Source organism: Sphingobacterium sp. xlx-96 (assembly GCF_011007365.1).
In the GTDB taxonomy this organism is placed as follows: Bacteria; Bacteroidota; Bacteroidia; order Sphingobacteriales; family Sphingobacteriaceae; genus Sphingobacterium; species Sphingobacterium luzhongxinii.
The window spans coordinates 519,045-630,914 of record NZ_WFKM01000002.1 but is presented as its reverse complement, the minus strand read 5'-3'; the positions used below and the strand labels follow the sequence as shown (position 1 = coordinate 630,914).

The following is a 111,870-nucleotide window of genomic DNA, read 5'->3' as shown; positions in this document are numbered from 1 at the left end:
TTAAGAACACAGGAGACGTTGCGTTGACAGGTATTGCTATCAGCGATGCTATCCCGGCGAACACGACTTATGTGGCGAACAGTGCTACAGGTGGCGGCAGCTTAACCGGCAGCATGCTTAACTGGTCTGTTAATGTACCGTTCGGTGGCGAGGTTTCTGTTAGCTTCAAGGTTACTGTGAATGCAGACCTTACGGGGGTAACATCGATCGAGAATATTGCTACCGTTGGTACTGATAAACCGGAGATCGAGATCCCTACGGAGAACAGCCCATCGCACAGTTCAGTTAAAACTGTTGTTGATGCGAGCGGCGATAACAAGGCACAGTCGGGCGAGGAACTGACGTATACGATCACTGTTAAGAACACAGGAGACGTTGCGTTGACAGGTATTGCTATCAGCGATGCTATCCCGGCGAACACGACTTATGTGGCGAACAGTGCTACAGGTGGCGGCAGCTTAACCGGCAGCATGCTTAACTGGTCTGTTAATGTACCGTTCGGTGGCGAGGTTTCCGTAAGCTTCAAAGTAAAAGTTAACGCTGACCTTACGGGGGTAACATCGATCGAGAATATTGCTACCGTTGGTACTGATAAACCGGAGATCGAGATCCCTACGGAGAACAGCCCATCGCACAGTTCAGTTAAAACTGTTGTGGATGCGAGCGGCGATAACAAGGCACAGTCGGGTGAGGAACTGACGTATACGATCACTGTTAAGAACACAGGAGACGTTGCGTTGACAGGTATTGCTATCAGCGATGCTATCCCGGCGAACACGACTTATGTGGCGAACAGTGCAACAGGTGGCGGCAGCTTAACCGGCAGCATGCTTAACTGGTCCGTTAATGTACCGTTCGGTGGCGAGGTTTCTGTTAGCTTCAAAGTAAAAGTTAACGCTGACCTTACGGGGGTAACATCGATCGAGAATATTGCTACCGTTGGTACTGATAAACCGGAGATCGAGATCCCTACGGAGAACAGCCCATCGCACAGTTCCGTTAAAACGGTTGTTGATGCGAGCGGCGATAACAAGGCACAGTCGGGTGAGGAACTGACGTATACGATCACTGTTAAGAACACAGGAGACGTTGCGTTGACAGGTATTGCTATCAGCGATGCTATCCCGGCGAACACGACTTATGTGGCGAACAGTGCTACAGGTGGCGGCAGCTTAACCGGCAGCATGCTTAACTGGTCCGTTAATGTACCGTTCGGTGGCGAGGTTTCCGTAAGCTTCAAAGTAAAGGTAAATGCCGATTTAACAGAAGGAGCTGTGATCCGTAATATCGCTACTGTTGGAAGTGAAAATCCAGAAGTTGAGATCCCTACAGATCGATTAGCGGGAATTACTATCGAAAAACGCCATAACTTGCCAGCAAGCAACGATTGTTACGGGCTGAAAACAGGCGACAAAATAACTTATACATTCGTTGTTAAGAATACGGGCAATGTAGCTTTGAGCAACGTGACAGTGACAGATGTATTACCGAGAATAAGTGCAGTAACATCTACAGAAAGTGGTAGTCTGGCACCAGGAGCAACGCGTGTATTTACTGCAGAATACGTAGTTGATCAAAACGATATCAATGTCGGTTCGATCCGTAACACAGCATCTGTAAAAGGTACAGCACCTAGTGGAACGGTGACAGGTACAACGGAAGGAGTTGTGGGCATTGCATCCAACGAGGTGGTAATTAACATCTGTCAGTTAGGAAAAGTGGCTATTGATAAAACAGTAAATAAAGAAAATGTTTCTAAAGTTGGTGAGGAGTTGATCTATACTATCAAAGTGACAAATACAGGAAATACAGACCTGGAAGAAGTCACGGTAGAAGATGTAATGTTGGGCTTCAACGAAGTAATCAATCTGAAAGTGGGCGAGGTTAAAACGTATTCGTTGACTTACGTTGTCAAGTATGCCGATTTATTGAAAGCTTCTTTAGATAATATAGCCTCAGCTACTTTGAAATCGAGGGAACGAGTAACTGACGATGCTTCGACTAAAATTACATTCACTCCTGAAATCGATATTGTGAAAAGTGCAGACAAGAGTGTAGTTACGTTCTTAGGAGAAGAGATTGAGTATACCATTGAAGTGAAGAATACAGGCTCAACAGACTTAGCGAATGTAGTCGTTACAGATCCTATGTTCCCGAACTTCACCGGTAATGCTGGAAACTTAGCTGTTGGACAAACGAAGAAATTCGAACTTACATACGCTTCTGTACTGGCAGATATTATTCGAGGAGAGATCAGAAATACAGCTCAAGTGAAAGGTACAGTAGCTGGAGTCGTGGCATTCCGATCATTTAACCCGACAACCGGCGTAATAGAGAAACTTTCAAATGAAGTGGTGATTCCAGTACTCTTCAATAATGTCCTTGAAGTAACTAAAGTCGCTGATAAGACAGAAGTACAGAAAGCTGGCGAAGTCATTAACTACAGTATCACGGTCACAAACAAAGGACAATACGATCTTAAGAATGTACAGGTACGTGATCCATTGACAGGACTAAATGAGACTATAGCCACTCTGGCAATAGGTGAAACTGTGACCTTCAATAAGGAGAAAGGTAGTAGAACTAGCTACACGGTGGTTCGTAGTGATTTTGACAACGGTAAGATTGTAAACGTAGTTACGGCTACCGCTACAGACCTTATCGGAGGATCAGTCAGCGGAAGTGCGGAAAGAATAGTGAGTGTTTTACCAATGCCGCTTTTCATTCCAAACGTGTATACACCTAACGGTGATAATGTAAACGACACCTTTGAAATCGTAGGTATCGAAGCGTTTGACCGTACCGAGGTGACTATTTTGAACCGTTGGGGTAATGAAGTGTATCGAAACGATAACTACAGAAATGAATGGAACGGACAAGGTCTGAATGAAGGAACTTATTTCTATATCATCAAGACGATTAAGGGAACCAAAGAAGATGTATATAAAGGTCATGTACTAATCAAAACACGCTAAAGCATAAAGTCATGAACAAGAATAATATGAAGAAGAGATTTGTGCTGTTACTGATGGGCCTAACCTGTTTTTTAACAACACAAGCACAGCAGAACATACAGTTTACACAGTATATATTCAATTCGCTGAGCGTTAATCCAGCATATGCCGGATATAAAGAAGAGTGGTTTGCACAGGTTGGGTTAAGAAGCCAGTGGACAGGCTGGAGCGGAGCTCCAAAGACAGGAAGTATTTCTATTGATGGGGTCTTAGATCCTATCAATAGAAGGCACGGGGTAGGTCTGCAAGTAACCGCGGATGGACTGGGAGCACAATCTGCGACTTCGATATATGCGAATTATGCTTTGCGCTTGCAACTTGATCCAGAAGATACCAAACGGCTTAGCTTAGGGGTCGCCGCTGGGATAACACAATATGGTCTAGATGGTACTAAGTTGGATCCAGTGACAGGAGGGGATCGTGTGCTCCCAGATGGCAAAGTTTCCACTTGGGTGCCTGATGTTAGATTAGGTGTATACTATGCGACACCGAAGATATATGCCGGAGCAGCAGTACATGATCTATTTTCAAATTCGGTAGATAATGAAGACTTCGTCTTTAATGCAAACTCGTTGGAAAGTCTCTATAAAAATGTAAGTCTTTATGTAATAGCAGGAGGTCTGATCTCTTTAGAGGAGGGCTTGCATCTACGGCCAAGTATCTTAATAAAAGATGATTTCAAGGGACCGACTTCGCTTGATGCCAATGCAATGTTGATCTTTAATAATAAGTTTTGGATTGGAGGAGGCTATCGTACGCGATCTAGGATATTTAAGCGGGATTACTATGACAATTCAGCGATGAAGCTAAGCTCGCTGAATTCGGTACAAGGGATCGTGCAATTTTATGCTACACCGCGTTTTCGGATCGGATATTCGTATGATGCAATGCTCAATAAGATGAGCGGTCTACAGAGTGGTACGCACGAAGTGACATTAGGTATAACTTTCGATCGTGCGCTGAAACAGATATTAAGTCCAAGGTTCTTTTAAAACGTACTGAAATGAAATTTAAACATATATTTTTAGGTCATTATTTCGTTTGGGGCTTGTTAGTCCTCACGACTACCGTTTGCGCACAAGAACAGCTCAGTTTGCAGGCCAAGGCAGATTTGCTTTTTGAAAAATACGAATATTATAATGCCGCTCAATTGTATGCGAAATTGAGCGAGTCTAAAAAAGTAAAAACGAAAAATTTAGAGCGTTTGGCGGAGAGCTATTCGGAGATTAATAATTATGATCTTGCCGAAAATTGGTACGCGCGTGTCGTACAAAGATCTGATTACAACAAGCAGTCTTTGATAGGCTACGCCAACGTACTAAAGCAAAATGGAAAATATGTAGAAGCTAAAGCCATGTATAAAAGATATTTGGAGGAGCAAGGCGACGATGATTTTGTGAAGTTAGCTGCACAAGGAGCCGATTCTGCTGCTCGTTGGATCGCTAAACCAAATAAGGTGGATATCTTAGGGTTTAACGATGTAAACACATCGCTTTCCGAATTCTCGATGATCGCTACACCGACCTCTTTGCTGTATGCGGGAGAGTCATCCGATGCGTCTGTGGCAAAGTCTGGAATGACGGGAGAATCTTTTCTGCGACTTTTTTCAAGAGATATCAATGCGTCTGGAAAAGGGACTATGTTGGGGGATGCAAGTATCAACGAAGCGAAATATCATGTAGGACCTGTTGCCGCTAATAAATTGGGCGATAAGTTGTTTGTAACACGCACATATCCAGGGAAAGACGTTCAGAAATACCGCAATGATGGAAAAAAATGGGCACGTTCTGTATTAGAGTTAATGCTGTACGAGAAACAAGGAGATACTTGGAAAGAAACAGCCTTTCCTTTTAATAACGTCAAGGAATATTCTGTAGGGCATGCAGCTTGGAGTGATGATGAAAGGAGACTTTATTTCGCTTCCGATATGCCGGGTGGAGTAGGAGGTGTGGATATTTGGTATTGTAACCAACAAACTGACGGCACTTGGAGTACACCTGTGAATGCAGGAACAGAGGTGAATTCGAAGTATGATGAAATGTTTCCAATGGTATTTGGCAATAAACTCTATTATTCCAGTAATGGTAAACCGGGAATGGGAGGGCTAGATATATTCGAGGCTGCTATATTGGGTAATAAAATAACCCAAGTGAAAAATATGGGATTCCCGGTCAATAGCGCCTCTGATGATTTTGCATATTTTGTGAAAGAAGATAATGGAGAGGCACGGAAAGGATTTCTTTCTTCCAATAGGAGAGGGTCTGTAGGTGGCGATGATATTTATCACTATGCTGCGAAAAAGCCCGTATTTAAAATCCTGATTCAAGGAAAAACGTTTAACAAAAAATCCCGTGAACTCTTAGCAGAGACCAATGTCACGTTATATTCCGATAAGAGACAAATGATCGCTAAAACGAACAGTGGTCAGAAAGCGGAATTTACATTTGATGCTGATAAAAACACGAGGTATAAAATTTTGGGTGAGCGATCTGGTTATCATGCAGATTCAGTTAGTTTGATGACTAATATACCGACTAGAGATACTGTTTATCAGGTTTCCTTATTTTTAGAACCTATAATGGACGTCGGTCATAAGTTTGTATTGGAGGATATATATTATGATTTTGATAAACATAATATACGTAAAGATGCAGCGATAGTACTGGATCAATTGGTGCGGACTTTGAGAGACAATCCAACATTAAGGATTGAGTTATCCAGTCATACGGACAGTAGAGGTAGTCATCGTTATAACGATTTGCTTTCTCAAAGACGAGCCGAGAGTGCCGTTAACTATATTATATCTAGGGGTATAGAACGAGATCGTCTTGTTGCAAAAGGGTATGGCGAACGCCGTTTAGTAAATCGCTGTGCAGATGGAGTGAAATGTTCTGCAGCAGAGCATCAAGCAAACAGAAGAACAGAAGTAGAAGTGCTGTCTTACTAACCCATTTAGGATATATAGCATACCCATTTTTGGGTATATTTCACAAAAGTAGCTTCTTTTGTAGCGATTGTTCTACAAATAAGAAGCTACTTTTGCTCATGTCATTTTCCTTTGATTTCTTTGTCTTGTAAATCAATTGCCAGACTAAAGTGAAAAGGTTATATTCTTTTTGGATTACAGCATTCTTGCTTACTATCTTTTGTAAAGACGCAAAAGGAGGAAATAATCCTTATGAAGAATTACGTGGAGTAAAGAGTGAATTTGCTGCTTGCAAAGCCTTTACAATCCTAATTCTAGATTTTGATATCCATGAAGCAGATTCTGCATTAAAAAATATTGAATATATATACAAGCTGGCAAAGGAGAAGGACGATAAAAATCTCACTAGTATATACTACGAGACATTAGCTAACTATTTTTCTCTACGCTATGATAGAGTGAATAGTCTAGCGACAATGAATCACGAGAAGGCTATTCAATATGCGAAGGAGAACTCCTTAGACCAACAGCTGTTCCGACAAAATTTTAGCTTCGGAAATTATTATTACACCTATGCGAAGTATGCAGATGCGTATCGTTATTTTAGACAAGCACTCTTTACATTGGATAAAGTAGGTGAGAGTAATGTAGCTCAGGTTTGGCAATATTATCTCACACTAGCCCGCTATTTCTATGATATTAAAGACTATGAAATGGCATCACAGTTGCTTCGTAAAGTGCTTACATACAACACTAAACTGACACCTCGTGAGCTGTTCGATGCCATCAATACCTTAGGTCTGATTGCGCTTTACACGGAAAAAACCGAGGAGGCTATAGCTTATTTTAGGAAAGTCTTAGAAAAATCAAATGCGGTATTAGATTCCGCTTGGATGGGGATAGCCTATGGAAATATTGGAAACACCTATGTTAAGAAAAAAGATATCGGAAAAGCAATCCAGTATTTTGATCTTGATTATAAGTATAATTCACAGCCTTCAGGGGATCTTATATCAGCTTTAGGATCATTGAAGAAAATGGCCGAACTGCAGTTCCAGCAACGCGACTTTGAGAGCGCGTTGAAAAATATCGATATATTTATCGCCAAGATGGAGAAAAAGCCAATTCGTTACCAGGCTTTGGTGGAGGCATATGACCTTAAAGCAAGGCTACTCGATACGCTTGCCATCGATGAGGGACAGTTAAATACATTAAAAGAAGCAACAAAATATAATCGACTACTCTCCACATTGAATAGTAACGCGTCTATTGAGATGGCAAAGCTCGAAGAAGAGAAATCAAATTATGATCAATTCTATTATGAATCCAGACAGTATAAAAAGTTAAATTTATTATTGATCGTAACTTTAATCGGGGCGTTATCTTTTCTTTTTGTTTTAACGTATAAAAAAGCAAAACGTAACGGTAAGAATGGAGAGATGGTTATCGAAAGAGGAAAAGAGGAAGAAGAAGAATATTGTCCGATGGTCATATTGAGTGATAAGCGATTTCACGTTGAAGAATCACACAAGACTGTTCAGATCAGCTTAGAACTACGGCAGCTGATGGACGGGAACTTAATGAATAATCGTAATTGGGAAAAATTCAAATTTGCCTATAACAATAACTTTCCTTGCTTCTTTAGTGATTTGATACACAAGTATCCGGAACTTACGGATTCCGATTTACGTTTGTTAGCTCTTACTAACCTAGGACTCTCCAATAAGGAGTTGGCGGATAGACTATCCGTTTCCTTGGATGGAATTAAAAAAGCTAAGCAGCGGTTAAAAAAGAAACTTAACGATCATATTGTTTACAACTAACTTTGTCTCTCCATGATATTTGCCTAATTTCGTCTGTTAGCTATTACGTTTATTAGATATGACAGAAATTAGTTTGCAGGGCACTTTAACGGGACACCAAAATCCGATCTATACTTTAGAAGTAGATACAGCACGACACTTATTATATTCCGCTGGAAATGACAAAGGAATTGTAGAATGGGACCTGGTATCCCAACAATTCAAGCGGCTGTTATGTGCTGTCCCATCATCAGTGTATTGTTTGAAACTTATCCCTGGTACAGATTGGATGGCAGCTGGTATGCGTAATGGAGAGGTCTTTATTATTCAACGTACCGAACCCCAGTTAATAGCGAAACTAAAAGTAGATAAAGGAGCTGTTTTTAGTATTCAGGTATTGTCTTCTAAGAATGAGATAATTGCTGTCGGTGAAGAAGGGAAGGCCTACGTTTGGAGTTTGGAAGGCTTTCAACTACTTTATACTTTTCAGGTATCAAAAGACCGCGTTCGTACAATAGCTGTGTCGGAAGATCAAAAAAATATCGCTTTTGGCGATAAGCAAGGTGTTGTATATATTCATGCCGCAGACGATTTTCATTTAATCACGCAATCCGCTAAACACGAAATGGGTATATCGAGTATGTTGTTTCATAAGGAGTATTTATATACGGCGGGGCGTGATGCCCGTATGTATAAATTTAGTCTCCCATCGTTAGAGAAACAAGCAGAAGTAACACCTCATTTTTTTACAGTTTATGGAATATGTGACGTCTCCGATCAGTTGGTGACAGTGAGTAGGGATAAGACCATCAAACTATGGGACCACAGTTTTCGTTTGCTAAAGAATGTCTCTAGAGATAAAGGAATTGATTCGCACCAGTTGTCTATCAATAGTGTGGCTTATGATAAGGATCTGCATCTGCTCTGTACAGCAGGAGACGATAAGCAGATCAAAGTTTGGTCAGTGGAGTTATCAAGTTAGAACTAACTGGTTATCATGTTAACAGTATAACTTGATAACTCGATCACAGGATAACAAGATCAACGATCTCTTTTAAATACTTTTCGTCTATTTCATCAAATGCGTCCAATTGATCGCTGTCTACATCCAGTACAGCTACAACTTCATTGTTCGCTATAAGAGGTAGCACTATTTCCGATTGAGATAGTGAACTACAGGCAATGTGTCCTGGAAATTCTTCTACATTAGGGACTATTAAGGTCTCCTTTTGTGCCCAAGCCGTTCCACAGACACCTTTGTTGTAGGCTATTCTCGTACAGGCAACAGGACCTTGGAAGGGGCCTAAAACCAACTCTCCGTCTTTTACAATATAAAAACCAACCCAAAAAAAATTAAATTGCTCTTTTAGGGCGGCAGTAACATTTGCCAGATTGGCAATATAATCTGGTTCTCCTGTAAGCAGCGCTTTAATCTGAGGTATTAAACTTTTGTACTGTTCCTCTTTATTTCCGTCGTTTATTTTAAGATCTTCAGCCATTTATTATTTTAAGTTATGAGGTTATAAAGTTACGTTACGAAGTTATATAGGTTATAAAGTTACATAGTTCCGTTATAAACTATATAACTTCGTAACCTGCCTTATTGAAATTGAATACGAACATTTATCCCGAAATACGTATACGATGTAGCGTAGTTTTGAGATGTATATGGACGTACTGCATTTGAATTATAGAATAGACGGATATTATAGAATTGATTGACGGTGTAATCTAGCGAAGGGTTTATCGTCAAACTCTTATTTCCTCCTGAGACTTCCGCTTGATTAATATCCGAACGGTACACGGTAGTTTTCCTATCATTCAAAGCAAAATCAACCCTAAAATTCATGTCATTTACCCATTTGCGATCCTCAAAAATTCCGAAAGGAAGGCGGACATTGTTCTTTCTATAGCCCATACCTACGATAAAAGATTGATCCGTCATCATAGCGAGCTGACTATTTTGTAAACTCATATTCATATCCCGTGATTTACGGTACTCCGAATTTACAGATAGACTATTTGCAAAGCGCATATCTACACCTATTAGCGGGACAAATCTATCAATAATAGATATTTGACCGTATTGGCTCTGAGGTAAAAAATTCTGGTTTGCATCCCTTGAATAAGGCATGCCGTCGGCCTCTTCATATCGTGCAGTTGATGTATAACCACCGATGATATACTGCGATTGATAAGCATGGTTGATGTTTATTGAACTGATAAAGTCTTGTATACCTAAAATACCAACTAATCCGTTGAATGATATCCGCCAATTAGGAAGGGGAAATTTAGGTTTAATACCCTGTTCTGCTGCGTTCGCGTCTTTGCCGAGATAGGTCGCTAAGAAAGCATTTACGACAACATCCTGTTGGGTCTTACCGTAGCCGTCCGCATAGAAATCAGCAGACTGCCCTACGGAATTAATATTCTTTTCTCCCAAATGTTGCGATATCGCGAGTCGATTCTCTTCGAATTTTTTAAACAAATCATCGCTATTTTTGAAAGAAGTACGTATAGAAATCTGCGATACCGTATAGTTTCCGGTGACATAGGGCGACACACTCTCCAATAGACCTGTTGTCGCATTAAACTGCATGGCAGCTGTATAATTATAATTGTCTATGCGTGACATTGTCAGGTCTACCCGTAGGCCCTTTATAGGCTCTAAATTGGCCACAACAGAGATGTTTTCTGCAAAAGTCTTGGTATACATGTTGGTCTGTAGGGTGTCAGCGGAGAGCCAGCCGTTGCGTGCCGCTTTGGTTAGAATATCTCCTTGACCACCAAATAAGAATCCCCAACCCGGTGCATTTGTATCAAAATCAAAACCTAAAACATTTGTCGTAGGCGTATATCCAGGTAGATAAGTACCTTCTGTTTTGGTATAAGCTCCATTTACATTTCGGATAGAGGTTAATAACTGTACAAAGAATGGTACAGCTCCTTTGCTATCGCGCCCCGAGTTTTGACGGATAAACCTAAATTTGCTGTAAAGAGCACTTAAGTTCAATGTTGGATTGATCTGAATAGTTCTGTTATTTTGGATGCTGTTGCCTAAATTAATATTTTCATTTTGGAGACTTAAAAGAGGTTCACTCTGCCAATTGAACTGTGTACCATACCGAGCCGTAGCATTCACCCATTCTAGGTAAGGAATCTTATTGATAGGCAGTGAATAGGTCACATTCATCATGTGATTGTAATCGGTCGTACGGCCCATTTTCCAGAAATTAGACCATAACGTATCTCGTTTTGCGCCGTCAATTCTACCGTTTGGTTCGTCGATAATGGAATAATTAGTCGCGTTGAAATCTAAACGCAGCGACTTTGTTAAATCCCAGCTGATTCCATATATTCGGCTCATGTTAAAATTCTTGTTGTAATAGGTCGGCAACACGTTGTTTGAAGAGTTGTCACGAAGGGTATTCTCGTTATAAATACGGTTGACTTCCATCCTGAAATTTAACAGAGAAGGCATAAGGTTGAAATTCAAGTCGCGGATCAACCCTAGATTCTTCGATTTAAGGTGTTTAAAAGGTTCGTAAAAATGAGTCGTTGGATTACTAAATGTGTAATCTAAAGCACCACGATAATTGCGTTGTAAGTTAGATGCCGTATTGAAGTCTCTATGATAATACTCGCTAAATGCATATGAAAGTCCAAAGTTCTCGATATCCCAAGGACGAATAGCGCTTTCGTTGTCCGTTCTGATCTTGCGAACGTTTGTAAAACTGAAACCTTTACGGGTGGTGTAATCTTGGACTAAGCGAAGCAAGGAATCTCTTCTGTTGTTGGATAACGTCGCTAGGGCACTATTTAATTCGATATCCGGACTAAGTGGATTAAACTCCGGTGTTGCCGTTTGATTGGAGTAGTTGAAATAGAACGGGATAATGACACCATGTCTTGGATGGAAGAATTTTCCGAGTTCCGCATTTGTCGTAATATCAAAAAAGAAATTGTCCGAACGATTTCTTTCGCCGACTCTTTGGGAAATTGATCCGAACCCTATGGTTGATTTTGTGCCGGTTACGGATACGTTAGCAAAATCTGCTAGCTTTAAGTTAAGACGTGCCGTGGCAGCCCATCCCCCTTTATCGTCAAAATCGGTCAGACGTAGTTCATTAAACCAGAACTCGCCAGCTAAATCTCTTCCATCATCCATAGGCGTACTGGTGGAAGTACCACGTAGAGGGTTACGTACGCCGACCATATAAAAACGGACTTTCGAGATGTCTGGTGTTCCTATAATTAGAATTCTATTTTTACCATCCGAATGCTCATAAGGTACGTCCAGGGGCCAAGGCTGTCCATTCAGTTTGGCATTATCCCGGGCAATCTTGGCTTCTTGAAACAATTTGATCTGAATATTCATCCTGTTTTCCTCAGGCCAGATTAGATCTGGAGAGCTTGTTCCAGGAGTCGTGATGCTCAGTGGCATATCATATTCGTAGTAATTGTACTTATCGTCGGTTCCTAACCGTATAAATGCCCTAAAATCACCATTATTTAAATTTTCTCCCTCGGCATGTATAAACATTTCGAGGCGTCCATAAGGCCTAAAATCATGCGAAGCTGTTTTGAATGTTGCTCTACCATAGCCATCCCGAAGCTGTTTTACATCCAGGCTCATGGACTGTTCATTCAATTGTATGTCTAGATTGTTGTTCGAGATATCGACCTGTCTGTTGATGCCGGGAGGGACTACGTAAGGGATGGGCTCACGTTTACCATTTTCTTCAATACTAATATTGGCTACGTTGAATGTAGAATTGTCTGAGGCAACCACTCCCATGCTGTAGTCAGCGATAACTTTGGACGCTATATTTTCTGCGTTATATTTTCTCCAATCACCCCGGACAAACTGCATTCTTCCAAATCGAACAACCGATGTATCTGTAAAATTGGTCATGAATAAACGGATAAAACGTATTGATTTGAAGTCTTGAATATTACCTTCTCGGCTTTCAAACTCATTTAAAGGAATACGTAGCTTGTACCATTTAACGTCAAGGTTCTTATCGAGCACACGGACTTTAGATGTTTGTTCGTCAACAATGAAGTTCTTTCCAACCACCATATCCTGAGGGCGTAGCGAAAGCTTATACTGATAGTATTCATCAATTTCATTCATCGTGTTGTCGCGATTGACATCCTCACCATCAGGAAGTAATGTGCTAGCAGAAGTTTCTACACCGTAATCAGCCAAAGATTGATTGTTTGTACGCGTATTTCCCTGTGTGCCATTGTAAAGTTGGTAGCGTTCTAAAATGCCTACATTTTGATCAAAATGATTTCCTCTAAAATAGGTATAGTCATCTGAGGAAGGGTCTCCTTGAAGCTTGGCAAAAGCCTGAGGATCCAGTATGCCCTGCATCTGGTTTAAAAAGTTAGCGTGGAAAGAACGCTCTTCGTCGTTAGTAAGACCATCAAGACCAACATCTTGTAAAAGTCTGCTGGCATCCGAATTTTCAAAAGCTTGCACAACAGGTTGATTGCGTACCACATGGCCCCAAACTGTTTGGTCCACTAAGGTCTTGTCTCCTGTAGGAGAAAGTCCATTTTCTAAAGACTTTCTGCCGTCTTTAAGAATATCTTCTGAAACATTTCCCAGGTTAATATAGATATCTCCACCATTTTTATTCGGGTTGGTCAGGGTCGGATCCATCATCCACATTTCCAAAAACTCGATATTCTGCGCCTCGAAATCTGTTTGGTCAATTTTTCGGAACATACCGCCCCAGCGGTTTTGTGGATTTAATAGTTTTCCGTCGGCCGCTATTCCAGTGGTAGTATAGTTAAATTGTCCGCGTACCATCGGATAGTATGCGAGGTCCAATGTTGGTAAAAATGCATCGCCTCCAGTTTTAATCTCCTTGTAGGGGAAAACTTCCTTTTCTGTGACTTTTCGTGTCCGGTGATCCAGTAGGAAGCGGTCATTTACGCGAGGATTGAGACTTGACGACTGATAGAAAATAGGATCAATATTGTAGAATGCCAATTGCGCCCTGTTATAACCGTAGGCAAGATCATTGGTTAAATTGGATTCAGCGAACATTCGAGGAGTTCCAGAAATCTGCCAGCCCAATTGTCCTTTGATATCTATATAAGAAAAGTTGTTTTCAAAATTATCAATATAGGTCGTTCCTGTGTTTCCGTTGGCTGTGTTTAGCCCCTTAGGATGTCCTGGCTTGAGATGTGCAAATTCGCCATAAAAGCTAATGTGAGATTCTTCTTTTGTACTCAGGAAAGGCAATTTGTCTACCATGCGGGTCAACCAGCGTGAAGGCGCATTGTACGTAATATCGGCGCCTAACATGGTGTTTGATATGGGTTCTTCGCCGATGAATACTTTCTCCGATATGGGTTTTTCTGTCAGATTCATAATGGTGGCTCCGACCATCAGATTTTTATTGAAAGTATAGTCCAAGCGACCTCCCATCAGTGTTTTTTGTTGTAAGCCAAATAAAGTCTCATCTTCGACTGATACTGTTATCGGTTGTCCGGAGAGGACAAGTGCCTGATTCAGTATACGTAAGGTTCCGATCTGATAGTCAACCATATAGTCGGTTCCTTCGGTAAGAATAGCTCCGCCCGACATGACGCGGAGTTGGCCTGGCCTTAGGTTCATCACATTCAATTGGTATTCTGTTCCTGAGCCGGATTGATATTTGCCTTTTAATTTATACCTGTTTTTATTTGGGAACTTTTGTTCTGCATCTACCTTAGTATGTGTATACAGCTCGGGATAAGTATACTTTTCAATGAGATCATTTTCTCCCGCAGCAAATTGATTGGCTAGATCTTTACCAAAAGGTTCGACAACTGGAAAGATCAGCTTTCCTCGTACAGGTTCTATGGTGACATCGGGTAAAAAATCAAACAATCCATCTGAACCGGCGGCCTGATTCTGTGTAATACGATCTAAAGCCGTGAGTTGTAACCAGGTTTTATCTGCTGTTTTGCTCCCCTCGTACATAGAAGGTCGCTCGGCACCAGTTTCTGTTTCCGTGCGGTAAATCTGTAAGAATAGATTTTGTTCGGATATATTTGTTGCATTGAGCGAATAGATATTCTTCATCATCAAGCCCCAAATAGGAAGGTTTGTTTTTAGGGTTTCATTCTTCAATAGTTTGGTATACAGCATTTTTGGCGCCGATGGCGATACCGGTATATCCGTACTGAACTCACCGACCTGATACTCTTTTCCATTGGCCATATACCGATAAGCTACAGCAAGCACCTGATCTTGTCCTAAGGGGTAGACCAAAGAAACATAACCTAAGCGCCTGTTGACGGTAAAGTCTCTTCCTTCGACGAGTTTGCGTGCGTAGGTTAGTTTCGCATAATTATCATTAGCACCACTTCCTGCAAAAAAACTCTGTACGACATTGCCAGTGGACTCACGCCCAGGCTCTCCAAGTTGTGTTAATAAGTCGTTGGATATATCGGGGGACAAAGCGCCAGGTATACCTGTGGAAGGTAATTTTGAAGGAGATACGCTATTGATGATATTGTTGTACGGTGTATGCTCCCCTAAGTCCATGAGCGCCATAATATCTCGGGACTCTTCGTAGGAGTTTGAGCGGTTATTGACCCATACCTCAACCTGTGTAATGTTTACCGGCGTATTGATGATTGGTGCCAATGCTAATGATTGGTTGTAAGTCTCTCTAAAGTATTGACCTAAGAAATAGTGCTGATTGGCCTCATAGTTGCTCATTTCCAGTACCATTTCACTTTCTCGACTACCATTAGAAAGCGTAATCTCTTTTTTGTTGGAACGTTGCTGCGAGAGTAGACCTGTAACGGCCAATTTGCCGAATTGTAGTTGTGTTTTGATACCGAATAATGACTCTGCTCCTTGAATTAAGGTAGAGTTAAGAGCCATATTAACATTACCTATCTCCAGTCGACGGATAATATCATCATCCCCTGCAACGTAGTCAAATCTGATCTGGTTTTCAAAGCCAAATTGAGCTCTAGAGTTGAAGTTTGCATTGACTTTGACACGTTCTCCAATATTACCAACAAGGTTTAAATTCATGTTTTGGTCAAAATCCATTCCCCATTGTTTGCGTTGACGCTCATTAAACATAGGGTTTTCGTTGGTATTGTACTGCGCCATGATACCAACTTCAACGCTTCCTCGAGGATTGATGTCTATGGTATTACCACCAAAAATCTTTTCGAACGTAGGACTGTTGATTTCGATTACAGGGAAGAGTCGGCGACGACGTTCCTCGGCCATTTCCTTTCCTGCCAGTTCTTCCCAATAATTCTTTTTCAGACGCTTGAATTCATAATCTTTAAACTCATCAATCGTCAGGTAAAGTGGTGGTCGATACATCTTTGAACCTAACTTTTCACGGATGATGTACTGTTTGGTCTCTGGGTCAAAGATAATTTCGCGTTGGATATTTTCCGGAATATCTAACGCAATAGGTCGATAAGATTTGGGAAGTTTGATAAAGGGGTTGTCCTTTAACTGGTATTTTAGTCTCGTAGAGTCATTTATGGATAAGCTAGTGACCGGAGTTACAACTTGTGCATAGCCAAGGTTTATCAGTACACAAACAAGTATTAGTGATGTAAATAATGACCTGAGCTTTTTCAAGAGTATTTGGCTAAATAAAAAATTAATAATTGCTATAATTCAAGCAAATATCAATGTTTTAATTAATAATAACAAAAAGTCTCAAAGATATTCTTATGGATAAAATGTTAAAATCTATTAATGTAGACGCAACTGCTGATTCTATAATTTTTTTAGCGCAGCTTTAATGAGCTCTTCAACCGTATAGCTACCTTCAATTTTAACGATAGCAGCCAGTGTTTTTTCGACCTGAGCTTTCGGAAAACCAAGCATAACAAGAGCAGAAAGGGCCTCTTCTGGAATAGACTGAACAGCGAAGGGAAGAGGAAGCAAGGCATGGTCACCTTGTTTCTTGAGTTTATCTTGTAATTCAAGGATAACACGTTGTGCAGTCTTAGGACCTATGCCCTTTATTTTTTGGATTACCGCTACTTGTCCATTGATGATCGCAGCTTGTATCTCTTCGGGGGTAATAGAAGATAACATCATTCTTGCTGTGTTAGGGCCTATGCCCGAAACGGAGATCAGATGGTTAAAAAGGTGACGTTCGCCTTCTGTAGCGAAGCCGAAGAGCGTATGGGCATCTTCCCGAACCTGAAAAGAAATAAACAGTTTACAACTTTCCTGGTCTTTAATCAAAGAATAGGTGGTCAAGGAAATGTGAACATGGTACCCAATGCCCCCTACCTCAAGTATGACATGGGTAGGGGCTTTGAATATGAGTTTACCATTGAAATAATCGTACATGGTTTTATTTTATAGTTATAGAAGTTATAAAGTTATGAAGGCCTCTTTTATAACCTTGTAACCTTGTAACCATTATCACCTTTGTAACTTTATTTTAAACTTTCATGGGCCTGTGCGTCAACGACTGCAATGGTCACCATGTTTACTATCTCACGAACGGAACTGTCTAACTGTAATACATGTATAGGCTTGTTCATTCCTAGCAATATAGGGCCTACTGCTTCTGCATCACCTACTTCTTGCAAAAGCTTGTAAGCAATGTTTCCAGATGCCAGTGTTGGGAAAATCAAGGTATTGGCATTTTCACCTTTCAATGTGCTAAAAGGGAAATTGCTTTCCAACATTTCCTTGTTCAATGCAAAATTAGCTTGTAATTCGCCATCCACAACAATGTCGGGGTGATTCTTATGTAGTATATTTACGGCTTCACGTACTTTGGTTGGAGTAGGGCCATCCGACGAACCGAAGTTGGAGTAAGAAAGCATTGCTATTCTTGGCTTAACATTAAATCGCCGAACCGCTTTCTCCATCAGTACAGTGATGTCTGCGAGTTCTTCGGCAGTTGGATCTGTGTTGACTGTGGTATCTCCCAAAAATAAAGGTCCCTTGGATGTCAACATCATATACATTCCCACAATACGGCTACCTTCTTTTGCTCCAATGACATGTAGTGCAGGTTTGATCGTAGCCGCATAATTTCTCGTTAATCCAGAAATTAAGGTGTCTGCATCTCCAAACTCGACCATACTAGCGGCAAAGTAATTGCGGTTGGACATTAATTTGATAGCGTCCATCTTGGAGAGACCTCTACGTTGTCTCTTTTTGTAAAGGTGTTCTGCATATTTTTCAAAACGTGTCGTATTTTCTTCTTCTTTAGGGTCAATAATGGCGACATTATTTAAATCAAAAGAATAATCGTCAATCATCTTAGCGATACGGTCTTTGTTTCCTAATAAGATAGGGATAGCTATGCCTTCTTCTTTTACAATCTGTGCGGCACGAAGTGTTTTTGCGTTATCTGCTTCAGCAAATACGACTCTTTTGGGATTATTTTTGGCAATTGAAGTTACTTTTCGCATTATACCGTCATCTTTACCCAAACGTTTGCGAAGTTCCTCTTTATAAGTTTCCCAGTTATCTATGGTCTTACGGGCTATTCCAGAAGCGATCGCTGCTTTAGCAACAGCTACCGATACCTCAGTAATCAAGCGAGGATCTGTTGGTTTAGGAATGACATAGTCTGTGCCAAATCGTAGGTTGCTTGTATTATAGGCTTGGTTCACTTCTTCCGGAACCGTTTCCTTAGCAAGTTCAGCGATAGCGCGGACGGCAGCGATCTTCATATCCTCATTAATAGCCGTCGCTCTCACATCCAAGGCTCCTCTAAAAATGTAAGGGAATCCCAATACATTGTTGACCTGATTCGGATAATCAGATCGGCCTGTTCCCATTATAATATCAGCTCTCGTTGCTACCGCTAGGTCATAGGCGATTTCTGGATTCGGATTGGCCATAGCCAATACAATTGGTTTTGCAGCCATAGATTGCAACATTTCAGGTGTCAATACGTCTGCAGCTGATAGGCCAATAAATACGTCAGAATCTTTTACCGCATCGGCAAGAGTGTGTATGTCACGTTCGGTAGCCCATTCCGCTTTGGAGGGATCTAACTGCTCCCGGTCACTACGGATGACACCTTTACTGTCCAGCATCACAATGTTTGCCTTGCTTGCGCCTACAGCGATATACATTGCCGTACAGGAGATTGCCGCAGCACCGGCACCGTTTACTACTATTTTAACGGAAGCAATATCTTTACCTTGAAGCTCACAGGCATTGATTAGTGCAGCGCCAGAAATAATTGCGGTACCATGCTGGTCATCGTGCATGACTGGAATATTCATTTCTGCCTTTAAGCGCCTTTCGATTTCAAAACACTCAGGGGCTTTAATATCTTCCAGATTAATACCTCCGAAAGTTGGTTCTAGTGCTTTAACAATACGGACAAATTCGTCAACATTTTTGGTGTCCAATTCAATATCGAATACGTCGATGTCCGCAAATATCTTAAAAAGAAGACCCTTGCCTTCCATTACAGGTTTACCGGCTTGCGCACCGATATCACCCAAGCCGAGAACAGCGGTACCATTACTGATTACGGCAACTAGATTTCCTTTAGCAGTATATTTGTAAGCATCTTCTGGGTTTTCAGCAATTGCTAAACAAGGTTCTGCTACCCCTGGCGAATAGGCTAATGATAAGTCACGCTGTGAATTGTATGGTTTTGTCGGAACAACTGCAATTTTACCCGGACGACCCATAGCATGATAATCTAGGGCTTCCTTCTTTTTGTTGATATTACTCATTTTAGATCTGTGTGTCAAATTTAAGGCTACAAACCTACATAAAATCACCTTTATGCACAATACAATTGCGTCTTAATGTAGAATGAATTTGGAGTTTGTCGGCCATCTTATGTTTTTAATAATGGAGGAAATGTATTATTCTGTTTCTCAATATATGCAATATTAATGCTATTATTTCAGGATATCTAAAAGATTAAACATACTTTGACGCATTTTTGACGCGCTACCATCGTAGTTGTACACCAATAGCGTAAACGTATATTCTTTCCCATCTTTAGCTTTATGGTAGCCGGTATAGCCGAGTGTTCCGCTGATGGTTCCGCTTTTCATCATCATTCCATTATACATAGGGAGACTTTTTACAAAAGAATCTGACCAAGGCCTACTTGTTGCATATTGCATGATTTTGTTCATGGCAGCTGCCGTAACATTGTTTTGCGGCGAAAGCCCAGATCCATCTATGATGTCTAGCTCACTGCTGTTAAGTTGTAGCTTCTGTTTCCAGAATTTTTGTAGATAATTTGCTCCATCCGATGTGGTTACTTTACCTCCGCTGATGTAGGCGATGCTTCTCAGTATAGCTTCTCCGTATAAGTTAATACTCTTTTGGTTAAACCAGTACACCATATCAATTAGTTTTGGTGAGATATGTGTGGATAGTTCAGCCGTCTTCTGCGGAAAGATAGAGTCTTGTTCAACTAGTCTTTGACCGGTGGTGGGTTCCATACCTACGGGGATGCCCGCCATATTTGCCGTCTTGGTGAGTTGAAATGCTAAATCGAAGGCAGGATCCGGGACAGAAATTTCAATGGTCTTTTTAAGATCTTGACCGTAGGTGCCTTTTAAGTATATTTTTTCAGAATAGGGTGCCGAGTAGGCGTATACATTATCACCAGAGCCTGGTCTGCCCACTTTTACCGTGTTTACCAATTGCAAGTAAGAAAGATCTGCTGTTGTTTGGACAATTGGAGCAGGTTTATTGGGGGTGCCACTTTGAAAGTTAATTCCAACTTTATTCTCCCGCCAATTAAGCGCAGATATACCGGCTCCATAATAATTACCTATATCAGTCCATATCCAGCCCCCTGGAACATCATTCCCGTTATACATCCTGTCGTCGCCGATGATACGCCCATCAATAGCTGTGATACCTGCATTTTTAATAGCAGTTATCCATTTATCCAATAGCAATTGTTCTTTCGTCTGCTCAAAACGATCGCTACCCAGTGTGGGGTCTCCTGATCCTTGAACTACGATATCACCATGAAGCACACCGATGCTGTCTATTGTGCCTGTATAATATAATTTAGTTTTGTACGTATATTCCGGACCCAATAGGTCTAGTCCTGTTATTGAAGTAATGACTTTCAAAGTCGAAGCTGTAGGAAGCCCCATTTGACTGTTCTTCTCGAACAGTATAGTTCCGGTGCTTTTATCCATGACATGTAAACTGGCTATACCATTCGTTAAACTAGGTTGGGCTAAGAACGAGTTGAATCCTTTCTGGAGGTGTTGCTGTGTCGATTGAGCTAGCGTAATAGTAACAAATAGGAAAGAGGAACAGAGTAAAGTGATATAGTGTTTAGTGCTCATAATCATTATTTGAGTTTTGACAAATATAGAAATTATATTCGTAGCCCTATTTAGCTATATGGACTGGTAGGGAGCATGTAATTAAAATTTTCTTTTATGTGCTCAAGCCGCACGGGCTCATACTTTTTTACCGCAAAAAAGTGTGCAAAAATCTCCTCGCTTCAAATTTTTGCAACAACGGATTTCTATTCTTTCAATTTTGCAAAACTTTGGAGGCGAGAATTGAGGGATTTGATTGTATAGTGCATCTTTTAAATTGAACTCGATTCATCACCAAGCTGTAAATTTTAGTCTAATGCCGCCAATGTTGCATCAGTCGACACAAGCGCGCACTCGACCTTGATGCCTGCTTACGCAGTAGCGGATTGGCTATAGCAGGAGGATGCAATAGCGTAGTGCCAATACGGCACAGCGGCGAGTTTTTGATTACTTTTTTCGGAAAAAGTAATTGCCTACCCTGCATAAGGGTGTAAATGTTTAAGTAGTATTGATAGTCAGTAAAATAAGAATCGAGTTCATGTGTTAATAAAAACATAAAAAGAAATGCCAGTCCAAAGTTCTGTAAAGAGGTAGAAATCGCTAACTTGCGAAAGATATTTAGTTGAAAAAATATGTCACATTTAGAAAGATTAACCAAAATTCGTGGATTGATGAAGGAACAAGGTATTGATGCCTATATTATCCCTTCTTCGGATCCTCATATTAGTGAATACTTGCCAGAACGTTACAAATGTATTGAATGGACCTCGGGCTTTAGCGGCTCTGCAGGTACCTTAATGATCACCCAGGATTTCGCTGGACTGTGGACGGACGCCCGTTATTTTGTTCAGGCGACGGAGCAGTTGGCAGGAACTGGTTTTGAATTGGTTCGATTGAAAGTACAGCATGCAGCTGAATACGTAGAGTGGCTGGATCAAAGGTTTGGAGCAGGTACTAAAATTGCGTTTGACGGCAATTTAGCCTCCTTGTTGGTGGCCCAAACGGTGAAAAATGTATTAGAACCTCGAGGAATGGTCGTCGATGGTCACGTGGATCTGTTAAGCCCTATTTGGGAAGGGAGACCATCGTTGCCTCAGGTAAAAGCATACCTGTTAGATCCATCAACTACGGGACAGGACACAGGATCAAAATTGACCGCTGTTCGGAAAGCGTTAGACAAGTGGCGTGTAGAAGGACATTTTGTGTCGTCGCTGGATGATTTAGCCTGGTTGCTCAATGTGCGAGGACAGGATGTGCCGTGTAATCCTGTGGTTTTAGGGTTTGCATATATTTCGAAAGAGGACGCAATTTTGTTTGTTGAAACGTCAAAATTAGACGCAGAAGCAGTCACAGAGCTAGCTGGATATGGTGTGCAGGTACAGGATTATATAAAAGCTTTCGATTTTGTCAAAGGTCTCTCGGTAGAAAGTATACTCATCGACCCTAAGCGTACTTGTTTTACTATTTACGATAGCATTCCTAACGGGGTGAAAATTATAGAACGTCTTAACCCTTCTACAAGTTTGAAGGCCTTGAAAAATAAGGTAGAGATAGCGCATATGCGCGATACAATGGTGAATGATGGTGTAGCGATGACGAGGTTTTTCAAATGGTTGGAAGAAAGCCTAGGTAAGGAAGAACTTTCCGAAATCTCGATTGCAGAAAAATTGCAAGGTTTTAGGGCAGAGCAGCCAGGTTTTGTAGATATCAGTTTTAATACGATTGCTGGTTATCTGGATCATGGAGCCTTACCGCATTATCATGCTGTACCATCGAGTAACTATGTTTTGAAATCTTCTGGATTATTGCTCGTAGACTCTGGTGGTCAATACCGTACAGGGACGACAGATATAACCCGGGTTATTTCACTGGGCAATATCACGCAAGAGGAAAAGGAGGACTATACAATTGTATTAAAAGGAACAATAGAAGGTAGTCAGGCTATTTACCCTCAAGGTACACGTGGCTACCAGATCGATGCCATAACAAGACGTCCCATCTGGGAGACTTTGCGCAATTATGGACATGGTACAGGACATGGCATCGGATTCTTTTTGAATGTGCATGAGGGGCCTCAGGTGCTTAATCCGACCAATGTAGACGTTGCCTTGGAGGAGGGGATGATCACTTCTATCGAGCCGGGCCTATACCGCGAAGGTAAACACGGAATACGTATTGAAAACCTGGTGTTGACGTCAAATTACGAAAGCTCACAGTTTGGTGATTTTATGCATTTTGAGACATTGACCATCTGCTATATAGCCACTGATCTGGTTGAGAAAAGTTTACTCCATCAAACCCATATTGATTGGCTTAATAATTACAACCAATGGGTCTATGAAAAATTGTCTCCATTGTTAAATGAAGACGAATCGACTTGGTTAAGACAAAAAACAACCGCGATATAGTTGGGGAGGCGATCTTCGGTCGTTTACTTCGCTTAAAGTAATACAAAAAGAGCTGTCATACTATAATGATAGCTCTTTTTGTATCAATATGCTATAACGTTTTACTGCTATTTTAAACTCCGATTTAGAAATAGTAGTTTTGTTAAAACGAATTGCCATGATACATTATAAATTCTTGCTGATAGTAATCCTGTTTTCTTTTATATTTCCAACCAAAGGACAAGAACATCTTATTCCTCGACCGCAATATTTACAGGTAACTGAAAATGGTATATTGTCTTTCGATAAAGAGTGGCGTGTCAATAATTCTGTTTTTCCTCATGAAGCTCTTTACCTTGTGGAGCAGCTACGGATTAGTAGACCGGATATAAAGGTGTTAACTGCGAAGAAGGGAAATATACGCTTTGTAAAAATAGCGCAACCGTCAGCAGATAAATACGATTATTATGAACTTAGAATTGATAAAGAAGGCGTCGCTATAAGCGCAGCTACGGGCAGAGGAGCGTTTTATGGCGTTCAGACTCTTTTGCAACTTGTCGTAGAGAATAAAACCAAGGGAAGCCTCCCTTATTTGGAAATAAAGGATTACGCTAAGTTTTCTTATCGGGGTATGCATTTGGATGTTTGTCGACACTTTTTTACAGCACAAGAGGTTAAGAATTATTTGGACTATCTTTCCCGGTACAAAATTAATACGTTTCATTGGCATCTTACAGATGATCAAGGTTGGCGCATAACGATTAAAAGTCATCCGAAGCTGACGGAAATCGGTGCTTACCGTAAAATGACGCCCGGGACTGATTATGAGATAGAAAAAATTAAAGATGGTCGCTACGGGGGCTTTTATACCCAAGATCAAATTAAAGATGTGGTTGCCTATGCGACAAAACTGCATATTGATGTCATCCCGGAGATAGAAATGCCTGGTCATGCGCAGGCTGCTTTGGCGGCTTATCCTGAATTATCCTGCACAGGGGGGCCATTTGAGGTAGGGACGACTTGGGGTGTGATGGACGATATCTTTTGTCCTAAAGAAGAAACCTTTGCTCTTTTAGAAGATGTAATAGATGAGGTCATTACTTTATTTCCAAATAAATACATCCATATTGGAGGAGATGAAGCACCAAAGACAAGGTGGAAAGCCTGTCCACACTGCCAGGCTTTGATAAAGAAGGAAGGGCTGAAAGATGAAGCCGAATTACAGTCCTACTTTATTAAACGCATGGAAAAGTATATCAATAAAAAAGGTAAGCGTATTATTGGTTGGGATGAAATTCTAGAGGGAGGATTGGCTCCCGATGCTACCGTGATGAGTTGGACAGGTATGGAGGGGGCTATCCACGCTGCGAAAGCGGGGCATGATGCGATAATGACTCCGGTAAGTCATATGTATTTTGACTATTATCAAGGAAACCCACAGTCTGAACCTTTAGCATTCAGTGCCGAGATACGATTAGATCAGGCATATAGTTTCAATCCTATTCCTGCAGAACTTAATCAAAAGGAAGCGAAACATATCTTAGGCCCACAGGCAAATATGTGGACAGAATATATAACAAACTTCAACCACGTGCAGTATATGCTGTTTCCACGTTTATTCGCCCTATCTGAGGTCGGTTGGGGGACATCGCAACCCAAAGCCTATCCCTCCTTTGAAAAACGTGTGATCGCGCATATGGCTATCTTAGAAGAAAAGGGTATAAACTATAGTAAAGCTATTTTTGAAGTATCTGGCAAGAATGTTCCTCGGGATGGAAAGATGTACTTTGAATTAGGGACTGTTCGTAAAGAGGACATGATTCGATATACAGTAGATGGTTCTATTCCGACGGATCAGAGCTTACTGTACCAAAACCCTATACCTGTAGACAAAACAATGCGGATCAATGCGGCCAGTTTTTCGAAAGGAAAGATGAAAAGCCCACTGTTGAGCCAGGAGTTTCTAGTCAGTAAATCAACCGGTAAATTGATCGACCTGCGCCACGCAGCGAGTCCTAGTTATCCGGCAAATGGAATCGGTAGTCTCGTGGATGGTGTCTACGGTAATAAAAATTATTTTAAAAGAGACTGGTTAGGTTTTAATGGTCAAGATCTCGTAGCGACGATCGATTTGGGAGCTCCTCTTGCATTTACGACCGTGGCTTTGAACGCAGTGGATCAAAAAGGGAGTTGGATCCATTATCCCAAAGCAGTAAAGGTGTACGTTTCTAATGATGGAAAGGTCTTTGATTTAATCTCCAATATCGGACAAGAAGGTATCGATGCGTCAAACGGTACTATAAAGCTCAATTTCACGGCGCAACAAGCCCGATTTGTACGTGTGGAGGTACAACATGTCGGTAAAATCCCCGCAGGTTATCCTGGTGCGGGGAATGACAGTTGGTTGTTTGTAGATGAGCTTTCTGTTTACTAAATTTAAACATAACGAATTTGAAAAGTCATGAACTCTAGAAGAAAATTTTTACATAAGATTGGTTTAGGATCTCTTGCGCTGGGGCTTGCTCCACAGTTGTCTCAGGGCATGTCCTCTAAAAACCTTAATAAGCCGGTGGTTTTATCGACTTGGGATTTTGGTTTGAAAGCGAATGAAGAGGCCTGGAAAGTATTGGCCGTTGGCGGTCGGGCGTTGGATGCTGTTGAGCAAGGCGTGCGATTTACAGAGGCCGATCCGACAGAGCGTAGCGTTGGTTATGGTGGACGGCCTGATAGAGATGGCAAGGTAACTTTAGATGCTTGTATTATGGACGAGTTTGCGGGGATCGGGTCTGTAGCAGCACTAGAGGGTATTAAGCATCCTATCACTGTTGCACGGGCTGTTATGGAGAAGACTCCTCATGTGATGTTGGTGGGTGCTGGAGCATTGCAGTTTGCCAAAGAGCAGGGTTTTCCGGAAGAAAATCTATTGACTCCTGAGTCTGAAAGGGAGTGGAGAGAATGGTTGAAAACGGCTAAATATGAGCCTGTAGTAAATATTGAAAATCACGATACCATCGGAATGATCGCATTAGATACGCAGGGTAATCTTTCTGGAGCATGTACGACAAGTGGAATGGCTTTTAAGATGCATGGACGTGTAGGAGATTCTCCTATTATTGGAGCTGGACTGTATGTTGATAATGAAATTGGAGCAGCTACGGCGACCGGACATGGTGAAGAGGTAATCCGTACGGTGGGAAGTCATTTGGTGGTTGAACTGATGCGGCAGGGCTACGCCCCTCAAAAGGCGTGTGAGGAAGCTGTGAAACGTATTGTAAAATTTACACATAACCGCAAAAAGACATTGGATAATATACAAGTAGGGTTTATTGCCCTTAATAAACGAGGCGAATACGGCGCCTTTTGCATACATGGTGGGTTCAATTATGCAAAGTATGATAGAAAAGGTAACGAACTGATTAAATCAAATTCATATTTAAAAGCAAATGGCTAAAATAGAGATTGCAAGTTTTAATACTAAATCTGCATTGATTGCACAGGGAAATGGCGCTGATCGGGTTGAATTGTGTGCAGGTATGGAGGTGGGAGGAACAACTCCATGCATTGCAGATATCACTGAGGTGCGCGATGCTGTCCGTATTGCAATGAATGTGATGATACGCCCGCGGGGAGGAGATTTTGTCTACAATGAAGCCGAGTTTGCCCAGATGAAAAGTGATTTGCTTCGGATAAAGGAGTTGGGGGTAGATGGTTTTGTATTTGGAATATTAAATGCGGATAATACAGTAAATCGTACTCAGAATAGAGAACTGGTTGCTTTAGCGGCCCCATTGCCTTGTACTTTCCATCGGGCATTCGATGAGGTAGCCGACATGGATATTGCCTTGGAGGAAGTTATCAATTGTGGATTTAGCACTATACTGACGTCTGGTTGTGAGCCTAACGTGATGGCAGGTTTAGCGAACCTGAAGCATTTAGTACAGGCTGCGCAGGGACGTATTGTAATTATGCCAGGAGGAGGTCTGCGTTCGACGAATGTGGAGGAGGTGTTACGTGAAACAGCTGCAGTCTATTTTCATTCTTCTGCCATTACCGATGGCAGTGACACTGCTGTAGCGTTGGAAGTGAGAGCGCTCAAAGAAAGAGTGACGTAAAAAATTATAAGGAATCAACTGCAATGTGCTTCTTGATTATATCAAAGAGCACTTGTTTGTTGACAGGTTTTAAGACATAGCCCTTTATAAAAGAATAGTTCTTTACTTGTTCAAGATCACTTTTGCTAGAGGAAGAACTAATAATATATATGGCTGACGATTGTGTAAAATCGGTCACATCTGTCTCTAATTTATCCATTAATTCCCAACCTGTCATAAAAGGCATATTGATATCTACAAAAAGAATGTCCGTTGCTATGGCGTCTCCCTGAGGGCAGGGGAATTGATCCAAGAACTCCAGCGCATTATCAAACGTTCGGATTTCCAACGGGCAGAGAGAAAAGCTGGATAGCATATTGCTGAAGATAAGTCTGAATATGGCATTGTCATCAACTAAAGTGATTCGGACTGTACATTTATTTTTAGCCTCCATATGCGATCTAAAATTGAATAACAAACGAAGAACCCTCTCCAAGATTACTTTCAACATCGATTTTTCCACCTAGATTTTCTACCAGATAGCGTGTGGTAAATAGTCCTATACCCTTGCTGTCGAATCCACGGTGAAATATTTTTTTGAACATAAAGAGTTGAGATTTGAATTTTGGAAGGTCAATGCCTATACCGTTGTCACTTATTCTTAAGAAAACGTTGTCGTTTTCCGAGTAAGTACTGATATTGATTTTGGGCTGTCGGTCGACCGCTGTGTATTTGAGAGCGTTACTTAGGAGATTGTCGAGAATACGATCCAGATATATCGCCGGATAGTGAACGTGTTCTATTTTAAAATCAGTTGTCAATAATGCGTCCTTTCTTTTTATCTCGACAAGGTGGTGAAGGTATATCTTGTTGAGCTGATCCTGGAAACTGCATTTTTGGAATGATAGACTAACGTCTTGTTTTAGTTCTAAAATATCCGTGAGCTCTTCCAATGTTTGGTTTAGATTGTCTCCACTACATTTTAATAAAGAAAAGTATGCTTTCTTTCTGGATTCATCCGTTTCGGAGTTGATCTCCGTCAATAACATTTGTATGTTGCAGACAGGTCCTCTGAGGTTATGTGCTACTATTTGGTTGAATTCTTCCAGTTGTCTCACTTTCGTCTCTAGTTCCACCTTTATGGATTCGAGCTCGGCTTTTTGACTTTCCAGAGTTTCTATATTGAGCTTTACTTGTGAGATGTTTTGTATCTGTGCGATATAAAATTGAGGATAGTGTTTGTGGTTTCGAACTATAGAGACTGTTGTATCACACCAGACATAATGTCCCGATTTGTGCTGATATCGTTTTTCGATAGTAAAGCTTTCAATTTCACTATCGAGTAGTTTTTTTCGTAGTTCCAGATCCCCTTGGACATCATCTGGATGTGTCAGCTCAATAAAGGTCACCTTTTGTAACTCTTTTTTCGTATAGCCCAGCATATTGCAAAGCACTTTATTTGCATCCAAACAATACCCATCTAAAGCAGTTAGAGACATGCCCACTCCTGAAAAATGGAATGCCTGATTAAATTTGTTCTCGTTTAATTTTATCTTTTCGGTGTTCTCTACTTCTTTTGTAATATCTGATATCACCACTGCAACCCTATCATTTCTTTTTGTAATAGACTTTACCTGAAGGTGGTACCAGTAATTTTTATGCGATTCAAAGGGTGAAAGAAAGTCCATTTCCTGCTCGATTCCTGTGGTTATTGTTTCCTCAATAAGACGTTGGAAAGGTATCGCGACAAATTCAGGAAATATGCTGTTTAAGCTTTTTCCCAAAAAGTAGGTTGGTTGAAAAAAAAGATGACCGCTATCATTTGTCCAATAGTTGATTATACAACCGTCTTGTGTAACCTCGAATACCATATCATTCAAGGAGGAGACCAAGAGATTCAGCTGTTCTTCTTTGGCTATCAATAGAATGTTTTGCTCGACGATCCTGGATACATCAAAAAAAGAAATGATGACATAAGAATGTGTTGGCGTATCAATTTGTTTGGATGAGAATGATAGCCATATGTTGTTTCCTTCTTTTTGTTTTATTCCTAAAACGATGTCTTGTTGTGCTGTCCCGTTACGCAGGGTTTTAGACCACGGCATCTCTGTAGGTCGAAATTTGAGGTTATCTTCGATAGGGTAAAACAAGGAATCGTTCAACAGAAAGTTATTTCCTACAATTAGAGGCAAACTGTCTAATAATATCGTTGCTTGCTCATTATAAGCAAGTATCACTCCTGTTTTGTCTAGCGCTAGGAAACCTTCTCTACTAGGAAAGAAAATATTACCTGATGCCGCCTCTGCCAATTGCATAGTTATTGTGATGAGCTATAGTTGTTCTTTTGTATGTTGTACCGCTGAACAAATACAAAAGTGGTGTTTTTTTAATTTTTTTAAAATATTATTTACAGATAATTATTGATTGATCCATAACCTGTTAAATGAAAAAGAATTAGGACCTTTATTGCCGAGTATAATTGTATAGGTGCCTTTTCGTGTAAAAGTAATACGGCCCACTCGCTTATCTGTAAATTCTGGCGTATAATTTTTCTCATTCGGTTCAGCTACAAGAAGGCCATTTGGGGTTAATAGGGCTGTAACGATGTCTTTATCTACCTTTATCTGAATTTTGATATTTGTTTCGTTGGGGTTATGTGCTGATACATCAAAATGATATTCGCCCGTTTCAGGGATATAGACTTTCCAGGTCAAATCTTGTCCCGGATGTAGCGTTATACGGTTAGGGCGTTTGCCATCGTATTTTTCTATTTTTAGGTCTTTGTTATTGCTATTTGAAGGCGTTAAAGCAAAGCCTCCAAATGTCGACTCTGCCACAATTTCTTTGTTGAGTTGTAGTGTGTTGTCGTATCGAAGTACGATGTTGGATACATAGTGATCGGGCTGTTCAGGACCTAGATCAATATGAAGTAATGGTCCGTTTTGCGTGAAGTTTAATTGTTTTTGTTTATTTCCCTGCTGCAAATAGACTTCTTTAGGCGTGTTTTTAATCCCCGAAACTCTAAGGAGCCTATCCAAGGGCCAGTTGAAAACCTGCGCATATACAAAAGTCGAATTATCTTTTGCTTTGGAGGTCAGGTACCCCCAATCGTGTTGCCCTGTCCGGAAAGATAACCCCGTGGCTCCGTAGATACTGGCCCCATAAGATTTAAGCCAGTTTCCGACATCATGTAGGCGTTGGATACTTTCGTAGGGCACCATACCATTTGCTCGAGGACCTATGTTTAATGTTAATCCACCGTTTAAACTTACATTGGAAATGAGCGATTGGAAGATTTGTGAAGTAGATTTCCATTCGTTTTCCTGACCATTATATCCCCAAGAATGGGCAATAGTTCCTGGAGTTTCCCATGGATGATTGACATAAGATGTGCCAAACTGATTGTCCCCCAGTGTTTCAAAATCCACCGTGTTTTCATCCGTCGGTAACCCCAATCGGGAGTTGATCAGACAATTGGGTTGTAGTTTTCGTATCAGCTGGGCTACTTGTAATAGCTGTTCTTTTTTTATGATGGACTTTTGATAGGGAATCCACATATCAAACCACATGAGGGCGATATCACCATAATCGGTCAATAATTCTGTCAGTTGAGGAATTACTTTCTCTTGCCAGTATCGGTCAAACTGTGCATCTGTGACCCGGCCTTTTAGTTCTTGATTGTGATCCCATGCGTAGGGATGTTCCCAATCTATCCAATGTGAATAGTAAAAACCAAGTTTCATGTCATGCTTACGACAGGCTTCGGCGAGCTCTTTTAGGATGTCCCGTTCCGAACCGGCTAGTTTTGGTAAAGAATAACTGCCCACTTTTGTATCCCAAATAGCCACGCCATCATGGTGCTTGCTGGTCATGATGATATATTTCATGCCAGCCTCTTTGGCAAGTATTACCCACTGTTCTGGATCTATTGTTTCCCAATCAAAGCGTTTGGCCAGGGTTCCGTATTCTTCTTTAGAAATTCGGTTGCGGTATCTGATCCATTCCGCATAATTATTGAGATAACGAAGTTTTTCACCTTTCCATAATCCTTCTGCCGCACTATATAATCCCCAATGTATAAACATACCGTACCTAGCCTCCTGAAACCACTGACTTTTGGGGGAAGATTGCGCAAAGGAATAGGCAAGGGGTACGAATAGTAAACTGAATATTAAAGCGGTTTTCGTCCAGATGGAGTTTATCATAACAGTTTTTGATTATCTTTCCAAGATAATCAAAAACTACTTGATTTGGAATTAAATAGTTGAAACAATATCGCTTTAAGTACGGATATTAAAATAGGACGTGGTGATGATGTGATCTCAGAAAGCAAGGTGATAAGTATAAATGTTTGGTCTTTAGTGTTGACTGTGATGAAACGGAGATTTAGAGCCGCGTTGCGAAAATTTCCCTAAATAAAGAAGCGGATTGGTAGTAGATCTCTTGTTACCAAATTCAGTATTAAGCTACTATTTAATTAGGGTTAACATAGCCTTTACATAGCCTTACCATAGCAATTTGATAAGTAAAGGCTATACTAAAGGTATTTAAAAGACATTTTAATACCTAGTTTGTTACGAAGATGATATTATCTTGATTCCACTCAAAATCCTAAAATTTGAAGTTATGACAATTCTAAATGATGGACTAAATGGCTCGATTCGATGTGAATTTGGAAATGTATCGCCTCATTAAGAGTTGCTTAACCGACGAGGTAAAGGCTTATATGTGTCTATCGGCTTCGAAAATAGCTATACGGAGTAACTATCCGATTCGGTTTTACTAACAAAAATCCCCGTTACTGGTTGTAACGGGGATCATTTTTTACTCCGAAAGAATATTTAGTTTTTCTTAGCCCACCAAAGCGGAGTGAAAACATCATCTGCGCCGCCTAATAAAGAAATCGCTTTGTCATAATTCTCCTGATCTGCATTTCTGAAGTTGGAAGGGTACTTCAGTCGTTGAGGAAAGAAGTTAACCTGATTTTGTTTATAGTTTGAAGCTGTCAATTGAGGAATTGTAGCAATGGGTTGTTCCACGGCAGGGTTCTCAAAAAATGGTAAGCCCAAACGTCTATGGTCGTTCCAGGCTTCTAGAGGGAGATAAGGAACTGTCGCTATGTATTTTTGCGTGATTATCTTTGTCAGCTTATCATTCTTCTCCAATCCATTTTTATATATCGTATTTGATGGATATTGGATTGTTTCAGTCTTTGCTTGATTTGTATAAGCGTCTATATACTTAACTGTAAATGATTGAGGAGGTTCTGTATCATGGTCATATTTTACAGACGTTCCAACACGATTATAATTCGTTGAATTTAGGTAATCTGCAATAAAGCCAAGGACTTCCCAATAGGCGAAGTTTTCTGTGATGCCTTTTTCGTAGGCAGCTTTGTCAGACATAGGCGTTTTCCAGCCTCTTAATGCAGCCTCTGCAATTAAAAAGTAAGTTTCAGAAGAAGCAAAGAACACGCGTTTTTGTTTACTTGTTCTGTATTTGTTCGTCATTCCAGGTAATCGTCCATTTTGACCTCTTAAGACAATACTTGAGGCTTTTCCTGCCCAGGTGCCCCCAGTGAAGGCGTTCCAAGTATATTTTGTATTTAGCTCGTCAGTCCTAGAGTCGGAAACTTTGATTGTAGCTTTTTGTTCAGAAGCCGCAGCCCAGTAGTCGCCATCAGTTTTATTACCAGGGATAAAGAAGGCTTTATATGCTCTAGGATCCATTTTGTTAGGTAACCCATCGGCGTAAAAACCTTGACTCGGATCATTGGACATTGTAGAGAAGTTTTGAGCATACTTTGTCCCAAAATCATCTTCGGCTTTTATTTTGCTTAAAATTTCAGGATTTGTAAATTGCTTTGAAGTCTCTATTCCACCCAAACCTATAAAGATGTTGTTTAAGGTTGTAGATATAATTTGCGTATTCCAACCTAAAGACATGACACCGGCTAGTGGATTCCAACCTTCTTTTTCCTGAACGGCAAAGTTGTGGGCAGAACTCTCAATGAATTTGTTGGTCGCAACTGCAGATTCAAACTCGGTTTTAGCCTTATTGGCATCCACTTCTGACATGCGCATAGCTAGTCGCATACGCATAGAATTGGCATAACGGACCCAGTTTTCCCATTTAAATCCATAAGCTGCATCGTAATCTTTGATGGCTGAACCATCAACATTTACATCTATCTTTGAAGAAGCATCCTTTAGCTCTTCAAGCATAAAATAATAGACATCTTTTACTGAATTAAACTCTGGGTTACTGCCCTGAAAGGATTTGATTGGCGCCGGTCCGAAGTTGTCCGTAAGTTCACTCATTAGATAAACACGCCATAGTCTCGCAACTTGTTTTAAATTTTCATTATAAGTTTGCGCTGATCCATCTTGGGCTTTTTTGTCTGCAATTTCTATAGCCGAGTTTGCATTGTTCAACCATTCGGAAATATAGCGCCAGTAGTCATTATTGTATCCATCCTGACTTGCTCCAATATTAATGAAATTTTGATAGTGATGATGTGCCGCTGTTTTCCAGTTGTACACAAAAATACGTTCGCCTATATGGGGATCTTGTTGTGCACCTATTATAGCATTATTTAAGAAGTATTCTGGCTTTACTTGCTGCTCATTTGCAGCGGTGGGATCGGTATTCAACTCATCAAACTTGCTACAAGATGTGAAAAGTGCACCAATCACTAAAGCTATAGATATTTTAGAAAATGTATTTTTCATGTCGTTTGTACTTAAAAACCTACAGATATATTAAAGAAATAAGAACGTGACGTCGGGAAAGAGAGGTATTCAAACCCAACAGCATTTGAATTTAATGCAAAGGTGGATTCTGGATCAACTCCTTTTGCATTGCTTTTTAGCATGGCTAAATTGTTTACAGAAAATCCGAATCTAGCATTTTTAACCATAGAATTCTTCAACACTCTGCTAGGGATTGAATAACCCAATTGTAGATTTCTAATTCTAATATTGGTTGCATCATATAGATTCTCTTCGATGATGCCCATATTTCCTCCGGCAACGGTCTTCCAATAATCTTCAGGAGATACGGCAGTGGTATTTTCTACGTAGTTACCGTCTTTTAAGGTAACACCATCAACGACGAATTTCTCTCTGCTTCCGTTTGGAGCTGTTTCTTCAGATGCCCCTGCATATTGTAATCCTTTATGCGTTCCTGCGAAAAATTTACCTCCGAATCTACCATCTATCTGGAAGCTCAGTGAAAAGTTTTTATAGTTGAAAGAGTTTGTAAGTCCCACTAAAGCTTTGGCAGTCTGATCGCCTAAGAAATGAAAGCCTTCGGCTTTCTGCGGTAATCCAGTAGCAGAAGTTAGTATTAGTTTTCCATATTGTGAGCTCTCTTTGTCTTCTACACGTAGATATTTGGTGCCATATATTGCGCCATATAATTTACCTTGTTCTGCATAAATACTGACATCGTCGTATCCGCCCAGTTTTAGACGTTTTGCATCTGGGTGTAATTCAATAATCTTGTTCTTGTTTTTGGAGACGTTTGCCGTGATATTCCATCTTAGAGATTCCGGATTTCTCAGAATGTCAGCGTTTAAAACGACCTCAAAACCTTCGTTTAATATATTCCCCGCATTTGCTTTGAACGCTTTATAACCCGATAAATCGTTCATAGGGATGTCGATCAATTGATTGGTCGAATTATTCTTGTAGTAAGTAAAGTCCAACCCTAATCTATTATTGACAAATCGGGTTTCAAAACCGAATTCAATACTTTTTTGAAGTTCGTTTACCACTCCAGCGTCGTATTTAGTATTACGTTTACTTGCTGTTGTTATATTGTTTGGGTCGTTTCCGACGGTAAATGTATTATAAAGCTGATATGGATCCATGTCTCTCCCCGTTTCAGCATAGGATGCTCTTACTTTTGCATAGTTAAACCATGATGGCATGTGTCCACTACCTTTATTTATGAGATCAGAAAGTACTAGCGAGGTACTTAAAGATGGGTAGAAAAAGCTTCTATTATCCGGGTGCAACGTTGATGTCCAGTCGTTACGGCCTGTAACATTTACATACCAGAAATTATCATAATTAATTTCCGCGCTCGCATAAACGGAGTTTATTTGTTTACGACTTATAGACTCAGAAAGAGCCGCATTGCCAATATTATTGCCGATAGTAAAAAGATTAGGAACCCGCAAATCACCAGCTATTGCCTCGATGGATGTACGATTACGTTCCATAATTTGTCCATATAAGGATGCGCTTCCGCCCCATTTACCCCACAAATTATCTTTCCTTGCATGGAGACTCGCGATATAGTTGTTTTCAAAAAACTTGTCGATTCTGTTTGAATACGAGTTTTTTAGATGACTTCCAGTATATGTTTTTGATTCATATTTCGTAGAATAGTTGTCTGATCCCAAACGTACGTCTGCACTTAACCAATCATTGAAGTCGTACTTGACGGTTGCATTCATAAGGTAACGATCTCTCGTATCGTTATTTAACTTATTGTATACCGCCCAGTAAGGATTTGTTCCGCTATCCTCTAAATACCATGATTGTTTTTCTCCTAAAACGTCCATTCCTGTCTCAAATTGAGAGATATCTAGCGATCTTGGAAACAGCAATAGCTGTGCATAATAATTGCCGTCGTTTTGCCCACCTACTGCGCGGTTATGCGCCATGTTTTTCATGTATTGAACTTTTACGTCAGTGCTCCATTGGTTCCGGGATCCAAAGTTTGCATTTACGCGATTGATCAAGTTTAACCTATTTAACTTCATGCCAGGAGTTTTACTATTGTCATATAAGTAGCTGGCCGAAGAGTATAGGTTTACCTTGTCAGATATGGCTTGTTGAAAATTGATGTTTTGTGTCGTGTTAAATCCTGTTTGAAAGAAACTACCTAAATTATCATAAATTTTTAATTGAGTTTTTGAACCGTTCCAAGTATCAACTTCTTGTCCAGCTATTTTTTCACCCCAAGATAATCCAGATAATCTTCCATATATGCCGCCATCTCCTTGTGAAAAAGTGTTCTGTAGTTTTGGAGTCATGAAGATGTTTTCAATACCAGTGATAGTTGAATAAGAAATACCTACACCTTCTTTGGCTTTCCCTGATTTGGTTGTAATCAAAATTACACCATTAGAAGCTCTTGATCCATACAAAGCCGAAGCTGCACCACCTTTCAGTACAGACATGCTTTCGATATCTTCTGGATTGAGGTCGCCTAAGCCACTTCCAAAATCCGTAGAAGGATTCCAAAAATCGTTATTAGATGCCCCCACAAAATTGTCCATAGGAACACCATCGACCACTATTAAAGGTTGATTATCCCCAGTTAGTGAATTAAAACCTCTTAAAATGATTTTGGAAGAAGAAGAGGGACCATTTGAACCTTTTACAACTTGTAGATTGGAAACTTTTCCTGCAAGTGCATTTGCAATATTGTTTTCTCTAGCGTCAGTTAATGTGTTCCCTTGTATTTCTTGAAAGGAATATCCAAGTGCTCTTTTTTCACGCTTAACTCCCATTGCCGTCACGACTACTTCTTCTAGTGCACCATCTTGATTAACCAAAGTAACATTAATCGTTTTAGCATTGGAGACGATAATTTCTTGTGCGTTGTATCCAATCATCGAGAAGCGTAACGTTTGGCCGGTTTGTGCTTGAATGGAATATGCTCCATTAGCGTCGGACTGTGTCGCTTTATTGCTTCCTTTGACCGATATACTCACACCCTTTAATGGGCCGGATGCGTCTGATACTATCCCAGTAACAGATTGTTGTGCAAATACTACCGATATGCATAAGAGCATAAGGATGGATAGACTGCAGCATTTAAGATAAAACTTGGTCATAAAATTTAGTTTTAGTTTGTTTGCTTTTGTTTTTTGTTTAGTACTTCCCAGTTTGATGAAGAAACAGCTATGGCCACTGTTCCAGTTATTTGTGCGTTGTGCAATCCTGATATTTCTATAATGGTGTCTTTTGAAAGACGCTGAATACTGAACTCTAGCATTGAAGCCTGTATCTGTGGTAAAAGGATCTGTCCGATTTCTGCTCCTTTGCCGCTGATGATTACTTTTTCAGGATTAATGATATGTATTAACGTCGCAATACCTTTGCCCAGCATATAGCCTATCCTTGCAAAGGACTCAATAGCCACTTGATCCCCGTTAAGGGCGGCTGCTATTAATTGATCTATCGTAATTGTACCCAGTTGACCATAATTGGCTGTGAGTTGAGAGATTTGTCCGTTTTCAATCTTTTCACTAGCATAACCAAGAGCAGAAATAAGAGATGCCTCTACCTCTAAACAACCTCTTTTGCCACAGGAACACAACTTGTTTTGGTCAGATAGCGGGATATGGCTAAATTCCCCTGCGTAACCACTATGGCCTTTGAATAATTTACCTTCCAGTATCATACCCAATCCGACGCCCCAATTCAGATTTATGACCAAAACGTTGTTTAATCCCTTTGCTTTACCAAATTTATGCTCAGCGATCGCTATTGCTGTTGAATCATTTTCAATGAAAGTGGGTACATTTAAATGATTTTGAATTGTGGTTTTTATATGGTGGAGTGGGTGTTGTTCGGAGTAGGACGTGTTGACCCCTTTTTCGGAGTCGACAAAGCCGGGCATACTTACTGCTACTGCTAGTATTTTATCTAGGGATTGATCGATTAAATACTCATCGATCAGCGTCAGCAAGATATCCTTAGCATTGGTCTCGAAAGCCAATCGAATAGGTTTGTTCTGGGCTTTTTTCAACTCTTTATTGGAAAGATCCACCAATGCAATGGTTGTATTATATTGGTCTATTGCAACGACAAGAATATTTGGTAGTTTTTGAATATTTAGCGAATATTGTATAGCTCTTCTACCTCCGGTGGATTTTCCTAAGCCCTCGGACGTAATTATTTTTGATAAAAGTAATGTTTGTATGCTTTTGGTTACCAAAGGCACACTTTTTTTTATCGTATTACTGATATCCGCAATCGATAGAGTTTTTGAGAAATACAACTCCCTTATAATTTGCTGCTTAAGACGGTCCAAAATTTTTGTTCTGAAATTTAGAATTTAACAAATGTAAATAAAATAGCATGTAAAGTGCGCAATCTTTTTAAAAATTTTAAAAAGATTGCGCACTTTACATGCTATCAGTTAGTTTATGTCTTTGCTATTTGACGGTGACCGTAGTTTTCAGAGGTAGGTTTTTTGAGGAGTTCCCAACCATAATTCGAAAATCTCCTGGTTCAACTTCCCACATCATTTTTTCATTAAGAAATGCAAGTTCACTTACCGGTAAGTCAAAAACAATAATTTTTTCTTCTCCTGCTTTTAAATATACTTTCTGAAATTTTTTTAGTTCAATAACTGGACGAGCTTGGTTTGATAATAAATCCCGGGTATAAAGTTGAACGACTTCGCTTCCATCTCTAGTTCCAGTATTAGCAACTTTTACACGAAGTGATATGGTGTCATTTCTTTGATAGGTATTTTTCGGAACATTGATATCCGTGAGCTCAAAATTGGTGTAACTCAAGCCAAACCCAAAAGGGTACAGCGGCTCTCCACTTAAGTGGTGGTAGTCATCTCCTCTTCCTGTCGGGTAATGATTGTAAGTAAGCGGAAGCTGTCCCTCTTCAATAGGGTAAGTAATGGGAAGCTTTCCAGAGGGGTTCACCTCTCCAAATAGGGTTCTAGCTACTGCATGGCCTCCTTCTTCTCCTGGATACCAGATGTTTAAAATGGCACCGACTTTATCTTTCCAGTCTGTTGTTTTGATTGCAGATCCGCCGACGAGTAAAGTCGTTACGGGTTTGTTTAACTCTTCGAGAGCGTGTATAAAAGCTTCTTGATTTCCTTCTAAATTTAAGAATGCTCTGTCTTGAAACTCTCCTTCATGTATGCCGGCTGTAACAATAATATAATCTGTTTGTTTTGCCAATTCAAGTGCATCTTGAAAGTCTTTTTCGTAGTTTGGTATACCATAGTTCCATACGAGTTCGATGTGCGCATTACCGCGTTGTTCGTTAAATTCTACAACAATAGGATACAATTTATCTTTTTCAAATATAATCTCTGTAAGTATTGTTGAGAAACTTGTTTTTTCCCAGTTGTCAATAACTAACCTGTTGTTGAGGAAAAGTCTAAAGCCATCGTTTCCTTTCAAACCAATCTGATATTTGCCTGATGCGGGACCTTTGATCTGTCCGGACCAACGCACGCTATATTGATCGGACTCCAACTTGTTGTTGTTTGGGGATCCTAGGGTCCAGCTAAAATCAATCTGTGGATCCTGTCTTGTGAAAGCGCTTTGCCCCTTTAGGTTGCTGTTGGTAAAATATGTAGCGTGTAATCCACGTTTACCATCAAAGGTTAAAAATTCTGACGGTACAATATCCAAGGGTTTGGTGTTCCTGCTTATTCCTTTGGAATAGATAATTTCAATATTTTTGTCTTTGACATAGTGATTTAACCCTTCAAGAATACTTGTCTTTTTGTTCCCTGGACCGGAGTAACCGCCCAATCGGGCTTCCGTGGCTTCGGTGCCGACCACCAGTATTTTTTTATATTGATGGGATATTGGAAGCGTATGGTTTTTGTTCTGTAACAACACGAAAGATTCTTCCGCTGCTTTCTGAGCAATGGGTTTATGCTGGATTTTGTGTATTAGTTGATGAGTTTGCGCTTGACTGACATAGGGGTTTTCAAATAGACCCAACTCAAACTTTATACGTAATACCCGACTTACAGCATCGTCGATTCTTTGTTGACTAATCCGTCCATCATAGAAGGGGGGGCTGAATAGTTTATAATGGTCATATTCTGTTTGAAAAATAACATCTAATCCGGCGTTGATTGCTTGGGCAGAGGCATCGGCATAGTCCGAGGCGGTACGATGTAATACCGTAGGTCCTCCGACGGAACTTGCATCAGAGATAATAAAGCCTTTGAATTGCCATTCTTTTTTAAGCTTTTCGGTAAGTAGCCATTGGTTTGCCGTAGCGGGACGCCCATCAATCAGGTTGTATGATGTCATGACCGAGCGGCTTCCGCCTTGTGAAAAAGCTGTTTTGAACGGACGCAGATGTGTTTCTTCTAAATAACGTTTACTCCAATGGATGGGGTAGGAATCCCGTCCTCCTTCGCCCACATTGGCTAAGAAATGTTTTGGTGTAGTCACAATACCGAGCTTTTCGAATGCTGAAACGAAAGCTAGTCCCATTAGGGAGGAAAGATAAGGATCTTCTCCATAAGTCTCTTCAGTCCTTCCCCAACGTACGTCATTTGCTAAATTGACTACAGGTGTTAGTATTTGCCGGATACCACGAAGACGGGACTCCTGCGCAATTGCCGATGCTACCTGATGCATAACAACAGTATCAAATGTCGCTGCTAAGCCTATAGCTTGGGGAAACACAGTAGCCCCTTCTCTAACCAAGCCATGCAGGGCTTCGTCGAACGGAATAATGGGAATCCCTAATCTGGATTCTTCGACAAAGTATTTTTGGATGGCATTTATTTTACGTGTTAGTTTTTCGGCATCTTCACTGGCATTATATTTTAAGAGTTGCCCAGAGGCTCCTCCGCCTAGTGATCCGGCACTGACCTGAAGTCCAAAAATGCCATGCTTGTATTGATCCTTTGTCACATGGTCCAAGTCACCGGGAATCATAAAACATTGCCAAAATTTTTCTTCAGGAGTCATACGTTCAAGCAAGTCCTGTACACGTTTTTCTATAGGCTGTTTGGCATCCTTGTATAACGGCTGTTGTGCTAGAGTTGTCTGGCAAAAAAGCATTATTGGAAGAAATGTTTTTAGTCTCATAAAAAGCACAGGTTGTTCGATTTAATTTTTGCTATTGGGCTACGATACGTAAAACTGTTGCGTATGAAGGGTTGTATCGGATAGGCTGTGTTTTTATTTTGTTGTTTTTGAGGGTCCATTTTACTTTTTCTTTGCTTCCCAGTACTTCTATCGATTTTACCTTAAATCCGGCAGGAAGGTCAAATCCAAAACCATCGGGTTTGTGGTATTGATTTGATTTTTCATCTATATGGAATACGTGAATCGTCTTGTTGTCTTTACTTCTGGTGTAGTAATAGTCGTCTACATGATAAGGGGCAACGGCTCGACTACCAAACACGGCATTTTGATTAACATCCATCCATGAAGCGATTTCTTTTAACCTGTCGTATGCAACTTGATCGAAATCACCGTTTGGCCCGGGAGCTATATTCAACAGATAGTTGCCTCCACGTGAAATAATCTTGACCAACGTTTCGATAATTTTTTTTGCAGGTTTATAATTATCATTGGGAACATAACTGAAGGAGTTCCCCATAGTGATGCAGCTTTCCCAAGGTATATCCAATGTATGGTCTGGAACTGCTTGTTCTGGGGTGACATAGTTTTCCCATTTACCAGGTACTGTACGGTCTACGACAATGATTCCGGGTTGATTTTTACGCGCCATATTACCGATTCGGTCCATGTCAATGTTTTGATCTAATCGGATGGCCTTTTGCCAGTCTACTGTATTATCTACTGTTTCTAAAGGACGTACTTGACCTCCGTCTAACCAAAGAATATCGACCTTTCCATATTCCGATGTCAGTTCATTAATTTGATTAAAGGTGAAATCCTTAAATTTCTGCCAGCGTTCGGGGTATTTTTTCGGATTGTAATTTACATTTCTGTCTAAAGGAGGAAAGTAAGGCCACCAGTAGTAATCGGAGTGCCAATCTGGTTTAGAGAAATAGGCGCCTATTTTGAAGCCATCTTTACGGAAGGTGGTGAAAATCTCTTTGGTGATATTGGCTCTTGGATTTTTGGAGAAAGGTGTGTTGGGCGATGTGATTTTGTAATCTGTTTCTTTGGTGTCGAACATGGAGAAGCCATCATGGTGTTTGGTCGTGAATACGACATATTTCATCCCGGCTGCTTTGGCTGCATCAGCCCATTTTTGAGGGTCGAATTGAGTTGGGTTAAATGTTTTTTGCAGATTCTCGTAGTTTTGGACATACTCAAAATAACTGGCGCCATGCTCTGGTTTTCGCTGTGTCCAGGGTTCATCTTCAGGACATATACTCCAGCTTTCGACTATGCCCCACTGGCTGTAGGTACCCCAATGCATAAAAAGACCAAATTTGAGGTCTTGCCATTGTTCTAGATTTTGGAGCACTAATGGGTCTGTAGGTTTTTGATAACCCGCAGATACGTTGTGGGCCTGCCCAAAGGTCGATAAAAATACACCTGTTAAAAAAAGGCTTAATACGGTTTTTTTCATGTTATAATTAGTAAAATAGCTAAAAAATAGGAAAGCCACCAAAAAGTGACTTTCCCTAAAGTTAGTGAAAAAAGAATTAATTTACGTCCCAAAAGATTTTGGTGTTTACGTTGTCCTGTGCTTTGACCGCTTCGTAGTTTGCGGTGTTATAGGTCGGTTCAGTAGAAGATATATTGTATCTTACCGGTACAGTTTTCTGTAGGTCTGAAGATTCTACCCTAAAAGCGAACGTAGGATAATTAAGACGACGTACCTCTGACCAGTTTTCAACGGACTGAATAATATTGAAGTGCAACCATTTTTGTGTAGCAATTAATTGGATGTTATTGGTACCCCAGCCGATATTCGAGATATAGTCATTTATGGCGCTTGTTGTTGGTGCGCTTGGTGCTGCCACAAGATTGTTATTGCTTACTGCTCGAATACGTTGTTGAAGATCGATTGATTCTTTTATCCCGGTCTCAAAGCTGGTTTTAGCGTTGGCAGAACTTCCGGTTTTGTTGTAATATTCTGCTAAGAGAAATTGAACTTCTGATGCTGTAATTAATATACCCGGGAAATTTTGATTTCTGGAGTAGGTTGATCGGTTATAAATTGCAATCTTACTCGGATTTGCTGTGGTTCCCGCGATTTGTGTTGACTGCGTAGCCGAAGGTAAAGATTGATCTAAACCGATATAGGCCCCACTAGCTCCAAGACCTGGTTCGAACATATAAGGAAGCCTAGGATCTACATTGTTAAGCATATGATCGATCATTACTTTACTGGCAATATTGTTATTCCAGCTTTCCAAAGCATCTTGAAGACTTTTTGAATTAATATCGGTCGCGTTGTTGAAAATATCAATCTGGATATTGTTTGCGTTTGTCAATACCAGTGGATAAGTAGTTGGGTTAGATACAATTTGGGCAATTTCTTGACTTGATCTCGTTGCGAAAGCTGAGGCTTGGCTGACACGGGTCAACATGCGTAGCCGTAATGAGTTGCAATACTGTTTCCATAAGGGTAAGGATCCTCCATTGATAATATCTTGTGTCTTGAAAGATTCTATCACGGTCGACGGGATGGTTAGTCCGTTCAACTCTGTACTTATAGCTTTCAAATCATCTAACATTGCCGTATAGATATCCTCTGCCTTATCATATTTTGGGTAGGATATCGTATAATCTCCAGCATTTTTGCTGAGATACCCGGCTTCTTTCCAAGGTATGGATCCAAAAAGATCAACCTGTTGCTGTGTCTGGTCGTAGAATAAAATCTTTGCAGCCAAGTAAAAGATTTTCTTGCTTGTTTTTTCGGCTTCGGGGGCTATGTTATATTGATTTTCGACTTCCCTGAATTGAGCCAGTCCGGCGTAATATCTTTCCCATCTGTCATTAATAGCCGCCATCCCCGGTGTAAGTTGATTTTCAGTGTTAGCCCAACCGTAGGTTTGGAGATAACGGTGTATGGTAGGCGACATTGTCACGAAATAATTGCGGTAAGTTGGAATAATAAACTCACGATACGTATAGATCATACCCGTAAAATTCTTTTCCAGTGTAGTTTCCGTGACTTTTGATGGATCACGGTAATAATTGTCAAAAGTTTCCTTTTTGCAAGAAGTTGTTATAGTGGTTAGCGATGCTATGCACAGTGCTGATACCACGAGGTTTTTTTTAATTTTCATAATTTTAGAAGCTTGCTCTTAACATTAAACCATAAGTCCTGGTAGCGGGTGATGTACCCGCATTTGAGACATTATTTGTCCAGTGGGAACCTCCTGTCATTTGTTCCGGATCTAAATCTTTTAATGATCTATACAGGAAAAACAGATTTCTTCCAAAGGCGGATAACTGAACATTTTTCGCTTTCAATCTGGAAGCGATGGACCAAGGAAGTCTATAGCTTATAGAAAGCTCTCTCATTTTCACGTAATTATTCTTTTTAACGTAAAGGCCGTAATTGGAGTTGGAGTATTGTGGTCCCCCCCAATTGTAGGTGTTCGCGTAATAGTAGGTCTGTGAAATAACATTTGTATTGGGCGAACCATCGGCTAGTACACCTTCCATCAACATACCATCGTGAAACATTTTTTCGCCATTTGGACCAGTAGACCCGCTGTGGGCAACTCCTTTGCCTCCTGAAAGGTAGTAGCTGATGCCTCCGTGTTCAGCATCCATGTTATTCAACGATTCTTCTAATAATCCGCGGCTGATCATCCAGTTAATTCCTGTCGGCATAACGTCTCCGCCTAAGTTGAAATCAATTAAAGCATCCAACGTGAAGTTTTTATAGGTAAAGGAATTGACAAATCCCCCTACCGTCTTTGGCATGGCATTACCAGCCTTTACCCATTTGTTAGCGTCTAGTTGGTAAAGCCCGTTTGTGCCTACCACTTTACTGCCGTCTGCATCTGTCACATAGGGGTGTACCATAATATCCCCCATTGATTCTCCTACTTTAGAGACCAACTGTGCGGCCGAACCATCGTAATCGCGATGTAACAGTTCAGTGGCTCCCCCAGGTAAAGCTTCTACTGAATTTCTGTTGAAGGAAAAATTCAGGGTTGAATTCCACTGAAAATTTTCTTTTTTGATTGGCGTTCCATTTATAGCAAATTCCCAACCTTTGTTTCGCAATGTACCTACGTTAGCCAAAACCGAAGATGCACCTGTAGAAATCGGTAAAGAATAACTTAGTATTTGGTCAACAATTTTACCGTTATAATAGGTGACATCTAACCCTAATCTACCCTTTAGCATTCTTGTTTCTAATCCAAATTCAACCTCATGTTTTTGCTCGGATTTTATTTGTTCATTTCCAAAGTTAGAGGTAGGCACTACAATGTATTGAGTAGGAGATCCAGATCCCTGATTGCCCAATGTATTTTGGGTATAACTTAATGGACTGGCATAAACACCAGGGTAATTTCCTACAATTCCCCAAGCTCCTCTTAGTTTGGCATAGTCAAAAAATTGGGGGAGCTCAAAGGCCTCTGATAAAATAAGGCTGGAGTTTACTGAAGGGTAGTAGGTAACATTGTCGTCAGGATGCATTGTTGATATGATCTCGCGACGTAGTGTACCTTCTGTATACCAAAAATCTTTATAATTTAAGTTTAGTGTTCCGAATAGTGCGTCCCGCAAAGTATAGCTTTTTTGGGATGAACCTCTGGATAAATTTACTGAGGAAGCAATGTCATACCAATTTCGGATACTTAGACCACCATCCGTATTCGCAGTGGCAGCTGTGGATCTATCTTTTGTAGCTGTATATCCTAGCATGGCTCCTAATTCCCAATTGGTCGATACCTTTTTCTTATAACGAGCCAATAGATCCAGATAGTAAATGTTTGCTGATTTGTTTGTTAGTGCATAATACCCTGAATTACCAAAAACCAATGGAATAGTGTTTGGTTGTTTGTCGTCTATGATCAATGTTGTCATATCTGCCGAGAAGCGACCCCGTAGCATCAAGTCTTTTGTAAGTTCCAAGGTATTGGTAAAGGAAGAAAGGATACGATTTGAGTATTCATCGTACTGTCTGGCTTTTTGATTCCACATAAATTCAGCAACATCACCTTTAAACCCATTGTAAACGATATTTTCGTCAGGTGTAAGACTCTGGTTGGTTCCTGTTACAAAGCGATAACCTAAAGAGGTTTGATATTTGTCTAAATACCATTCCGGGTTATCAAATGGAGACATCATACCCGTAAAATTATTTATTAAGCGATCCGTCATGAAAGGACGGTTATGCGTGCTTTGGTTAATATAGTTAACGACAAGATCCGTTGTTAAACGTTCTCCAACTTTGAAAGTTGTATTTAGATTGGCGATATTTTTTTTGTTGTAAGAATCTAATGCGGTCATCTCATTGTCTTGACGGGATAACGAGAATCGTATATTGGAATTTTTACCTGTATGCCCTAAAGCGAAGTTCAGAATGGTGTTGTTTGGGTTATTGAACAATTTGTCATAAGAGTTTTGTGCGACATAGGGGCGTACCTTTCCATCCCATGAAATTGTCGGCTGCCCGTCGAATTTTGGCCCAAAATTAAGACTGGTACCCATAACACCTCTTGTTACACCATCTATAGCCCTAGACTGATCGTAGTAGAAAAATTTATCTTCAGCTTGTCCACCGTTGAAGTATTCAACCGTATAGCCAGGTCCTCTGACATCTTGAAATCTTGGTAGATAGGCAATTTTGTCGTGCGTATAGGTCGCGTTAAAATCAACTGAAAACCCTTCGCCACCTTTGTTTGACTTTGTAGTTACCATGACCACACCATTCATGGCTTCCGAACCGTATAGTGCAGCGGCTGAGGCTCCTTTTAGAATAGTAATAGATTCTATATCCTCTGGGTTTAGATCTTCCAATCCATTTCCTCGAGCGCGTTGATCTCCCCAATAATCCGAGTTGTTGAAGCTGGTTTGACGCATGGGAACCCCATCGATAATTACTAAGGGTTGCGAATTTCCAGTGATGGAGTTGATACCACGGATATTAATGTTAATGCCCGATGTGGCACCCCCCGGAGCAGCTGATATACGTACTCCCGGAGCCTTACCGTAGAGTGCTGCGGCGAAGTTGGGAGAACCTGTCTTTGTTAATTCTTTCGAGTCAACGGTACTCATTGCATAGCCCAGTTCTCTCGGAGCTCGTTTAATTCCCATAGCGGTGACGACGACCTCTTCTAAAGCTCCGTCTTCAGCTATCATGGTTATGTTAATCGTTTTAGCAGTGCTTACTAAAACCTCTTGGGTACTGAACCCAACCATGGAAAAGCGAAGCGTCTGCCCGCTTTCCGCTTGAATAGAATACGCTCCGCTTGAATTTGTTTGGGTTGATTTACTGGTACCCTTTACGGATACACTGACGCCCGCAATGGGGCCTGTTGCATCTGATACAATCCCTGTAACAGATTGCTGTGCGAAAACTACCGACACACATAAAAACATGATGGTCGATAGATAGCAGCATTTTAGATAGAACTTGTTCATAAAATTTAGTTTAAGGTCATTTTTTTTATTTTTTTGTTTAGTACTTCTCCTTTTATTGATGAAATTGCGATGCAGGTGCTCCCGATAATTTGGACATCTGTTAGATCGGATATTTCGATTGACGTATTTTTAGATAGCCGATGTATACTGAACTCGAGTATAGATGCTTGAATCTGAGGTAAGAGTATAGCGCCTACTTTTGCTCCCTTACCACTGATGATGATCTTTTCTGGATTTATAATATGTATTAATGTTGCTATACCCTTTCCGAGCATATAGCCAATTTTGGCGAATGATTCTATAGCGACCTGGTCGCCGTTTATAGCTGCTTCCATCAATTGATCTATTGTGATGGTAGGGGTTTGTTTGTAATTTTGACCGAGTTGGGATACTTCGCCGGCTTCTAATTTTAATGTAGCATATTCAATCGCTGCTATCAACGAGGCTTCTACTTCCAAACACCCTCTTTTACCGCAGGAGCATAATTTGTTTATGTTGGACAAGGGGATATGGCTGAATTCACCGGCAAATCCTGTACTGCCTCGAAATAATCTATTTTCTAGTATCATACCCAATCCAACACCCCAGTTTAAATTGATGACCAAAGCATTCGAAGAACCTTTTGCCTTTCCAAAATTATGTTCGGCTATGGCAATAGCTGTAGAATCGTTCTCGATATAAGTGGGGATGTGCAAATGGTTTTGTAATACATCTCTGATATCTCGCAGTCGTGTAAATGATGTGTTAATTCCATGTGCGGAGTCGATAAAGCCCGGCATAGTAATTCCTATTGCTACAATATTATGAACCGGTTGATCTTTTAAATAGTTGTCAACAAGCTCAAGGAGTAATTCGGAGGGAGCTTGATGTGTCAATACATTCAAGGATACTCGTACTGTATCTTTGAGCGCTGTATTGGAGAAGTCGACAAGGGTCACGGTCGTATTGAATTGATCCAGAGCAATAGCTAGAATGCAAGGAAGATTTTCGGTATTTAATGAGTATTGAATGGCCCTTCTACCTCCTGTTGATGGGGCAAGCCCTTCGGAGGTTATAATTTTTTGCTCTAAGAGCCGTTGAATGGTTTTTGTAATGTTGGGTATACTTTTTCCAATAGAGTTACTTAGATCCGCTATCGATTGCGTACCTGAAAAGTATAATTCTCTTACTATTGTATAATTGACTGTATCCACAACTAGTTCTTATAATGGGTTATTTAGTGTAACAAAGATACTGTCAATTTATTTTAACAAACAAAATCTTTTTAATATTTTTAATAAGATTGTTTTTTTAAATTTTTTTTGAATTAAGTTTTGGCCTTTTTTGCTTCAACAGTGCCTTTTTTAGCGTTTTAAATGATTTTTAACAGAGGAGTCAGTGAACTTCATTTGTAACAAAAATGTATCATGAAGAGAGGGGGGAAGAAGGACTTATCCGTATAATTGTCTGGCTGCCACTTGAGAATAGTAATAAATAACTATTTTTATGCAAAACTTAAATATTACTGTGAACCCAATGTTTTATGACCTAATTATAGTCGGGGGAGGACCTACTGGAGCTTCTTTAGCCGCTAGAATCGCCCCTTCCGGAATGAAGATATTATTGTTAGAAAAGGATTCCTTGCCCAACCGTACAGTTATTTCATGTTCGCTTCTTTTGTCACATGGGATGCAATTATTAGATGAAATCGGCATCGCGGAAGAGTTGTATGCCAGTGGTAATAGCAGACTAAGGGGGGCAGTTTTGGAAGTGGATGGCTATTTCAGAACTGTTATCGCAATGCCCGAAGATAGAGGTAGGAATTATTTGTACGGAATAGATCGGCAGAAACTAGATGATTCGATTTGGAATAATACAATGCGTTTTCCAAATATTAAGGCAGTTGATGGCTTTGTTGTCTCGGATATACAGCAAAACGATGAAGGAGTAATTGTACAGGGGGTTAAAAAAGGTGAGGGAGAAATGCGGTATCAGGCAAAGGCGATTGTGGGGGCAGATGGTAGGCATAGTGTGGTTGCCCGTAAATGTGGCGCTGTTACAACAGAAGAGGTTTCAAGGTATAATACAGCGGTATTTTATGCGTATTGGGAACATGTTGTGCCTTACCGAATCAAGGGAGACGAGTGGGTGCAGATACACACCAATGGAAAGGGCAGGAGTGTGGTATTAATGCCTTCAACGGATGGTAAGACGGGTGTTTTGCTGCAATGTCGTCAAGCTGATTTTGATGGAGAAGGTAAATTGGAGGAATGGTATATGAACTTTTTGCACGAACTTCCATTGGTGTCTAAAAGGTTTAATACAGCAAAGCGGGTAACTCCCATCAAAGGAATTAAGAACGTTAATAATTTATTTCGACAGGCTTTCGGTAATAGTTGGGTATTGGCGGGGGATGCCTATCATCAAAAAGATTCGTATGACGCGCAAGGAATATATGATGGATTGTTAGGAGCGAAAGTTTTATCCAAACATTTGATTGCTTGGTTTGTGGAAGGGCACAGTTGGGAGAAGGTGATGCAAGATTATGAATGTGAAATCGCAGCTCATATGAAGCCTATGTTTGCAAATACTATGGAAAGATTGAAAAGAGAAATGTTTACCGATGTCTCTCCGATAATTGCAAATACGGTGATGCGTTGGTTGTTGACTAATAAAGGATATTTGGAGAAGTTTAGTAAGACAATGATCAGAAAGATGAGGTCATCGAAAGGTGATACAGCAGGGGGGGTGTTTAAAGCGCTATTTGTTGGGTTTTTTAGGGATATGAGAGCAATCGCACTACGGGTTCCTAAGGATGGTAAAGAATAACATCAAGTTATAACCCTAACGATTTTCTTTAAAAAAAGTCTGTTGTTGCATATTTGTACCAAAAAGTGGTAACTTCGTGCAATAAGCTATATTATGAAATATCCATGTTTGTACTAGATGCACCAACACCAATCAATGTAGTTGTTTCATGAGTGCTTTACACTCGGCTTGGGTATTCCATTTGGGCATAAAAAAGACAAATTATTTGCATATGAAACAACGTTATTATTCGTTAGACGTGTTCAGAGGGGCTACTGTTGCACTCATGATCATGGTAAATAATCCAGGGACATGGTCGTCGATGTTTGCACCATTGAAGCATGCACCTTGGCATGGGTGCACACCGACAGATTTGGTTTTTCCTTTTTTCTTATTTGCAGTAGGTAATGCCATGTCATTTGTTATTCCTCGGATGCAAGAGGCGGGAGATGGTGTCTTTTGGAAAAAAGTAATCAAAAGAACTATCCTGATTTTTTTAATAGGGTTGGGCTTGAACTGGTTTCCTTTTGTGCAATGGAGCGAGGGGGCTTTGCAATTTAGAGAATGGGTAAGTAGTGTAGACCCTAATAAGGGTGTTCGTATATTGGGTGTTTTGCAACGGATAGCAATTGCTTATTTCTTTGCCTCGGTATTGGCTTATTATTTTAAGCCTCGTACCTTACTATATATAAGCGCGTTTATATTATTCAGCTATTGGGGACTTTGTGCCTTCTTGGGGACAGCTGATCCGTATTCTTTGGAGGGTTGGTTTGGGACTGCTTATGATAAGCAAATTCTGGGGGTTGCACATATGTATAAGGGAGAAGGACTGCCGTTTGATCCAGAAGGTCTATTGAGTACAGGGCCTGCAATAGTTCAGGTTGTGTTTGGATACCTGGCTGGTACTTTCATTAAAAAGCAGGGGCAAGTGGATTGGTTGTGGACTAGAGTGCCACAAAGCAACGAGCCGCATTTTAAATTATTATCAGGTCTCCTAGTGACAGGATTTATTTTGGTTGTCTTGGGTTGGACATGGTCTCTTGGATTTCCGATTAATAAAAAGATCTGGACGAGTTCTTATGTCTTGTATACAACAGGTCTAGGTATAATGACTATAGGAGGCATGATCTGGTATATCGAAGTACAGGGAGTAAAGAATAAACTCACTCAGTTCTTTGATGTATTTGGTAAGAATCCTTTGTTTATTTTTGTTTTGAGTGGCTTATTGCCCAAGGCTACGGCGTTAATCCGTATTCCAAATGGAGTAGGCGCCGATGGCCAAGCATTGTTTACAACACCATTTGCATGGTTTTACAAAAATGTATGTGCACAGATTCCCGGACCAACAGAGTTAGGATCATTTGTTTATTCCTTATGCTTTCTTGTAATAATGTGGGCGATCTGTTACTGGTTGGATCAAAAGAAAATATATGTGAAGGTGTAGTAGTTAGTGATTAGATACTAGTGGCTAGAAGAGAGTCGTTTGGCAGCTAAAATAACAACTGGGTGGTTTTTAAATTTTTATTTTTTACTTTTTAATTATACCTTTGCAGGCAATTAATAGATTTTTTAACGCTTTAATATTATTCAAGAGATGTATTTAAGTAAAGAGTACAAAGCTGAGATCTTCGCAGAATTTGCTGGAGCAGCAGCAAACACAGGTTCGGCAGAAGGACAAGTAGCTTTATTCACAAAGAGAATTGCTCATCTAACAGAGCACTTGAAAAAAAACAGAAAAGATTTTAACACACAACGTTCACTACAAATGTTAGTAGGTAAGCGTCGTTCTTTATTAGCTTATTTGTTCAAAAAAGACATCAACCGTTACCGTGCGATCATTAAAGGTCTAGGTTTACGTGATATCATCAAGTAAGCTTATACGTGAAAAGCTAAGCGGCCACCCAAATTTTGGGTGGCCGTTTTTTTTTGGAGGGGGCTGCGAACGGTTAGTTTTTTTTAACAAACACAGAGGAGGTTTGATGGCAGTAAAAGCGAAAGTCACCCTGAGTGTAGCGGAGCGGAATCGAACGAGTCTATCAACTGTATAGGGTTAATTATATATCTTCTAGATTCTCCGATACTCGGAGCAGGTCCTCCGCTTCAGTCGATTACTTGTCCCGATTTCGGGATGACGACATAGTTTACAAACCGAGCTTGTGAGCTCACCGTAGGTCATCTGTCATTGGTAGTGTTCGTAGAAGTGGTATGAAAGTTTTGTTTCGTCCGTTTTTTTACCCTAAATTTTATTTACCTTTGTGATGATTTTTTAAGGTCAAAAAACAAGGTGCATCATGTTAGTAAAGAGGAAAATGCACCAAATAAAGAAAACAAAATGAGTTATAACGAAAAGAAAGTAACGATTGAAATGGGCGGTGGCCTACCTCCAATCGAATTATCTACAGGAAAGTTAGCGAAGCAAGCTGACGGATCTATTGTTTTAAAGCAAGGTAATACCATGCTGTTGGCTACTGTTGTTTCCAATAGAGAAGCTAAAGCAGGGGTAGACTTTTTACCTTTATCTGTAGATTACCAAGAGAAATATGCGGCTACAGGCCGTATTCCAGGAGGTTTCCTGCGCCGTGAAGCGAGATTGTCGGATTACGAGGTTTTAATCTCTCGTTTGGTAGATAGAGCTTTACGTCCATTGTTTCCAGAAACCTATCATGCAGATACCCAGGTGATGATTTCATTAATCTCTGCAGATAAAGATATTATGCCAGATGCATTAGCAGGATTGGCGGCTTCAGCGGCTATTGCCGTTTCTGATATTCCATTTAATGGTCCGATCTCTGAAGTTCGCGTAGCGAAAATTGATGGACAATTGGTGATTAACCCTCGTCTTTCGGAATTAGAGAAAGCTACATTAGAATTTATCGTAGCTGGTTCTGCACAGGATATCGGCATGGTAGAAGGTGAAGCTAGTGAGATTTCAGAAGCTGAGATGGTAGAGGCTATTGCTTTTGCACACGAAGCTATCAAAAAGCAAGTAGCGGCTCAATTAGAGTTAGCCAACTTGGTAGGATCTACTGTAAAACGTGAATTCAATCACGAGCCTTCGAATCTTGAGTTGCGCGATGCAATTTTTGCAGCAACGTATGACAAGGTATACGAAGTTGCCAAATCAGGATCTACAAAACACGAACGTTCGGAAAAGTTCGCCACTATTGGTGAAGAGTTTTTTGTGACTTTAGGTGAAGATCTTGACGAAGACACTAAATTCTTAGCCAAGAAATATTACCACGATGTACAGTATGATGCGGTACGCAACCTGGTATTGGATGAAGGTATCCGTTTAGATGGTCGCGATGTGCGTACCGTACGTCCGATCTGGTCTGAGGTAGATTATTTACCTGCAGCACACGGTTCAGCGGTATTTACGCGTGGCGAGACACAAGCGTTGACTTCTGTTACATTAGGCGCTAAAGACGATGAGCAGATGATCGATGGAGCTTTCATCAATGGATACAATAAATTTATCTTGCACTACAATTTCCCTGGATTTTCTACGGGAGAAGTAAGACCGAATAGAGGTGCTGGTCGTCGTGAGATTGGTCACGGTAACTTGGCTATGCGTTCATTAAAGCAAGTTCTTCCGAGTGATTCCGAAAATCCATATACTATTCGTGTAGTTTCTGATATCTTAGAATCAAACGGTTCTTCGTCAATGGCTACAGTATGTGCTGGAACGTTAGCATTATTAGATGCGGGGGTTAAATTAAAAGCACCTGTTTCCGGTATCGCTATGGGCTTGATTACGGATGAAAAGTCTGGTAAGTATGCAATTTTATCCGATATTTTAGGAGACGAAGATCACTTAGGTGATATGGACTTTAAAGTGACAGGTACTGAAAAGGGTATTGTTGCTTGTCAGATGGATTTAAAAATAAATGGTCTGAAATGGGAAGTGTTAACACAAGCATTGGATCAGGCAAAAGAAGCCCGTCTTCATATCTTAGGTGAGATGAAGAAAACAATCGATGCACCTCGTGAGGATTACAAACCACATGCACCACGTATCATCTCCTTGACGATCGATAAAGAATTCATTGGAGCTGTAATCGGACCAGGCGGTAAAATCATTCAAGAAATGCAACGCGAGACAGGATCTACTATTTCAATCGAAGAAGTGGATAACAAAGGTATCGTTCAGATTTTTGCAGATAATAAAGAGTCAATCGATGCTGCCGTTGCACGTATTAAAGCTATTGCTGCAAAACCAGAGATCGGCGAGATCTATGAAGGTAAGGTAAAATCAATTATGCCTTTTGGAGCGTTCGTAGAGATTATGCCAGGTAAAGATGGACTGTTGCATATCTCAGAGATCGATTGGACACGTTTAGAGACAATGGACGGTGTCCTAAAAGAAGGAGATATCGTTACTGTTAAGCTTTTAGATGTTGATAAGCAAGGTAAAATGAAACTTTCGCGTAAAGTATTATTGCCTCGCCCACCAAGAGAGGAAAAACCAAAACAAGATCCGAAACCAGTAGGAGATGCCCCTAAAGCATAATCTAGCTGATGAAAATAAAAAGCCCGACCGCATAGGTTGGGCTTTTTTGTGATACTGAAGAATCGGATAAGAGTATGGTATGCTTATAAATAATTTAGCCTCGAAGTTTTTGGCTCGAGGCTAAATAATATAAAGTACTCTTGTTGTTATAAAGTACTCTTGTTGTTATCTTCCAGGTCCGAATACGTTTCCTACCATGGTCATCGCACAACGGAAGCCCGTCATTGCATTAGATTCATTTTGCTGCATATAGCGACGGGTGGCTGGGTTTAACCAGTATGCCCTGTCATTCCAAGAGCCACCTTTGAATACACGGGATTTATCATTGACAAGTGTTGTTTTACCGTATAGCGCTTTTTGTTCCTCGTCTTTAAAGCCTCGTACATCATAGTCATATGAGGTTGAGTTTGGATCACCGGCTTTAGAAGCCTGAAGTTCTTCCCAAGTTTGTTTTCTTGCCGCTTTAGCAGGGACTTTAATCGGTCTGCCATATTTATCTTTGGCTAACGTCCTTGTCTCCGCATTTTCGTATTGGTTATCCATAAAGACGTGACCACGGAAAGGGTTGAAATCTTCAAAGTCCTCGTAGGAAAGCTGGCGATATACGTCGCTGACCCATTCGTTGACATTTCCTGCCATATTATACAGTCCAAAATCGTTAGGCTTATAGCTCTTTACTGGAACTGTGATGTCGCCTCCATCATTCAAATCACCTGCGACTCCCATATTGTTTCCACTTGTTATTTTGAAGTTAGCCATCATTTTACCTTGATTTTTTCTGCTGGCATCACGAACGCCTAACCCGTTCCATGGGTAAGCCTTGCTGGTCTCAATATTACCATTGTAGGTGTTACCTATCAGACCAAGAGCGGCATATTCCCATTCTGCTTCTGTAGGGAGTCTGTAGGGCTGTTTTAAGATGCCATCCTCCATTCGTACAGTTCGTTTAGCGTCTTTTTGTGCACCTATTTTGTTATCTGCAGGCATGTTTTTACCGTCAATACCTGCGCCTTGGTATTGACCATTTAGGTACATATCTGTATTATAGGTCTGTCCGACCTGCTGTTGTTGTTCGCTTAAAGTTTTATAATCGACTAAAATCCCTCGCTCGCGTAATATGTTTTCATTAACGCGGTCGGTGCGCCATTGGCAATACGCATTGGCTTGTTCCCAAGTTACCCCTACCACTGGATAGTCTTGGAAAGAAGGATGACGTAAATAGAAATTGACATAAGGCTCATTATAGGATAGGGGATTGCGCCATACCAAAGAATCTGGAAGTGCATCGTAATAGAGTTTGCCATCTTGCGGGTAACTTTGAGCGATCCACTGTAGGTATTCTAACCAATCCGCATTGGATACTTCGGTCTCATCGATGTAGAAAGAAGCAACAGTAACTTTTCTTCTTAGGTTGTCATGTGAAAAGCCTAGATCCTCATTCAGACTTCCTCCCATCACAAAACTACCGCCTTCGATTCCAATGAGTCCAGGTCCCGGGCTCTCTTTGATCTTTCGGTTAATTTGCAGTCCTCCATTATAAGGGTCGTTATATCTTACCCCTGTCTTATCGGATACATCTCCACGGCGGCTTTTACTTTTGCAGGAAGTCATCAGCACGGATGATGCTACGACTAGAACAGCAGATGTAATGACAAATCTCAAATAGTTCATATGTAAATAATTATCTTCGATGAGCTCGTAAGCTCGGTTTGAATTCTAATGGCCATATAGAATATCCAAGGTATATTATGCACGTTTATGTCTAGTGCGCATGCTGCGTTTCGGTTATTCGTGTTTGTACAGTCAATGCTACATGAATATTTTATATGAATAATCAGTTGTCCATTAAATTAACTCCCAAAAATATAAATAATTTAAGAGATATGGTATGCTTTAGTTTATAAAATCACCTAGTAACCTTTTGGTATTTGTATTAAAAAATGTTAAAAGGCATATTTCTTACTTTTTATGCATAGTCGTTGTATTAGGCAATGTGCAAAATATGCCTTAATTTAGGTGTTTTTAAACGATAATTGTGTTAAACATGAAGATAAAGGTAGGTTTTGGATTTGATGTGCATCAAATAAAAGAGGGGCATCCATTTGTAATTGGAGGTGTGTTGTTGGATCATCATGCGGGTGCATTTGGGCATTCCGATGCCGATGTGTTGGTGCATGCTATTTGTGATGCAATTCTGGGAGCGGCAAATCTAGAAGATATCGGCTATCATTTTCCAAATACAGATGAGCGATGGAAAGGAATAAGCAGTTTGCTATTACTCAAGGAGTGCGTACGTTTAATTCAGGAAAAGGGTTGGTCTTTAGGTAATATCGATGGTATGCTTTGTCTGGAGGCACCTAAGATCAAACCTTACATTGGGGCGATGAAAGAGAAGATAGCAGAAGCGGCTGGACTAGAAATCGATGATATATCAATCAAGGCAACCACCAACGAGACTATGGGATTTATAGGACGTGGAGAGGGAGTTGTAGCTTATGCGGTGTGTTTGATACAGAAAGGATAGCTTCGGTTTTTTTGTTTTTTTTTCTAAAAACCTAGAATTACTTGAAATTAGTGTTTTTTAACAGCAGATAATGCTGTAATAATTAATACTTTTGTATTGTTTGGGGGGAAGTGTGTAAATCCAATTACCTTAATACATAGGTTTATAGAATGTTAGTTTTAATTTCGAGATCTGCCTTACGTTGTATATTGCCAGGATTTGGTTTGGTTCTTTTTTGTTTTGTATTGTTGTTTTCCTGCAAGAGTGCAAAAAATAAAAATAGGGCCTTTGATAAAGTCAATGGCACAGCAGAAGAAAAAGAATATAATTTTAGACAGAATTTTACAACGAAGTATAATATTCTTTATAACTCCAACCTGATGTTGGACAATGAAAGGGAAAGTATCTTTCACGGAGCTAAGAAGAATTACCAAGTTCGTCAATCTGTTTTTGATGAACCCCATGGCGATGGCGAACCCCATAAATTGATGGACTCGCTGATCCAGAAAGCCTACAAGATTGTAAATAATAAGCAGGAAAGCAAGTATGTTAATGAGGCTTATCTTTTGATTGGAAAGGCGAATTACTATAAAGGAGCTTACCACACATCAATCGAGTTCTTTAATCAGTTACTTCGTACGGCCTCTGAGGAGCAAAAGCAATATTTGCCGCTGGCCTATGCGTGGAAATCACGGGCTCTTTTGCAGATTGGAAAACAGGAGGCAGCAAAAATGGCTTTGGATTCGTCGTTTATTACATTAGACGAAGAGAAGAAGAGCCGGACATTTGTGAACGCCGCTGCCGCTAATTATCATATCCGTACCGGAGCGGAACAGACCGCCATTCCTTATTTAGAATATGCTTTAGAGTCGAACTCCAATACATTGGATAATAGACGGTGGACTTTTTTATTGGCTCAGCTGTATAAGGATAATGGACAGAAGGAACAGGCATTCACTTATTTTGATAAAATCGCAAAAAGTAATGTACCTTTTGATATGGCTTTTGAGGCTAGTTTGCAAGCCGCATTTTTGGAGGGAGATAGGGGGCTTACTACTGCCGAGCGGGTGAAGCCGCTCAAACGTATGTTGAAAGAGGGGAAAAATGATGGTTATCAAGATCAGATTCTTTACCAAATAGGCGATATCTATTACGGGGCTGGAGAGGATGAGGAGGCGTTAACTTATTTTAAAAAATCCCTGTTGCAACCTAAACGCAGCGAATATCAATCTACAGAGACGTATTTGCGTCTTGCTGAACATTATTTTGATCAACAACGTTATTTTAATGCGCAGCGTTATTTTGATTCTGTTGCAATGCTTTTGCCGGCAGATTATACCGATGTAAATAAGGTGCGACGCAAATTGGGGTATATGGATGAGATAACGACCTTATATCAGGAAGTCGCCTGGCAAGATACCCTGCTTCAGCTGGCTGCATTGAATGATAGTGATCGTGATGCTACGCTGGACTCTTATGCACAGATACAGTTGTCATTAAAGAAAAAAGAGATTGAAAGACAAAAAGAGCTGGCAAAGAAAGGGAAAAAGAAAGCTAAGGGAGAATCGATAACAAATGCGGCCTTTGCGGCCTACAATCAAAATCAAGCGCAAGACATTACACAGGCCTCAGATCGTACTTTTTATTTTAGTAATCCAGATGAATTGCTGGTCGGGCAGAATGCCTTTAAACGTAGATGGGGCAGTAGACCGTTAAAAGACAATTGGCGCTATGATGCTGATAATACGGGGGATTTACAAAATACAACTAAAATAGCGGTAATCGATACAGATTCTGTCGGGAAAGAAGAGGTCTTGGACGAGATGCAATTTATTGCATCAGCAAAGGAACGCTACAGTAAAGATATTCCAAAAGAAAAGGAAGCGTATGAGGCGAGTCATAAAATCGTACATGACAAGCTAATAGTCATCGGTAATATTTACAGGGATTATACACAAGATAATAAAGATGCAATAAAAGTCTATGAGGAGTTCTTGAGGCGTTACCCAAATACGGAAGCAGGAGCCGAGATCTATTACTCTTTGTATAGAATGTACGATGGAATCGATAAGGCCAAATCGCAGGATAATTTCGATAAACTGATAGCTCTTTTTCCGGGTTCACTCCATGCTAAAGTTGCTCAAGATCCATCCTACATGGATAAGATTAGACGAGATAAGAATATTCTTGACCGCGTTTTTGAGAAACTATTTGACTTGTATGCAAATGGAGATCATGCAGCTGTAATTCGTGAAGCAGATATTGATCTAAAAGAAAGATTTGAAAATACGGCATTGGTTGCCCAGGTCGAATACCTACGGGCGTTAGCTATTGGACGAGTAGGGAGAATCGAAGATTTTACGACGACTTTAGAGGGGATCATTGAGCGTTATCCACAAGACAGTTTGGTCGTTCCATTAGCCAAAGAAAATCTAGCTTTTATGGCTCAAAACCCGCAGTATTTTGTACACCGGGTGAATGCCCTTCAGGATATCGACAAGTCGCGTATTGCATTTGTTGATGAGCCCGATATGACGGCTTGGCCTAGTCTTGATATCGATGGTGACTATAGAAGTGGTACGGCAATTGTTAAGGAATTACCTAAGCCGAAAGAAGAGCCTAAAAAAGAGGTTGTAGTGGCTAAGATTAAAGAGGCTGTCAAGGAAGAACCCAAGAAAGAGGTTGTAGTGGCTAAGATTAAAGAGGCTGTCAAGGAAGAACCCAAGAAAGAGGTTGTGGTAGCCAAGGTGGAAGAAAAGGTAAAAGAAGAACCGAAGAAGGAAATTGTCGTGGCTAAGGTTGAAGCGATAAAAGAGGAAGAATTAAAGCGGGCTGCGCTTGCAGATGTAAAGGGTACCGATAACGTTGGTGTAAATAATAAATTGAATAATGATGTTGTTGTTGGAGTCGCTGACATCAAGATTGGAAACTCAAAGATTGATTTTGGTCCAAATGACTATAGGGATAAAAAGCTGTTCCCTGATACGGCAGAGTATTATTTTACGGTAAATGTCATGGATTCCAAAGTGAATATGGCTCCAAGCCGTTATGGGATAGGACAATTTAATCGAACTCGGTATCATAATACACCTATTAATCATCAGTTAAAGGTAGTAAATGGAGAAAACCAATTAATCTTTATTGGTCCATTTAAGTCTTTTGAAGAAGTAAAAGTTTATGAGTCAAGGTTATTGCCACTTATGCTAGAAATAATGAAAGTACCAGCGGAAATTTATAATACCTTTGTCATCACAAAACAGTCTATCCCATCGTTAACAGATGGGGTCGAGATCAAGAAGTATCATCAAAATTATATAGAACAATAGCGGATATTTTTAAAGGATGAAGAGAGAATCGAAAAACACTAAACTGACACCCGAGGAAATAAGTAAATATACACGTACATTCTGGCAGATTTTAATTGGTCTTATAGCCTTTGTATGTTTGTTTTTGGTCGGTGTACGTGTTGGATTATTTGGACAGCTTCCGTCGTTCGAGGACTTAGAGAACCCAAGGAGTAATTTGGCATCAGAAATTTTGACAGATGACAATAAAGTTTTAGGTACATACTATCTGCAAAATAGGTCAAACGTAAAGTACAGTGAATTATCTCCCCATCTAGTTCATGCATTAATCTCTACAGAAGACAAGCGGTTTTATGCACACTCTGGAATAGATTATTTCAGGACCCTTACGACGATTTTTCATACGGTTGTATTACGGGACAAGCAAGGCGGAAGTACGATAACACAGCAGTTGGCACTGAACCTGTTTGCAGAGCGTCGCGAGCGGGGTACAATTAAGCGTATCATGCAGAAATTTCAGGAATGGATTACAGCAGTGCGTCTAGAGCGGAATTACACCAAGGAGGAAATTATCATGATGTACTTCAATACGGTGGATTTTGGCTATAAAAATACCTTTGGTATAAAATCAGGAGCGCGTACTTTTTTCAATACTACACCGGATAAGCTTACGGCTGAACAAGCGGCTCTGTTGGTTGGTATGTTGAAGGGGCCGAGTATGTACTCGCCCATCAGAAATAAGGATAGGGCATTGACCCGTCGTAATCAGGTCTTGATTAATATGCATGGGGAAAGTTTCTTGACAGATGTAGAGTTAGAGGAGGCAAAAAATAAACCCTTAGAATTGGATATTAATATTTCTAGTTATGGTGAAGGTTTAGCCCCTTATTTTAGATCTGTACTGAAGGATGAAATAAAAAAAGAGTTTCAACGACTCTCCATCACCAAAGCGGATGGAACTCCCTACGATTTGGATAGAGACGGTCTACGTATTTATACGCCGCTGAACTATAAGATGCAGGAGTATGCTGAAGCTGCGCAAAAGGAGTGGATGCAGAAGCTACAGCGTGAGTTTGATAAACAATGGCGTAATAGAAATGCCTTTTCCGGAGATAGAGCAAAACTATTGGAGACGGGGATGAGACGTTCTGACCGCTACCGTGAACTGAAGGAAAACGGCGCTTCAGCTGAAGAGATCAAAAAAGCGTTTAATACAAAAGTTTCGATGAGTATATTCACGTGGAAAGGATCGGTAGATACTGTGATGACACCCATGGACTCTATTAAATACAATAAGCTGATGTTGCGCAATTCCATGATGGCTATGGATCCGATGACCGGACATATTAAAGCATGGGTAGGAGGTATTAATTTTGAACACTATAAATATGATCAGGTAAAAATGGGAGTTAGGCAGGTTGGATCTACGGCTAAGCCTTTTACCTATGCAGTCGCCATAGATAATGGATATTCGCCCTGTTACACTGTTCCTAATCACCAACAGACCTATGGTGACTGGACGCCTCGTGGTACCGTACAAGGAGGGGATCCTATTACGCTGAAGAATGCAATTAAGTATTCGCAGAACTTTGCTACGGCTTTTGTCATAAACGAAGTAGGGGCCGCGAGTGTTGCCGATCTAACACATAAAATGGGGATTACTTCCAATGTGCCAAATTATCCTTCGATTGCGCTGGGCGCATATGAGGCATCGGTATATGATATGGTGGGCGCATATTCTTCATTTGTGAATCATGGTACATGGATCGAACCGACTATGATATTACGTATTGAGGATAAGAACGGAACGCCTATTTATGAGCGTACACCGAAGGTCGTAAAGGCGTTGAATAGCGAGTCAGCATATATTATGGTCGATATGTTGAGAGGCGTAGTCGATGGCGGAACCGGTTCGCGCGTACGACGTGCAGATTATGGAGGATTGACCATTCCTATGGGTGGGAAAACAGGTACGACGAATGATAATTCAGATGCTTGGTTTATTGGTTTTACTCCGCAATTGGTGGCTGGTGTATGGACCGGAGCGGAGGATAGAGGGATCAGTTTCAGTAGTATGCAGTATGGTCAGGGAGCGGCTGCGGCGCTTCCGGTGTTCGGTCTTTTTATGAAGAAAGTATATAGCGATAAGTCGTTAAATTATACAAAGATGGATTTTCCAAAACCTCCGGGTGGTATGACGCGTGTGATGGATTGTTCGGAATACTCCAAGTACGATGGATATTCGTCGGAGCCACAGTTGGAAGATGACCGTTTAGGCTTTTAAAATCTTTAAGTTGCGTGTGGTTTTGATTACACGGTAACACAAGTACTCACCGCAAGAAATTATTCTTTCGGTGAGTTTTTTTTAAAACTGGTGCCAAATATAACATGTCGGCAAATAGTATGGATAAATAATGAGTTCATTTGACTATAAAATCGAATTAAAGCGAATCCCACATAAGCCTGGGGTTTATCAATATTTTGATAAAGATGATGTATTAATATATGTCGGAAAGGCCAAGGATTTAAAGAATCGTGTGAGTTCGTATTTTGTGAATGATCGCCAACTGAACTCAAAAACGAAGGTTCTGGTACGGAAGATACAGCGTATCGCCTTTACCATTGTAGATACGGAGATTGATGCTTGGCTTCTGGAGAATAACTTAATCAAAAAGCATAAGCCAAGATACAACGTCATGCTTAAGGATGATAAGACGTATCCTTGGATTGTGATAAAGAATGAAGCTTTTCCCCGTGTATTCTGGACACGTAAATATATAAAGGACGGGTCAAAGTATTACGGTCCTTATGCGTCGATCAGTATGATGCATATCGTCCTCGATACCATTCGGGAGTTATTCCCTTTGAGGACCTGCTCCCTGAATTTAGCCCCGGAAAATATTGCCAAAGGGAAGTACAAAGTCTGTTTGGAGTATCAGATAGGTAATTGCAAAGGTCCTTGTGAAGGATTGCAGAATACGGGGGAGTATAATCTGAACCTAGAAAGTATTAAAGATATTCTGAACGGTAAGATAGGTGTTGTGACGTCAAGACTTAAGGAGCAATTAAATGATGCTATCGCAGCGCTAAATTTTGAAGAAGCTCATATTTTGAAGACAAAGTTGGATAAACTGGACAATTACCAGAGCAAATCAACAGTTGTCAGTTCGTCGATTACCAATATTGATGTTTTCAGCATTGCCTCTGACGAGAGCTACGCTTTCGTTAATTTCCTGAAGGTCATGAATGGTGTCGTGATTCAGACGCAAACGTTGGAAATGAAAAAACGATTGGATGAAACGGATGAAGAGCTTCTGGCAATTGCCATCCCTGAGATCAGAAATCGATACAAGAGTATTTCGCGCGAGGTTATAGTACCCTTTGATATGCAGATCGAAGGTTTTTCGCCCGATGTCACGTTTTTTGTGCCTAAATCGGGTGATAAGCGAAAGCTATTGGACCTTTCGTTGAAGAATGTTGCGTATTTTAAGAAGGAACGATTGCTACAGTACGAAAAGCTAAATCCTGAGATAAAAACTGAGCGCCTGTTAAATCAGATGCAAAAAGATCTGCGGATGAATGTACTGCCTCGACATATTGAGTGTTTTGACAACTCGAATATCCAAGGTAATTTCCCGGTATCAGCTATCGTCGTTTTTAAGGATGGAAAGCCGTCTAAAAAAGACTATAGGCATTTTAATGTGAAGACCGTAGAAGGGCCGAATGATTTTGCGACAATGGAGGAGGCTGTTTTTAGGCGCTATAAGCGACTGTTGGATGAAAATCAAGAACTGCCTCAGTTGATCATAATTGATGGCGGAAAGGGGCAGCTTGGGGCCGCACTGAAAAGTTTAAGGTTGCTAGGGATCGAAAAAAAACTTACTGTAATTGGGATCGCTAAACGTTTAGAAGAACTTTATTATCCGGGTGACCAGTATCCGTTGTACCTGGATAAAAAATCAGAGACATTACGTGTGATCCAACATCTTCGGGATGAAGCGCATCGTTTTGGTATTACCTTTCATCGAAATCAACGCAGTCGCAAGACCTTTGTGTCGGAACTGGAGAATATCCCGGGCATCGGTAAGACAACTGTTGAAAAGCTTCTTAAGGTGTTCAAGTCGGTCAAACGGATTAAAGAGCAATCTGATGAAAGTTTAGCAGCGGTATTAAATGCAAAGCAACTAAAGGCACTTCGGACATATTTTGAAGCACCTTCAGAGAGCTGATTTGAAGCTATTAAGTGTGTTGAAAGCCAGTTATTTTTACTTCGTCATAATCGAGCTGGTTTTCAATATTCCGTAATACGCTGTCGTCAAAGGTTTTCTCTTTCCGTATTAAACGTAATTCATTTCGTTCTTCCTGGATAAGCGCCCGAATAATCTGTCGGCTTTCGGCTTTGTCAATCGTAAAGTTGCTGGGGCCTGCAGTACAGATGTTTTTATCTTCCAGCATGGCGATTTCGTTTTCCAAACGATGTTTGTAATGTCGCACGAGACCATTGTTTTCTATTTCTTGGGAATAATCATTTTTTAATTTATTCAAGGAGGCTTGTTTGATTCTCTTTTGAACAATAATTTCCTGTTTGTCGGGAGAAATTCCTGTGCCTTGATCTTCGACTTTTAGTAGGTGTAATAACCACGGAAGAAGTAAGCCCTGCCCCACTAGAGTAATCAAAATGGTTACAAATGTTACGAATAATATAATATTACGATGTGGAAAAACTTCACCGTTGGGTAATAAAGTAGGAATGGATAAAGCCGCCGCTAGAGAGACCACTCCGCGCATAGCCGCGAGGCTAATGATTAAGGGCTCTTTCCAATCCGGTTTTGGGAGGTTCTTGTTCTTAAGTTTGGAACGGTACCAAGGGATATAAGTAACCATAAAGCTGTAAGCTATACGGACTAGGATGATGACAAGACTGAGTATAACGGCATAGTAAATGCCCTGTTTGATTGTGTGATGCTGCATATGAGCAATAACAACAGGGAGTTCTAATCCTATAAGAATGAATACGGCTGCGTTCATCAGAAATATGACGACTGCCCAGACGGAGGTTGCTTGAAGCCGCGAGGTATGACTGAGGTAACAGTCGGCATGATAAGACATGAATAGGCCTGCAGATACTACGGCCAGTACACCTGAGAAGCCATAGTGTTCGGCTACGATGTAGACGATATAAGGGACCAATAAAGTAAATACCGTATCAATATTCGAGTTTGAGGGCATTTTGCGGAGGACGAAGCCTGCAAAAGCCCCGATAAGTAAACCTATGGCAGTTCCGCCTAGGGCCATAATAAAAAAGTCAGATATTGCTTCCTGCATTACAAACTGGCCGGTCATTACTGCGGCTAAAGCAAATTTGAAAACGATCAAACTAGACGCATCATTGATCAAACTCTCTCCTTCTAAAACACTCGTTATCTTTTTGGGGATTTTTAAATGTTTCAAGATGGAAGTTGCTGCAACGGCGTCTGGAGGTGAGTTTATGCCTCCTAAAAGGAAGCCCATAGCAAGTGTAAGTCCCGGGATTAAAGAAGATGATACATAAGCAACAACCAAGGAGGTGATGAACACGAGTCCAAAAGCCATAGAAAATATTTGTTTCCGCCAATTGTGAAAATCCTTCCAAGAAGTAAACCATGCTGCTTCGAATAGGATGGGGGGAAGAAATAGCAGAAAAATAAGATCGGAGTGAATTCGAATGTGGGGCATACCGGGAGCGAGGCTGATCAGTAGTCCGGCGATAACAAGAAATATTGGGTAGGCTATTTTTAGTTTTTGACCTAATAGTACTAACATCATCACGCTGAATAGTACGCCGATAGTGGTTAATAGATAATCGTGTATCATGCAATAAAACCATTTATTAACTAAAAATAGTAATTAGTTTCTTTGCTTTTTCTTTCGAAAAAAAAATGCCAGTAAAAAAATACTGGCATTTGTATGTTTTAGTCTTCGTATCCGAATCGTTTTAAGTGATTTTTCTTAGATCTCCAATCGGGGATTACCTTAACAAAGAGTTCCAGAAATACCTTTCCATCAATAAACTCTTCGATGTCTTGGCGCGCATAGGTGCCCACTTTTTTGATCATTGATCCGGCTTTACCTATTAGAATGTTTTTCTGTGAATCCCGCTCTACAATGATTTCAGCCGCTATACGTGTTATTTTAGCTTCTTCTTTGTAGGAGGTTACAACCACTTCTGTACTGTAAGGAATCTCTTTGTCATACAATTTGAAGATTTTTTCCCGAATCATCTCTGAAGCAAAGAAACGCATGGATTTATCTGTAAGTTCATCCTTCTCGTAATACGGAGGGTGTATCGGGAGTTTCTCTTTGATATAGCTGAGTATCGGAGGGACATTGTATCCTAATAAAGCAGACATCGCAAATATAGCTTCCGGATTGAGTTTCTCTTTCCAAAACTCGATCTTTTCTCGTACTTCTTCTTCCGAAGATTTATCAATTTTGTTAATTAATACAGCTACTGGGGAAGAACTATTGCGTAATTTGTCTATGACGTCATTCTCGTCATATTTTTCGTGAATGTCCGTAACAAATAAAATAATATCTGCATCTATCAACGAGCCCTGTACAAAATTCATCATAGATTCTTGTAACGTATATTTGGGAACGATCACGCCCGGAGTATCCGAAAAGATAATCTGATGATCTTCATCGTTGACTATACCCATAATACGATGACGGGTGGTTTGTGCTTTTGGTGTGATGATAGACATTTTTTCACCTACTAAAGCATTCATTAGCGTAGACTTACCTGCGTTTGGTTTACCAATGATACTTACGAATCCAGCTTTGTGCGACATTATTTTGCTTTTTATTTGTTTTACAAAGAAACAAATAATATCTTTGTACTCCAATTAAGGGAGTAAATAATCTTTGATTTTGACAACAGGAACAAAGATTTGAAATAAGAAAAGTGGAGAGATGGGGTTAGTTTAACTCATCAGGCTTAAATTCGCCAGCTGGTGAACATTGGGTCGAATCTCAAAAGCAATAAAGATATATTGCGGGGTGGAGCAGTGGTAGCTCGTCGGGCTCATAACCCGAAGGTCATCAGTTCGAGTCTGGTCCCCGCTACTAAAAAACACTAAAGCGCGATGCTTTAGATAAAAAATACTTGATAGACAGACGGATCTTGAAAAGTAAATAAAATATATTGCGGGATGGAGCAGTGGTAGCTCGTCGGGCTCATAACCCGAAGGTCATCAGTTCGAGTCTGGTTCCCGCTACTAAATAAGCCAAGTGCCTACTTGGCTTTTAAAAAACATATTGCGGGGTGGAGCAGTGGTAGCTCGTCGGGCTCATAACCCGAAGGTCATCAGTTCGAGTCTGGTCCCCGCTACTAAGTAGAAAGCTTAATCGAAAGATTAGGCTTTTTTTGTGTTTAGATATAAAGTTTGTTATGTAACTAAAATTGTCTTTTATCGATAAATAAATGTCTTGGTTAGATTTATTTCTGTTTTTTGGTGTGTAACTTTTTGGTTGTTAATGCAAACGTTTGTTTAATTTACGCAAACGTTTGATGTTAATACAGAATTCTTAATCCTGTAACATTAAGTTAATTTGGAGCCATAAAACTAGATTGTGGTATCTGACTAGTTTAGCGAGTACCTTAAATTAATATTTATGATAAAAAGTTTTTCAAAGCCCTTTTTTGCCAATGGAGTCTATCCGATTACTTCGGCATTAATGTTGGCATTAGTAACACCGAATTTAGTCCAGGCAGCTAGTACTAATCAGCCAATTAATGTAAGTGTTAAAGAAGGGCAACAAAAGATCACTGGTAAGATTACTTCCAGTTTAGGCCCTGTGAGTGGTGCAACAATTACGGTGAAAGAGAATTCAGCATTGACAACCTCTTCGGATCAAAATGGTAATTTTTCAGTAGCTGCTACGATAGGACAGACTTTAGTGATTAGTGCTGTGGGTTACGAAACTGTCGAAAAGAAGGTAGCTGGTGGGGTTGTATCGGTGGTTTTAGTTGAATCCAGTGAGGCTTTGGAGGAGGTGGTAATTGTCGGTTATGGTACGCAGCAGAAAAAAGAAAGTCTGACTGGTGCTTTGCAAACAGTCAGCGGTGAGAAATTAAGAGATGTTACAACACCTGCTGTTGAAAATATGTTAAATGGCAAAGCTGCAGGGGTTTATGTTTCGCCTGGTGGAGGAAAGCCTGGTGCTCGAGGTGCTGTAGTTATTCGTGGTCAAGCTACCTTGAGTGGTACTTCCAGTCCATTGTGGGTTATTGATGGAGTCATTGTAGGTTCTAATCCTGGCGATATCAATCCGGATGATATTGCGAGTATGACAATTCTAAAGGATGCTGCTTCGACGTCAATATATGGATCACAGGGTGCCAACGGTGTCGTCGTTGTTACGACAAAAAGACCTACAGCGCGTGAAGCCACTATCAATTTCTCGAGTAAACTTGGTTTTAACAATCTTCATAATGGTAATATGGAGATGATGAATGGTGCAGAACTTTATGATTATTATAAGTCTTTTGCTAACCCCGAAAAAATCGATTTTCCAAGGTGGAATGAAGAATTACGAAATAGCAATTTTGATTGGTGGAAATTAGCGACCAAAACTGGTTTTGTTCAAAATCATAACGTGTCTTTGCAAGGGGGGACGGAGAAATTACAATCCCTATTATCTCTAGGGTATTACGATGAAGTTGGGGCGGTCAAAGGCTACGGTTACGATCGATATAATGTGCGTATAAATACTGTTTATAAGCCTTTTGACTGGTTAACCATCAAACCGTCTATTGTTGGAGCACGAAGGGCAGTGGAGGATAGGCAATACTCGACTGGAGCCATGTATTCTAATCTGCCATGGGATAGTCCATTTGATCAGGATGGTAATCTTGTTCCACATCGTTACGGTGGATGGGTTAATTCTCAAAATACAAATTATCTCTATGATTTGCAATGGAATCATAGCGCAAATACGAATTATGAATTGATGGGTAATTTGGATTTTGAGATTAAATTAACTGATTGGTTGACTTTTTCTTCGATTAATAATTATAGATACAATAGTTATGGTGCTAGTGAGTATACTGATCCCAGGTCTAATAGTGGTTTAAACGTCAATGGTCGTATAAAAGATTACAGGACAGAATATGCAAGACGGTATACGACGCAGATTTTGCGTGCCAACAAGACTTGGGGTAAGCATGCTGTAAATGGTATTGTCGCATATGAATTTAATGATTACTGGGCAAAAGTATTGGATGTATATGGTACCGGATTTATTCCTGGCTTCCAAGTTCTTGATGTCGTGTCAAAGCCTGAGCGGACTAGAGGTAGTATAAACGAATGGGCGACACAATCCTATCTGTCAAATGCGAACTATGCCTACGACGATAGATATTTGGCTCAAGTTTCCTTTCGACGGGATGAGGCATCTAACTTTGGGAAGAAGTTTGGTAATTTTTACTCCATTAGTGGGGGGTGGAATATTCATCGGGAGAGTTGGTTTAATGCTCCTTGGGTAAACAATTTGAAGCTGCGTGCAGCATACGGTACTGTAGGGAATAGACCAAGTGCACTCTACCCGCAGTATAGTTTATATTCGGTAGCCCTTAGTGCTGGATATAATGGGTTGCCTGGGATGTTGATCAATCAAATTGGTAATGAAGGATTGACCTGGGAGGAGACTGCCATAACAGGTTTCGGTGTGGACGCAGCATTTTGGGATAATCGTTTACGTGTAAATTTAGACTTATACGATAAAAATACAGACAACATCTTGTATAGAGTGCCAATCTCTACTGTGACGGGTGTAAGAAACGTGTGGAAAAATATTGGAGAAATGAATAACCGAGGCTTCGAGGTTACTGTCGGTGGCGATATTATCCGCAAGAAGGATTGGTTTTGGTCATTGGATATCAACTTAGGTCATAATAAGAATAAATTAACTGGATTGTACCAAACAAGACAAGCGGACGGCTCCTATGCTTTTAAGCACATTATCATAGGCGACGATACTAATATCGCAGGTTCTGCAAGTAGGGTGTTGGATATTGGTCTTCCTGTAGATACCTATTACTTGAAAGAATGGGCAGGAGTCAACGTGGAAAATGGTGCGCCAATGTGGTATATTGTAGATCGTGATGGTAATGGTAATGAAATAGGTCGTAAGACAACATCTAACTATGCTGCTGCAACTATGGAGAAATTAGGTAAGGCTTCTGCCGATATATTTGGCGGTATTAATACGTTTTTGAGTTATAAGCAATTCGACTTGGCTGCTGTATTTGGTTATTCCTTAGGAGGGAAGATATACAACTACTCACGCCAGGAGTATGATGCCGACGGGACTTACACGGATCGTAATCAGATGAAGTTGCAAGATGGCTGGAGTCGTTGGGAAAAACCAGGGGATATTGCTACTCATCCGGTAGCACGTTATGAAAACAATATGAATGGAAATAAAGTCTCTAGTCGTTATTTGGAGGATTCTGACTTCTTGCGTCTACGTTCGATGACACTAGGGTATAACTTTAACCTTGAAAGATATAAAGTTAAAAATCTACGGGTGTTTTTCTCAGGTGAAAATATATTTACCTGGACTAATTATTCGGGTGTTGATCCAGAAATCCCTGTAAAGGAAGATGATGGGAAAATATTGAGTTCGGCAGGCCCCAGTGTATATCCTACCGTTCGGAAGTTTATGTTTGGAGTGAACGTTACATTTTAAGAAGAGGAAGATAGTTTTATGAAGAAGATATTAATGTTATTAATCGCATCGGCCTCTTTTGCCTCTTGCGACATTGATAGAATGCCTTACGGCTCAATGGAAACTGGTAATATAACTAGTGATCCAGAAGCTTCAATAGACGCGCTGTTGAATGGAGCTTATGCGCAATTGAAGGCTTGGTCTGATCCGATGCATCGGGCTGGCGAATACGCTGGTGATAATATGATGATTCGAGGCGCCTCCACAGATGCCTTTTATGAGTTTATTTCTTATTCTCGTACACCAGAAAATTATAGATTAAGCCAATTTTGGGACGATAGTTACATCGCGATAGCTCAGACTTCAAATATTTTGAAGATGATTAAAGAGGGGCAGAGTGAAGAAATGGATAGTAAATTGGGTGAGTGCTATTATTTAAGAGGGATGTTGTATTTTTATTTGGTTCGTGCCTATGGTAGGCCATATGCGCAAAGTCCTGAAACCAATCTTGGGGTGCCTATCGTAAATGGTACGCCAGATGACGTGATCAACAATTTGCAATTGCCCGATCGTTCTACAGTAAAGGAGGTATACGAGCAGGTAATCAGTGATCTAAAAAAAGCAGAGTCTATGATTGCTAAAGATAGAAATGGAAAAGAGAGAGAACCTATTGTTGCCTCTAAAGGTGCAGCACAAGCTATGCTTTCTCGCGTATATTTGTACATGAGCGGAACTTACGAGTCTCCGAATGTAGAGTATGCAAAACTAGCCGTTGAATACGCTGATAAAGTTATCGGTTCGGGACTTTATAGTCTTTTGGGTAGAGATCAGTTTATGAGATACAATACTTATACCCCAGAAGCTAATCCTGAGACAATTTTTGCGGTAAAGCGGTTGGCATCTGAATTTTCGGGTGACGATCATTATTACGGCGTTGGGGGTATGTATGCAAATATAGGTGGTCAAGGTTGGGGTGAAATGTATGCAAGTGCAAAATACATTGATTTATTGAATGAAACTGGGCGAAATGATTGGAGACCGGATAGCTATAAGATTGTCGATGCTAGAGCGGCTTTTATAGAACCTACTTATGCTAAAAACGACAAAACAGGTAAATATTTGGAAGTCTTCCGTTTTATTCGTGAAGACGCCAATAATATACAAAGCTATGTGCAGGATACTGTTGTTCGTTCTGGAAATACAATAAGTACAAAGAATGATAAAGAGACCTATATTCTGACTGTCGTAAATGCGCAACAAGGTGTTTATTCCATTAATTATAAAGATGGAAAAACATATACCGGTGTTTTAGATTATTTTATCAGTTTAAATCGTGCTTACCCTCAGTTTTTTATAACGAAGAGCTCTAGAGAAGGGGAAGATTCACATCTGCATTCTCCAGTTATCAGCCGATTGGGTGAGGTTTACTTAAATCGTGCGGAAGCTTATGCAAAATTGAACAACTATGGCGCTGCATTACAAGATCTAAATCTTATTCGCAACAGATCCATAATCAATGGAGGTTATGCATCTTTAGATGCAAGTAATGCAAGTGAGCGTATTGATAAGGAGCGTCAGTTGGAATTGGCTTATCAAGCTGAACGTAGCTACGATGTGTTCAGAAATGGAAAGTCATTGACAAGAAGATATCCAGGGCCACATAATCAAGTGGAACAGATCACTGCAAAGGATTATCGTGTAGTGTATTATATTCCACAGTCCGCGATAAATTCGTATTCAGGTACATTGACCCAAAATCCAACAAGTAATTAATAACTTGTAAATATCATGTTACTTCCTTTTGAGCTCCATAGGTTTCCTACGGAGCTCTCTGTTTTAATGCGTTATTGAAAAGAATAATACCACTGATTTTACGTAACTTTGTCGCTTCTATTTATTGTTTAATAAAAGATTAGTTGCCGAGATGGTAACGCGCGAGAAAAAAAATATATAAGATATGGCAAACATTGTTGCAATTGTAGGTCGCCCCAACGTAGGGAAGTCGACCTTGTTTAACCGCTTGACGGAGAGTCGTAAAGCGATAGTAGATGACTTTAGTGGCGTGACACGTGACCGTCACTATGAAGTCGCAGATTGGATCGGTAAAAAATTTACTGTAATCGATACCGGTGGTTTTGTACACGGATCCGACGATGTTTTTGAAGAAGCCATACGTGACCAGGTGCACATTGCTATCGAAGAAGCTTCCGTCATTATATTTATGGTGGATGTAACGACCGGGATCACCGATCTGGATGATGAGATAGCTGACCTATTACGTCGCACATCCAAACCTGTATATGTCGTAGCTAATAAGGTGGATCATGCCAAATTACACCATGATTCCGCAGTATTTTACGCTTTCGGCTTGGGCGAAATCTATAATGTGTCTTCGGCTACCGGTTCGGGCACCGGAGAGTTGTTGGATGCGGTAGTTTCCAACTTTCCAGACGAAGAAGAGGAAGAAGATACACCACTACCTAAAGTCGCGATCATAGGTCGTCCAAATGTAGGAAAGTCATCCATGACCAATGCATTATTGGGTGTGGATAGAAATATTGTTACAGACGTCGCAGGTACCACGAGAGATTCTATCCGTATCCACTACAATCAGTTTGGACACGAGTTTTTGCTGATAGATACTGCTGGACTTCGACGTAAAAGTAAGGTAAATGAAGATATAGAATTCTATTCGGTCATGCGGACGATCAAAGCTTTGGAGGATTCCGATGTTGTAGTTTTGATGCTGGATGCCAACGATGGGATAGAAGGACAGGATATTAATATTTTTCATTTAGCGGAGAAGAATAAAAAAGGAATTCTTATTGTGGTAAATAAATGGGATACCATCGAAAAAGACCACAAGACGATGAAAGAGTTCGAAGCTCGAATAAGAGAGAAGATCGCTCCGTTTACAGATGTGCCTATCTTGTTCACTTCTGTTACGGAGAAACAACGTATCTTTAGAGTTGTGGAAAAAGCAATGGAAATTTTCCAGAACAAGACGAAGAAGATCCCTACGTCCAAATTGAATGATGTGATGTTGGAAATTATAGAAAACTATCCTCCTCCAGCGATCAAAGGGAAGTATATTAAGATTAAGTATGCAACTCAGTTACCAGGCCGTAGTCCGATGTTTGCTTTCTTCTGTAACTTGCCTCAGTATATTAAAGATCCTTATAAACGGTTTGTAGAAAACAAATTACGGGAGCACTTTGATTTTAATGGCGTTCCTATTCAAGTGTATTTCAGACAAAAATAATTAGATCACTCCATATATTATCTGTTTTTATATGCAACACAATCTATCGGTATACAATACCCTAACGCGCAAAAAGGAAAAGTTTGAACCTATTCATCCTAATCTTGTCGGTATATATGTATGTGGACCTACTGTCTACTCGGATGTACATTTGGGAAATTGTAGAACTTTTGTGTCCTTTGATCTGATCTTTCGGTACCTCTTGCATTTAGGTTATAAAGTACGATACGTACGTAATATCACTGATGCAGGGCATCTAGAAGGCGATAATGATGAGGGTGATGATAAATTTGCAAAGAAAGCTAAGTTGGAGCAATTGGAGCCAATGGAGATTGTGCAGAAATACACGCTGGGATTCCACGATGTGTTGCGCATGTTCAATACCTTGCCGCCCAGTATAGAGCCAACTGCAACAGGACATATATCCGAACAAATCGAGATGGTTAAGCAGATCATGGCGAATGGGTATGCTTATGAAGTAAATGGAACGGTGTATTTTGACGTCGATAAATATGTTAAAGAACATAACTATACGGTCCTGACCAACCGTAATCTAGAGGATATGTTAAATAATACCCGTGAATTAGGGGGACAGGATGAAAAGCGTGGTCGGTTGGATTTCGCCTTGTGGATCAAAGCCAAACCTGAGCATATCATGAGGTGGCCTGCACCATGGAGTGTAGGATTTCCTGGTTGGCATATAGAGTGTTCGGCAATGAGTCGTAAGTACCTTGGTGATCAATTTGACATACATGGCGGCGGAATGGATTTGGCAGCTACACATCACACCAACGAAATCGCTCAATCTGAGGCATGTAATCACGTTCAACCTGCTAAATATTGGATGCATACAAATATGTTGACTGTAAATGGAGCACGTATGTCCAAGTCAGCAGGAAATGGATTCCTACCGGGAGAGCTATTCACTGGTAACCATCCACTTCTTGAAAGGGGATATTCTCCAATGGCTGTTCGTTTCTTTATGTTGCAAGCGCACTATAGAAGCACACTGGATTTTTCAAACGAGGCTCTAGATGCTGCAGAAAAGGGATACAAAAGACTAATGTCTGCTATAGCGCTGTTGGATAAAATTACGCCGGCAGGTAAGACAAAGATAGACGTGGATCTGGACGAGCTGCGGAAGCGTTGTCATACTGCAATGGATGATGATTTTAACAGTCCGATATTAATAGCTGAGCTTTTTGATGCTGTACGCCTTATTAATTCTATTTACGATGGTAAGCAACAGGTCAACGTGCAAACATTGGATTCCCTAAAGCAACTGATGCAAGAGTTTGTATTTGATATTATGGGCTTAAAAGATGATCAGATTGTGGGGGATAATCAGAGTATGGATGACTTGATGGAATTGGTGATTAGCCTTCGAAATGAAGCGAAGCAAAATAAAGATTTTACCACCTCTGATCGTATCAGGCAAGAACTGTCTGCAATTGGAATTCAGTTGAAAGATAGTAAGGAAGGAACACTTTGGAATAAGATTTGATATTGTAGGTTCAAATTGTTTTAAATGAAGTATAATAGGTTTTTAACCAGCATATCCCTTAGTTGTTTGATGTTGCCGGCGCAGGCACTATTTGCCCAGTTGCCGGACAAGGTGGGAGGGTTGATTGCAGCCGATAGAAATGCGGCGACTATCTCTAGGACACAGTCACCCCATGCGGCTTTTTCGTCAATCATAGATAAGGAGTCCGTTTTTTATGTGCCATCGGCCGTAAATGCATTTAACTATCTGAACAACCGACCGAATATTCCCGATGTATTATCTTGGGATCCCAATTTTGCCGTTGTTTCCAAGAGCTTGGAGTGGGGAGTTACCTCCGGTAAGATGGAATTCCAAAAGGTTGGAGCAGTAAAGCGTAATGGTCAATACTTGACGATTTGGAAACGTGGTAAAAAAGGAGACTGGAAGGTTGAATTACGTGCCGAAGTGGAGAATTATGGTAAGAATGCCGCTAAGGAGTTGTGGTATCACGAACCGGATGATTCTTGGTATTTAAAGCATCGCTCGAAGGTACGTCTTCAGCAGCGAGAGGATATCGTGATGTCCACAGATCAATTGTTTTCTACTGTACTAAAAGCAAATAACGATGCTGCTTACTCTGAGTTTCTAGCTGATGATGTTCGTTTTTACTACCCCTGGCAAGAAGAAATTTCTGGCAAGAAGAATGTATTGTCTTTTCTCAAGAAACAACGGATAGACATCGTCACAGAACCTACTGATGTGGGGAGGGCCTATAGCGGAGAGTTTGCATATTCTTTGGGTACTGCAATGGTCCATTCCAAAGAAAAGGATGTTAAGTTCAACTATATACGGGTATGGCAGCTAAAAGATGATTTTCAATGGCGGGTTATTCTCGAGATGTTGTTTGAGCGATAAAATATAATGAATTAATAGAACAAGAAGGGGAAAGTTTAACTTTCCCCTTCTTGTTCTATTAATTGCCTTTAGCAATTTTGTCTTTATCGTTGACCCAGACCTTTAATTCGTCGCAGGACATGAACTCGGGATTTATGTCTATGTAAGTGGTTTCTCTTCGGGACTCAAACCATTCACTCAGGGTACGGTTTACTTTGTCCTGACGTGCAGCTTCTTTGATCTTAGCAAAGTCCTGATCCAAGTTTGCTTTATGCGGAGCTATTCTTGATTTAAGATAATAAATACGATAAGAGGTTTCGCCGGTCCTTTTATCTGTATACAAAGTAGCTTTAGAAACATCCCCTTCTTTAAGTGGGTCAATAGCATTAAATACGGCGACATCATCTAGTTGATCAACAGGGATCAATGTAGAACGATCTTCCATATTGGTAACAACACCACCATTATATTTGGTTTCTTTATCATCCGAATATATCGATGCCGCGGTATTGAAGTTCATTTTCTTTAAGTCAACAATAAGATTGTATATACTATCTATTTTACCCTTGGCACGGTTGAGGGCAGCCTGTGTAGGTTTAGTTTTCACAAGGATATGACGTACATTGACCTCTTCACCACGTCTCTCTAGGACCTGAAGAAAATGGAATCCAAATTGTGTTTCGAATACAGGGGATATCTCTCCGGCTTTTAGTCTAAACGCTTGTGCCGAAAATTCCTTTACCCAAGCGTCCCGTGTGCTGAAACCAAGCTCACCGCCATAGGGAGCCGAACCATCTTCAGAGTGAAAACGAGCAATGGTTCCAAAGTCGGAACCGTCCAATATCTGCTTTCTGTAGCCTTCTGCTTTTGTGCGGAACTGTTCTTTTTCTTCTTTCGTCAAAACAGGGTTGATAACCAATTGCGCATATTCAATTTCCGTATTGAAATAAGGCAAGCTGTCTGCATTTAGACCTTGGAAATATTTTTTCACCTCTTGAGGTGTTACATCTACTTTAGAAACCAATTGTCCCTGCATTTTGTTCCCTTTTAACTGCTCGGCTACAGCTGGACGCATTTCTTCTTTGTGCTGTAGGATAGACCGGTTTAAAAATTCTTCCAATCGTTCCTTGCCGCCAGCTTTTTGAATCATCGAGCGAATACGGAAGTTCAGCTGATCGTCAATCTCACTTTCGGATACTTCGACAGAGTCAATTACGGCTTGTTGTGCTAATAGCTTCTGCGTTAGCAATTGCTGAAGTATATAACATTTTATCTTGTCGTTAGGAGGATTTCCTTGAGCTAGAAACTGTGTGTACTCCAGTTCCAGATCCGATTGTAATATATGACTTGATCCTACGGTCGAGATTACGCGGTCTACTAGTTTATCTTGTCCAATGACAGGTGAGAAATATGTCGATAGAACAAGGAATATCCCTAAGATTTTTTTCATTTGTAAAAAATTATTTCATGATCCGTCAGTTGAGGGATCGGTTTGTCTTTTAGCGGCTATATGGAATATCCAAAGTGTTTTTATGCGAGTTTGTATAGCATATACTACATGGGTATTTCATGTGATTGTAGCTCAATATTTGTTTACAAAAATATCAGAATAATTTGTAAAAGTTGTATTTTTCACCTGAATAATCATTCTAAGGTTTTATATTCCAGCTTTGTCTGACATTTTTTTACGAATATAGCTTTTTGGTGAGCGTAAACATGGTTTTTAACGAATTTTAACTTGACTGAAATATGTTTGATTTGAAGAAGATGGCATTATTTATCTCTAGTATATTAGCTTTTGGTTTGTTTCCTACCGTAGTAGCGCAGACGACAAGCCTTTATGTGGGCACGTATACCGGAATAGGGGGAAGTGACGGTGTACAATGTTATGAATTTGACGAATCTAACGGACGAGCAAATTTTAAGTCCACGCTGAGAATGAGCAATCCATCTTTTTTGGCAAAAAATGGACAAGTACTATATGCTGTGAACGAAGACAATGAAGGGATGGTCTCAGCGGTGGATCTGAAAACGGGTGCTCTTTTAAATCAATTGCCTACAAGGGGGGCACATCCTTGTCATGTGGCCGTTAGCCCCAATTTACCTGTACTTGTAGTATCCAACTATTCCGGTGGCTCCCTTATCTTATTTTCTATTCGGGAAGATGGAAGTCTGGCTCAGCAAGAGGATTTCATTCAGTTTGATGGAAGCAGCATTAATCAAGAACGACAATTGAAATCCCATATTCATTCCGCTTTTTTCTCAAAAGATGGGAAAAAGCTTTTTGTCTCTGATTTAGGAGCTGATTTGATTTATGTTTATGAAGTAAAAGAAGAGGCAGGTCGATTTGCTTTGCATCGTCTCGATACCATAGCTGTAAAAAAAGGGGGAGGACCGAGGCACCTTGTAGTCGCTGCTGATGCGAAGACTATTTATTCCGTATTAGAGTTGACAGGAGAGTTAGCTGTATTCCAACAGAAAGGACGTGAATGGAAAAACACACAGATCCTACCTATTTATGCAACAGGTTTCCTGGGTGAGCATGGTGCCGCCGATATCAAGATCTCCAAAGATGGAAGGTACGTGTATGCTACAAACCGAGGTGATGCCAACGTGATAGTATGTTATGAAGTGTTAAAAGATAAGTCTTTACGGGTAAAAGATATTACCTCTACAGGAGGGATTTCTCCCAGAAATTTAAACATCTCGAAAAGTGGCAAGTGGGTGTTCGTAACGAATCAGGTAAGCAATGCGATAACCGTTTTCAAACGCAATCCTAAAAAAGGTACGCTTCATGCGGTGGGTTCTTCAATGATATCTGTGCAAAAGCCTGTTTGTGTCATTTATTAAATCTATTAACCAGAGTTGATTCGTCTACAAGCTGTGCATTTTATTCAAATGCCGCCTTAGCGGATTGGCTATAGTAGGATGAAGCACTACCATTGTGCCAATACGGTACAGCGGCGAGTTTTTGATTACTTTTTTCGGAAATCACGCAGTGTTCATGAATGCCTTGAAGGCAGATGCTAATGAATAAAAAGTAATTGCCTACCCGGCATAAGGGTGAAACAGTTAAAAAGGGTTTGATAATAAACAAAACGACAGTTGAACTAAAGTTAATACACCGGTTTTATTCGGGTATATCGTAATGACCTAAGTAGCGTACAATACTATTTGCCCTTGAATTGACATAGTTTGACGGACGTCGTGCATCCCACTGTCTAGGGTTGGGAAGGATAGCGATAATTAATGCTGCTTCCTTCTTCGTTAAGCTTTTAGCTGATTTGTTGTAGTAATAATGCGATGCAGCTTCAGCTCCGTAGACCCCCTGTCCCATTTCAATAACATTAAGATAGACTTCAAGGATGCGTTTTTTACTCCATAGGATCTCGATGAGAAACGTAAAATACGTTTCAAGACCTTTTCGCAACCAAGAGCGTTCGGGCCATAGAAATACATTTTTGGCGACTTGTTGGCTAATCGTACTACCTCCACGTAAAGGCTTCCCGGATTTGTTTTTCTCCAAGGCCTGTTTGATGGCATTGGTGTCAAATCCGTTATGCGTCATGAAATGTGCGTCTTCGCCGGCTAGGGCTGCTCTTTTTAAATTGTTTGATATCTCATCATAAGGCAGCCAGTCTTTTTCTATTTTAAAGCCTTTACCGTCGGCCTGCCATTGGAAGCCTCTTTTTAGCATCAGATAGGTAATAGGTGGATTTATAAACTTAAGACACAGTACCCAGAAAATAGTCAGTACGAAAAAGCCGCCGATAATACGGATCGACCATTTTTTTAATTGTGCTTTCCATTCTACGGGTACTGTTTTCTTTTTTTTGTAGTTACTACGTTTTATTGCCATGACCTAAACTGAATTTCGATGCAAACCTAAATAAAAAGAGAGACCTTGCCAAATCCCCACAATTCTCTTATTTTTACACCTCAACAAAAAAAGATTCCCATTGGCAAAGGCAAAGAAAGAAACCCCTCTAATGCAGCAATACAATAGTATTAAGACGAAGTATCCTGGTGCATTATTACTATTCCGTGTAGGTGATTTTTATGAAACTTTTGGCGAGGATGCGATCAAAGCTTCCGGTATATTAGGTATTGTCTTGACTAAGCGTGGAAATGGTTCCGAATCCGAGACTGCTCTAGCTGGTTTTCCACACCATTCGCTCGAAACCTATTTGCCCAAATTGGTACGTGCGGGACAACGGGTCGCGATATGCGATCAGTTAGAAGACCCTAAACAGACAAAAACAATCGTCAAGAGAGGGGTTACAGAATTGGTCACACCGGGGGTATCTTACAACGACAATATCGTACAGCAAAAATCCAATAATTACCTAGCCTCTGTCTATATGGACAAAAGCTCGATTGGAATTTCTTTTTTAGATATTTCGACCGGAGAGTTCTTGGTAGCACAGGGAAATGCCAATTATATCGACAAGTTACTGCAGGGGTTTAAACCTACTGAAGTGATTATGCCACGTAAGCAGGCTAAAGAATTTGTTTCGCAATTTGGTAGTCCGTATTATACTTACTCGCTGGAAGAGTGGCCGTATACTGGCGATTATGCCGAAGAAAGTTTGTTGAAACATTTTGAGGTAAAGTCATTGAAAGGATTTGGGATCGATCGCATGCCTACTGGGATCATTGCTGCCGGAGTCTCCTTGCACTACCTAAATGAAACTGAACACCGTAACTTGCAACATATCACACATATTGCTCGGATTGAGGAGGATCGCTATATGTGGCTGGATCGTTTTACGATTCGTAATTTAGAACTTATTGGTTCGGCAAATGAAAATGCGATTACACTGTCCGATGTATTGGATGAGACAGCCTCACCAATGGGGGCACGTTTGTTAAAGCGTTGGATTGTAATGCCATTAAAAGATAAGAAGTCAATACAAGAACGACTGAATGTCGTCGACTATTTTTATCAAAATCGGGAATTGCGGGATGAACTGGTGCGTGAGATTAAGCAGGTCGGTGACTTAGAAAGATTGATCAGTAAGATCGGGTTGCAAAAGGCTAATCCCAGAGAGATATCTCAACTGAAACGTTCTTTATATGCTGTCGAGAAATTAAAGACTTTGACGAATATTAAAGCTTCTGAATCGTTAGCGATGATTTCAGAACAGTTGAATCCCTGTTCTATTATTAGGGACAAAATAGAGAAAACGATTCAAGCTGAGCCACCCGTGGCACTAAATAAAGGAAATGTCATAGCGGATGGCGTTGATGAAGATCTGGATAAATTACGTAAAGTTGCCTTTGGCGGCAAGGGCTACTTGTTGGAGATACAACGACGTGAATCCGAAGCAACCGGGATTCCATCCTTAAAGATAGCTTTCAATAATGTATTTGGGTACTATTTAGAAGTGACAAATACACATAAAGACAAGGTTCCGACATCTTGGATACGAAAACAGACACTTGTAAATGCTGAGCGATATATTACAGAGGAGCTTAAAGAGTACGAAGAACAGATTTTAGGTGCCGAAGAGAAAATCCAGGCAATTGAGAACCGTATCTATGGTGAGTTACTGATTGCCATAAGTGAATATATAAAGCCAATACAGCTGAATGCACAGTTGATTGCTAAATTGGATGTCTTGCTTAATTTTGCAGTTATTGCTGAGCAGAACTATTATATTAAGCCAGAGATCAGCGATGCCAAGATTCTAGATATCAAAGGTGGACGTCATCCTGTGATCGAGCGAAATCTTCCAATAGGTGAAGATTATATCACCAATGACACCTACTTAGATCCGGAGACACAACAGATCATTATTATCACAGGTCCCAATATGGCTGGTAAGTCGGCGTTATTACGGCAAACTGGATTAATCGTTCTGATGGCGCAGATAGGAAGTTTTGTGCCGGCCAAGGAAGCGCATATCGGTCTCGTGGATAAAATTTTCACGCGTGTAGGGGCATCTGATAATATCACCTCGGGAGAGTCTACTTTCATGGTTGAGATGAACGAGACCGCGAGTATTATGAACAATCTATCCGACCGAAGTTTGATTCTATTGGATGAAATAGGAAGGGGGACGAGTACTTATGATGGTATTTCTATAGCTTGGGCTATTGCGGAGTTTCTACATACACACCCATCCACACGGGCCAAGACGCTATTTGCTACGCATTATCACGAATTGAATGAGCTTAGTACATCTATGCCTCGTATCAAAAATTTTAACGTATCTGTCAAGGAGGTGAATAATAAGGTAATCTTTTTACGTAAACTTGTGCCGGGAGGTTCTGAACATAGTTTTGGTATACATGTAGCCAAATTAGCCGGGATGCCACCACGTTTGATCGGTAGGGCCAATGAAATTTTAAAAAGATTGGAGCAGGAGCGTACAGGTGGCGAGAAAATTAAAGACAGTATGCGTAAAATCCAAAAGCAGGCATACCAGTTGCAAATGTTTGCGATCGACGATCCTATCTTGGAGAAAATCAGGGATATGTTGAATAATCTAGATGTTAATACGTTGACGCCAGTAGAGGCACTTATGAAACTGGACGAGATACAGCGGTTGTTGAAAAATTAGGGTATACGTATTTAAAGGTAATTTTTGCAGTCTATGGGATCGGTGTTTAAGTTTAAAGAGTTTGAAGTAAATCAGGAGGGCTGCGCAATGAAAATCAATACAGATGGGGTTTTGTTGGGTGCCTTAGCCGTAGCAGAGCACCCTGCTCGGATCCTTGATGTCGGATCGGGTACTGGAGTGATAGCGATGATGTTAGCGCAGCGTTTTCCTAATGCCCAGGTGGATGCTATAGATATTGATAAAGTAGCTTTTTTAAGAAGTGAAGAAAATTTCATGAAATCACGGTTTGCAGATCGTATGACCGCGTATTATGGCGATTTCGGAACGTTGGAGTCCAGTGCTTTGTATGATCTTATTGTGAGTAATCCGCCATTTTATATAAATACGCTTCATAATCCTGATCAACGCAAACGGTTAGCACGTCATACTGATTTGACTTTTTTTAAACGATTGATACGTTTCTCCAAAGAGCGGTTGGTCGAGGGTGGAACCTTACAACTCATTCTGCCTACGGATCTGAGTGACGAGATTAAAGTCTATACGGATTCGGAAGAGCTGACCTTAATTAGAGCGGTCAATGTGCAGTCGTTTAGTAATACGGAGATTATTCGTAAAGTTTTGACTTTTAGCAAAACAGAAAGTGATTACCAACAATTTAGTAACTTTGTGATTTACCATCAGAAAGGAGTTTATTCGAAGGATTATCAGTCCCTTCTAAAGCCATTTTTTCTAGCATTTTAATAATACAAATCCCAATAGAAGGATAATATGAAGAAGATAGGTCTCTTATCCGACACACACAGTTACCTGGATGAAGCCGTGTTCAAGCATTTTGAAAATTGTGATGAAGTCTGGCATGCAGGTGATTTTGGTAACACAACTGTTATAGACCAGTTGAAATCATTTAAGCCTTTTAGGGGGGTCTATGGGAATATAGATGGGAAAGATATTCGAGTCGAATGTCCTGAGCACTTACGCTTCGATTGCGAAGGGGTGGATGTTTGGATGACACATATCGGGGGGTACCCCGGACGTTATGCAGCGGCAGTCAAACCAACAATTTTAGAAAATCCTCCTAAATTATTTATTTGTGGACATTCGCATATTCTAAAGGTTCAATATGATCCAAAACTTGCTCTATTGCATTTAAACCCGGGTGCAGCAGGAAAACAAGGCTGGCATAAAGTACGTACCTTGATGCGGTTTGAACTTAATTTAGGTAAAATTGATAATTTGGAAATAATAGAGTTGTTTAATCGGTAAATATTTTCATATTTTTGTTTTTTATAAAAATAAATTATGAAATCCTTAAAAACTTTAGGTCAGTTTATTATTGAAAAGCAAACGGATTTTCCGTATGCAAAAGGAGAGTTGTCCCGATTGTTGCGCGATATCGGAATTGCAGCTAAGATTGTCAACCGTGAGGTCAACAAAGCTGGGTTGGTCGATATTTTAGGTACAGTTGGTGGTACCAATGTGTTTGGAGAAAATCAAAAGAAGTTAGACGTTTATGCCGATGAACAATTTATAGCTGCGCTAAAAGACGGGGGAGAGTGCTGTTTTGTGGCGTCCGAGGAACAAGAAGAAGGGGTGGAACTAACGGATGCCGGAATCTCTAAAAACGCAAAGTACATTGTTTGTATAGATCCGCTGGATGGCAGTTCGAATATAGAGGTGAATGTCTCTGTCGGAACTATCTTTTCGATATATCGCCGTATTAGTCAGGTCGGTGAGGCCTTGACTCAGGAAGACTTGCTACAGACAGGCTTACAACAGGTGGCAGCTGGTTATATCATTTACGGATCTTCAACCATGTTGGTTTATACAACGGGAAAGGGAGTTAATGGATTTACATTAGACCCTTCTATAGGTGAGTTTTGCCTGTCACACCCAAACATGAAAATTCCTACTCAAGGGCATATCTACTCGGTCAATGAGGGTAATTACCTGAAGTTTCCACAAGGTGTAAAGAATTATATCAAATATTGTCAAGAGGAAGATGCTGCAAGCAACCGTCCGTACACATCACGCTATATTGGCTCCATGGTCGCAGATATTCATAGAAATCTTCTCTTGGGTGGTGTCTTTATCTATCCACAGACATCGTTACAGCCAAAAGGTAAGTTAAGATTGATGTATGAATGTAATCCAATTGCTTTTATTATAGAACAGGCAGGGGGGAAGGCTACTACAGGTACGCAAAGAATACTGGAAATTGTACCGGAAGAGCTTCATCAACGCGTGCCAGCCATATTGGGTAGCACAGATATGGTGAATAAAGTTTTGGAGTTTATGGATAAATCATAAACTATCCCTTACTTCCATTAAAAAAGATTTCAATCGCTCTAGAGAATCAACAACCCGTTGGTTCTCTTTTGCTTCCGTCTTATTCGTGCGTAAATAATCTCTGGCACCTTGTAAAGTATAGCCTTTTTCTTTGACTAAGTTGAAGATTATTTTAAGATTAGCGATGTCATTTTGTGTAAATAACCTATTTCCTTTTTTATTCTTTTTGGGTTGAAGAATATCAAACTCGCGTTCGTAAAAACGTATCTGAGAGGCGTTCACGTCAAACATCTTGGTTACTTCGCCCATTGTATAATACAATTTGTTGATTTCACGTTCTTTATAAGGCATACTAAATAATCTGTTTTGAACCAGTAACAAACTTAGACAAAATGCTTGGCATTCACGAATACCTAATTAAAAAAAACAACGTTTGTTTACGTACTCTGTACGGTCTATAGGTTCTTTTCATCAGTTTGTATATTTTTGTTTTATGAAATTTTGCTGTAGTACTGACTGGGCCAACACGAATAAATATAATTATTTCATACGCTCGCTGTATTCGGTTTGGGACATCAAGTTGGCTGTTGATTGTTGAAAAATAAACTATATGAATATGAAAGGCAAAGTAATTGTTAGCTCGTTTCTTACACATTTGTTTTCAGCGGGTAGAGCGAGTGCTGTGACTATTTTTCCTTTTATTTTTGTAAAAACAAAAAAGCTAGGCGAAGATATGGTGTTAATTAATCATGAGCAGATACATATAAAGCAGGCTTTAGAATTATTGGTATTACCATTCTATATACTTTATCTACTCGAATTTTTGATTCAACTTGTGCACTGTCGGGATTTCCACCGTGCCTATAGGAACATAAGCTTTGAGCGGGAAGCCTATTTCAATGAAGGGGATTTGGATTATAGGAAGAATAGAAAAGTATGGAGTTTTACGAAGTATTACCGCTAATAAAAAAGCGCTTTTTTATTAGCGGTAAAGTTTTATTTGACAAGTTTCAAAAATGTAGAAACCTTCTCTTTAAGTTGTCTACGATCAACAATAAAGTCTAAAAATCCATGTTCTAAAACAAATTCAGAAGTTTGAAAGCCTTTAGGTAGGTCCTTCTTTATTGTCTCTTTGATGACCCGGGGTCCTGCAAATCCAATGAGAGCGCCTGGTTCAGCGATATTAATATCCCCTAGCATCGCATAGGAGGCTGTAACACCACCTGTCGTTGGATCCGTTAAGAGACAGATGTAAGGGAGTTTTGCTTGACTCAAAAGGGCTAATTTCGCAGAAGTTTTTGCCATTTGCATTAATGAAAATGCCGCTTCCATCATGCGCGCTCCACCTGATTTCGATATCAACATAAAAGGTAGTTTATGTTCGATACAGTAATCGATTGAGCGGGCTATTTTTTCGCCTACGACAGAGCCCATAGAACCACCTATGAAGTTAAAGTCCATACAGGCAATAACAATATCTTGGCCATCTAGCTTACCGTGAGCACTCCGAAGAGCATCTTTTAAGCCTGTTTTTGCTTGGCTTTCAACCAATCGCTCGCTGTACGGTTTGCTGTCTACAAAATGTAAAGGGTCTCCTGCTGTTAAATTAGGGAACAGTTCGGTAAAGACGTTATCATCTAATAAAATAGAGAAATAGGCGGCTGACCCTATCCGGATATGGTAACCACAATATTGACAAACGTAGTTGTTTTCGATTTGTTCTAAGTTCAAAAGAGGCTTTTTACAGGATGGACATTTATTCCACATGCCATCGGGTGCTTCTTTTTTATTCTCTGTTGCGGTATTGATACCAGCTTTGTTGCGTTTAAACCAACTCATATACTCGTGTTAATTCGAACTACAAATAAACGAAAAGAAAGTTAAAACTTAAAAGTTAATGATAGCTAATGTGATAATTGGAGTAGGAATGCACCGACTTAGTCCTTGGAGTACGCTAGCTATAAGGTACTTGAACGGATTTTAACGTACTTGGTCGGTGTTTCAAGAAAAATGAATGGATGATTTTGGTTGAAGTTTAGGGGAGGTAAATTTTGGGCAAAAAAAATGGGTAAGCTCCCTTTATCGCACCGCTCAACCAAATACCCTTGCTTTGTTCCCAACCTGGGGGAGTCAATGGGAGCTGGTCGTAAAGGACTTACCCACCACAAAAGTAGGAAAAAAAACCATTTACAAAGAACTTAAATCCGATTAAATCATACGTTCTTGATAGTCAGCTGAAAAGAATTATATTTTGTTGTGGTTATACTTACTGCTGAGCATGTAATACTCCAATATAAACCAATAAATGGAAATAATTGGAGTCTATAAATAACAGGATAATAGTGTCTATGTTAGATTAATTTAAATACTTTTCCTGGTAAGGAGAGTAGAAGTCCTTTTATTTCCATTTCCAATAAAATGATTGCTAGTTTGCTTTGGGGCCAATCGCAGTAGTTCGCAATCTGGTCTATTGTGCTTTGTTCAAGTTCTTGGTCGGTAAGAAAGGTATGAACTTTTTGCTCGTCACGACTTAAATCCGGAGGCGTGATAATGAGTTGTTTTTCGGTTTTGCTAGGAGCTTTTTCCCAATTCATCAGGTAACACAGGTCATCAGTATGGCGTATGAGGTGCGCTCGATTTGTCTTTATCAAGTAGTTGCATCCAGCAGAGTATTCTTGCTCTACAGAGCCCGGAAATGCACAGACATCTCTATTGTAGCTGTTAGCGATCTCAGCGGTGATGAGCGCTCCACCTTTCATAGCGGCTTCGATTACAATTGTCACATCGGACAGGCCGGCAATAATCCGGTTACGCATCGGGAAATTTTGCCTATCTGGATTAGTACCGGAAGGGAATTCGGTTATTAATCCCCCATTATCCAACATTTTAGAGGCGATCTCCCGATGAGTAGCAGGGTAAATACGGTCTAGACCATGCCCTAATACGCCGATTGTTGGGATTTGCTGGTTGACTGCATGTCGGTGCGCCAACACATCTATACCATAGGCCAGACCACTGATGACCTGTACGTCGAGTGCTTGGAGTCCTTCAATCAATTGCTCACATATGCGCTTGCCATAGTGTGTCGCATTGCGCGTGCCTACAATACTGACAGCCCGAGAGGGGTTGAGTGTTGCATTACCTTTATAATAGAGTAATATAGGGGCGTCTTCACAGTTTCTGAGCCTGCGTGGGTATTTGTCATCTTCTATCCAAATAGCTTCAATATGGTGTTTTTCGATAAATGCTAATTCGGCTTCGGCTTCTTCTATATAACTTTTAGATAAGATGCTGTCAACTGCAGCAGGTCCAATGCCGGGGATGGACAGTAACTCTTTTTTCGAACTATTGAAAATAACATCTACTGATCCACAGTGGTTCAAAAGGTTTCGGCTCAGTTTGGAGCCTATTCCCTTAATTTTTGTTAAGGCAATTTTATCTAGTCTGTTCATAATCGGTACCTAAATTTAAGCAAATTCTATTAGATATCCAATAGAATTCTTCCGAAGTATAAGGTATTACTACGTTGATATTATTAACTTTGATGTTTAAAAGCAGGAAATAATGGAAATGCAAGAGCCTTTTGATATAGAGATCGGAGATACTGTGTACTCAGTTTTTCCAGATGAAAAAGATACCTATACCGTTTTTAAGGACGGTAAGGAGTACGTTCAGATTATTAAAGATACAGATACCCAGTGGTTGAAGTTACATCCAGAAACTGGTTTGCCTATGTTTGGAATGGATGAAGAGGTCAATCTTATCGGTAAGCGAATTTCTGAGGAAATCGATAGTTAGCTTAGACGTTTTTTAACAAATTAAAACAGGGCTCTGTCTTTTTGGCACAGCCCTGTTGTAGGTGTTCATTGAGGCTAGATTACATCGGTACGTATACCACATACTTCGTTTCAAAGAAGTCTTCGTTAAAATACGATGATAGGGGATGTAATTCGGCTTTCAATTTAGATTCTTTTATTTCTTCTTTTAGATCTCCGCCTTTAAGATATAAGATACCATTTGGTATCCCATTTTTATCCTTTTTTTCAAACTTGTTTCTGATCCAAGGAGCAAAGTCAGCAAGTCTGGTCACAGCGCGAGAAACAACAAAATCATATTTGTAGTCCAATTGTTCGGCACGGATATGATCTGCTTCCACATTCGTTAGGCCGATCGCTTCAGCGACACCACGTACCACTTTTATCTTTTTACCGATGGAATCAACAAGGTGAAATTGGACTTCAGGAAATAGTATGGCTAAAGGTATGCCTGGAAAACCACCTCCAGTGCCTACATCTAGGATTCGTGTGCCAGCGACAAACTCATGCACAAATTTTGCTATACCCAATGAATGCAGCACATGCTTCAGGTACAAGCTCTCGATGTCTTTCCTGGAAATAACGTTGATCTGATCATTCCAAAAAGGATAAACCTCCTCCAATTTGGCAAATTGTGCTTTCTGCGTTTCTGTGAGATTTGGAAAGTAATTATATATAATATCTACTGTTGGATTCACGATGTTTTAAATTATTAATATACTATGTAATACGATCTTTGAATAAAAAGGTTTTAAATTATTTCCAGGACCTTTGTTTCTTCTTTCTGTTAAACAGGCCATTGAGGCAAATGTAGAAGTAGAAGAAAAAGTCTAATATGGGCAGCCAGAATAAAAGATCCTTAACTTGCAATTTACGGAAGATTGGACGGAACACAATAACCTGGCTCAAATAACGTAGCAAAAAAGCTCCTAAAGCCCAATACCATAACATGGGAAATAGAGCAATGCACATAAGAAGGGTTGTGTGAAATAAAAAAGCCGTTACTAGTTGAGTGCCTAGCATACGCTGATGAGATTTTTTATAGACGACCGACGCACCAGCGTGTCGTGCTTTTTGTTTGTAATAAGACTTCCAACTATCTTTAGCAACAGAGTAGATGTGTGCGTCAGGGTGTATAGCGATATTTACGTTGTTCTTTGTTGCGTTTTGATTCACGAATAAATCATCATCTCCTGATTTGATGTGCATGTGTGAATTAAAACCTTTGCCCTTGAAGAATAAGCTCTTTAAGTAGGAGAGGTTTCTTCCTACTCCCATATAAGGGTCATGTTTTAACGCGTAAGAGAGATAGCTCATAGCAGTATGGGTCGTTTCAAAACGGATTAGTTTGTTTAGAAAACCGCTGGTCTTAAAATAAGGGGAATAGCCTAAGACAATTTCTTGGGATGTGCTGTATGCGCCTCCCATTTCTTTCAGCCACAAAGTTGTTTGGGGCTGACAGTCAGCATCGGTCATTACCAAGTGTTCATTTTTTGCTGCTTTGATACCAAGGGTCAAAGCAAATTTTTTGCTGTGCTTAAGTTGTATATGTTCTTTTATCTCGACTACGCGAAGGTGCGGATACTGTGCTTGGAAACCCTGTAATACCCATTTGCTTTCGTCACTTGAACAGTCGTCTACAACAATGACTTCATAATCAGGATAGTCCTGTTGTAGGATAGTCGGTAAAAACGTTTTAAGGTTATCTTGTTCATTATGTGCGCAAATTATCACTGATATTGAAGGGAAACTCTTTTTTTCTTGATAAGATCGCACCTTGTGTTGAGCTAATTTGCTGTAAACAAATAGGATATAGTAAAGTTGGATTAGTAGGAAAAGGCCTAAAATTCCGTAGACGAAATAGGCGATATTGGGTGTGATATGACTATATAGATTCATATAAAATGTCAAAGATAAGGCGTTCTTTTTAATAGTTATAACAATATGCGTTAAGAATTGCTAATTAAATAGCAAAGATGTCGTAGGCTCAAAATTTTATAGTATTTTTGCGACCAATAAGAATTGATAAATCCACTAGTTGGTGGTTAGCCCCTAAAAAGGCAGATTGTTACATATATGAAATTTACGCTTCAAGCACAAGATAAACTTTCCCAGGCACGTGCAGGGGTAATGGAAACTGCACATGGGACGATAGAGACTCCTATTTTTATGCCGGTAGGTACGGCAGGAACGGTGAAGGCAGTCCACCAGCACGAATTAGTGAATGATATTCAAGCCCAGATTATATTAGGAAATACGTATCATCTTTACCTAAGACCAGGACTGGATGTATTGAATAAGGCTGGTGGTTTGCATAAATTTAACGGTTGGGACAAACCAATCCTTACCGATTCAGGAGGGTATCAGGTATACTCTTTGACCGAAGTTCGGAAAATTAGAGAAGAGGGAGTTACTTTTCGATCGCACGTTGATGGATCTAAACATTTGTTTACTCCGGAAAATGTCATGGATACACAGCGTATCATAGGAGCTGATATTATCATGGCGTTTGACGAGTGTACGCCCTATCCCTGCGATTACCAATATGCCCGTCGCTCTTTGGATATGACACATCGTTGGTTAAAGCGGTGTTGCAATCGTTTTGATAACACGGAACCTTTGTATGGTTATAATCAGACCTTATTTCCTATAGTACAGGGATCCGTATATAAAGATCTGCGTGCAAAGTCTGCAGAAGTTATAGCTTCTTTCGAGCGGGAGGGAAATGCAATTGGTGGGCTTTCAGTTGGAGAACCTGCCGAAGAGATGTACGCAATGACAGAAGTGGTCACCGCTATATTGCCTAAGGAAAAACCGCGGTATTTAATGGGGGTAGGGACGCCTATAAATATTTTGGAAAATATAGCATTAGGTATAGATATGTTCGACTGTGTAATGCCTACGCGTAATGCACGTAATGGAATGTTATTTACCCGTAATGGCATTATTAACATCAAGAATGAAAAGTGGAAAGCGGATTTCTCACCAATAGAAGCGGAGTCGGATTTGATGATGGATCAGTTTTATACAAAGGCTTATTTAAGACATTTAATCCGTTCTCAGGAAATTTTGGGCGCACAGATTGCTTCCCTGCATAATCTGCATTTTTATCTTTGGCTTGTAAAACAAGCGCGTGAAAAAATTATAGATGGGACATTCTATGATTGGAAAGAGAAAATGGTAAAAGTCTTGGGACAACGGTTATAGATTTTTGATTTTTGCTTTTTTAAATTTTTACTTTGAGAAATGAATATCATCGATCGCTACATCATCCGTAAATATTTAACTACCTTCCTATTCACGGTAGCTATTTTTATTGTGGTAATCGTGATTTTCGATGTCTCCGAAAAGCTAGACGATTTTTTGAAGAATAAGGCTTCCTTTACGCAGGTTTTGTTTCAATATTATGCTTTAGGGTCTGTACCATTCTTCCTAAATATGCTCACACCGTTAATCAACTTTATTGCGGTGATTTTCTTTACTTCTAAGATGGCGGATCAAACGGAGATTGTACCTATATTGAATGGAGGGATGAGCTTTAATAGGTTGCTACGTCCTTATATGATAGCTGCCACGTTGATTTTTACGTTTACGTTGCTTTCTAATCTTTATGTACTACCGCTCACCAATAAAATGAAGGTACAATTTGAAAACGTTTACGTCAAACCACATAAGATTAATACCAATACGTCTTCCACGCATATGCAGATTGATAGTAATACGTATGTCTATATTGATAACTTCGATACACAGCGAGCTATAGGTTATAATTTTGTGATGGAGAAGTTTGACGGATTGGAGTTGAAAGAGAAGCTTATGGCCGATCGTGTAGCTTGGGATTCTGTGGCTAACAAGTGGCGTATAGAAAATTATACCAATAGAATTATCACGGGCTTGAAGGAAGAGATGGTGAAAGGTGAAAAGCGCGATACAACACTGGATATGAGACCCCAGGATTTCGAGGTCTATGAAAACATCTTTACCGCGATGGGTACGGAGGAACTGAATGAGCGTATCCGTAAAGAAGAGATCCGTGGTACAGGAATGATGACAGACCTCTTATTGGAAAAATATAAAAGAATCGTACATCCCTTTTCGGCGTTCATATTGACATTAATGGGAGTTGCGCTATCCTCTAAGAAGGTGCGGGGAGGAATCGGCTTAAGCCTTGGTATCGGAATCGGTTTAAGCTTTGGCTTTTTAGTTTTTAATCAATTCTCCACGATGTTTGCTTTAAAGGGAGGATTACCTCCTTTGTTTTCGGTGTTAATCCCCAGTATGACATTTTTGTTACTTGCTATTATCTTGCTTAAAAAGGCTCCTAAATAATTATACACATCTATATGCAATTTATTGTTCGCGATCGCAATTTGCTGATTCTGCATTTTACGGTACTGATTTGGGGATTTACAGGAGTGCTGGGTGATTTGATCACTGTTTCGGCTCTTCATTTGGTCTGGTATAGGGTATTGATTGCAGCCCTGACATTATTTGTCTATCTTAAAATGAAAGATCAGATTGTTCTAGTCCCTTCGACGAAGATGTTGAAATTTATAGGCGTGGGGGTGATTGTTGGTATACATTGGGTTTCTTTTTTTCACGCGATTAAGATTTCTACGGTTTCGGTCACTTTGGTAACGCTATCTTCGTTGACTTTGTTTACCGCCATCCTGGAACCTATATTTAACCGTAAATCGATCGCTCTAGGCGATGTCATAGTAGGTTTGGTTATTATTTTTGGTATATATCTTATCTTTAAGTTTGAATTCCAATATTGGCAAGGAATTATTTTTGGGTTATTGGCAGCACTTTGTGCGAGTTTCTTCTCTATACTTAATTCTAAGATGGTAAAAAAAGATAGTCCTACAATAATTACGTTTTACGAGATGATCGGGGCTTTTATCGGAGTTTCTGTTATCCTGTTATTTTCAGGACAGTTTAACAAAGAAATGATTCTTTCTTCCTCTGATTGGGTTTACTTGTTGCTGTTGGGGAGCGTCTGTACGGCTTTTGCTTATGTGTTAGGGGTAGCAGTGATGAGAGAGTTAAGTGCATTTACAGTAGCGCTAACTACGAATCTGGAACCCGTTTATGGGATATTGCTGGCTATTCTGATACTGGGGCATAAAGAGACTATGAGTATAGGATTTTATTTTGGTGCAGTAATTATATTAGGTGCAGTGTTTTTGTATCCGTTATTAAAGAGCGGCCTCGAAAAATCTAGAAATAGAAAACTATTACGCAAACAGGAAGAGTTTTGATGAGTTATCTCGTTTCTTTATCGCAATCTGCAATCTGCCCCTTTGGTTTGTCCCCGTCAAAAGAATGCTTGTTGCTCTCTTCATTTTTGAGTTGGTGCGTTTCTTTATCATATTGTCCAGCCAACTCGTCCACGATAGTTCCTTTCCAAAGCGGTGTGCCTGTAAAATAAGCTGCTCGTCCGATCATATGTGCGGCGATAGGAGAGGTGATAATCAAGAAGAAAATAATAGCGATTGCTTTGGTGCTGACAGAGATGTCGGGAAATAAAATAGCGGCACATAGCAATAACAACCCTACCCCTAGAGTTGCAGCCTTAACAGTGACCGATAACCGGAGATAAAAATCAGGCATTCTCAAAATCCCTAAGGAGGCAAAGAAAATAGCTAAAGCTCCTATTGTGCTTAGTATGGCAATTAATATATCAATCATCTTCTTTTTTTTCTATGTAAAATGAAAAAGCTACAGTACTTAAAAATGCGATAAGGGCGAGTATAATCGCAACATCTAATAGTACTTTTTGGTTTGATCTTATTGTGAAGATAGTAATGATTCCGATACCAATCGTGATAATAAGATCTAATGCGATGACACGGTCTACAACTTTCGGGCCTTTAACCAGGCGGATGAACACCAGAATCACCGATATCGTTAGGATCGGTAGTATAAAATAATCGAAGTATGCTGCCAATGTCATCTTAAAGCTTCTAATAGTCTGCGTTCTAATCCTGTCTTTGTGTCTTGAACAAACTTATTGGGATCGTCTAAGTACATAACATGTATATACATGGTTTTTTTATCCTCGCTGATGTCTAGGATCAACGTTCCCGGTGTCAACGAAATCATCATAGACAAAATGTTGATTTCCATCTCTGTCCGTGCGTTCAAGGGATATCTTACGACTCCCGGACGCATAAAATAGCGTGGTGTCATTACGTCATAAGCCACCTGAATGTTCGCTTTGATCATTTGATATAAGAAATAGAATACAAAGCTAACGACACGAGGTACTTTATAAAAATAACGACGATCCCCATCATTGCGGCTCATAATCCATAGGATAGCAAAGCCGAGCAAAAAGCCAAATACAAAATTAGTATAATACATGGAACCTGTTAGTGCTACCCAAATAAAGGAAAGCAAAAGGTTCATTAAAAATTGCTTAATCATACTCCTATTTTTGTTTACCTAATACCGCATCTACATAAGGTTGCGTATTTATTAATTGGCCAGTAATCTTATCAACCAATTGAATGACAGTTTCCGAATTCAGACCAATATATACCGTGGCTAACCCCAGTATTCCTATAGGTAATACAAGAAGTATCTTGCGGACCAACGGAAGGGGGGCGAATTTATTTTCTATAGTAATATCATCAGGCACATTTTTCCAGAATACCTCAGCCCACATTTTGGCTATAACATATAGCGTGACAAAGCTGCCTACAATGAGGGCTCCGATGAAAAAATACTGCGTTTGTGTAAAAGCTTCCTTGAACAGAAATATTTTTGGCCAAAACCCAGATAGCGGAGGGATTCCGACAAGTGAAAACAGGACAACGGCTATGAGCAAGGACAATTTGGGATATTCACCATACAGTCCACCGTTTTTTTTCATATCCATGCTACCGCGAAGTTGTCCGATCAAACCTGCGATTAAAAACATATTTGTTTTGACAAGGATATCATGGAATAAGTAGAATATGGTTCCCATCAGGGCTACTTTGGTAAACATACCGATCCCGCCTATCATAAAACCGATATGACACACGATCAGATAGGAGAAGAGGCGTCGGATGTTTGTTTTGATCAATGCGCCAAAACTTCCTGTCAATATCGTAAAGACGGCTAGCCATATCAAAAGATCTTTTATGAATTGATCGGGGATAAAGATTAGGCTAAATACGCGAATCATAGCATATATCCCCACTTTTGTAAGTAGACCTCCAAATGTAGCAGCTACTGCTGACGGTGGAGTGTGATAGGATGAAGGTAGCCAATAATACAAGGGGAAAATAGCCGATTTTATTCCAAATCCCAGTAAGAAGAAACAAGCCGTAATACCGACAAGATGAGTGTTTTGCACTTCTTTAATTTTGACCGAAAGGTCGGCCATATTCAACGCACCTGTCATACCATATAAGATACCTATACCGGTAAGGAAAAATGTCGATGCCAATATATTCATAGCCATATACTTTACAGCTCCTTCTAGCTGAGTTTTTCGACCGCCTAGTGTCATGAGTACAAATGAGGAAATGATAATAACCTCGAACCAGACGTAAAGATTGAAAATATCTCCTGTTAGAAAAGCGCCGTTTAGTCCCATGACTAAAAAGTGAAAAATAGGAAAGTAGCCGTAGTTCATCCGTTGCCTATTCAAACCTGTTGAGGAGAATAAAGAGACGGCTAGTGCCGCTAGAGAGGTGATAAGAACAAGCGAACTACTCAATAAGTCTGCTACAAATACAATTCCAAATGGTGATTCCCAATTGGAAGCATTAAGTGTCAAGATTCCCTGTTCATTTACTCTATCCAATAAGCGTAGCGCGAGAAGGACAGCCAAAAAGCTTCCAATTACGCTCATAAAGCGTTGCGTAACGGTCTTTCTCCACGCAATAAGCTGTAGGATGGCCGTAAACAGGTGGATGAAAACAGGAGCTAATATGTGGTTGTCTATCATATATCTTCTTCCTCTGGGGTATTTAAATCATCTAAATCGTCCGAATCTACAAGAGCGTAAACTCTTTTTAATAACACAATGGCAAAGGCCGTCAAAGCAAAGCTGATGACGATCGCTGTAAGGATTAAAGCTTGGGGTATAGGATCTGCGAATGCATCCTGAAAAAGCTTTGCATCTTCGTCGATCACAGGTGGCTTACCTTTGGTGATTCCGGCGAGTAAAAAAATCAAAATATTAGCACCACTGCCTAGTAGCATAATCCCCAATAGAAGCTTAACCATACTTCTCCGGAGGATGAGATAGACGCCTGCTGCGTATAGCAAGCCTATTAATATGATAAGCAATAATTCCATTAGCTGTTTTCCTCCTCGTTATTTAAGGCAATCGTAAATAAAATTGTCAAGACCACACCTATGACGACCAAATAGACGCCGAGGTCGAAGAACAGCGAGGAACCGACCATTCCGATTACTGGGACGGGGTGTTCAAACCATAGCCCTGTCATTGGAGGTAAGCCAAATGCCATTGGTATAACCATGCTCATTGTTGATAAGCTCAATCCTATGGGGATCAGAGATAGCGGTTTTCTTTTTAAAAGTTTCATTGTCTGTGCTGTCCCATTGGCCAAACTGTGTAATACAAAAGCTATGGATGCGACCAGCCCTCCGACAAAGCCTCCTCCAGGGTAATAGTGTCCCCGCAATAGGAGGAAGAAGGAGAATAGTAACAATATAGGCAACAAATATTTTGTCGCAGACTGTAACATTGGACTCTTCATATTATTCTCTTTCGGATGATTTTAAGCGTAATCGAATTAAACTATATACTCCTAATGCCGCAATGCTCAATACGACAGTCTCAAACATGGTATCTATCCCCCTGAAGTCGACGAGGATGACGTTTACCACATTTTTTCCCTTTGCAAGTAGGTAGGCATTCTCTCCATAAAAATTAGAAATCTCACGTGCAATAGGTTCGGACCATGCCTTTAGTGCAACCAATGCTATCGTAATACCAAAGCCTATGGAAACGAGGGCATCTCGATAGAGTATCTTTTTGCTGGCGAAATTGATAAATCCAGGGAGTTTGTACAGCACGAGTACAAACAATACGGTTGAAAGCGTATCAATGGTGAATTGGGTCATCGCAAGATCAGGGGCGCTATAGATTACGAATATCAAACAGATACAGTACCCGATGACACTCATCGAAACGACTGATGTCAGTCTGGATGGCGTTGTGACAATAATATACAAAGCGCCAATCAATACGGCTACGATGACGACCTCATAAATGTCTGGATAGGTAAGTGTCCATAGATCTAATTGTATGGGGCCACTGACCCACAATTTATAAGCAAGCAACACCTCTGCAAATAATATAATCTTTAGGTGATATGATCTTAAATATCCGTTGTGAAAAAGGTTGGTAAACCAATTTGCAAAACGTAGGATACCGTTGGCAAATCTCGTTATGATACGTTGAGGCGATATATTGTCGAATCTTGCTAACCGCTGTAGTTTAGATGGGCTGGGTTTATTAAGTACATAAATAATACTACCCAGAAGGAGAGTAGCGATGCTTAATATCAGAATTAAGTTGAAATGCCAGATCTGTAGTTTTTTTGTAATAAATGTTGCACCAATGGAACTGGCAGCGGGGATACTTAAATAATCGCCCGCAAAGGAGGGTAAGATCCCAAAGACTATTCCTAGTAACGCCAATAATAACGGGGGGATCCATAAGGATCTGTTAGGTAAATGTACTTGTTGAAATTGGCTTGGTAATTTTCCAACGAATGGTTTTATACCCGCCATAAATCCAGCGGCGATTAAACCAACGTTGGTTGTGATCGCTAGACCTGTAAAAATCCATACATAATCATTACAGGGACTGTGGAGTGTGGCTTCATAGACAAGATCCTTGCCAATAAATCCAAAAGTAAAAGGCACTCCTGCACTGGATAATGCCGCTAATATTGCTGCAAGAGCTACAGGAGGCATCACCGTTCTTAGGCCGGATAATACGGTGATATCGCGTGTACCTGTTTCATGGTCTATAATCCCTGTAACCATGAATAGTGTTGCCTTATACAAGCCATGAGCTAAGAGGAAGACCATGGCAGCAATGAATGCATCTTGTGTTCCGATTCCTATTAAAAAGGTTAGTATGCCAAGCGCTGATATTGTCGAGTAAGCCAATATCTCCTTTAAATCAATTCGGAAAAGAGCATGGATGGAAGCGTAAAGCATCGTAACTCCACCAATAATCATCAACGTGTAGCTCCAATAATCTGTACCACCTAATATGGGGGTAAAGCGTGCTAGCAGATAGATTCCAGCTTTAACCATCGTTGCAGAATGTAGATAAGCCGAAACAGGTGTGGGGGCCTTCATCGCGCCGGGTAACCAAAAATGAAAAGGAAACTGCGCAGACTTTGTAAAAGCCCCTATAAATAGAAGTCCAATGACTAGCGGGTACAAGGTGCTATTTAAAATAAGGTCCTTGTTATTGATCATTTCAGAAATGCTGTAAGTGCCTGTAATATTTCCGAGAAGGATTAACGACGCTAATAAGAAAAAACCTCCTAATCCTGTTATACTAAGTGCCGTGAGGGCACTTTTTCGGGAATCTATATTGTCGTTGTTAAAACCAATTAGAAAAAACGAAGAAATACTGGTGAGTTCCCAAAAAATAAAGAGTAGGATGATGTTATCAGAAAGAACAACACCCAACATTGCTGACATGAAAAGGAAGAGATAGCTAAAAAAGCGATCATAATAGATATGTCCTTTGAGATAGGATCGGGCGTACACGAAAATAGCGGTGCCAATACCTGTAATCAATAAAGAGAACAAGAGGGAGAGACCATCAAGTTTAAACTCAAAATTGACCCCTAATGAGGGAACCCATTTGATGTGTTGTAATTGCTGATTGCCACTTGATATTAAGGGAATATGTCCAGCAAAAAATAGAAATAAAAGAGCAGGCAGAACAGGGAGGATAAAACTCCACTTAGATTTTAAATATTTGCCGATAAAGACAACTGAACATGCCGAAATTAATCCCGATAATATAGTTAATAGCATCTATCTTTTTTGTGAAAGTGTCTATTTATTGATTTCTTTTAATCGATGTCACCTAATCTTTCCGCTAGGAATTTCTATAGATATCATCAAGAACTTTTTTCATGCTGTTATCCTTTACTGTCGGAATTCAAGAACTCTCCCGATAATATCGGGATCGGTTTATGTCTTTGCTCTTGCCGAAAGGAGAATGAAACCTTATATGCATTAATGGAAAGTCATAAAAATAGTAAAAAAAAGACTATTTTTTTAGGTTTTTTGAAGAAAATACGGGCAGGATTGTAAGAAGGGGGCGAACATAGGCCCCCTAATTTTGGTTATTTTTTAAACTCTTCAGCTCCTTTGATGATGGCCTGTACTACAGTTGGGTCCTGTAATGTTGAGGTGTCACCTAAGCTGGACAATTCGTCTTCGGCCACTTTACGTAATATGCGCCGCATTATTTTGCCCGATCTGGTTTTGGGTAGATCAGTTACAAACTGAATGATGTCCGGTTTAGCAATAGCTCCGATCAGACGGGTCACAGTTTGTAGAATATCCTGACGGGTTTTTTCGGCATCGATATGATGATGAGCGATGACATACGCATATATACCCTGGCCTTTTACTGGATGTGGATAACCTACAATCGCAGATTCAACGACATCGGCATGCATATTTATAGCGTTCTCGACTTCGGCGGTTCCAATTCGGTGACCAGATACGTTTAATACATCATCTACCCGACCAGTAATACGGTAATATCCTTCGGGACTGCGGTAACACCCATCGCCGGTAAAGTACATGTCTTTGTATGTGGCAAAATAAGTTTGTCTGCAACGTTCATGATCTCCCCAAGTCGTCCGAAGCATGCCTGGCCAAGGAAACTTAATACAAAGGTTTCCTGAGACATCATTTCCTTCTATTTCTTTACCGTTTTCATCCATCAAGCAGGGCTGTACTCCTGGTAACGGTAGTAGAGCATAGCCTGGTACCTGTGGCGTTACACCGGCAATAGGAGTGATTAAGTGTCCTCCATTTTCCGTTTGCCACCATGTATCGACTATAGGACATTTACCCTTTCCGACTTTTTCGTTGTACCAGTTCCAAGCCTCCTCATTGATAGGTTCACCAACAGACCCCAATACACGAAGAGACGACAGATCCTTATTGTCAATATAACTCTCTCCAAATGCCATTAAAGAACGTATTGCCGTAGGAGCTGTATACAAAATATTGACTTTGTATTTGTCTACGATATCCCAATATCTTCCTGCATCTGGAAAGGTTGGTATTCCCTCAAACATTAAGGAGGTAGCGCCTTGTGATAATGGACCATACACAATATAACTGTGACCGGTGATCCAGCCTATATCTGCAGTACAAAAGTAAACTTCACCCGGTTTGTATTGGAATGTATTGGCAAAAGTATAGCCGGTGTAGATCATATAACCTGCCGTAGTATGTACCACACCTTTTGGCTTGCCCGTAGATCCAGATGTATATAAAATGAATAGCGTATCTTCTGCATCCATTTCTTCTGCAGGACAGGCTGGGTTGCCCTGTGTTTCGACTTTCTTTATCTCATCTTCCCACCATACATCTCTGCCTTTTATCATTGAGATAGGAGTACGGGTTCGGGTTAATACGATTACTTTTTCTACAGATTTACATTGCATCAGTGCATCATCTACGATCGATTTAAGCTCTAAGACTTTGTTGCCGCGGAGGCCCCCATCTGAGGTGATCACCAGTTTGCACTCTGCATCGTTGATTCGGTCGGCGATCGACTGCGCAGAAAACCCTCCAAAGACAACAGAGTGAATAGCACCAATACGTGCACAAGCCAAGATAGCAATAACCAATTCAGGTACCATGGGTAGATAGATACACACGCGGTCACCTTTGCGTATATTATTGTTTTTTAATACTGTCGCAAACTGTTCTACTTTGCTTAGTAGCTGTTTGTAGGTTAGAATACGATGTGATTCTGATGGGTCGTTGGGCTCCCATATAATAGCAGGAGTATCTCCATTTTTATAGATATGGCGGTCTAAGCAATTTTCTGTGATATTCAGTTTCCCCCCTTCAAACCATTTAATGTTTGGCTCTTTAAAGTTCCAATTGAGTACATTGGTCCATTTTCTTTTCCAGAAAAAATTTTCAGCTATTTCCCCCCAAAATTCCTCTGGATTGTCGACGCTTCTTTTATAAGCATCCTGATACTCTTCAAAGTTTTTAATTTGAAAACTCATTTCTTACTTGTAATTTTTAGTATAGGTCTATATTATATTTATTTTTTTTATTCAAAACAGACAGTTATTTATTGATAACTGTAAAAGAGCCTGTTGTAGGGCTAATTTAATTTTTTTTGCTCTCAAAAACTAATTTTTATCATAACAGGTAATTGAATTTGTTCTGTAAATTAGCATAAAGAATAGGTGTGAATCAACTCAAGACAATCTACCATTTTGTTATTTTTAGCAATCTTCTGATTGCTATGGCAGCGATCGCCCAATGTCTGCTGACTTATGTTGTTTTGGAGCAGGATTATAATTGGTATGTGGTAGGTATCGAAGGAGCAGCAACACTGTTGTTGTATAATTTTAGTTTGTTTCTATCCAAGCCGAAAGAACCACGAAAATCACCTTATACACGTACTAGGTGGGTATTTGGGCATGAGGTAGTGTTTTGGGTAAATAATATTGTTGCGGTATTGCTTCTTATTTTTTGTTTGTTGCAAGTGCATTTTCATACCTGGGTATTTTTAGGCTTCGTAGGATTGGTTAGTGTTGCTTATAGTTTACCTATTTTACGTGTTAGAGGGAGATCAGGTGGTTTGCGTCAGGTTCCAGGGCTCAAGCTTTTTCATATAGCAGTTGTCTGGTCGTTGAGTAGCGTCGGACTTCCTGTGATAGAGATGTGGACCGCTGAGGTAGCGATGGACTGGGAGATGGCGAATGCCTTGGGTTTGTTGAAAATACTGTTTTTGCTTATATGTACCTTGCCATTTGATATCCGGGATATGGAACAGGATTCCTACTACCATTTAAAAACCATTCCAAATCTAATAGGGGAGAAGCGAGCGAAACTTCTTTGTTATTTCTTAATTGTCATTCACATTTTACTGTTGGTTTTTTCGCCGTTTGATGCGCCTGTCAAAGCCGGGTTTATTCTAACCGATGTCCTTATTGCTGTTGCATTACATTTTATCCTATTCCGCAAAAAGGCCGGTTATCACCAAGTGTACCTGTTGGATCTAGCATTGTTGGCTCAGTATTTCTGTGTGCTAATTTTTGTTTAGACTTTCTGTTATTTTGTCCGCAAGAATTGCAGACAGTTTATAATAACTTTCAAACGTCCAACCGGCAACATGTGGACTTAATAGCACATTGTCCCGACTGATAAGGTTGATATACCAATCTTGATAGGAAAGTGCCGGAAATTTTTCGACAGGTAGCACATCAAATGCCGCGCCCAGGATTTTTCCATTGTCCAAATATTTTAAAACAGATGGAATGTTGACTATTCCTCCACGGGCTCCCATCAAAAAGAATATGGGTTTTTGAAAATGGAAAAGGTATTCATCGTCAACGAGTCCTTTGGTCTCGCGCGTCAGCGGAATATGAAAACTTAATACATCAGCCTGTTTAACAATTTCTTCCATAGAAGCCTCTGTTGCATATTCATCTGAAAACCCAGTTTTGTATTTGTCGTAAGCCAATATTTTAACACCAAAGCCAGCTAGTTTTTTTGCCATGGCTTGACCATTGTTACCATAGCCTATTAAAGCTACCGTACGTCCCATAAGCTCATAGCCCCGGTTCTCTTCTCTGCGCCATTCCCCTTGTCTGATTTCGCTGTCACCTCGATTTAAGTTGTTCATTAGGCTAAGCAGCATACCAATCATGTGTTCGCCTACAGCGTCTCTATTGCCTTCGTTGGCGGAAATCAAGGTGATTCCTTTTGTTTTGGCATATTCCTCATCAATGTTGTCCATGCCAGCGCCTGCCCGCCCGATTAATCGAAGTCTAGGAGCTAAATCAATGAATTTTTCGTCCACCTGAAATTTCGAGCGGATGATCAGTGCTTCATATTCTGGAATCAATTGTTCTGCATCCTCACGTGTGATGTCGGGTTGGTAGTTGTACAAGATATTGGATTGATTAAGTTTCTCCAGTAATACCTCGTGTATGTCGTCTACAATAAGAATTCTCATTTTTTTTAATTGTTTTCCTTCATAAAATCTTTGGAAAGTAGCTTTAATAAACTATACTGTTTGATCCGATTCGGAAGGGCTTTGGCCAACGTATTACGAATCGCGATGGACCAGGGGTGTTCCCATTGGGCTATTTTTCCAATTTGTTTTGAAGTTTCGGTGATATAATGCGTTCGCGCCAATCGCCTCTTTTCAAAAGATTGAAAGGCATTAACCGTTGTTTTGTTTTTTTTTAATTCATCTATGAGTACAGCTACATCCTCTATTGCTTGGCAAGCTCCTTGTCCCATATTGGGCGTTGTAGCGTGGCCAGCATCGCCAATTATCAACATATTGTGATAGGCCAGGTGATTTAATGGTTTGATATCAATAATATCGCTCCAAATAAGGTCCTCATTGTTTGTCGCTTGTAGTATTCTTGGGATTGGATCGTGGTAGCTCGCAAATCTATTGTATAGGTCTGCTACGGTGGTGGTTTTAAACTGTGGATCGTTTGCTTTCCCATTGACGCATGCGTACCAATAAATTCGATTGCCGATCAATGGAGTAACTCCAAATCGGCCAGACTTTCCCCATGTTTCAAAACCTGTATTTAATTTGATATTGGAATTATCAATTGTAGCTCTCCAGCACGTGTATCCGGCAAAGCGAGGAGTTGACGATGGTACTAATTGTTGTCTTAGTAAAGATTTGACCCCATCCGCTATCAGCAGATAGGTCCCAGTATGGATACTTCCATCTTCAAAAAATACACGGACAAAACCAGTTTCCTGTTCTAATTTTATAGCACGTTTGCCTAGTATAATTTTTTCTGATGGGATTTTCGATAGTAGGTGTTCGTGTAAATCTGCGCGGTGTATAGCGAAGTTTTTCTGACTATACTGATTGGATATCCTGCTTGTATCAGGTTTGAAAAGAATATTTCCTTTTTCACTAAGGATATGGTAATTGTCCAAATAATAGCCTATTTTTTCTATATCTCCTTTTAAACCTAATAAATCAAGGGCTTGCATGGCATTGGCTGCTAGCCCAAAACCAGCACCTATGCCATGAAGTATTTGACGTTGCTCAATCAAGACAAATTCACGACCGATAGATTGAAGTGCGATAGCAGCGGTTAGACCCGCTACACCTCCGCCTATAATCATAAACTCGCTGTCGGTAATCATTTTTTCTATCTTGCGTTGAATATTTCGTTAGTAAGCTGAACGAAATCGGCTACAGTAAGACGTTCGGCCCGTAACTCATATAGTGGGTTATCACTCATTTTATCTTTTACGACCACAGCAGACAGTGCATTTCGTAGTGTTTTTCTACGTTGATTGAACCCTGCTTTTACGACTTTCCAAAATAGTTGTTCATCGCAGTCTAATTTTTCTACTTCATTCCGAGTCATACGCATGACCCCCGAAAGCACTTTGGGGGGAGGATTGAAGGCTCCAGCTTTGACCGTAAAAAGATACTCTACTTTATAGTATGCCTGTAAAAAGACGCTAAGGATCCCATACTCTTTGCTACCCGGCTTGGCGACGCAGCGTTCAGCAACTTCCTTTTGAAACATGCCGGCCATTTGGATCACACGGTGTCTCTCGTCAAGGATTTTAAAAAGAATTTGAGAGGAGATATTATATGGGAAATTACCGATAATAGCCATTTTTTCTCCAAAATATTTGGAGAAATCCAGTGCTAGAAAATCACCATGGATTAAGCGGTCTCCCAGTTCACTATACTTTTCTGCTAAAAAATCAATGGACTCATCGTCGACATCAATTAAGTAAGTTTCGTATTCTTCTTTTTGTAAGAGAAAATCAGAAAGAACCCCCATCCCTGGACCGACTTCTAAAACCTGAGCGAAACCTAATGATGGATCCAAGGCTTCAACGATTCGCTGCGCAGCATTTTTGTCGTTTAGAAAATGTTGTCCAAGGTGTTTTTTAGCGCGTACAGTACTCATGTGAAATGTCAAAAAGTGAAAAGTCTCAAGGCCAAAAGTAAAAAAACGTCATGAATGTTTAAAATAAAGATTCTATAACAAGTGAGTTTTGGGAGTAAAAGCTATAATTTCGAATGTAGAGTGTTTTTCATTGCCTAATTTTTGTTACTTTTGAGTATAAAATGCTTTAATGTAATGAGTGAAAAATTGAAAGTAGGTATTAGTATTGGTGATTTGAACGGAGTAGGGATGGAAGTGATTATCAAATCATTGTTAGATAGTCGTGTTTTAGAATATTTTACACCCATTGTTTATGGTAATACCAAAAATGCTTCATTTCATCGTAAAGCAAATGACATTAATGACTTTAGTTTTAATGTTATACAAACTCCGGATCAAGCAAACTCAAAGCGTCCCAATATTATTAATTGTTGGCAAGAAGATGTCAAAATTACATTAGGGGAGGAAAATGAAATAGGCGGAAAGTATGCGTTTATTTCGTTGGAGAAAGCCGTCGAAGACCTTAACTCGGGAAAGATAGATGCCTTAGTGACAGCACCGATAAATAAACATAATATACAACAAGAAGGATTTCGGTTTCCGGGGCATACAGAATACCTTCAAGAGAAGGTTGGTTCTGATGACGTACTTATGTTTATGCTTTGCGATGACCTTCGTGTAGGTGTAGTGACAGGACATATTCCTATTAAAGATGTCGCTTCGCAGATTACGGAAGAAGGGATATTAAAAAAACTTAGATTAATGCATACTAGTCTTAAAAAGGATTTTTGGATTCAGAAGCCGAAAATTGCTGTTTTAGGGCTGAATCCACATGCCGGTGATAATGGTATAATTGGTGTTGAAGATGAGGAAATTATACGTCCAGCTATTTCTAAAGCAAATGCAGAAGGTATACTTTGTTTCGGGCCTTATCCCGCCGATGGTTTCTTTGCATCGCATGCTTATCAGAAGTTTGATGCCGTACTTGCTATGTATCACGATCAAGGGCTTATTCCATTTAAGCACATCGCAGATCGTAAAGGTGTTAATTATACGGCAGGTCTTCCTATCGTAAGGACTTCTCCTGACCATGGGACGGGATACGATATTGCAGGTCGTAATATGGCCTCGCATGAGTCTTTTTTGGAAGCTATTTTTACAGCGGTGCATATTGTAAAGAATAGGAGAGAGCAGGCTGAATTAAGTGCAAATCCTTTGGCATTTCGTAAGCTTTCAAGAGATAGAGATTAACCTTGCTGTCGAATTAACTCCGTTTATCTTTTAGAATATTCTTTTAAAATAAGTACTTTTGTGACTTGTTAGGCCTCTAGGTCTGTATGCGCAAGCTATGATAGAACAATTGCAACACCCTATATTTTCGATTATTAGAGATTTGGCCGATAAAACGGATACAGCATGCTATGTGATTGGTGGCTATGTTCGCGACCGGATTATGGGACGCCCCTTTAAATATGATGTAGATATCTTGGTGATCGGCTCCGGGATCGAGTTTGCAAGCCTATTAGGTGAACAGTTGAATACTAAGGTTGTGTTATATAAGTCTTTCGGTACAGCTATGTTGGTGTACCAGGGACTCGATGTTGAATTTGTGGGGGCGCGGAAAGAATCGTATCGAAGAGATTCGCGCAAGCCTATTGTTGAAGATGGTACGTTAGCTGATGATCAAAATCGACGTGACTTCACGATAAATGCAATGGCTTATTCTCTAAATGGAGCCTCTTTTGGAGAACTCCTCGATCCTTTTGATGGGCTTGGCGATATAGAGCGACGTATTATTCGTACGCCATTGGATCCCACGGAAACTTTTTCTGACGATCCCTTGCGGATGATGCGGGCTATACGATTTGCCACACAGTTGAATTTTAAGATCGATATGCAGGCTATACAAGCTATTGTCGATAACAAAGAACGGATTAAAATTATATCCAAAGAGCGGATTACAGATGAACTTAATAAGATTATCTTAGCCCCGAAACCATCTATTGGATTTCGTTATCTTTTTGATACGGGATTGTTAGAACTCATATTCCCTGTGATGTGCCAATTGTACGGTGTGGAGATTGTGGAAGGACGAGGGCATAAAGATAATTTTTACCACACTTTGGAAGTTCTGGATAATGTAGCCGAACTTTCGGATGATTTGTGGTTGAGATGGGCTGCTATTATGCACGATATTGCCAAGCCTGCGACCAAACGATTTGACAAAAAGGTGGGATGGACTTTTCACGGCCATGAAGACAAGGGGGCGCGTATGGTGCCTAAGCTTTTTGCGGAACTAAAATTGCCATTGAATGAGAAAATGAAGTTTGTCCAGAAATTGGTCCAACTTCATCTTAGACCCATCGTATTGGCACAAGATATTGTTAGTGATTCAGCAGTGCGTCGTTTATTATTTGAAGCAGGTGATGATATTGATGCATTGATGCTACTATGCCACGCTGACGTAACTACAAAAAACGAGTTTAAAAAGAAAAAATACCGTGACAATTTTGAACTAGTTAAACAGAAGTTGAGAGATGTTGAGGAGCGAGACCACTTGCGTAACTGGCAGCCTCCAGTGACGGGTGAAGATATTATGCATGTCTTTGGGTTACAGCCTGGAAAGCAAGTCGGTGTCATCAAGAATGCCATTCGGGAAGCAATTTTAGAAGGTGATATTCCTAATGAGAGAGAGGCTGCTTACGAATTTATGGTGGCCCGCGCCAAGATACTTAACTTAGAGCCGAAGCAAAGATTGTCCATAGGGACATCAAAATAATTTATATTTTTACATTTGGATAAGCTTTGGCTTATTTTCAATATTGATATATGGCAATTTATAGATTTAGAGTAACATTTGAAGATTATGAAGATGTATATCGGGACATAGATATGCCTTCAAAAAGTACATTCATGGAGTTGCACGAAGAAATTCATAAGAGTACAGGGTATCAGATAGATACTTCTTCCTCTTTTTATGTGAGTAATGACCAGTGGAAAAAGGGTACTGAAATTGCATTAAAGCCAGTACAGCGTAAGGTCGAGGCTGGTGTACTGTTGATGGAAAACATACGGTTGAGTAAATTTATTGATGATCCACATCAAAAATTTTACTACATCTATAATTTTGATCGTCCTTATGATTTTCACGTCGAATTGATAAAGATCTTAAAAGAGGAAGAAGGAAAGGAATATCCGGCAATCTTTAAATCTGTGGGTCAGGCACCTAAAATGATTGCTTCAGCTAATTTTCCGGTTTCTACAGAGACGGAAGACGATGATGATTATGTCGAAGAGATTGAAAGTGCGGAAGAATACGGCGTAGATGAGGATGATGATTATGAAACTATGGACGGCGATGAGGAAGGGGATGAAGAAGGTGATAAAGAAGAGTTCGGGTCTGCAGATGATGATTATTAATATGTCTTTTTCAATAATGACATTTTAGGGAGTACAGTGGATAATAAAAATAAAAAGACTTTGGTCGTAGTGGTAGGACCTACAGCAGTAGGGAAGACGGCTACGGCTATTTTTTTAGCTCAACATTTCAAGACAGAAATATTATCCGCTGATTCCAGACAGTTTTATAAAGAGATGACGATTGGTACAGCCAAGCCAAACTTCGACGAGTTGGGGTCTGCTGTTCATCATTTTATTGATTCCCATTCCGTAGACGAAGAGTATTCTGCAGGAGATTATGAAAGGGAAGCTTTGGCACTGTTAGACCGATTATTTGAGATACATGATGTCGTAATAGCTGTCGGTGGTTCAGGGCTCTTTATTCGGGCACTGACTGAGGGGCTAGACGATCTACCCAAAGCGCCTGAAGGGATTCGCGAACGGCTAAACGCATTGTCCGAAGAACAAGGTCTATCAGTTTTGAAGCAGCGTCTCCAAGAAGTAGATCCTGATTATTATGCAATAGCTGATACAGACAATCCACAGCGTGTTATCAGAGCTTTGGAAGTTTACGAAGCTACGGGTAAACCTATGTCTTATTATCAAAAGAAGATTTTTTCGCAAAGACCTTTTAATGTGATCACCATCGGTCTCAATGTGGAGCGAAGTGAATTGTACGATCGTATTAACCTACGTGTGGATCAAATGATCGGGATGGGATTAGAAGAAGAGGCTAAATCATTAATAGATTATCGCTATAAACCAGCATTGCTTACAGTAGGTTATACAGAAATGTTTGATTTCTTTGATCATAAGATCTCGTTTGAAGAGGCCGTTGATAAAATAAAGCAAAATTCAAGACGTTATGCCAAGCGGCAGATTACTTGGTTCAAGAAATACGGTAATACGACATGGTTTGAACCGGAGGATAAGGACAATATTATAGGATTTATCCAGGCAAGGATAAAAAAATAAAGAGCAAAGACTAAAAATTTTTGCTCTTTATTTTTTTTCTGAAAGTGTATGTTTTCAGAGACCATCAAGAACTTTCATCTCTGTTGGTGATTCAATGGAATCATGAAAGTTCTTTCTATTTATACCATAAAGTTCCACCCAAACGGATCTTCGATTTTACCGTAACGTAGCTGGTTTAGATAATCCAGTACTTTCAATGAGAATTCTCGTCCTTCTACTGGAGGTAGCGTGTAATTATTGCCTTCGAACCCGATACGGTCTATATGTGTAATAGTTGCAGCTGTGCCGGCAGCAAAAGCTTCGGATACCGTACCATTTTGGATGCCATCGATCAACTCTTTAACGGATACTCTTCGTTGTTCTGTCTTATAGCCCCATTTGTCTGCCAACTCCATGATAGTACGCCTCGTTACCCCATGGAGGATAGT

General features: G+C 40.2%; 77 protein-coding genes, 3 tRNA genes and 1 other RNA gene (1 of these 81 cut by a window edge). 41 read left to right on the top strand and 40 right to left on the bottom strand.

What is annotated here, in order from left to right; genetic code table 11:
* The 5 genes from G7B20_RS05575 to G7B20_RS05555 form a co-directional block, all read left to right on the top strand.
* A partial coding sequence (locus tag G7B20_RS05575) for a gliding motility-associated C-terminal domain-containing protein (protein WP_164109056.1) occupies positions 1–2,975 on the top strand: 2,975 nt, incomplete at its 5' end.
* Between the two features lie 11 nt (positions 2,976–2,986).
* Entirely contained in the window at positions 2,987–4,006 is a 1,020-nt protein-coding gene (locus G7B20_RS05570; RefSeq protein ID WP_240465984.1) for a type IX secretion system membrane protein PorP/SprF, read from the top strand.
* 11 nt (positions 4,007–4,017) lie between these two features.
* Positions 4,018–5,961, top strand: a complete 1,944-nt coding sequence (locus tag G7B20_RS05565) for an OmpA family protein (RefSeq protein ID WP_164109055.1) — start codon at positions 4,018–4,020, stop codon at positions 5,959–5,961.
* 149 nt (positions 5,962–6,110) lie between these two features.
* Positions 6,111–7,763 (top strand): tetratricopeptide repeat protein, encoded by a 1,653-nt coding sequence (locus G7B20_RS05560; protein ID WP_164109053.1) that lies wholly within the window; start codon positions 6,111–6,113, stop codon positions 7,761–7,763.
* Between the two features lie 58 nt (positions 7,764–7,821).
* On the top strand, positions 7,822–8,724 hold the full coding sequence (locus tag G7B20_RS05555; protein WP_164109117.1) for a WD40 repeat domain-containing protein: 903 nt from the start codon (positions 7,822–7,824) through the stop codon (positions 8,722–8,724).
* A gap of 43 nt (positions 8,725–8,767) precedes the next feature.
* On the opposite strand, the gene G7B20_RS05550 is transcribed toward G7B20_RS05555, so the two are convergent.
* From G7B20_RS05550 to G7B20_RS05525, 6 genes are all read right to left on the bottom strand, one after another.
* Positions 8,768–9,241, bottom strand: coding sequence for a GAF domain-containing protein (locus G7B20_RS05550; protein WP_164109051.1), 474 nt, complete (start codon positions 9,239–9,241; stop codon positions 8,768–8,770).
* A 101-nt stretch (positions 9,242–9,342) separates the two neighbouring features.
* The gene (gene sprA / locus G7B20_RS05545; RefSeq protein WP_240465983.1) at positions 9,343–16,362 is read right to left on the bottom strand and encodes a cell surface protein SprA; all 7,020 of its coding nucleotides are present in this window, start codon (positions 16,360–16,362) and stop codon (positions 9,343–9,345) included.
* Positions 16,363–16,503: 141 nt separating this feature from the next.
* Positions 16,504–17,088 carry a Holliday junction branch migration protein RuvA gene (gene ruvA, locus G7B20_RS05540; protein ID WP_164109049.1) on the bottom strand — a complete coding sequence of 195 codons (585 nt, stop codon included), beginning with the start codon at positions 17,086–17,088 and terminating at the stop codon, positions 16,504–16,506.
* A gap of 89 nt (positions 17,089–17,177) precedes the next feature.
* On the bottom strand, positions 17,178–19,454 hold the full coding sequence (locus G7B20_RS05535) for an NADP-dependent malic enzyme (protein ID WP_164109047.1): 2,277 nt from the start codon (positions 19,452–19,454) through the stop codon (positions 17,178–17,180).
* A 171-nt stretch (positions 19,455–19,625) separates the two neighbouring features.
* Positions 19,626–21,047 (bottom strand): D-alanyl-D-alanine carboxypeptidase/D-alanyl-D-alanine-endopeptidase, encoded by a 1,422-nt coding sequence (dacB, locus tag G7B20_RS05530; RefSeq protein WP_164109045.1) that lies wholly within the window; start codon positions 21,045–21,047, stop codon positions 19,626–19,628.
* A 292-nt stretch (positions 21,048–21,339) separates the two neighbouring features.
* A complete protein-coding gene (locus tag G7B20_RS05525; RefSeq protein ID WP_164109043.1) occupies positions 21,340–21,582 on the bottom strand; it encodes a hypothetical protein in 243 nt (80 codons plus the stop codon).
* Between the two features lie 76 nt (positions 21,583–21,658).
* Here G7B20_RS05525 and G7B20_RS05520 point away from each other — a divergent pair, with 76 nt between their 5' ends.
* The 4 genes from G7B20_RS05520 to G7B20_RS05505 all read left to right on the top strand — a co-directional run bounded on the left by G7B20_RS05520 (position 21,659) and on the right by G7B20_RS05505 (position 27,525).
* Entirely contained in the window at positions 21,659–23,434 is a 1,776-nt protein-coding gene (locus G7B20_RS05520; protein ID WP_164109041.1) for an aminopeptidase P family protein, read from the top strand.
* Between the two features lie 157 nt (positions 23,435–23,591).
* Complete coding sequence (locus G7B20_RS05515) at positions 23,592–25,847, top strand: family 20 glycosylhydrolase (protein ID WP_164109039.1); 2,256 nt, start codon at positions 23,592–23,594, stop codon at positions 25,845–25,847.
* Between the two features lie 27 nt (positions 25,848–25,874).
* Entirely contained in the window at positions 25,875–26,864 is a 990-nt protein-coding gene (locus tag G7B20_RS05510; RefSeq protein WP_164109037.1) for an isoaspartyl peptidase/L-asparaginase family protein, read from the top strand.
* Positions 26,857–27,525: a copper homeostasis protein CutC gene (locus tag G7B20_RS05505; RefSeq protein ID WP_164109035.1), complete on the top strand. Its 669-nt coding sequence runs from the start codon at positions 26,857–26,859 to the stop codon at positions 27,523–27,525. The genes G7B20_RS05510 and G7B20_RS05505 overlap by 8 nt, the downstream gene beginning before the upstream one ends.
* 4 nt (positions 27,526–27,529) lie before the next feature.
* On the opposite strand, the gene G7B20_RS05500 is transcribed toward G7B20_RS05505, so the two are convergent.
* From G7B20_RS05500 to G7B20_RS05450, 11 genes are all read right to left on the bottom strand, one after another.
* The gene (locus G7B20_RS05500) at positions 27,530–27,958 is read right to left on the bottom strand and encodes a response regulator (RefSeq protein WP_164109033.1); all 429 of its coding nucleotides are present in this window, start codon (positions 27,956–27,958) and stop codon (positions 27,530–27,532) included.
* 7 nt (positions 27,959–27,965) lie between these two features.
* A complete protein-coding gene (locus G7B20_RS05495) occupies positions 27,966–29,819 on the bottom strand; it encodes a sensor histidine kinase (RefSeq protein ID WP_164109031.1) in 1,854 nt (617 codons plus the stop codon).
* A gap of 102 nt (positions 29,820–29,921) precedes the next feature.
* Positions 29,922–31,709: an alpha-L-fucosidase gene (locus G7B20_RS05490; RefSeq protein ID WP_164109029.1), complete on the bottom strand. Its 1,788-nt coding sequence runs from the start codon at positions 31,707–31,709 to the stop codon at positions 29,922–29,924.
* Between the two features lie 636 nt (positions 31,710–32,345).
* A complete protein-coding gene (locus tag G7B20_RS05485; protein WP_164109027.1) occupies positions 32,346–34,235 on the bottom strand; it encodes a SusD/RagB family nutrient-binding outer membrane lipoprotein in 1,890 nt (629 codons plus the stop codon).
* Between the two features lie 11 nt (positions 34,236–34,246).
* Positions 34,247–37,357 (bottom strand): SusC/RagA family TonB-linked outer membrane protein, encoded by a 3,111-nt coding sequence (locus G7B20_RS05480; protein ID WP_164109025.1) that lies wholly within the window; start codon positions 37,355–37,357, stop codon positions 34,247–34,249.
* An 11-nt stretch (positions 37,358–37,368) separates the two neighbouring features.
* Positions 37,369–38,559: an ROK family protein gene (locus G7B20_RS05475; RefSeq protein WP_240452784.1), complete on the bottom strand. Its 1,191-nt coding sequence runs from the start codon at positions 38,557–38,559 to the stop codon at positions 37,369–37,371.
* A gap of 124 nt (positions 38,560–38,683) precedes the next feature.
* A complete protein-coding gene (locus G7B20_RS05470) occupies positions 38,684–41,338 on the bottom strand; it encodes a beta-glucosidase (protein WP_164109023.1) in 2,655 nt (884 codons plus the stop codon).
* 31 nt (positions 41,339–41,369) lie between these two features.
* Positions 41,370–42,800 carry an alpha-L-fucosidase gene (locus G7B20_RS05465; protein WP_164109021.1) on the bottom strand — a complete coding sequence of 477 codons (1,431 nt, stop codon included), beginning with the start codon at positions 42,798–42,800 and terminating at the stop codon, positions 41,370–41,372.
* A 76-nt stretch (positions 42,801–42,876) separates the two neighbouring features.
* Positions 42,877–44,469, bottom strand: coding sequence for a SusD/RagB family nutrient-binding outer membrane lipoprotein (locus G7B20_RS05460; RefSeq protein WP_164109019.1), 1,593 nt, complete (start codon positions 44,467–44,469; stop codon positions 42,877–42,879).
* Between the two features lie 4 nt (positions 44,470–44,473).
* A complete protein-coding gene (locus G7B20_RS05455) occupies positions 44,474–47,788 on the bottom strand; it encodes a SusC/RagA family TonB-linked outer membrane protein (RefSeq protein ID WP_164109017.1) in 3,315 nt (1,104 codons plus the stop codon).
* 5 nt (positions 47,789–47,793) lie between these two features.
* Positions 47,794–48,981 (bottom strand): ROK family transcriptional regulator, encoded by a 1,188-nt coding sequence (locus tag G7B20_RS05450; RefSeq protein ID WP_164109015.1) that lies wholly within the window; start codon positions 48,979–48,981, stop codon positions 47,794–47,796.
* Positions 48,982–49,273: 292 nt separating this feature from the next.
* Here G7B20_RS05450 and G7B20_RS05445 point away from each other — a divergent pair, with 292 nt between their 5' ends.
* From G7B20_RS05445 to pnp, 4 genes are all read left to right on the top strand, one after another.
* Entirely contained in the window at positions 49,274–50,596 is a 1,323-nt protein-coding gene (locus G7B20_RS05445) for an NAD(P)/FAD-dependent oxidoreductase (RefSeq protein ID WP_164109013.1), read from the top strand.
* Between the two features lie 211 nt (positions 50,597–50,807).
* The gene (locus tag G7B20_RS05440; RefSeq protein ID WP_164109011.1) at positions 50,808–52,019 is read left to right on the top strand and encodes an acyltransferase family protein; all 1,212 of its coding nucleotides are present in this window, start codon (positions 50,808–50,810) and stop codon (positions 52,017–52,019) included.
* A gap of 150 nt (positions 52,020–52,169) precedes the next feature.
* Complete coding sequence (gene rpsO, locus G7B20_RS05435; RefSeq protein WP_164109009.1) at positions 52,170–52,448, top strand: 30S ribosomal protein S15; 279 nt, start codon at positions 52,170–52,172, stop codon at positions 52,446–52,448.
* A 459-nt stretch (positions 52,449–52,907) separates the two neighbouring features.
* Positions 52,908–55,085 (top strand): polyribonucleotide nucleotidyltransferase, encoded by a 2,178-nt coding sequence (gene pnp, locus G7B20_RS05430; RefSeq protein WP_164109007.1) that lies wholly within the window; start codon positions 52,908–52,910, stop codon positions 55,083–55,085.
* A 165-nt stretch (positions 55,086–55,250) separates the two neighbouring features.
* Here the strand turns inward: pnp and G7B20_RS05425 are convergent, their stop codons facing one another.
* Positions 55,251–56,756: an SUMF1/EgtB/PvdO family nonheme iron enzyme gene (locus G7B20_RS05425; protein ID WP_164109005.1), complete on the bottom strand. Its 1,506-nt coding sequence runs from the start codon at positions 56,754–56,756 to the stop codon at positions 55,251–55,253.
* Positions 56,757–57,129: 373 nt separating this feature from the next.
* On the opposite strand from G7B20_RS05425, the gene ispF reads away from it, so the two are divergent.
* The 4 genes from ispF (at position 57,130) to uvrC (ending at position 65,122) form a co-directional block, all read left to right on the top strand.
* Complete coding sequence (gene ispF, locus G7B20_RS05420; RefSeq protein WP_164109003.1) at positions 57,130–57,609, top strand: 2-C-methyl-D-erythritol 2,4-cyclodiphosphate synthase; 480 nt, start codon at positions 57,130–57,132, stop codon at positions 57,607–57,609.
* A gap of 149 nt (positions 57,610–57,758) precedes the next feature.
* On the top strand, positions 57,759–60,914 hold the full coding sequence (locus tag G7B20_RS05415; protein WP_164109002.1) for a tetratricopeptide repeat protein: 3,156 nt from the start codon (positions 57,759–57,761) through the stop codon (positions 60,912–60,914).
* 16 nt (positions 60,915–60,930) lie between these two features.
* Positions 60,931–63,177, top strand: a complete 2,247-nt coding sequence (locus G7B20_RS05410; RefSeq protein WP_164109000.1) for a penicillin-binding protein 1A — start codon at positions 60,931–60,933, stop codon at positions 63,175–63,177.
* Positions 63,178–63,307: 130 nt separating this feature from the next.
* Positions 63,308–65,122 carry an excinuclease ABC subunit UvrC gene (gene uvrC / locus G7B20_RS05405; RefSeq protein ID WP_164108998.1) on the top strand — a complete coding sequence of 605 codons (1,815 nt, stop codon included), beginning with the start codon at positions 63,308–63,310 and terminating at the stop codon, positions 65,120–65,122.
* Positions 65,123–65,132: 10 nt separating this feature from the next.
* Here uvrC and G7B20_RS05400 read toward each other — a convergent pair whose 3' ends face one another.
* Both G7B20_RS05400 and era read right to left on the bottom strand, forming a co-directional pair.
* Positions 65,133–66,746 (bottom strand): Na+/H+ antiporter, encoded by a 1,614-nt coding sequence (locus G7B20_RS05400; RefSeq protein ID WP_164108996.1) that lies wholly within the window; start codon positions 66,744–66,746, stop codon positions 65,133–65,135.
* Positions 66,747–66,844: 98 nt separating this feature from the next.
* Positions 66,845–67,723, bottom strand: coding sequence for a GTPase Era (gene era / locus G7B20_RS05395; protein ID WP_164108993.1), 879 nt, complete (start codon positions 67,721–67,723; stop codon positions 66,845–66,847).
* A gap of 202 nt (positions 67,724–67,925) precedes the next feature.
* Between era and G7B20_RS05390 the strand changes: the two genes are divergently transcribed.
* The 9 genes from G7B20_RS05390 (at position 67,926) to G7B20_RS05355 (ending at position 77,263) form a co-directional block, all read left to right on the top strand.
* Positions 67,926–67,997: transfer RNA gene (locus G7B20_RS05390), tRNA-Met, on the top strand.
* Positions 67,998–68,077: 80 nt separating this feature from the next.
* Positions 68,078–68,149 (top strand) — tRNA-Met (locus G7B20_RS05385).
* A 41-nt stretch (positions 68,150–68,190) separates the two neighbouring features.
* A tRNA-Met gene (locus tag G7B20_RS05380) sits at positions 68,191–68,262 on the top strand.
* A gap of 89 nt (positions 68,263–68,351) precedes the next feature.
* On the top strand, positions 68,352–68,426 hold the full coding sequence (locus tag G7B20_RS19730; RefSeq protein WP_370626311.1) for a cytochrome c oxidase subunit 2A: 75 nt from the start codon (positions 68,352–68,354) through the stop codon (positions 68,424–68,426).
* Positions 68,427–68,546: 120 nt separating this feature from the next.
* Complete coding sequence (locus tag G7B20_RS05375) at positions 68,547–71,624, top strand: SusC/RagA family TonB-linked outer membrane protein (RefSeq protein WP_205600173.1); 3,078 nt, start codon at positions 68,547–68,549, stop codon at positions 71,622–71,624.
* 18 nt (positions 71,625–71,642) lie between these two features.
* Entirely contained in the window at positions 71,643–73,376 is a 1,734-nt protein-coding gene (locus G7B20_RS05370) for a RagB/SusD family nutrient uptake outer membrane protein (protein ID WP_164108991.1), read from the top strand.
* Positions 73,377–73,560: 184 nt separating this feature from the next.
* The gene (der, locus tag G7B20_RS05365) at positions 73,561–74,865 is read left to right on the top strand and encodes a ribosome biogenesis GTPase Der (RefSeq protein WP_164108989.1); all 1,305 of its coding nucleotides are present in this window, start codon (positions 73,561–73,563) and stop codon (positions 74,863–74,865) included.
* A 31-nt stretch (positions 74,866–74,896) separates the two neighbouring features.
* Positions 74,897–76,369, top strand: a complete 1,473-nt coding sequence (gene cysS, locus G7B20_RS05360; RefSeq protein WP_164108987.1) for a cysteine--tRNA ligase — start codon at positions 74,897–74,899, stop codon at positions 76,367–76,369.
* 24 nt (positions 76,370–76,393) lie between these two features.
* The gene (locus G7B20_RS05355) at positions 76,394–77,263 is read left to right on the top strand and encodes a YybH family protein (RefSeq protein ID WP_205600172.1); all 870 of its coding nucleotides are present in this window, start codon (positions 76,394–76,396) and stop codon (positions 77,261–77,263) included.
* Between the two features lie 58 nt (positions 77,264–77,321).
* Here G7B20_RS05355 and G7B20_RS05350 read toward each other — a convergent pair whose 3' ends face one another.
* Entirely contained in the window at positions 77,322–78,692 is a 1,371-nt protein-coding gene (locus G7B20_RS05350; RefSeq protein ID WP_164108985.1) for a peptidylprolyl isomerase, read from the bottom strand.
* Between the two features lie 317 nt (positions 78,693–79,009).
* Between G7B20_RS05350 and G7B20_RS05345 the strand changes: the two genes are divergently transcribed.
* A complete protein-coding gene (locus G7B20_RS05345) occupies positions 79,010–80,092 on the top strand; it encodes a lactonase family protein (RefSeq protein ID WP_164108983.1) in 1,083 nt (360 codons plus the stop codon).
* 280 nt (positions 80,093–80,372) lie between these two features.
* Here G7B20_RS05345 and mtgA read toward each other — a convergent pair whose 3' ends face one another.
* Positions 80,373–81,101, bottom strand: a complete 729-nt coding sequence (mtgA, locus tag G7B20_RS05340) for a monofunctional biosynthetic peptidoglycan transglycosylase (protein WP_164108981.1) — start codon at positions 81,099–81,101, stop codon at positions 80,373–80,375.
* A gap of 100 nt (positions 81,102–81,201) precedes the next feature.
* On the opposite strand from mtgA, the gene mutS reads away from it, so the two are divergent.
* Genes mutS through fbp form a run of 4 tightly spaced genes read left to right on the top strand, consistent with a single transcriptional unit; the run spans position 81,202 to position 86,115 of the window.
* Entirely contained in the window at positions 81,202–83,808 is a 2,607-nt protein-coding gene (gene mutS / locus G7B20_RS05335) for a DNA mismatch repair protein MutS (RefSeq protein WP_164108978.1), read from the top strand.
* A 33-nt stretch (positions 83,809–83,841) separates the two neighbouring features.
* Positions 83,842–84,549: a tRNA1(Val) (adenine(37)-N6)-methyltransferase gene (locus G7B20_RS05330; protein ID WP_164108976.1), complete on the top strand. Its 708-nt coding sequence runs from the start codon at positions 83,842–83,844 to the stop codon at positions 84,547–84,549.
* Positions 84,550–84,576: 27 nt separating this feature from the next.
* On the top strand, positions 84,577–85,071 hold the full coding sequence (locus tag G7B20_RS05325) for a metallophosphoesterase family protein (RefSeq protein WP_164108975.1): 495 nt from the start codon (positions 84,577–84,579) through the stop codon (positions 85,069–85,071).
* A gap of 36 nt (positions 85,072–85,107) precedes the next feature.
* Positions 85,108–86,115, top strand: a complete 1,008-nt coding sequence (fbp, locus tag G7B20_RS05320; RefSeq protein WP_164108972.1) for a class 1 fructose-bisphosphatase — start codon at positions 85,108–85,110, stop codon at positions 86,113–86,115.
* Here fbp and G7B20_RS05315 read toward each other — a convergent pair.
* Positions 86,110–86,445: a MerR family transcriptional regulator gene (locus G7B20_RS05315; protein ID WP_164108970.1), complete on the bottom strand. Its 336-nt coding sequence runs from the start codon at positions 86,443–86,445 to the stop codon at positions 86,110–86,112. The two genes, fbp and G7B20_RS05315, sit on opposite strands and share 6 nt — an antisense overlap.
* A 265-nt stretch (positions 86,446–86,710) precedes the next feature.
* Between G7B20_RS05315 and G7B20_RS05310 the strand changes: the two genes are divergently transcribed.
* Positions 86,711–87,058, top strand: a complete 348-nt coding sequence (locus G7B20_RS05310) for a hypothetical protein (RefSeq protein ID WP_164108968.1) — start codon at positions 86,711–86,713, stop codon at positions 87,056–87,058.
* 32 nt (positions 87,059–87,090) lie between these two features.
* Here G7B20_RS05310 and accD read toward each other — a convergent pair whose 3' ends face one another.
* From accD to dprA, 3 genes are all read right to left on the bottom strand, one after another.
* Positions 87,091–87,933 carry an acetyl-CoA carboxylase, carboxyltransferase subunit beta gene (gene accD / locus G7B20_RS05305; RefSeq protein WP_164108967.1) on the bottom strand — a complete coding sequence of 281 codons (843 nt, stop codon included), beginning with the start codon at positions 87,931–87,933 and terminating at the stop codon, positions 87,091–87,093.
* 224 nt (positions 87,934–88,157) lie between these two features.
* Positions 88,158–88,255: signal recognition particle sRNA small type (ffs, locus tag G7B20_RS05300), an RNA gene on the bottom strand.
* 190 nt (positions 88,256–88,445) lie between these two features.
* Positions 88,446–89,546 (bottom strand): DNA-processing protein DprA, encoded by a 1,101-nt coding sequence (dprA, locus tag G7B20_RS05295; RefSeq protein WP_164108966.1) that lies wholly within the window; start codon positions 89,544–89,546, stop codon positions 88,446–88,448.
* 112 nt (positions 89,547–89,658) lie between these two features.
* On the opposite strand from dprA, the gene G7B20_RS05290 reads away from it, so the two are divergent.
* The gene (locus tag G7B20_RS05290) at positions 89,659–89,892 is read left to right on the top strand and encodes a hypothetical protein (protein ID WP_164108965.1); all 234 of its coding nucleotides are present in this window, start codon (positions 89,659–89,661) and stop codon (positions 89,890–89,892) included.
* 79 nt (positions 89,893–89,971) lie between these two features.
* Here the strand turns inward: G7B20_RS05290 and rsmG are convergent, their stop codons facing one another.
* A complete protein-coding gene (rsmG, locus tag G7B20_RS05285; RefSeq protein ID WP_164108964.1) occupies positions 89,972–90,607 on the bottom strand; it encodes a 16S rRNA (guanine(527)-N(7))-methyltransferase RsmG in 636 nt (211 codons plus the stop codon).
* 58 nt (positions 90,608–90,665) lie between these two features.
* Complete coding sequence (locus G7B20_RS05280; protein WP_164108963.1) at positions 90,666–91,808, bottom strand: glycosyltransferase; 1,143 nt, start codon at positions 91,806–91,808, stop codon at positions 90,666–90,668.
* 177 nt (positions 91,809–91,985) lie between these two features.
* Between G7B20_RS05280 and tgt the strand changes: the two genes are divergently transcribed.
* The 3 genes from tgt to G7B20_RS05265 are packed head-to-tail and all read left to right on the top strand — an operon-like array spanning position 91,986 to position 95,170.
* Entirely contained in the window at positions 91,986–93,116 is a 1,131-nt protein-coding gene (gene tgt, locus G7B20_RS05275) for a tRNA guanosine(34) transglycosylase Tgt (RefSeq protein ID WP_164108962.1), read from the top strand.
* A 39-nt stretch (positions 93,117–93,155) separates the two neighbouring features.
* Positions 93,156–94,238 (top strand): LptF/LptG family permease, encoded by a 1,083-nt coding sequence (locus G7B20_RS05270; RefSeq protein ID WP_164108961.1) that lies wholly within the window; start codon positions 93,156–93,158, stop codon positions 94,236–94,238.
* Positions 94,239–94,252: 14 nt separating this feature from the next.
* Complete coding sequence (locus tag G7B20_RS05265) at positions 94,253–95,170, top strand: DMT family transporter (RefSeq protein ID WP_164108960.1); 918 nt, start codon at positions 94,253–94,255, stop codon at positions 95,168–95,170.
* A gap of 4 nt (positions 95,171–95,174) precedes the next feature.
* Here G7B20_RS05265 and mnhG read toward each other — a convergent pair whose 3' ends face one another.
* The 8 genes from mnhG to acs form a co-directional block, all read right to left on the bottom strand.
* Positions 95,175–95,600: a monovalent cation/H(+) antiporter subunit G gene (mnhG, locus tag G7B20_RS05260; protein ID WP_164108959.1), complete on the bottom strand. Its 426-nt coding sequence runs from the start codon at positions 95,598–95,600 to the stop codon at positions 95,175–95,177.
* Entirely contained in the window at positions 95,593–95,865 is a 273-nt protein-coding gene (locus tag G7B20_RS05255) for a monovalent cation/H+ antiporter complex subunit F (protein WP_079640941.1), read from the bottom strand. Before G7B20_RS05255 ends, mnhG begins: the two co-directional genes overlap by 8 nt.
* Entirely contained in the window at positions 95,862–96,338 is a 477-nt protein-coding gene (locus tag G7B20_RS05250; protein ID WP_164108958.1) for a Na+/H+ antiporter subunit E, read from the bottom strand. The genes G7B20_RS05255 and G7B20_RS05250 overlap by 4 nt, the downstream gene beginning before the upstream one ends.
* A gap of 4 nt (positions 96,339–96,342) precedes the next feature.
* Positions 96,343–97,851 (bottom strand): proton-conducting transporter membrane subunit, encoded by a 1,509-nt coding sequence (locus G7B20_RS05245; protein WP_164108957.1) that lies wholly within the window; start codon positions 97,849–97,851, stop codon positions 96,343–96,345.
* Complete coding sequence (locus G7B20_RS05240) at positions 97,848–98,204, bottom strand: Na+/H+ antiporter subunit C (RefSeq protein WP_164108956.1); 357 nt, start codon at positions 98,202–98,204, stop codon at positions 97,848–97,850. The genes G7B20_RS05245 and G7B20_RS05240 overlap by 4 nt, the downstream gene beginning before the upstream one ends.
* On the bottom strand, positions 98,204–98,629 hold the full coding sequence (locus G7B20_RS05235) for a Na+/H+ antiporter subunit B (protein ID WP_164108955.1): 426 nt from the start codon (positions 98,627–98,629) through the stop codon (positions 98,204–98,206). Before G7B20_RS05235 ends, G7B20_RS05240 begins: the two co-directional genes overlap by 1 nt.
* 1 nt (position 98,630) lies before the next feature.
* Positions 98,631–100,940, bottom strand: a complete 2,310-nt coding sequence (locus tag G7B20_RS05230; protein ID WP_164108954.1) for a putative monovalent cation/H+ antiporter subunit A — start codon at positions 100,938–100,940, stop codon at positions 98,631–98,633.
* A 314-nt stretch (positions 100,941–101,254) separates the two neighbouring features.
* Positions 101,255–103,171: an acetate--CoA ligase gene (gene acs, locus G7B20_RS05225; RefSeq protein ID WP_164108953.1), complete on the bottom strand. Its 1,917-nt coding sequence runs from the start codon at positions 103,169–103,171 to the stop codon at positions 101,255–101,257.
* Between the two features lie 188 nt (positions 103,172–103,359).
* On the opposite strand from acs, the gene G7B20_RS05220 reads away from it, so the two are divergent.
* Complete coding sequence (locus tag G7B20_RS05220; protein ID WP_164108952.1) at positions 103,360–104,220, top strand: UbiA family prenyltransferase; 861 nt, start codon at positions 103,360–103,362, stop codon at positions 104,218–104,220.
* Here the strand turns inward: G7B20_RS05220 and G7B20_RS05215 are convergent.
* From G7B20_RS05215 to rsmA, 3 genes are read right to left on the bottom strand one after another with little or no spacing between them, the layout of a single operon-like run.
* Positions 104,206–105,135, bottom strand: coding sequence for an NAD(P)-dependent oxidoreductase (locus G7B20_RS05215; protein ID WP_164108951.1), 930 nt, complete (start codon positions 105,133–105,135; stop codon positions 104,206–104,208). The two genes, G7B20_RS05220 and G7B20_RS05215, sit on opposite strands and share 15 nt — an antisense overlap.
* Positions 105,136–105,140: 5 nt before the next feature.
* Positions 105,141–106,304: an FAD-dependent monooxygenase gene (locus tag G7B20_RS05210; RefSeq protein WP_164108950.1), complete on the bottom strand. Its 1,164-nt coding sequence runs from the start codon at positions 106,302–106,304 to the stop codon at positions 105,141–105,143.
* A 5-nt stretch (positions 106,305–106,309) separates the two neighbouring features.
* Entirely contained in the window at positions 106,310–107,089 is a 780-nt protein-coding gene (gene rsmA / locus G7B20_RS05205; RefSeq protein WP_164108949.1) for a 16S rRNA (adenine(1518)-N(6)/adenine(1519)-N(6))-dimethyltransferase RsmA, read from the bottom strand.
* Between the two features lie 174 nt (positions 107,090–107,263).
* On the opposite strand from rsmA, the gene pdxA reads away from it, so the two are divergent.
* From pdxA to miaA, 4 genes are all read left to right on the top strand, one after another.
* Positions 107,264–108,319 (top strand): 4-hydroxythreonine-4-phosphate dehydrogenase PdxA, encoded by a 1,056-nt coding sequence (pdxA, locus tag G7B20_RS05200; RefSeq protein WP_164108948.1) that lies wholly within the window; start codon positions 107,264–107,266, stop codon positions 108,317–108,319.
* 97 nt (positions 108,320–108,416) lie between these two features.
* Positions 108,417–109,847 carry a CCA tRNA nucleotidyltransferase gene (locus G7B20_RS05195; protein WP_164108947.1) on the top strand — a complete coding sequence of 477 codons (1,431 nt, stop codon included), beginning with the start codon at positions 108,417–108,419 and terminating at the stop codon, positions 109,845–109,847.
* Between the two features lie 50 nt (positions 109,848–109,897).
* Complete coding sequence (locus G7B20_RS05190; RefSeq protein WP_164108946.1) at positions 109,898–110,488, top strand: plasmid pRiA4b ORF-3 family protein; 591 nt, start codon at positions 109,898–109,900, stop codon at positions 110,486–110,488.
* 36 nt (positions 110,489–110,524) lie between these two features.
* On the top strand, positions 110,525–111,442 hold the full coding sequence (gene miaA, locus G7B20_RS05185; protein ID WP_164108945.1) for a tRNA (adenosine(37)-N6)-dimethylallyltransferase MiaA: 918 nt from the start codon (positions 110,525–110,527) through the stop codon (positions 111,440–111,442).
* A 119-nt stretch (positions 111,443–111,561) separates the two neighbouring features.
* On the opposite strand, the gene G7B20_RS05180 is transcribed toward miaA, so the two are convergent.
* Positions 111,562–111,870, bottom strand: partial view of a branched-chain amino acid aminotransferase gene (locus tag G7B20_RS05180; RefSeq protein ID WP_164108944.1) — the end only. It continues 759 nt past the right edge of the window; the window shows 309 of its 1,068 coding nt (coding positions 760–1,068); the start codon falls outside the window, past its right edge — the gene reads right to left on this strand; the stop codon is at positions 111,562–111,564.

Excerpts from the sequence above, each read along its gene's own strand:
- G7B20_RS05210 (WP_164108950.1), bottom strand. The coding sequence starts at position 106,304 with ATGATTACCGACAGCGAGTTTATGATTATAGGCGGAGGTGTAGCGGGT.
- G7B20_RS05455 (WP_164109017.1), bottom strand. The coding sequence starts at position 47,788 with ATGAACAAGTTCTATCTAAAATGCTGCTATCTATCGACCATCATGTTT.
- G7B20_RS05415 (WP_164109002.1), top strand. The coding sequence starts at position 57,759 with ATGTTAGTTTTAATTTCGAGATCTGCCTTACGTTGTATATTGCCAGGA.
- G7B20_RS05240 (WP_164108956.1), bottom strand. The coding sequence starts at position 98,204 with ATGGAATTATTGCTTATCATATTAATAGGCTTGCTATACGCAGCAGGC.
- G7B20_RS05270 (WP_164108961.1), top strand. The coding sequence starts at position 93,156 with ATGAATATCATCGATCGCTACATCATCCGTAAATATTTAACTACCTTC.
- ispF (WP_164109003.1), top strand. The coding sequence starts at position 57,130 with ATGAAGATAAAGGTAGGTTTTGGATTTGATGTGCATCAAATAAAAGAG.
- G7B20_RS05495 (WP_164109031.1), bottom strand. The coding sequence starts at position 29,819 with ATGCAATTGGCAGAGGCGGCATCAGGTAATATTTTCTTTCCTAGTAGA.
- G7B20_RS05345 (WP_164108983.1), top strand. The coding sequence starts at position 79,010 with ATGGCATTATTTATCTCTAGTATATTAGCTTTTGGTTTGTTTCCTACC.
- G7B20_RS05265 (WP_164108960.1), top strand. The coding sequence starts at position 94,253 with ATGCAATTTATTGTTCGCGATCGCAATTTGCTGATTCTGCATTTTACG.
- G7B20_RS05465 (WP_164109021.1), bottom strand. The coding sequence starts at position 42,800 with ATGAAAAAAACCGTATTAAGCCTTTTTTTAACAGGTGTATTTTTATCG.
- fbp (WP_164108972.1), top strand. The coding sequence starts at position 85,108 with ATGAAATCCTTAAAAACTTTAGGTCAGTTTATTATTGAAAAGCAAACG.
- G7B20_RS05350 (WP_164108985.1), bottom strand. The coding sequence starts at position 78,692 with ATGAAAAAAATCTTAGGGATATTCCTTGTTCTATCGACATATTTCTCA.
- G7B20_RS05375 (WP_205600173.1), top strand. The coding sequence starts at position 68,547 with ATGATAAAAAGTTTTTCAAAGCCCTTTTTTGCCAATGGAGTCTATCCG.
- G7B20_RS05470 (WP_164109023.1), bottom strand. The coding sequence starts at position 41,338 with ATGAGACTAAAAACATTTCTTCCAATAATGCTTTTTTGCCAGACAACT.
- dacB (WP_164109045.1), bottom strand. The coding sequence starts at position 21,047 with ATGAGCACTAAACACTATATCACTTTACTCTGTTCCTCTTTCCTATTT.
- G7B20_RS05245 (WP_164108957.1), bottom strand. The coding sequence starts at position 97,851 with ATGATAGACAACCACATATTAGCTCCTGTTTTCATCCACCTGTTTACG.
- G7B20_RS05510 (WP_164109037.1), top strand. The coding sequence starts at position 25,875 with ATGAACTCTAGAAGAAAATTTTTACATAAGATTGGTTTAGGATCTCTT.
- G7B20_RS05230 (WP_164108954.1), bottom strand. The coding sequence starts at position 100,940 with ATGCTATTAACTATATTATCGGGATTAATTTCGGCATGTTCAGTTGTC.
- G7B20_RS05480 (WP_164109025.1), bottom strand. The coding sequence starts at position 37,357 with ATGACCAAGTTTTATCTTAAATGCTGCAGTCTATCCATCCTTATGCTC.
- G7B20_RS05490 (WP_164109029.1), bottom strand. The coding sequence starts at position 31,709 with ATGATAAACTCCATCTGGACGAAAACCGCTTTAATATTCAGTTTACTA.
- era (WP_164108993.1), bottom strand. The coding sequence starts at position 67,723 with ATGTCGCACAAAGCTGGATTCGTAAGTATCATTGGTAAACCAAACGCA.
- der (WP_164108989.1), top strand. The coding sequence starts at position 73,561 with ATGGCAAACATTGTTGCAATTGTAGGTCGCCCCAACGTAGGGAAGTCG.
- G7B20_RS05290 (WP_164108965.1), top strand. The coding sequence starts at position 89,659 with ATGGAAATGCAAGAGCCTTTTGATATAGAGATCGGAGATACTGTGTAC.
- G7B20_RS05195 (WP_164108947.1), top strand. The coding sequence starts at position 108,417 with ATGATAGAACAATTGCAACACCCTATATTTTCGATTATTAGAGATTTG.
- G7B20_RS05425 (WP_164109005.1), bottom strand. The coding sequence starts at position 56,756 with ATGAACTATTTGAGATTTGTCATTACATCTGCTGTTCTAGTCGTAGCA.
- G7B20_RS05255 (WP_079640941.1), bottom strand. The coding sequence starts at position 95,865 with ATGACATTGGCAGCATACTTCGATTATTTTATACTACCGATCCTAACG.
- G7B20_RS05460 (WP_164109019.1), bottom strand. The coding sequence starts at position 44,469 with ATGAAAATTAAAAAAAACCTCGTGGTATCAGCACTGTGCATAGCATCG.
- mnhG (WP_164108959.1), bottom strand. The coding sequence starts at position 95,600 with ATGATTGATATATTAATTGCCATACTAAGCACAATAGGAGCTTTAGCT.
- pdxA (WP_164108948.1), top strand. The coding sequence starts at position 107,264 with ATGAGTGAAAAATTGAAAGTAGGTATTAGTATTGGTGATTTGAACGGA.
- G7B20_RS05315 (WP_164108970.1), bottom strand. The coding sequence starts at position 86,445 with ATGCCTTATAAAGAACGTGAAATCAACAAATTGTATTATACAATGGGC.
- dprA (WP_164108966.1), bottom strand. The coding sequence starts at position 89,546 with ATGAACAGACTAGATAAAATTGCCTTAACAAAAATTAAGGGAATAGGC.
- cysS (WP_164108987.1), top strand. The coding sequence starts at position 74,897 with ATGCAACACAATCTATCGGTATACAATACCCTAACGCGCAAAAAGGAA.
- accD (WP_164108967.1), bottom strand. The coding sequence starts at position 87,933 with ATGAGTTGGTTTAAACGCAACAAAGCTGGTATCAATACCGCAACAGAG.
- G7B20_RS05445 (WP_164109013.1), top strand. The coding sequence starts at position 49,274 with ATGCAAAACTTAAATATTACTGTGAACCCAATGTTTTATGACCTAATT.
- rpsO (WP_164109009.1), top strand. The coding sequence starts at position 52,170 with ATGTATTTAAGTAAAGAGTACAAAGCTGAGATCTTCGCAGAATTTGCT.
- G7B20_RS05500 (WP_164109033.1), bottom strand. The coding sequence starts at position 27,958 with ATGGAGGCTAAAAATAAATGTACAGTCCGAATCACTTTAGTTGATGAC.
- pnp (WP_164109007.1), top strand. The coding sequence starts at position 52,908 with ATGAGTTATAACGAAAAGAAAGTAACGATTGAAATGGGCGGTGGCCTA.
- acs (WP_164108953.1), bottom strand. The coding sequence starts at position 103,171 with ATGAGTTTTCAAATTAAAAACTTTGAAGAGTATCAGGATGCTTATAAA.
- G7B20_RS05515 (WP_164109039.1), top strand. The coding sequence starts at position 23,592 with ATGATACATTATAAATTCTTGCTGATAGTAATCCTGTTTTCTTTTATA.
- ruvA (WP_164109049.1), bottom strand. The coding sequence starts at position 17,088 with ATGTACGATTATTTCAATGGTAAACTCATATTCAAAGCCCCTACCCAT.
- uvrC (WP_164108998.1), top strand. The coding sequence starts at position 63,308 with ATGAGTTCATTTGACTATAAAATCGAATTAAAGCGAATCCCACATAAG.
- G7B20_RS05555 (WP_164109117.1), top strand. The coding sequence starts at position 7,822 with ATGACAGAAATTAGTTTGCAGGGCACTTTAACGGGACACCAAAATCCG.
- tgt (WP_164108962.1), top strand. The coding sequence starts at position 91,986 with ATGAAATTTACGCTTCAAGCACAAGATAAACTTTCCCAGGCACGTGCA.
- G7B20_RS05355 (WP_205600172.1), top strand. The coding sequence starts at position 76,394 with ATGAAGTATAATAGGTTTTTAACCAGCATATCCCTTAGTTGTTTGATG.
- G7B20_RS05250 (WP_164108958.1), bottom strand. The coding sequence starts at position 96,338 with ATGATTAAGCAATTTTTAATGAACCTTTTGCTTTCCTTTATTTGGGTA.
- G7B20_RS05485 (WP_164109027.1), bottom strand. The coding sequence starts at position 34,235 with ATGAAAAATACATTTTCTAAAATATCTATAGCTTTAGTGATTGGTGCA.
- G7B20_RS05410 (WP_164109000.1), top strand. The coding sequence starts at position 60,931 with ATGAAGAGAGAATCGAAAAACACTAAACTGACACCCGAGGAAATAAGT.
- G7B20_RS05190 (WP_164108946.1), top strand. The coding sequence starts at position 109,898 with ATGGCAATTTATAGATTTAGAGTAACATTTGAAGATTATGAAGATGTA.
- G7B20_RS05570 (WP_240465984.1), top strand. The coding sequence starts at position 2,987 with ATGAACAAGAATAATATGAAGAAGAGATTTGTGCTGTTACTGATGGGC.
- G7B20_RS05215 (WP_164108951.1), bottom strand. The coding sequence starts at position 105,135 with ATGAGAATTCTTATTGTAGACGACATACACGAGGTATTACTGGAGAAA.
- G7B20_RS05235 (WP_164108955.1), bottom strand. The coding sequence starts at position 98,629 with ATGAAGAGTCCAATGTTACAGTCTGCGACAAAATATTTGTTGCCTATA.
- G7B20_RS05525 (WP_164109043.1), bottom strand. The coding sequence starts at position 21,582 with ATGTTTTTATTAACACATGAACTCGATTCTTATTTTACTGACTATCAA.
- G7B20_RS05505 (WP_164109035.1), top strand. The coding sequence starts at position 26,857 with ATGGCTAAAATAGAGATTGCAAGTTTTAATACTAAATCTGCATTGATT.
- G7B20_RS05520 (WP_164109041.1), top strand. The coding sequence starts at position 21,659 with ATGTCACATTTAGAAAGATTAACCAAAATTCGTGGATTGATGAAGGAA.
- G7B20_RS05280 (WP_164108963.1), bottom strand. The coding sequence starts at position 91,808 with ATGAATCTATATAGTCATATCACACCCAATATCGCCTATTTCGTCTAC.
- G7B20_RS05440 (WP_164109011.1), top strand. The coding sequence starts at position 50,808 with ATGAAACAACGTTATTATTCGTTAGACGTGTTCAGAGGGGCTACTGTT.
- rsmA (WP_164108949.1), bottom strand. The coding sequence starts at position 107,089 with ATGAGTACTGTACGCGCTAAAAAACACCTTGGACAACATTTTCTAAAC.
- mtgA (WP_164108981.1), bottom strand. The coding sequence starts at position 81,101 with ATGGCAATAAAACGTAGTAACTACAAAAAAAAGAAAACAGTACCCGTA.
- G7B20_RS05550 (WP_164109051.1), bottom strand. The coding sequence starts at position 9,241 with ATGGCTGAAGATCTTAAAATAAACGACGGAAATAAAGAGGAACAGTAC.
- G7B20_RS05325 (WP_164108975.1), top strand. The coding sequence starts at position 84,577 with ATGAAGAAGATAGGTCTCTTATCCGACACACACAGTTACCTGGATGAA.
- G7B20_RS05370 (WP_164108991.1), top strand. The coding sequence starts at position 71,643 with ATGAAGAAGATATTAATGTTATTAATCGCATCGGCCTCTTTTGCCTCT.
- G7B20_RS05565 (WP_164109055.1), top strand. The coding sequence starts at position 4,018 with ATGAAATTTAAACATATATTTTTAGGTCATTATTTCGTTTGGGGCTTG.
- G7B20_RS05535 (WP_164109047.1), bottom strand. The coding sequence starts at position 19,454 with ATGAGTAATATCAACAAAAAGAAGGAAGCCCTAGATTATCATGCTATG.
- G7B20_RS05400 (WP_164108996.1), bottom strand. The coding sequence starts at position 66,746 with ATGATACACGATTATCTATTAACCACTATCGGCGTACTATTCAGCGTG.
- G7B20_RS05310 (WP_164108968.1), top strand. The coding sequence starts at position 86,711 with ATGAAAGGCAAAGTAATTGTTAGCTCGTTTCTTACACATTTGTTTTCA.
- G7B20_RS05330 (WP_164108976.1), top strand. The coding sequence starts at position 83,842 with ATGGGATCGGTGTTTAAGTTTAAAGAGTTTGAAGTAAATCAGGAGGGC.